Genomic DNA, 115,343 nt, shown 5'->3' with positions numbered 1-115,343 from the left:
ACATTGTATCTGTCCCGTGCGGTACATTGTACCGAAGAGCTCCCTCGTGTGTTGCATCGCATTGCGCAAGGCAGCACGTATCAAGTCCTTACTCTCGTTATCCCCGATGGCATACCCGATAGGATAGTCGCAAGAGGGGTCTAATACCACCTCCAGCGTCAAGCGGTTGGTATAGGTAGTAATAGGCTTGCCCTGCTTAGTACGTGTACGTGCTTGGTAGAGGAGCTCCGCTGTCCAGCCGTCAAGCGACCACATGGCAAGTGCCGTAGTGGGCTTATATCGCTTAACCTGCATAAGACGTTTATTGCGATAGTTGGTGGCTCCGAGACGGCCATAGTCCACAAGGTGCGCATACTCCTCTCTAAAACATCCTACAGCCCGACTCGTAATACCGCTCCAACCCTGCATCTTAGCTATCTTGTTGTACTCGTCTGCTACCATCTGATTGTTAGCATTGATATGCAGGCTAAGCATCGAGAGGAGTACTCGCTTTTGTTCGTCGCTCACGATCTTAGCAGCGTACTTGTTCTGATAGTTCTTGTTGATCATCGATTCGTACCCCTCCTTTTTGTAGCGGTTGTACTTGCGTTGGAGCGAGCGGGGGTTGTCAGGGAGATTGTGTATCCAGCCTGCATCCTTGATGCGCTCTAACGCATTAGCAGCATCAACCCAAAAGTTACCCCGATGGAGACGGGGGTGCGATTGTGAGAGGCGCACTCCATCCGCAACCTCGATCTTACGGCCAAAGGAGTCGAGTACGGAGCAGGCGTGTGTATACTCTCTAATCTTATCCTCCGAGAGATGGCGACCGCCATCAAACGTGTACTCCGTGTAGTACGCCAAGGCCTCTGCGTTAAGTTCGATTTCCTCCACAAACGGCTTGCTTTTTTCTCTTTCCTTCAAATCCGGGTAACGCTCGTAAACTTGTACCTTATACTCAATAGGTAGAGTATCTAAATCATACAAGGCGGGAGTACCTTTGCAAGCACGACGTACAGGACGGAGTTTATTTCTTCTTCGTAGATTGTCAATTGCGATCTTATCAATACCACAATTACACATCTCACGGTAAGTGATGCATCTAGTCTTGTCTTGATACTCCATAACACCTATTATTCGCCCGTTACATCAGTCGCTGGCGATAAATATGCATTGTCTTTAATCCTAACGCCATCCATTATAGTACACCACGCACCAATCTGCACGTTGTTACCAATTTTCACGTCACTACAGATCTCTACATCATCCCCGATTATGCAGCCGTCGCCGATCTTTACATTCTCTCTTATAAGCACATAGTTTCCGAGCTCCACGTCGCTTCCAATCTTAATACGCAGCGAGCGTGGCAAGAGTCGCTTGAGTTGCTCAACATCCTTGTAGCGATACTCGATGACAGCACCATCCTCTGTCTCTATCTTAAGTAGTTTCATTTTTTGACCTCCTTGATTAGTGCGATTAGATTCGTGATTGTAAGCACTATTTTCTTTTCCTCGTTGTCGCCATCCTTGATAATAATAGACTTGCGTGCAAGGTCGATGGTCGCCTTTCGGTTGCCATCATCCCATACGAGGCAATCACCCTCAATTGTAAGGATCTCCTCCGCCGGAGCCTCTACAATAACTTTAGCTCCAAGTGCCAAAGCATCTCTTCTGATTGCTCTTGCAAGTGGAGTGTCTCTATTGAGTAATAGAGCGCAACGCACGGCCTCGCCACTACATCCAAGCTCACCTACAATGTGGTTCTTTGTTCCTCTTGTTACCTTCAACTTCCTTGTTACCATATCATTTTCATATCTTTGCCAGCGTCGCTGCAATAACAACGACACTGCAAAAGTATAGAACATTTCCGACACTCGCAAGTGTTTCGGCAGAAATATTCGACACAATGAATAGTATAATCGGACGAATAAAAGCCTATTCAGACACCAAGGGATTGAGCCTTAGGCAAATAGAATCTAAGATTGGAGCTAGTAATGGGCTTATAAGTGGAGCTATTAAGAGAGACGCAGACATTGGAGGCAGATGGGTCTCTTTGTTTGTAGAAAATTTCCGAGACGTAAATCCTATTTGGGTATTGCTGGGCGAAGGAGATATGCTAAGGGACACTCAACCTCCAACAGCAAAACCCGAAATAATCCCATCACCTGATGGCATACCACTAATACCCATAGAGGCGTGGGCTGGTGCGCTTAATGGAGAGGAGTACAGCATAATGGCGGAGGATTGCGATCGATACATCGTACCCTTATTCAAGGATGCCGATTTTCTTATTACCGTGAGAGGAGATTCCATGATCCCTAAGTACTACTCGGGTGATATAATAGCGTGTCGCAAGGTGTACCTTAGGGATTTATGGTTTCAGTGGGGTAAGGTCTATATTATAGATACTGATCAAGGATCGGTACTTAAGCGAGTCAAACGAGGGTCTACCGATGAGACGATTACTCTAGTATCCGAAAATCCTGAGTACGACTCATTCGAGTTGCGACGAGATCAGATATATAATATAGCTATTGTACAAGGCGTCATAAGAGCTGAATAGTCCAAAAAATGGATTTCAAAAACCCAAAACTCGGAAATTTGAATATAACAAGCTGAAAATCAAATTACTATGCATGCATCTGGCAAAATACATGCGGGTAATATGGGGGTAGATTCTCGCGATTTTTGGGCGTTTTAGCTTCTAAAAAGGGAAATATGGGGTATAGATTATACCTCTAGAGGTGTATCAATTTGACTGCCCATTCCGATAAAAATAGAGTTATCAACAATTAAGCACGACTGCCCATTTGACTGCCCATTTGACTGCCCAATGCCGTTTTTAACACTATCTTAACACAACGAAAGGCGAGTAAAAGAGGTAAAAAGGGAGCCAAAAGGCGGTAAATATGCCCCTCGAGCTCCGATCATTTACCACCCATTTACCAGGCGTTTACCGCCCTCTAAACGACCGCTAAATCCGACGCCACAAGACACACGCAGGGAGCCCTAAATACCCCTCATTTTAGCCCGATGGCAGCGCGGAGGTATGGATCTATCCACCTGCCCCCTGTAACGCCCGCAAACGCCGCTATTACGCGCTCTAGGGGCTTCTGTCGATTATGCGCCACCGACGCTGCACAAAGCCCCACAGAGGGCAAAATACACCCTCTACACACCATGCGATCGATGCCACGACAAGGCACAAAAAAAGGGCGCAAAATGCAACCCAATTCAAGCGGATTCATTTACCGCATTTACCGTTCATTTATCGCTCGAGGCAAAACTTAAAGCCAAATTCAAGCGAATTAAAGCGTAATGTACTTTTCGTTTTACATGCTCACGAGCTAAAAATCGCCCTCATCCTGCTATAACATAACGACTTAGCCACCTCTCCACTCTCTACCAGTCTTGTACTTTTCGTTTTTCCCCCCTTACAATCACCAAAAAGAGCTCTTTGCTCACCCTCTTTTTGAGTGTTTTCTTCGCTTTTAGTTTAACATCTTGCGGTGAGAAAGATCCTGTTGTAGAAGATGTTAATCTTGTCGGAACAACATGGACAGGTTTTGTTGCCACAAGAGATATCGATGGAAAACTTGTGAAAGCACCGGTTAGTATTTCCTTCCTCCAGGAGAGAGGTCGCTGGTACTTTGATGCAGATCCTACGCCTTTTGTCAGCGCCTGGGAGAGAAAATACGAGAATTTGTTCGATAATCGCTTTACCTATTTCACCTACGAAAGAAAAGGGTCTTCTCTGATGGAGCTTTCTAAATTCGATATGAGTTATACCTTTTTGCGCGGCTCTTGGATTATAAACAGACTGACCAGTAAGGATCTTTCGCTGGCAATTCGTGCAGAAGAAGAGTCGCGAGCTATTTGGCTACAACTCACTCGAAAGCCGATTAATCCTACGAACTAAGGTCTGTACGCCGGGCAACCCGAGGATGTTTGTCGGGTTGTGAAAAGTAGGGTCTAAGGGAGAGATTGCTCTCACAATTAGACTAAATTCCCACCAAAGGCTGGGGGATGCGTTACTCTCTTTGTACGCGTTCCTCAGCCTTTTTTCGATATCTCTTGAAGACAAAACCTCCTGTTAAAACATGCCTTTTAGGTTGAGTTCTCCCTTGTACTGAGAGGAGAGACAAATTGTCTTCTTAGCCTATTCCTGCCTCTTGGCATAGTATTTGTATGAAATTCCGATGTCAAGGATGGACTCGGCACTAGCGAGTGTATAGAGAGCCAATCCCCAAGAAGAAATAAATAGAATAGTAACATAATAATCGTATTCGTATGAATATCAAACCGCTTGCAGATCGCGTTGTAGTGAAGCCTGCCGATGCAGAACAGAAGTCTCAAGGAGGTATCATCATTCCCGATACCGCTAAAGAAAAGCCTCTCCGTGGTACTGTCGTAGCCGCTGGTAAGGGTACTAAGGACAACCCTATGGAATTGAAGGAGGGGGATGTTGTGCTCTACGGTAAGTATGCCGGCACAGAAATCGAGCTTGAGGGTGATAAGTTTATCATCATGCGCGAGAGCGATGTCTTGGCTATCCTCTAAGAGAAGTTCGGAGAGAGACAAGCTAACAATATCAAAGTAAGACAATCCAAAATAGAATTATACAGCAACAATAAAAGCTATGGCTAAAGAGATATTATTTGATCAAGAAGCACGCGACCTTCTCAAAAAAGGAGTGGATCAGCTTGCTAATGCAGTGAAGGTAACCCTCGGTCCTAAGGGGCGTAATGTGATCCTTGGTAAGAGCTACGGCGCTCCCCATATCACCAAAGACGGGGTAAGCGTAGCAAAGGAAATCGAACTTGAGTGCCCCTTCGAAAATATGGGTGCTCAGCTCGTGCGTGAGGTCGCATCTAAGACCAACGACGATGCCGGTGATGGTACCACTACGGCTACCGTTCTCGCTCAGAGCATTATCAATGTAGGGCTCAAGAATGTAACAGCCGGTGCTAATCCTATGGAGCTAAAGCGTGGTATTGACAAGGCTGTGGCTACCGTGGTTAAGGACATTGCCGCACAGAGCGAAGCTGTAGGCGACGACCTCAAGAAGATTGAGCACGTGGCTAAGATCTCGGCTAATGGGGACGAAGAAATCGGTCGCCTTATTGCCGAAGCTATGGGCAAGGTGAAGAAAGAAGGCGTTATCACGGTAGAAGAAGCTAAGGGTACCGACACCGAAGTAAAGGTGGTAGAGGGTATGCAGTTCGACCGCGGTTATATCTCTCCCTACTTCGTAACCAATACGGAGAAGATGGAGTGCCAAATGGAGAACCCCTACATCCTCCTCTACGACAAGAAGATCTCAGTTATCAAAGATATTCTTCCTCTCCTCGAGAAGAGCCTACAAACAGGCCGTCCTCTTCTGATCATTGCAGAGGATATTGACAGCGAAGCTCTTGCCACTCTCGTTGTAAACCGCTTGCGTGGTGGCCTTAAGATCTGTGCCGTAAAGGCTCCCGGTTTTGGTGATCGCCGTAAGGCTATGTTGCAGGATATTGCCATCCTCACGGGGGCTACTGTGATTAGCGAAGAGACCGGTTTCTCTCTCGAAGCTGCTACTATCGAAATGCTTGGTCAAGCCGAAAAGGTGACGGTAGACAAGGATAATACCACGATTGTAAACGGTATGGGCGACAAGAGCGAACTAGAGGCTCGTGTAGCTCAGATCCGTGCTCAGATCGAAAATACCAAGAGCGATTACGATCGCGAAAAGCTCCAAGAGCGTTTGGCAAAACTTGCCGGTGGTGTAGCTGTTCTCTACGTGGGCGCTGCTAGCGAAGTAGAGATGAAGGAAAAGAAAGACCGTGTAGAAGATGCCCTCAGCGCCACTCGTGCTGCTATCGAAGAGGGTACAGTTCCCGGTGGTGGTACAGCTTATATTCGTGCTATCGATGCTCTCGAAAGCCTCAAGGGTGAGACAGACGATGAGACAACCGGTATTGAGATCGTAAAGCGCGCCATCGAAGAGCCTCTCCGCCAGATCGTGGCTAACGCCGGTAAGGAAGGTGCCGTAGTGGCACAGAAGGTACGTGATGGTAAGGCCGACTTCGGTTACAATGCGCGTCTTGATAAGTACGAAAATCTTGTCGCTGCCGGGGTAATCGACCCTGCTAAGGTGGCTCGCGTTGCTCTCGAAAACGCTGCTTCCATTGCCGGTATGTTCCTAACAACAGAATGTGTTGTGGCAGACAAAAAAGACGATAAAGCAGATATGAATGCTGCCGCTGCCGCTGCAATGGGCGGTGGTATGGGTGGTATGATGTAATCCTCCCAGAGGATCATCCATAATCTTAAATAGGGTGTTGTCTCGTGTGAGAGACAGCACCCTTTCTTCTAATAGATACGCTTTGGACGAAAAGAATTACCTTTGTGAGTGATGAATATAGGAGATAAAATACCCGAGATATTAGGGCCGGATCAAGATGGTACCCTACTTAAGAGTAGCGACTTTTTGGGGTCGCCATGGATACTCTATTTCTACCCAAAAGATAACACCTCCGGCTGCACAGCTGAGGCTTGTTCCCTGCGCGATCACATTGAGGCTTTGGCCGAGAAGGGCTATCGTGTTGTGGGGGTAAGCAAGGATTCGCAGGCCTCTCACCAACGCTTCCGTAGCAAGTACGACCTCCCTTTCTCGTTGATTGCCGATGAGGAGCATCGCCTGCAAGAGGAAATGGGCGTATGGGTGCCTAAGAAAATGTATGGCAAAGAGTACATGGGTACTCTGCGCTCTACTTTTGTGGTAGATGCCCAAGGGGTAATACGTTATATATTCAGTGGCAAAGAGGTGAATACCTCTAAGCACGCTGAACAGATACTCAAAGTAATAGACAACTTATGAACGAAGAAGAAAAGCTCTCCGAGAGCACGACTCCCGATACAAAGTCTAGTCCCATCAAAGAAAAGGTGGCTATAGACAAAAACAAACTAGCCGCCATACAGATGGCTATGGAGCGCATCGAGAAAACTTACGGGAAGGGCTCCATCATGAACATGGGGGAGAGAACTTCCGATAGTGTAGACGTGATCCCTACAGGGAGCCTCGCTCTGGACGTAGCCCTTGGCGTAGGCGGATACCCTCGGGGGCGTATTATCGAAATCTACGGTCCCGAATCTTCCGGTAAGACCACGCTTGCCATCCATGCCATTGCTGAGGCGCAGCGTATGGGCGGTTTGGCGGCTATCATTGATGCCGAGCACGCTTTCGACCCCACTTATGCCGAGCACTTGGGCGTGGATATTGAGCGTCTTTGGATCTCACAACCCGACAACGGTGAGCAGGCGCTAGAGATTGCCGAGCAGCTCATCCGCTCGTCTGCTGTGGATGTAGTGGTAGTAGACTCTGTGGCTGCTCTTACCCCCAAACAAGAGATTGAGGGCGAGATGGGAGATAAGAACATAGGGCTACAAGCTCGCCTCATGTCACAAGCTTTGCGTAAGATGACTAGCGCGGTAAGCAAATCGAATGCCGTCTGCATCTTCATCAATCAATTGCGTGAAAAGATAGGCGTTACCTACGGCAATCCGGAAACAACAACCGGGGGGAATGCCCTTAAGTTTTACGCCTCAGTGCGTCTTGATATTCGCCGTAAAACTCAGCTTAAAAATGGCGATGATGTCTACGGTAATGAGACGCGCGTAAAGGTGGTAAAGAACAAAGTTTCTCCTCCATTTAAGACTGCCGAGTTTGAAATTATCTTCGGTGAGGGTATCTCTTCGGAGAGTGAAATAATCAACCTGGGTACCGATTTTGGCATTCTCCAGAAGAGTGGTTCGTGGTACAGCTACGACGGCACCAAGCTGGGGCAAGGCAAGGATGCGGTACGTCGTATCTTGCAAGATAATCCGGAGCTTAGCAGCGAACTTCGTGAGAAGATTGGCGAGGCTCTGCGTCAGCAACGAGGGATTTAGTAACCAATCGCCCCGGGCAAAGCTTTGTGGAGAAGGTGACTATCGTTACCAGTCGGACTGAGTATGAGACGTTTGTTGCCGAGCAGGCAGAGACAGTTCCTCTATATTACCATCCTTGGTGGCTCGATGCCGTAACCGGTGGTACCAAGGATTGGCAGCCTTGGTGTGCCCTCTCCGATGATGGTCGAGTGCTTGCTATCTTCCCTTTGTATGCCCCTATTCGAGGGGTGGCCATCCCTCCTCCCTACACGCAAGTAGGGGGGATCTACTTCTCTCCTGAGGGGGAAGGAGAAGGCTGCTCCCCCCAGAGTAAGCATGGTCTCTTTATGCAGAGGCGCAAGATTACGATGGCGTTTGTGGAGGCTATGCCGCAATTCAAGTACTTCGAAGTGCCTTTCTCCTCCTCTTTTACGGACTGGCTGCCCTACTACTGGCAGGGGTATAGTTCATTCGTTCGCTACTCGTATGCAAGGCGGTTGCCCCGGGACGAAAAAGCCCTTCTTGCGAGCGAAAATAGGGATATACGGCACAAAATCACGTTGGCAAAGCAACAGGGGTATCAATACCAAGAGGCCTCTACTCCCGGAGATTTACTGCGCCTCTCTCGTACGCTTTACCGCAAAAAGGGGCTTGCCCATCACCTCCTCACAACCCTAGAGCATACGGTGGATGTTGCGATGAGTCGTGGGCAAGGGCTCCTGCCTACCATCTATTCTAAAGAGGGCGATCTCCTTGCCGCCGGTTTTACTCCCTACGAGGGGTCTACTGGTTATCTCATTGCCACTGCATCCGTTGGGGGCAAAGAGCACAAAGCGGCTCCTGCCTATTTGATTCACTCGACTATGCTTGCCTTGTCGCATTGTCACCTAACTCATTTTGATTTTGAGGGCTCTATGCTGCAAGGGGTTGAGGCGGTATTCCGTTCTTTTTATGGGGAGCAATATCCCTTTTATAGGATAAGCAAAGGCTCCCTATCCCTCAAGCAGAGGGTTCAATTAGCCTACCATTACAGACAACTCCATGCGCACAGATAAAATTGCTCGCTATATTATCTCCTTCCTTTTGAGAGAAGAGGGTTTGCCGGGGAAGCTCACCAATGCGGTGGGTTATACGGACAATCCTGCCGAAATGTTGCGCTATAAGGTGGTGATCAAGCCCTCCGGTTTTTTTGACGTGGGAGTATATGGTACAGAGGCGGCAGACCCCAAACTTCCGCTTTTGGAGTGGGAGGGGATTCCTTTGCTCTTTGGCTCTCCAAGCGTAACGAGGGCGTACGAGGGTGGCCCCATCCTGATTCATGCCGATATTGTGGCCTCCACGTATTATCTGGTCTCGCGCTACGAGGAGATGTATCGCCGTACAGAGCGGGACGTTTATGGGCGTTTCCCCGGCAAGAAAAGCCTACCCTACCGAGCCGGTTTCTTGCATCGCCCTATTGTGGAGGAGTATGGAGAGCAACTCCGCTCTCTGCTGCAAAGTGCTTTTCGAGAGAGTGGGCAAGAGGAGTTTTCTAAGTTCGAATTCCCCCCTGTCCCCCGTAAGTTCGCCCGAGTGCTCCTAACGCACGACATCGATTGCCCGTATGAATACCATGGGGTGCGTAGCCTTTTCCGTGCATATGTAAAGGAGCATAAGAGTCTGTGGAATGCCTATCAATTGGCTTTCCGCTCCCTCTTGAGCGATCGTTATTTCACCTTCGATCGATTCCTCGAGTGGAACAGAGAGGTGGAGCGTAGGCTCCCCAAGGGGAAGTGTAAGACGATATTTTTTTACAAGACGCCGAGCAAAGAGCCCGAGGATCGCCCTAACTATCGAGTTACGCGCGGGGCAGCTCATCGGGTGCATCACTATGCCCGTAAGTATGGTATAGAGGAGGCTTTCCATATCCCCATGGAGGGATCTCTGCATCCCGAGCGCATTGAGCAACAGTTGCATCTGCTGGAGCACGATCTCAAGAAGAGCATCACGCACGCTCGGTATCACTATCTGGCGGCTCGTGAGCCCGAGGATTTTTTATATCTCCTCAATGCCGGCATCCTAGACGACTACACGATGGGGTACCCCGATGTGGCGGGCTTCCGCTTGGGTACTTGCCGTCCGATTCACTATATCATGCCCTCTACCGGTACCATTACCAACCTTGTGTTGCATCCGCTTACCCTAATGGATTGTTCGCTAGACCGCACCAAATATATGGGGCTAGGCGCACGCGATGCTCTAAAGTACAGTTATCAGTTGCTCATTGCAACTGCAAAATATAACGGAGAGCTTAATTTGCTCTTCCATAACGACCTATTGGCCAAAGAGGTTCACCCCTATCACTCTCGGCTTTATCGCGAGTTGTTGCGGATTGTATTGCGTATCGAAGAGAGCAATGCAACGGAAGAAAAACCTCTAGAAGAGCTTATACCATGCCCCGACGTATTCTCGTGCTAGCCGATCTCTACCCGCCCCATTTTGCACCGCGCGTGCTTTCTCTGGTGCGCTATTGGGTCTCTTTGGGGTGGCAAGTGGTGGTAGCTACCGAGGAGATTAAGCAATGGAATAGCTCGGGTCATGGTAGGGTGTTTGAGGGCGTAGAGGATCTTTGCCCCACGTATCGCATCCCACTGAGGAAGTCGTATAGCGTGTGGGAGTCCCTCGGAGAAGCCTTCTTCTCTACGAAAGAACGCGCCTTTGGACAAGTGCTCGAGAGGCAGCTGAAGATGAACGAATTCGACCTGATTGTCTCTTTTTCGTACCGCACTTTCCCTCATGGAACGGCTGCACAGCTTGCCCAAAAGAACCATCTGCCCGTAGTGATGGATTCGCGAGATATTGTAGAGCAGTACCCTCGCTACGAGTTCCTTCCTTCCCATAAGGGGCAAAAATCGTTACCCAAAAAACTCTTTCTTTCCCTCCTGAAATATCAGTATATCCGCCAGCGGAATAGGGCCTTTCGGTCGGCACAAAAGATTGTCACCATCTCCCCTTGGCATCAGAGCGTTCTTCAAAAAGCGACAAAGGGAATACCGGTGGAGGTGCTCTATAATGGCTATGATCGCTCCCTCTTTTACCCTCGGGAGCCGGAGAGAACGCCCCGCTTTACCCTTCTTTTTACGGGGCGATTGCTGACCCTCGCTCGCTCTAATCCATCCCCGCTTTTTGAGGCATTGAGTAGTGACGCTTTGCGCCCTATCATAGAGGAGGGCTTGCTAGAGGTGGCTTGGTATGTAGATGAGCAGTCGCGAGAACTTATTGAGGAGTGTTTGAGTCGTTTTCCCGCCTTTGTGGCCTCTCTGCAGCAGATTCATAGTATGCAACCCTTTGTTCGAGTGCCGCATTTGTTGCAGCAGAGCAGTATGGTACTCATGTTGGGTACCCCCGAGATGCCGCACGGAGCGCATGGCATCGTCTCAACAAAGATCTTCGAAGCCCTTGCCATGGAAAAGCCAATCCTTATGGTTATGGGCGATAAGGCAATAGGCGAGGAGATACTAAAGAGGGCAAGAGGAGGCTGCCCCGCTGGGCAGATTTCCGAAATAATTGACTACATTTGTCACTGCTATGAGCAATGGAGATCGTTAGGTTATACCCAGATTGTGGAGCCTAATAGAGAGTATATTGCTACCTTTGCACGTGATGAGATTGCCAAGCATTACACCTCAATACTCGAGGAGGTGCTAGCATCTTATCGGAGATTATAGGAATAAAAATGAACGAACAACCCGCACCTTCTTCAACGCCTTCCCCCTTGCCGGAAGAGCCTGCAGAGCCACGATCATACCGCTTAATTGCGGGGCCGTGCAGTGCCGAGAGCCGTGAGCAACTACTCGCTACAGCCGAGGGTTTGCAGCCGCTCGGGATTGATCTCTTTAGAGCCGGCATCTGGAAGCCTCGCACTAAACCGGGTGGTTTTGAAGGAATTGGCATCGAAGGTCTTTCTTGGTTGGCAGAGGTAAAAGAAAAATTTGGTTACCGCACTACCACCGAAGTTTGTACCTATAAGCATGCCGAGGCTGCCCTAGAGGCCGGAGTGGATGTGCTCTGGATTGGAGCCCGCACCTCTACAAATCCTTACTCTGTACAGGAGATTGCCGAAGTGCTCCGAGGATCTAATATCCCTCTCATGATTAAAAACCCAATGTGCCCCGACCTGCAGTTGTGGTTCGGTACCATTGAGCGTTTTTGGCAAGTAGGCATTACGGATATTTCTGCCATCTTTAGAGGATTTCCGCCACCCCCTGCCTTCAAGATAGACTACCGCAACGCTCCCTATTGGGGCGTAGCCTTTGAATTCCAAAAAGAACTGCCCGACGTCCCTCTTATCTGTGACCCCAGCCATATCACGGGCCGCCGAGAAGCCATCAAGGCTGTGAGCCAAAAGGCGTTGGATCTTGGCTTTCAGGGGTTGATGATCGAGAGTCATATCCAGCCTGCCAGTGCCCTCACGGATGCCCGTCAGCAGGTTACCCCATCTGAGCTTAAAACCATAATAGATAGTCTCGTAATAAGGAGTAAGGAAACTCGTATAGACGATATCCGTCTCAAGTCTTACCGAGCCACTCTTGCCGAGATGGACAATCTTCTTATTTCCAATCTGGCGCATCGTATGATCGTTGCTGCCCGTATTGGAGAACTAAAGAGACGTGCCGATATCCCCGTCTTGCAGGAAGCGCAGTTTGAAGCCAACCTGGCGGAGTATATTTCGTGGGCCGAGAGTTTGGGGCTAGACCCCTCTTTCGTAAAGAATTTTATGACTCTTATACACGAAGAGTCGGTGCGTATCCAGCACAACAATCGTAAGTAATCCCTATCCATTTAGACTAGAGAGCGCATTATATAACAATGACAAACAAAGCCATTATTAGCATAGGTAGCAACAAGGATCGAACAAACAATATCAACAGTGTTACCCAGCTACTCCAATCTTCGTACCCGGGGAGCCGCTTCTCCACACCCGAGATTACCGAACCCATAGACCTGCCGGAGGGTACAAAGCCCTTTCTAAACCTGGTTGCCATGATCCCTACCGCAGAGTCTTGTGAGGACTTTTGCTCCCGCCTCAAGGCGATAGAAAAAGATTTCGGGCGTGATCCCGATGACGACGAAGAGGGAATTATCCCCCTCGATATAGACCTCATTGAGTGGAACGACGAGGTGATAAAGCCTCACGACTTGGTGCGTCCTTATGTAGTGGCAGGGATGGAAGAGATCGACGAGTTTTAGTCGCTTCTCCTTCTTCCCTAGAGAAGAAAGGAAAGTATATGCAGCCGATAGATGTAACTCCAGAGGGGAACCTTAATCCCACCCCTCCGCAAGAAGAGAATTATTTCTCCCGAGAAGAAAAGGCTCGTCTCTTGGAGTTGTATCGGGAGCTGAGGGGGCTGGCTCATATCCAAGTCCCCCCGTCGGTATATCGGGAGCGGCTCACTTTTTTAGTGAAACAGGGCTGTTTTGCCCGAGATGAGTTTGGCTACAACGGGCTTATTCGTCAGCTCGAAGTAGCCCTTATTGTATCCAAAGAATTTAACCTCAGCAGTGTATCCCTATCGGCAGTACTCTTCTATAGGGCTGTCTACAAGGGTTTTTACACACCGGAGGAGGTGGCGAAGTTTACTCCGGAGGGGACTGTATCCCTTATTGCTCGCATACGAGAGACAGCTCAGATCTATATGCGTCGCTCCCATGTGGAGGACTCTCTCTTTCGCGAACTGCTGCTCACGGTGGCTGAGGATGTGCGCGTACTGCTTCTGATCATTGCAGACCGCCTCTATCGGATGCGCACGGCCAAAAAATATCTGCCCGAGGAGAAGCGTCGCGAGCAAGCCGAGGAGGTGAATAGTTATTTTATCCCTCTAACGCACAAACTTGGGCTCTATGCCGCCAAGGGAGAGCTGGAAGATCTATACCTAAAATACACGCAACCCGAATCTTTCTATGCCATCAAATCGATGCTGGGAGAGACCAAACGTGCACGCGAAGAATACTTGCAAAAGTTTGTCTCCCTCCTTAGGCAGTGTATTGATAGTGGTACCAAACGGTGGTGTTATGAGATAAAATCTCGCACCAAGAGCATTAGCTCCATCCACAACAAGATGCAGAAGAAGGGGGTCTCTTTCGATAATATCTTCGACCTGACCGCCCTGCGCATTATTATCGAAGCACCTCTTCGGGAGGAGCACGAGGCCTGCTGGTACTGCTATAGCTTGATTACGGACAAATTCACGCCCGACACAGAGCGTTTGCGGGACTGGATTACCACACCCAAGGCCAATGGCTACGAATCGCTCCAAATCACCGTGGAGGGCCCCGAAGGGCGCTTCATAGAAATCCAAATCCGTACCCGACGTATGGATGAGGTGGCAGAGCGGGGGGTGGCTGCCCACTGGCGTTATAAGGGCCTTAAGAGTGAGGGAGAACTGGACAAAACGCTTACTTCGGTGCGTAAAATGCTGGAGACAAAAGCGGATGTCTCTGCGGACGAAAACGAAAAGTACAGCCTAGGCGCCCCCAAAGAGATATTTGTCTTTACCCCCCGAGGGGAGCTGAAAAAACTTCCCCCAAAGGCTACAGTGCTCGACTTTGCCTTCGCCATTCACTCCAACGTGGGAGCTACGGCGGTGGCGGCTCAGGTCAATGGCAAGAATGCCTCTCTGCGTACGGTCTTGCAAAATGGGGATACAGTAAGTGTGACAACCAACCGCAATCAATACCCGAGGGAAGACTGGTTACAGATCGTGGTTAGCCCGGCTGCCAAAAATAAAATCCGCCAGAAACTAAGAGAACGGAGTGAGCGAGGGCTTAGCGAAGCACGTGCTACTCTCGAACGCCGCTTCCGCAATAGGCACCTTACTTGGGATGAGAGTCTATTCAATCAGCTCACCCGCAAAATGGGCTATGCTGCGCTTAACGAGTTTTTCCGCGACGTAGCCGATGATAAGATAGATCTAAATCATGTTTTAGAGGAGTACCAACGCCGCTACGAGGCTCAGTACACGACTTTGGAAACAGCCGCCAAGGAGGGAACATTGACCATCCCCCTTACCTACGAAGCTGTGCAGACGGCAGACGCCTCTAAGCAGGAGAGTGCCGTGGCCGGGCGTGGTGCCGGTACCGTGGTGATTATGGACGAAAGTCTTAATGGGGTGGATTATGCGCTTGCTCAGTGCTGCAATCCGCAGTTTGGGGATGCTATCGTAGCTTATCCCTCTCGCTCGGGGATTCGTATCCACCGCAAGAGTTGCCCCAATGTGCCCTATCTGATGCAAAATAACCCCGACAAGTTGCTATCGGCCGAGTGGTGCGGATTAGGAACGGCACAACCCAAGGCCCACCTCTATGTAGAGGCTATCGATAGTGTAGAATTGGTCTCTAGGTTGATTTCTCTTGTCAAGAATAATACTTCCGTTGCGCTACTGAGCTACAATATCCAGACAAAGGGTGGTTTGATTGATGCGGAGTTTACCGTACAGGCTCCGCGCCCACGCATTCAGGCCCTACGCAACCAAGTGGCTGTGCTCCCGGGGGTGCACTCTGTTCGCCTGCGCTTCTAATACTTCTGTTTTTTCATGGGAATCCCCCTTCGTGTAGGCGAAGGGGGATGGGATGGTTTGTTAGCGGCGAGGAGCGCGCTCGGGGCGTTCTTCGGCTTGTTTGGCAACGAGTTTACGTCCCATAAACTCTTGTTCGTTAAGAGCTTCGATGGCAGCCAAAGCCTCTGCGTCGTCCATTTCTACAAAACCAAAGCCGCGAGAGCGACCGGTCTCTCTGTCTGTAATGATGCGAGCATTGGCTACGCTTCCATACTGTTGAGCGAGGGCGATAAGATCCTCGGCCTTTACCTTGTAATTGAGATTACCTAGATAGATGTTCATTCCTCTTGTGAGAATTAAAATTAGTACTATGTCATAAAAGGAACTACTTCTACTATCGGAAGTTATGAGCTAGAGGAGGATTCCCCTTTGTAGAGGGCTGCTCGCTAGCATCTCCACCTACAAAATATATCTCAAAGCCAATCCCAGAGGGATTAGGTGTTCGCTTGTGACGAGACAAAGGTAGGTAAAACTCTCTAACTATCTTTTGTTGGCGCAAAAAACTTACTCTTTGCATTTTAGATTTTCTCTTGTGGCGTTGCCTTCTCTCGCTGGAGCGGGGAGGCCGGGGCTCTCTGCAAGCCTATCGTGCGAGGGGCGCCGGTGACTAAAGGCTAGTTGTCCTGTTTCCATTCCGTTTTAGGCTGATTTTGAGGGGAGTTTCTGCCCTAAAAGTTTTTATTTTTTGCCTGAGATTGGAGAAAATCTTACCCGGAAATCCAAAAAATTTAGGCCTGTGATTTTTGAGCGATCCACCTATTGAGGCGTTTAGAACCGAACGAAAGGATAAAATAGCTAGCAAGCTTATCTCTCTCTCTTGGAGGCTAATTGCTTACGTTGATATTTAGTCTAAAACAGAAGCCGTTTCCGAAGTTTTTTGGTCGAATTGTCGTATATTTGCATCATTGGCGAGGGGCTGATGAGGGGAGTGTGTCCCTCTTCTTATGCTCCAAAATCGGTTGATTTAGGGATAAAGAAAGACTCTCCGGATCCCTCTCTTTTGAGGGAGCGAAGGAGGATGTAAAAGAGAAAATAAGTCTACGTTATGATGAGTTTAAATCCTATTAAGAAGCCTAGAAATAGGTTTTTATGCTTGACTTTTTTGTTGGCTCTATACCTTGGTATAGGTGGAGCCGGAGCTCAAAATGACCATTTGCTGCGAGGCATGGTATTGGATAGCCTTAGCCGTGAGCCGGTACCCTTTGCGGCTGTCTCTTTTACCCCTATTTCGGAGGGGAAGGAGGGGAGTGCTCTACGGCAACTTACCGATGATGGAGGGCGTTTTGCCATATCTGTACCTGTGGCCAATGAGTACAAGGTCGAAGCCTCTTTTGTAGGCAAGAAGATGAAACCTCAGATACTCCCTTACAGCAAAGTGAAAAGTATGGGTATGTTGCGCCTTTTTATGGCCGACGATGCCGAAAATCTTGCAGAAGTAACCGTTACGGCTGCTCGTCCTTTGGTACGTCTTGATGCCGATCGCATTGCCTATAATGTAAAGGATGACCCTTTGAGCAAGGCTGAGTCCCTCCGAGATATGCTCCGAAAGGTTCCCCTTGTAACGGTGGATGGAGAGGGAAATGTTAGCGTTAAGGGGTCGAAGAATTTCCGTATTTACCTCAATGGTAAGCCCTCTAAAATGATCTCCTCAAATCCTAAGGAGGTACTCCGTAGCATCCCAGCTTCTACTATTAAGTCGGTGGAGGTAATCACAGAGCCGGGGGTAAAATATGAGGCCGAAGGGGTCGGTGCCATCCTCAATATTATCACGGAACAAACCTCTTTTGAGGGGTATCAGGCACAGATAGGAGTAAATGGCTCTATCATACAACCCGGTGGGGATGGGAATGTATTTTTCACCAGCAAGGTCGGTAAGTTTGGGGTTACTGCCAACTATCACGGAGGGGTGTACAACTTCTCTATGATGCCGATGCTCAATACCTCAGTCCTTACCTATCGTGATACGGGTATCCGTCTTACTAGCGAGAATACAGTGGAGCGCAATAAAAGTCGCTATGGCTACCACATGGGAGGATTGAACCTAACCTACGACTTTAATGAGCGCAATCTTCTGTCGTTGAATGTAGATCTTTCTAGCCATAACACCCCGGGAGTGAATATTACTACCACACGCACCGAAGACCCCTCGGGCAAGTTGCTTGCCAAGTATGAGTTGTGGGACGATACTAAGAGTAGCTCCACAACGCTCGAAACTCGGCTTGACTACGAGCATACCACAGCTCTAAAGGGTGAGTCCCTAACCCTCTCCTACCAATGGGTTCATACTCCCAATCATAGCGAGGTTCTTACTGATCAGAAAATCTTTGACCCTAAGAATGCCGAGAGTATTCTGCAGACCAATCGACAATTCTCCCAAACCGATGCTGCTTTTAATGAGCATACCGGACAGATCGATTATGTTCGTCCTTTTGGCGATAAGTGGAAGGTAGAGGCAGGGCTTAAGAGTATATTCCGTTTGGGTGCGACCGAGTCTGTGTTTAAGGTCTTGGATAAAATTAGCAACGAATGGGTTGTTGGGAGTCTCTTTGGGCAGCATTTGGGTATTAGTGGCTCTCCTATGGCATATAAGCAAAATATCTATGGAGCCTATGGTAATGTCACCTACCGCAAAGGCAAAGTCAATCTCGTAGCCGGAGCTCGCGCCGAGTATGGCGTACAAAACGTAGAGTTTGCCAGAGAACCCAAAGCCAATTTGCATCATACCTTTTTGGATGTAGTACCACAGCTTATTGCTACATGGACTCTTGCCGATGCAGACCAATTGAAGCTAGGATACAACTACCGCATACAACGCCCCAGCATTACTCAGCTTAATCCTTACCGCGAGCAGGTATCTCCCCTCTTGGTGAAGTATGGAAATGAAAACCTCTCCAACGAGAGGGTACATGCCCTAGATGCTACCTATTCGCACTATACGCAGAAGTTCTCGCTCATGCTAAGTGCCAGCTACCAATTCAGCAATAATAAAGTGGAGGAGTACTTCTTTAGCCAACTTGACGATAAGGGAAATCGTATTTTACACCAAACTTATACGGATAAGGGAAAGATGCGTTCTTTGGGCTTTAACCTCTTTACGCAGTATGTACCGGCATCGTGGGTGCGCCTCTATTTGCAGGGCAATCTAGACTTTGTGACCCTAGATGCTAGTGGTATTAAGATTAATGGGAAAGACGATTATGGCAATACCGTAATGAAAGGGCTGGGAGGTAACAGCTTCGTGGGGGCGACGTTTACCCTTCCCAAGAATTGGAGTCTGGGAGTAAATGCAGGCATATTTATCCAACCTCCTACGATCAACCTAAAGAGCTTCTGGGGATCTTGGCACCACCTGAGTGTGAGCAAGTCGCTCCTCAAACAGCGACTAACTCTCTCGGGATGGATTAGTAATCCCTTCTCGCCCTGGTATAATTTCAATATTGAGATGTCGTCTCCTTCATTCAAGGGTGAGACCCGAGTGCGCAACTATGGCTTATCTACGGGTATCTCGATCAGCTATAGTTTCGGTAACCTTAAGAGTGCTATTCGCAAGGTAAGCCGCACCATTGAGAATAAGGACTTGATGAGCAGCGAAAAGAAGGAGCAGGGGGCTGGAGGTGCACCCGGAGGAGTTGGAGGTAATTAATCCCTTCCCCTACATAAAGGAGAAAAGAGAACTAATATAATTTATAATTATAGCATAGTCCATATGGTGATGTGAAGTATCTTCATTTGTGCGCAGAGAGGTCAGGAGTTAAAAGGTAGATTTTAGGCCTTCTTTGTGGCAAATAGTTGTTGTTTTGCCTTGTACTATGTTAATCCTCTTTTATGTTTGGATTTTATCGTTATATTCGTGGTCAAGAAAGGTGTGAGTATGCTTCTGGGGGGATATCCCTCTCTCGTTTGCATGCGAATGATTTACCCAAAAATACAATTGGATGAGAAAGTTTTTTTATTCTTTGATTAAGGTGGATCCTAGTACTCCGAAGGGTTGTGCTGTACGAGGTCGTCATGCTTGGAGAAAGTTTATGGCGGTAGTGTCCACGTTTTTTGTTATCACAGGTATATCCTCTTGTCAGGAATCTTTGCAGAAGGATTATACGACTGAGGAAATATGGTTGGTATCTCATAAGACAGAGAAGAAGTTGATCTATGAACTTGTAGAGAATGAGGTTGAATGTATGGTTGTCACTAGTCTTAGTTCTCCTCATTCAGAGCCTTTTTATGTTCCACTTAATGGAATAAGAGGATTTGACTACCAAATAGGGTACAGATACAAGATAAAGGTATTGATTACTCATTTGGCAAATCCTCCGCAGGACTCCTCTAATCAGATTTTTGCGCTAGAGTGCATTTTTTCTGAGGAGAAAATTGAATAAATGTGTAATCTTTAGTATGATTGTGTCATGAAGAAAAGTGTTTTGTTTTTTTACTGCTCCTTTTTGTAGACGGATTAAATGCCATATGTCCAGTAGTGCATATGCTGGAGGGATAGGGAAGGAAGCGAGAAGGGTAAGATCTCCTCGTTTCTTTCCCTTCTTGATTCTATCCATAGTTCTGTATATCTGCACCAAGATAGAGCTGGTGTGCATTTAGCTTCTTACTGTGTATAAATCTGATGGTTATGGAGGTCGTTCTTAGCTGTAATCCCTCAGAAATTCCATTCTAACTCCCTATTTTCCCCTAATATATTCATTGGCTAGTGTATTATTACTATATTTGCACCAAGATATAGGCCCTCTCGCCTCTCTTGCCACAGAGAGGGAAGGCGTATAAAAAGAAGCAAACTAATAAGTGTAGAATATGGATCTATCACATATCGAACACCTTGGAATCGCCGTTAAGAGCATCCAAGAAGCTCTTCCTTTCTTTGAAGAAACTTTAGGTCTTAAGTGCTACAACATAGAAGAAGTAGCCGACCAAAAGGTACGCACAGCATTCCTCAAAATTGGAGAAACCAAGCTCGAATTGCTTGAGCCGACAAGCGAAGACAGCCCCATTGCCAAGTTCCTAGAGAAGCGAGGCGAGGGTATTCATCATATCGCTTTTGCTACTCCCGATGCCGGTGTTGCCCTCTCCGAAGCCGGAGAAAAGGGTGTACAACTTATAGACAAACAGCCTCGTCGTGGGGCAGAGGGGCTTAATATCGGTTTCCTCCACCCCAAGAGTACACACGGACTATTGCTAGAGTTGTGTGACGCAAAAGACAAATAAAACAACGAATAAACACTTTAGAGATAATTATATGGGTCAACAATTAGAAAAAACGAGAGAACTGATCGCTAAGCGCGAAGAGGCTCGCCTCGGCGGTGGCGAAAAGCGCATCGAAGCACAGCATGCCAAGGGTAAATACACTGCTCGGGAGCGCATTGCTATGTTGCTAGACGAGGGTAGTTTTGAAGAAATTGATATGTTTGCCCTCCATCGCTCTACCAATTTTGGTCTGGACAAAAAGAAGTTTTTTGGCGATGGTGTAGTAGTGGGGAGTGGTACCATAGATGGGCGACTCGTATATATATTCGCACAAGACTTTACCGTATTGGGTGGAGCCTTGGGAGAAATGCTCGCACAGAAAATCTGTAAAGTGATGGATCTTGCCATGAAGGTGGGCGCACCTGTAATCGGACTTAACGACTCGGGTGGTGCACGCATTCAGGAGGGAGTGAATGCCCTCTGTGGCTTCGGCGAAATCTTCGAACGCAATATCCTTGCCTCGGGTGTGATCCCCCAAATATCGGGAATCTTCGGCCCCTGTGCCGGTGGTGCCGTGTATTCTCCTGCTCTTACAGACTTTAATATAATGGTGCGTGGTACGAGCTACATGTTCCTCACGGGACCAAAAGTGGTAAAGACCGTAACGGGCGAAGATGTAACCCAAGAGGAGCTTGGTGGAGCTGATATCCATGCCGGCAAGAGCGGTGTGGCTCAGTTTGCCGTAGATACCGAAGAGGATGGTATCCAGCTTATCCGTCGCCTCTTGAGCTATCTCCCCCAAAATAATATGGAAGAGGCACCTCTCGTAGAGTGTACCGACCCTGTAGATCGTAAAGAAGACCTCCTCAACGAGATTATCCCCGACGAGCCCAACCGTCCCTACGATATGTACGAAGTGATTGGGGCTGTGGTGGATAATGGAGAGTTCCTCGAAGTGCATGCCGATTACGCTCGCAACATTATTGTGGGTTTTGCACGCTTTAATGGTATGAGTACAGGTATTGTAGCCAACCAGCCTCAGGTGATGGCCGGTAGCTTGGATAGCAACTCGTCTCGCAAGGCAGCTCGCTTTGTTCGCTTCTGCGATGCTTTCAATATCCCTATTGTTACCCTAGTGGATGTACCGGGCTTCCTCCCGGGTACCGGTCAAGAGTACAACGCCGTAATTGCACATGGGGCTAAACTCCTTTACGCTTATGGCGAGGCTACCGTGCCCAAGGTAACGGTAACTCTCCGCAAGGCGTATGGTGGTGCCTATATCGTAATGGGCTCGAAGCACATGCGTAGCGACCTAAACTACGCTTGGCCCAGTGCAGAAATTGCCGTGATGGGGCCCTCGGGTGCTGTAGAAGTTGTCTTCTCTAAAGAAGTGGCTGCCGCAGAAGATCCTGCCAAGGCTGCCCTAGAGAAGGAGGAAGAATATCGTCGCGCCTTTGCTAATCCCTACACGGCGGCATCGTATGGCTACCTCGATGATGTGATCGAACCACGCAATACACGCTTCCGCATCATTCGGGCGTTGGAGCAACTCCGCACCAAGCGTCAGAGCCTCCCCGCCAAGAAGCACGATAATTTGCCTCTTTAATCGATTCCATTCCACAGAGATTATGCAAGTAGATCGTTTACTAAGACGTTGCTCCATACTAGCCTCGGCGATAGTGCTTTCGAGCTTGTCGCTAGGGGCCCAGAGCCAGTCTAAGGCTAATGCTCTCCTCGAAGAAGACCCCTCTGGCATTGTGATGACCATCACAGCCATGCTCGTGGTTTTCTTTGGCCTTGCCGTTCTTTATCTATGCTTCAAGGGGGTGGGGAGACTCTCGCAACAACTCTCGGAGCGTAATAAGAATCGTGATAATGCTCCCAAGAGAGGAGTGGCTCCCACTTCAAAAAATGGAATGTCTCCCGAGGTGGCCGTAGCTATTGGTATGGCTCTGTACGAGGCTGCCGGTGGTATGCACGATGAAGAGAGTGGTCTGATAACCATCGATCACACCTCCTCCCATGCCCCTTCGGGCTGGAGCAATAAAGCCTTTAATCAGCGCGTCTCGGGGGTACCTCGTCGTGCCTCAGTTGCCGGAAGATAATATTATTATGAAACGAACTCCTACCACTCCCTCTCCAGAAGTGCTTGCCGCGATTGGTTTGGCTCTTACGGAGTCTCTTGCAGATTATATGCACGATACTACGGATATGCGCCTTACCATACGGAGACCCTCCGTCGCATCAGCTTGGGCACTCAAAAGTCAGATCGTGCGTAGCGTTCCCTCTATCAAGGGGATTTGAAATCATTATTAGAGAGATAGACAACCTGAAAAATGAAAGAATTCAAATACAAAATCAACGGCAATGAGTATGCCGTTAAGCTCAATAAACTCGAAGAAAAGGAGGCAGAAGTGGAGGTAAATGGCACTACCTACCAAGTAGAACTGCTTACAGAGAAAAAAGAAACACCTCGTCCTGTAGTGAAGCGAGTAACTCCGGTAGTTTCGGCCCCTAAGGCTTCGGCTCCCTCTGCCGGAGGCGGTAGCAAGGGCGGTATCAAGGCTCCTCTGCCAGGGGTGATTCTTGATGTGGTAGTACAGGTGGGCGACGTTGTAAAACGGGGTCAGAAAGTAGCTGTGCTAGAGGCTATGAAGATGGAAAACAATATCAATAGCGATCGCGAAGGTAAGGTGCTCGAAGTCAAAGTACAAAAAGGAGAGTCAATACTCGAGGGTACAGACATTGTCGTGATTGGCTAAGCACAAGCATTAGTATAAATAAAACGTAACAACAATCATGGGTTTCGGTAGTTTCCTCGTCGATAATCTTGAGACCTTCTTTTCCTTTACAGGTTTTGCTAATGCTACCACCGGGCATTGGGTGATGTTGGCTGTAGGGCTTCTCTTCATTTTCTTAGCCGTTCGCTACGAATTTGAGCCCCTACTACTAATCCCCATTGGCTTTGGTATGCTCATCGGCAATATCCCATTTAAGGATGCAGGTTTACAGATCGGTATTTATGAAGAGGGCTCTGTGCTCAATATCCTCTACCAAGGGGTGCGGCAGGGCTGGTATCCTCCTCTTATTTTCTTGGGCATCGGAGCGATGACCGACTTCTCGGCTCTTATCTCCAATCCCAAGCTCATGCTCATTGGGGCGGCGGCTCAGTTTGGTATTTTTGGGGCCTACATGCTTGCTCTCCTTTGGGGCTTTGCTCCCAACGAAGCAGGGGCTATTGGTATCATTGGTGGGGCAGACGGGCCTACGGCTATCTTCCTTTCGTCTAAGCTCGCCCCTCATTTTATGGGAGCTATTGCGGTATCTGCCTACTCCTATATGGCATTGGTACCAATTATTCAGCCCCCCTTCATGCGCCTTCTTACTACAAAGAAGGAGCGTTTAATACGAATGAAGCCCCCGCGTGCAGTCTCCAAAACAGAGAAGATTGTCTTCCCCATTGTAGGTCTTTTGCTTACAACCTTCTTGGTACCTTCGGGGCTTCCTCTTTTGGGGATGCTCTTCTTTGGCAATTTGCTCAAGGAGAGTGGTGTGACCAAACGCCTTGCCGATACGGCCAAGGGGCCCCTTATCGACACCATTACCATCCTACTTGGGGTAACGGTTGGGGCCTCAACGCAAGCAACGGAGTTCCTAACGCTCAATTCGATTAAGATCTTCGGGCTGGGTGCTCTCTCCTTCGTAATTGCCACCTGTGCGGGAGTGCTCTTTGTAAAGGTGATGAATCTTTTCTTGAAGAAAGGGAGCAAAATCAATCCTCTTATTGGTAATGCAGGAGTCTCTGCAGTGCCCGACTCAGCTCGTATCTCTCAGATAGTAGGGCTTGAGTACGACCCCACCAACTACCTGCTCATGCATGCCATGGGTCCCAACGTAGCCGGGGTTATCGGATCTGCTCTTGCCGCCGGGGTGCTTTTGGGCTTCCTCGGTACAAACTAAGTTTTGAGCCTAACACAAGAAAAAGCCCTCTCTTACCACTTGCGGTAGGAGAGGGTTCTTTTTTTGTTTTCTGTGGGAGATGGAGAGGATCTGTTGTTCTATTCAATCCCAACGGAGATCCCTATTCCATTATTGGGGATTTGCTTATACACGATTTGTTCATCTCCCTGTTCCACGGCAATAAGTCTGCCGTTGCGAAACACGAGTCGCTGGTTGGCATAGATGTGGGCTGCAGTTTTATCCCATTCGTTCATCAGAGTCTTGAAATAAAAAATTTCTATTTCCGAGCCATCCTTGTCAAGGTGCTTGGCAACCTTTATGGGGCGCAAGCGTGTTTGCTTATAGACTTCTTCTCGAGTCATACCAAGCTTTACTTTAGTGAAGGTGTACGAATCCGACAGACTCAATAGTGTGCTACAGCTCGTTAGTAGCAGAGTGGAGGCGAAAATCCCTCCAAGGATAATAGTTCTAAATTTGCTCATGATGTTAGGTTGTCTTTCTAGTTTGTTCCTTTTACAAAAGTAGGGAATTCTTCCGCTTCTTTTCATCTGTAGGACAATTATTCTCCCTAGGATAATTAATTGCTCAGAATGTTGTACCTTTGCAGGGCTTTGCGCAATCTCTGGCGAGACGGTAGGCTCCTCTTATTAGTGGAAGCACTTCTTCTGCAGCTCGTTACATTGCGTTTGGTAAGAGTACTAATTAAAAAAGAAAGAGTGTATGGACTTCATTAAGTTGGTCAACGACGAGTTTAAGTCGGGTAAAGAGCATCCTAAGTTTACCATTGGGGATACTATTACTATTGAGTATCGCATCAAAGAAGGTAATAAAGAGCGTATCCAGAAGTATCGTGGAACGGTTATTTCGTTCCGTGGTCATGGTGATAAGCGTCGTTTCACCGTTCGCAAGATTTCTGGCGAAGTAGGTGTAGAACGTATCTTCCCTTACGATAGCCCCTTTATCGAAAACATCACAGTAGAAAAGCATGGTAAGGTGCGTCGTGCTAAGTTGTACTACCTCCGTGATCGTATGGGTCGCGCAGCACGTATCAAAGAACGCCGTAAGCTCTCTGCCAGCGTAAAGTAAGACTCTCTCCCCTCTATGGGTGAGATAGAAGACTTTTCGGAGCCGCCTAAGGAGAAATCCTTGGGCGGTTTCTTTTTATCCAAAGGGGCGGTCGGAGATAGAGAAAGCCCCCTGCACTCACAAGGTTGGAGCGCAGGGGGTTTATACGTTTAGCTCGAGGAGCCGTCTTAGGGTAGTAGGATGAGTTGGTTATTCTCTCCTACACTCAGGAGGTAAACCCCGCTGGGTAATTGTGCGGTCTCTATTGGGTTGCTACCTGTTTGTAGAGAGCCTTGCAGAAGCATTTCTCCCTGCATAGAGGAGAGCGAGAAGGCAGTGCGTTGTGCTGTGTAGAGCTGCAAGGTGCGTCCTTCGAGGCTAATTTGGAAGAATTCCGAAGTAGGAGATGTGAGAGCCGTAGCGGCTTTGATGTCGAAGTGCTTCCAAGGCTCAGTCGCTTTGTAGGCTTCTACTGAAGTCTCGGGAACGAAAAGTTCGCAGCGAGAGTAGTCCATGGTTTTACCAAAAACATCTTCTCCAAGTTTTATATCAGAGGGATTTACAACATCAAGGGTCAGCTGATAAAGCGATGTATTCTCAAATGCCATGAGCTTGATCTCACGGATGGAAGCCGGAAGATGTGCCTTAGATACGCCCTTGCAGTCGGCAAAAGCAGCTCCATTGATGGTCTCTATGCCGTTGGGAATTACCACTTCGCCTCTGAAAGTATTGGGTACGTAGTAGATCGTTTTCCCATCTTTGCTGAGGAGCATTTCGTCCTTTACTTCAAATAGAGACCCCTCGGAAAGGGTGAAGTTAATAGCTGTACTACGGAAGGCCCCATTGGCAATCTTTTTCACCTTTTGGGGTACTGTAAGAGTCTTTAGTGCCGTACATCCTTGGAACGAAAAAGCCCCGATCGTCTCCAGATTATTGGGTAGTGTCACGCTCTTGAGGGCATAGTCTCCGAGGAATGTCCCATAGTCTACTTCGGTGATTCCATTGCCGAGGGTTGCCGTCTGTAGTGCCGTGCAGCCTTGGAAAGCAAACATGCCAAGGGTCTCTACGGCATCGGGTATCTCGATTTGTGTCAGTGTAGAGCAGTTCTCAAAGGTGCTCATGCCGATAGAGGTGACGCTATTGGGGATGGTTATAGAGGCGAGCGATTTACAATCCTTGAATAGCGAGTCGCCAAGTTCTTCTATCTCTCTAGGAAGTGTAATGCCAGCGAGCGAGCTACAGCCTTCGAAGGTAGAAGCTCCAAGATCTGTGATGCCATCGTGCAGTGTGAGGGTCTGAAGGGATGTACAGTTCTTAAAGTTACTGCCATTAAACTCGGTAAGATCTGCTGGGAGTATTACCTCATTTAGGCGAGTACAGCCTTCGAAGCAATTTGCGCCTAGAGAGTTGATCTCTCCCGTTGCTTTGAAGGAGGAGAGGGTTGTATTCCCCTTGAAGCTCTCGGCAGGGAGCTCGTTTTCGGGATATTTTTTGACTCCGGCAATGGGACCGCCATCCCCACGATAGGCCTCGATCTTTACCTCCTCGAGAGTCAGATCATTGAGTTTGGAGAGCTGGCGTAGGGCGGCAAAGTCACGAGCATCGAGAGATCCTTTTAGTGTGAGTTGGCTCACCGATTGCTTATGTTCGTCAGAGAGTTGCGAGGCGAGTGTGCCTGCTGTTGTTACATTCAAGGTGAGAGCCGTGGGGGCAATTGGCTGTGCCTCTGCAAGTTGGATAGGAGTATTCAGGATGCAACGAACGGAGTAGCCCATGAATTTATCTTCGAAGAAGAAGTTTGCCACCTTCTGATCCCAGAATAGTCTGAAGAACTCGCCCTTGGTAGCTTCGTAGTCACTCTGTGTACAGCTCCAGAGATAGGCCTGTAGCCCCTTGCCCGAATAGCCGTTGAAATACTTACTCGTAGAGGTGCTCCCGAAGGGCTTAATGTCGAGTTGAGATAGGTTGTTCCCCACCACAATATCCTCCGGTTTGCCTGAGGGCGAGTGGGTCCAGCCCTCTTTGCTCTTGAGCATCACTCCGGCGGTTAGAGAGAGGATTGAGGGATTATCGTACTCATCGGGCATAAATCCGTTGGGGTCAAGGTATTTTACAATAGCCTTCCAGTCATTGGCCGAAGGGACCTGCCAGCCCTTAGGAGCGAGTGGTGTCGTAGTCTCAGTTACGGCATACCAGTTGTAGAGTGCGCCCATTGCGGTGCGATTAGAGGCGTCGCCATCGTAATAAGTTACGGCCGGAGCCTTTGTGGCTTCCCAGTCTTTTTTGTCAAGGCCGGTCTTGATGGGAGTACCATCTTGGAATAGGGCGGTGCGTAGGTTTTCGCGCATCCATATTTTATTCCCGAGCTTTACCACAGCATAGGTCTCCGTCTCTTCTCCACGTTTATCCTCTAGTATATAGGGACGTAGAGTTGCATCTTTTGCATCGGGTATGGGAGTATAACCGCATTGACCATCTTTGGAAATAAAGAACCCATCTCGCCCCGTTTGATCAAAAAGGACGTCGGTGACAGTTCCATCTTCCAAAAATTTAATTATCCCAACTTCGCCTAGTACAATATAGGCTTGAGAGAAGTCTATTGTACGATCTGCTTTGGGGAGGTAAACGAGTTGCATGATCTTTGCTTTCCCATAGAGTACAACGCACTCTTTGGAGAGTAGGGCAACCTCCTTGTTGCCGTCAAGCACGAGTTGAAGATTGCTCTGTGCGAAGGCGTTTTCGTCCAAGGGCGTGAGTTTGATCTGTGCCAAGGATTGTTGGCTACTACAGAGAACTGTAATAAAACTCACGAGGAGTAAAAGGATTTTTTTGTTACTCATAATAAGGGGGATATGGGTTGATTATTTCTTAGATGTTGGGTCGTCTAGATGGGGTTTTAGTGCGGGGATACTCCAGTGGAAGTGCGCTGCAAGGATTCGCAAGATCATTACGGTGAGGGCTGTTGCCGCTTGGGCAACAGGGGCAGACCAACCCAGGTATAGTATGCCAAGGTAGACAAAAGAGCCTATCACGCAAGCCATGGCGTAGAAGTCGTTACGGAAGATCAGGGGAACTTCGTTGATAAGGATATCTCGCAGAATCCCGCCAAAAGAGCCCGTTACGGTACCCATTACAGGGGCAATCCACCAAGGTAGCCCGGCATGTAAACTCTTGGCAACCCCTACGGCCGTAAAGAGCCCCAGGCCGATGGCGTCGAAGATGAATACGGTGTTGTTGATGCGTACGAGCCAGTGGCGGAATACTATGGTAACAATCAGCGCTAGGGTAGCAATGAGCATGTAAGAGGGTTCGGTCATCCAAAATATGGGGAGATCGAGCATAAGATCACGGATAGTACCTCCCCCAACGGCGGTTACAAGTCCGATAACGAATGCGCCAAACCAGTCGAATCTGTGGGCGGCAGCCAGACGTGTACCACTGATGGCAAAGGCAAAGGTGCCGAGGTAATCTGCCCAGCGGACAAACTCAGTAATACTATACTCGGAGAAGGAAATGCTCATAGCTAAAGGTCAATTTAGGGGGTGTTCGATAGTTCCTTTTGGGGCGTATGCACCTCTTTTCCAAGCAGCGTAGCACTGGTGGCATCGTGCACCTCTACGAGCACGAATTGCCCAATGCGAGCCTGCTCTTTGGGGAATACTACTACCTTATTCTGTGATGTGCGTCCAAAGAGTTCTTCTCGAGATCGCTTGCTTGTGCCCTCCACAAGTACCTCAAATTGCTTCCCGATGTCACGCTTGTTGGAGGCGAGGCTAAGTTCGTTTTGCAACGCAATCATCTCATTAAGGCGGCGTATTTTGGTCTCCTCGGGCACATTGTCTTGGAGGTGTTTGGCGGCGAATGTGCCGGGGCGTTCGCTATACTTAAACATGAAAGCACTGTCGAAAGCGACCTCTTGCATCAGTCGTAGCGTCTCTTGGAAGTCCTCTTCGCTCTCGCCACAGAAGCCGCAAAACATGTCAGTGCCGATGCTGCACTCGGGCATGGCCTCTCGGATAGCTCGCACGCGGTCGAGGTACCACTCCCGGGTGTAGTTGCGTTTCATCTGCTTGAGGATATGGTTGCTCCCGCTCTGTACAGGTAGATGTATTTGCTTGCAGATGTTGGGATAACGAGCCATCACAGCGATGGTTTTGTCGCTCATATCTTTGGGGTGAGGGCTTGTAAAGCGGATGCGCATCTTAGGAGCGCGCTCTGCTACGGCTTGCAATAAATCCGCAAAGTCGAATGGAGGAGCATCGGGCGTTGCCGCCTCTCTACGGTACGAATTGACATTCTGTCCGAGGAGGGTTACCTCTCGATAGCCCAGCTCTACCATGTGATCGATCTCTCGCAAAATGCTCTCTACCTCACGGCTTCGCTCGTGTCCGCGAGTGTAGGGAACGATGCAATAGGTGCAGTAATTGTCGCACCCACGCATGATGGAAACGAAGCCGGTGATGTGGAGTCCGGCGAGCTTGATCGGGATCACATCTCGGTAGGTCTCTGTGCGGGATAGATCTATATTAATAGCCTTTTCGCCGGTTTCTACGGCAGCGAAGAGGTTGGGGAGGTCGTTGTAGGCATCAGGGCCTGCTACAATGTCGGCGCCATGCTTCTCTATCAGTTCTTGCCGCACACGCTCTGCCATGCAGCCTAGTACACCTATTATAGAGGGTCTGCCATGTTTGCGGCGGAGTTGGTTGTAATGCTCAAGACGGTTCAGTACCTTCTTTTCGGCATTGTCTCTTACGCTACAGGTGTTGATGAGAATTGCGTCCGCATGGTCCGGTGTGTCACTCATTTCATATCCTGCAGTTTCCATGATTGCAGCAACGACTTCGGAGTCTGCTACGTTCATTTGGCAGCCGTAGGTCTCTATATGGATTTTCTTCGCAAGCGGAAGGAATTCATCTTTTTGCATTTTGAAAGACTCTTAATGGGGTGGTGTTATAATTAATTTATAGGAGAACTTTTTTCACACCAATACTATTGTTGGTTTGGAAAAAGTTGCTACCTTTGCAGTGGAAAAGTAAGATTTTTCATAGTTAAGGTTTTGGTTATGTCGAAAGGGTGAGCTGGGAAGTTCGCCCTTTTGATCTTTATAGGGAACCCTCTTAGAAAGTATTCCTGAGATAGGAAAGCCATGAAAAACAGAACAAAATGCCACGTTTTACCTCTCTGGCAGGGCTCAAAGAGAAAATAATTGGCCTTGGATAGAGAGCCTTTGCTGAATACTATGTATCTTTGAATGCTCATACTCGGTTACAAATGTACGAAAGAGAGCGCATAGAAATAGAATATAGTTACTAAGAGTGTAGCTAAAAAGTTTCCCCTCGAGGGGAGATATATAGGAAAGTTAGGCTATGGAGAAAAAAAAGATGACTGCCCAAGAAGCGGCGGCATTCGTTCAAGATGGTTTTAATGTGGGCTTTGGCGGATTTACTCCTGCCGGGTGCCCCAAAGTTGTGCCCGCAGCAATTGCCGTACGTGCAGAAGAAGAACATAAGGCGGGGCGCCCCTTTTCGATCGGCGTTTTTACGGGAGCTTCTACAGGCGATCGCCTGGATGGTATGCTTGCCCGCGCCAAGGCGGTGCGTTTTCGAGCCCCGTATCAATCAAATAAAGACCTTAGAACTCTAATCAATTCTGGAGAAACAGACTATACAGACTTGCACTTGTCTTCCCTTGCTCAAGACCTGCGTTATGGTTTTTATGGGGATATAGATGTGGCCATTGTAGAGGCTGCTGAGGTTACGCCTGAGGGGGAAATTGTTCCTACTTCCGGCGTGGGGATTTTGCCCACTATATGCCATTTGGCAAAGAAAATAATCGTAGAACTCAACGATCGTCACCCGGCTGCCATTCGGGGAATGCATGATATTGCAGAGCCCCTTGACCCTCCTTATCGCAAAGAGTTGCCTATCTACAAGCCGAGTGATCGGGTAGGTCAACCTTTTATTAAGGTGGATCCCGACAAGATTGTGGCCATTGTAGAGACAAGTGAACCCAACGACGAAGGGAGCTTTACCCCTCTTGATGATGTGACTAAGGCTATCGGCGAAAACGTGGCTCGCTTTTTACAAACCGAGTTGGAGGCCGGACGCATCCCCAAAGAGTTCCTGCCGGTACAGAGCGGTGTGGGCAATGTGGCAAATGCCGTGCTCGGTTCTCTTGGTGATAATGAGGGTATTCCCTCTTTCGAGGTTTACACAGAGGTGATACAAGACTCGGTAATTGAGCTGATGAAAAAGGGACGCGTGCGCTTTGCCAGCGGTTGCTCCCTATCGGTAAGTCGCTCTGTAATCCAAGAAATATACAGCAATCTCGACTTCTTCAAAGACAAGTTGTTGCTCCGCCCCGTGGAGTATTCTAATAACCCGGAGATCGTGCGCCGATTAGGGGTTATCACCATCAATACAGCCCTCGAAGCCGACATCTTCGGCAATATTAACTCTACCCACGTAAATGGGACCCGCATGATGAATGGGATCGGTGGCTCGGGCGACTTTACACGTAATGCCTATCTTTCTATCTTCACCACGCCCTCCACGGCAAAGGATGGCAAGATCAGTGCCTTTGTGCCCATGGTGTCGCATCTCGACCACAGTGAGCACTCTGTGAAGGTAATTATAACGGAATATGGGATTGCCGACCTGCGAGGCTTGTCGCCTCGCAAGCGTGCTCGTTGCATTATAGACAACTGTGTACACCCCGACTATCGTCCGCTGCTCAACGAATATCTAGAGCGTACGAAATACGGACAAACCCCGCATGACCTGAAAGCCTGCTTCGCCTTCCATCATGCCATTGCCGAGAAGGGCGATATGCGTTTGGCTGACTTCGACAAATAAAACAATTCTCAATTTATAAAAATCAGATTATGAGTAAAATAGATCTTAGCAAGTACAATATCCTCGATCCCGTAGAAGTATTGTATAATCCCTCCTATGACACGCTTTTTGCCGAGGAGATGAAACCCGAGCTTACGGGCTATGAAAAGGGGCAACTCACCGAGCTGGGTGCGGTTAATGTGATGACAGGTATCTACACAGGGCGCTCTCCTCAGGATAAATTCTTCGTCTTGGATGATACAACTCGCGATACCATTTGGTGGACGAGCGACGAGTACAAAAACGATAATAAACCCATCACTCCCGAGGCTTGGACTGAACTCAAAAAGATCGCTACCAAAGAGCTTTCCAACAAACGACTTTTTGTTGTAGACGCTTTCTGCGGTGCCAATGAGAATACTCGCCTCAAACTCCGTTTCATTATGGAGGTGGCTTGGCAAGCTCACTTTGTGACGAATATGTTCATTCGCCCCACAGCCGAAGAGCTCGCCAACTTTGGCGAACCCGACTTTGTAATCATGAATGCCTCCAAGGCTAAGGTGGAAAACTACAAAGAACTCGGCTTGAATAGCGAGACAGCTGTAGTATTTAACCTCACCGAAAAGATGCAGATTATCCTTAATACTTGGTATGGGGGTGAAATGAAGAAGGGTATGTTCTCTTACATGAATTACCTCAATCCGCTAAGTGGACGTGCTTCTATGCACTGCTCTGCCAATACAAGCCTGGATGGTAAGGAGACGGCCATCTTCTTCGGTCTCTCGGGTACGGGTAAGACAACGCTCTCTACAGACCCCAAGCGCAAGCTCATTGGAGACGACGAGCACGGCTGGGACGATGATGGCGTTTTCAACTACGAAGGTGGTTGCTATGCCAAGGTTATTAATCTGAGCAAGGAGAGCGAACCCGACATTTACAATGCAATCCGTCGTGATGCTCTTCTTGAGAACGTAACCGTAGATGCCAACGGCAAGATCGACTTTAGCGATAAGAGCGTAACGGAGAATACCCGTGTATCTTACCCAATCTACCATATTGAGAACATCGTTAAGCCTGTATCGAAGGCCGGTCACGCCTCTAAGGTTATTTTCCTCTCGGCCGATGCCTTTGGTGTATTGCCTCCGGTTTCTATCCTTACGCCTGAGCAAACGCAATACTACTTCCTCTCCGGATTTACGGCAAAACTCGCCGGTACAGAGCGTGGAGTTACGGAGCCTACTCCTACTTTCTCCGCCTGCTTTGGTGCAGCTTTCCTCTCTCTCCATCCTACAAAGTACGGACAGGAGCTTGTAAAGCGCATGAATGCCGTTGGAGCTAAAGCCTACCTTGTAAATACGGGTTGGAACGGAACGGGTAAGCGTATCTCTATTAAGGATACGCGTGGTATCATAGATGCGATCCTTGATGGCTCTATAGATAAGGCGCCCACCAAGGAGATCCCCTACTTCCGTTTTACGGTTCCCACGGAGCTTCCCGGGGTAGATTCTAAAATCCTCGACCCCCGTGATACATATGCTGATGCCTCCGAGTGGGATGCTAAGGCACGCGACTTGAGCGAACGTTTCATCAAGAACTTTACCAAGTTTACCGGTAATGAGGCCGGTAAGGCACTGGTAGAAGCCGGTCCAAAGCTAGACTAAAGTTCTCGCCCATATCCGTTTAGGATATTCCCCAATTGCCCTTTTGTCTAAGGGTGGTTGGGGATTTTATTTTACCCTCTCCGCTATTAAAGTCTTAAAAAAAGAGATTCCTCTTGTTTTATTGATCTAAAAAGAGGAGGTTCCCGTCTTATTTTTTTCTACCTTTGCGCTAATTTGTTAATAGGATTAAGAACAAAATGATGAAGAAATTATCTGTTTTAGGAGTAAGCGCAGTGGCTTTGTTGCTCTCTGCTTGTAATGCAATCTCTAGTATTGTAGGTGTCCCCACGGATACAAAAGAGACATGGGAAAAGGTGCAAGAGATAATCGAAAAGAAGGTCGATGCCGACAAGTTTAAGGTTATTGGCTTGAACCTAAGGAGAGAGACTCGTTCGGGACAAGAATTGGACAACGAACTCAACTATTGCAGTGTATTGATGGTAGACAAGGATGGTGCTGCGTGGCAACAGGTCTTCTTTGTAGATGGCACTATTGGCAACCTTTCTTCCTACTCACTCGGGGAGGGGCGCGATTTTTCGGATGTTCCTGCACTTGATGTAAAGAGCATCTCTCCGGAAGAGTATGTAAAACAGATCGATGCTGCCAAGAAGATAATTGAAGCAGAAGGTCTTAAGTTCTGCTGTGTTGACTCTTATAGTATCGACAATTCTCGTAATGATGGAGAGAGGGTATGTGAGTTCACTTTGAATGTTACTGAGAAGGAGGCTAAGAAGGTAAGCAACGCCGGCCGCACCTCTATCGAATACTACGAAGTTCCTTTTGTTGTTTCAAAGCAAGGTGTAGTTTCGCTTGAGGGTAGTGATGCTGACGAAGATATTGATGAGGACGCTGATCTAGACTAAGAGATAGATATTTCGCCCTCCCTCTTCGCTTTACTCGAGAGGGGATAAAGGGAGTCTTTCCGGGGACGTGCAAGGTGGCTCTTGTAGAGTTACGACTTTGCCGACGGAGAGATTCCTTTTTTTATCCTGAAGGGGAGGCAGAATAAATGGTTTGGGGCTAGGGGATGAGTGAGGTTATTCCCTTTCTGAGTATTCCCCTAAAGATGATTTTTTTCTTGCCCAAGAAGTCGTTCCCTTTTTGCCTGAGAATAAAAAAGATTTAGCCTGAGAAATCTGAGGATTTCAGCCTAAAATGCCCCATCGTTTAGGGTGGTAAATTTTTTATTTCTACCCAGAGAGAAAAAAGATCCTTCGGGGGTTGCTTTGCTCCTTTTGGGAGGTTTTCCCTCTTTTTCTCCCTCTTCTTTCGGAGAAAACAACTGAGAAACGAAGAGGATTGAACGGAATAAGCTAACTTTGTCCCATAAGAACGAGATTCGTATGGAAGATATAGAGCTTTACGGAAGGGTATTTGCACCTTACATTACTTATCGTGAGATTGATGCTGCCATCCGTCGTATGGCAGACGAGATACGAGCAGACATGGAAGGCAAAGATCCCCTCTACGTGGTGATCATGAACGGCGCCTTTATGTTTGCCTCTGAGTTGCTGAGTTATATCGGCACAGAGCATGAGGTCGCTTTTGCTCGCTACTCGTCGTATCAAGGGACGCAGTCTACCTTCAGCCTTAAGGAGGTAATGCCCGTTAGTGCTCCCCTCAAGGGGCGTCACGTTGTGATCTTGGAGGATCTTATCGACTCCGGCTATACGATGCAAAATGTAAAGGCCTTATACCTCGATGAGGGGGCTCTAGAGGTGCGTATCGCAGCCATGCTCACAAAACCCAAGGCTCTAAAGTGTGATGTAAAAGCAGACTATGTAGGGCTTGAGATCGACAACGATTTTATTGTAGGCCACGGCTTAGATTTCGATGATAGAGGGCGTATGCTCCGAGATATTTACAAACTCAAAGAGTGATGATAAACCTAATCTTATTTGGAGCCCCGGGGTCGGGCAAGGGTACTCAAAGTGCCAATTTGGTACAGCGTTATCAGCTAATGCATGTATCGACCGGAGATATTCTCCGTGCAGAGATTAAGGCGGAGACAGCGCTAGGCCTCAAGGCTAAGGCTTTGATAGAGGCCGGTCACTTGGTACCCGATGAGGTGATCATTGGCATGATGGAAGACCTCGTTGCCTCTCATCCCGATGTAAAAGGCTTTGTCTTCGATGGCTTCCCTCGTACCGTAGGTCAGGCCCAAGCCCTCGATCTTTTGCTCAAGCGTCACCAGACCAAGGTGAGTGCTATGCTCGAGCTTTCTGTGCCCGATGAAATGGTAATTGAGCGTTTGCTCCTCCGCAAAGAGAAGGAGGATCGTAGCGATGACAACATAGATACCATTAACAATAGACTTAAGGTCTATCGTACACAGACGGCTCCCGTCTCGGAGTATTATGCCCAGCAGGGTAATCTCCATTTGGTCGATGGTACCGGTAAAGTAGAGGAGATCTCCGAGCGTCTCTACCAAATTATTGATAAACTCGCTTAGGCGACTGCTGAGGGTAGATGGCAGAAAGCAATTTTGTAGACTATGTGAAGATCTACTGCCGCTCAGGTAAGGGCGGTAGAGGTTCGGCACACTTCCGTCGTGAAAAATATATCCCCAAAGGTGGACCCGATGGGGGAGATGGTGGTAATGGCGGGAGTATTTACATTCGCGCCAACCGTAATTATTGGACGCTTCTTCACTTGCGTTTCAATCGGCATATATATGCCCCGAGTGGCGAGAGTGGTGCAGGTGCTCTCAAGACCGGCTCTTCGGGTAATGATGTGATAATAGAGGTGCCCCTTGGTACCTCCGTGTATGACGCTACAACCGGGGAGTTTATCCTCGATGTTACGCGCCACGAAGAGCAAAAACTACTCCTCAAGGGGGGGCGTGGAGGGAAGGGAAATTCTTTCTTCAAAAATGCTACCAATCAGGCTCCTCGTTTTGCACAACCCGGCGAACCGGCACAGGAGCGTGAGATCATCTTGCAGCTCAAGACCCTTGCCGATGTAGGGTTGGTTGGCTTGCCCAATGCCGGTAAGTCTACGCTATTGAGTGCCATAACAGCGGCTAAACCCAAGATTGCCGACTATCCCTTTACTACCCTTGTTCCTAACCTCGGAATTGTTAGTTATAGAGATAATCGCTCCTTTGTAATGGCAGATATCCCCGGTATTATCGAGGGTGCTGCAGAGGGACGTGGATTAGGGCTTCGCTTCCTCCGCCATATCGAACGCAATTCCATCCTCCTCTTTATGATCCCTATTGATACGGAGCATATCTATCGGGAGTATGAAGTCTTGCTTGCCGAGTTGCTCAAGTACAATCCGGGGTTGGGTTCTAAGCGTCGTCTCCTGGCAATTACCAAATGCGACTTGGCCGACGACGAATTGATCGAGATGGTTCGTGAAGAAATTCCTCAAGAGCTACCTCATGTTTTCATCTCGGCAGTGGCGCAACGTGGCCTTACAGAACTAAAAGACCTGCTCTGGCAGGAGCTCAATCGTGAGATGCCCTACGACAATACAGAGCTGGTACGCGAGGCCATGCAGGTAGAGACTCTCCACGACGATGATGCTCTTTACAATAAAGAGGGAGCTATTGAGTGGCTAGAAGACGACGAGGACGACGAGGACGAATTGCTTGATATTGAGTGGGATGATGAGGTAAAAGATGAGCTAGGGCTCAACGATTAACCCTCTCTCCTCAAGTCTAAATCCTTACCAAAGTACTACATATCCATAGCTGCAAACCTATTGGGGCAGCTATGATTTTATCTAAACTTTTATGCGACACCATGTATCCATAGCCCCTGACTTTGCTCGGCTTTGTCCCCATTTTTCCATGGCAATAATTGAGGCAAAGGTCTCTAATATGCCTACAGACCACCTGCTCAAAATGGAGATGGATAGGCTCATGGCACAAGTGGTTCTCACCACGCAACTAGATAAGATAAAGGAGATGCCTGCCATCCATTATACGAGAGCAGCTTACAAACTCTGTGGCAAAGATCCCAATCGCTACCGACCGGCTGCCGAGCAGTTGCGCCGACGTATTGTCAAAGGCTTGGGGTTGTATTGGGTCAATCAGCTTGTCGATTTGGGCAATATCGTCTCCATAGCTACGGGGTATTCACTTGGCGTCTTCGATGCCGATACCCTACAAGGGGATATAACATTGCGTATTGGCTCTGCCGATGACCACTTCGAGGGGATTGGCCGTGGCGTGCTTAACGTGGAGGGGTTGCCCATTTACGAAGATGCTTTAGGTACTTTTGCGACCCCTACAAGCGACTCAGAGCGCAGCAAAGTAGAATTATCTACTCGCAACGCTCTGATCTTTATCAATAATTATGTACCCCAAGAGGAGGGAGGAGACGCCCTTCTGCAAGAGGCAAAAGAGCAGACTATCGAGCTACTCCGGCGGTTTGTACATGCAACAGATATCGACTCTACAACTGTTGCTAGCCGCTCGGTGTAGAGAACTAAATTGCTGGACTAGAGACGGTAGGCAATCCTTATAGATAGTTCCGGAATAGATGCAGGGCTTAGTAGAGAGTAGTAGGCTATCCCCCATTCTCCCCCTCCGACTGACCGATTATCGGGACCGAAAGGAAAGGCTAGTTTTAGGCCTGCCTCAGCGCCCAAGTACCAACGTCCGCTATTCCCTATAGGGCGTAAGAATCCGCATCCTACTCCCCCGCCGGCATAATAGGGCTTGCCTAATGCTGTGGTGGTGCCAAAGAAGGAACCCGCCACAGCCTTTACTTGAGCGTAAAACCCTGACCCAAAAGTTCCCGAGAAGTAGTATCTTGCCATGGGAGAGATGGCTATGTTAGGCATTTCCAAAAGCCAGAGGTGCGTTGTAAGATCGGCACCGAGAGAAAATTTGGGAGAGAGCGCACGTTCGACCCCTAGGTTAATTCCAAAAAGAAGGTGCTGAGGTGCGGTACTTATAAGGGTCTGGGGGACACCGCTTTTTGTGTCACTTTTTTGTTGTGCAAGGCTAGGTGCGATAGAGGCCAAAAGAGCGGCTCCGCAAAGGATTGCGTGGTAGAGCCAATGGTGTTTCCTATTCATCATTGCTTTGTTAATTAGAGTGTTGTTGGTGTTATTTTATTGTAGAGTCGAGACTAAGCAAGAGCGTAGTACAGCAACGAATATCGGCTACGTAATGGTTGCTAGCCGCTCGGTGTAGAGAACTAAATTGCCGGACTAGAGGCTGTAGGCAATCCTAACAGATAGTTCCGGAATAGCTGCCGGGCTTAGTAGAGTGTAGTAGGTTATTCCCCAGTCTCCTCCTAAGGCTGGACGATCTCCTCCGTCACCAAAGGGAATGGCTAGCTTGATCCCGCAATCGGCACCTAGGTGCCAACGTCCGGTTTTCCCTATAGGAAGTAAAAATCCGAATCCTACTCCCCCGCCTGCGTAATAGGGCGCATCGAATACTGTAGCACCGAAGAAGTAACCCGCCACAGCCTTTACTCGAGCGTAAATCCCCGCGCCTACAGTACCCGTGAAATAGTATTTAGCCATCGGGGAGATCGCTATGTTAGGCATTTCCAAAAGCCAGAGGTGCGTTGTGAGATCGGCACCGAGAGAAAAATTGGGAGTGAGGGAGCGTTCGAGCCCTAGGTCAATTCCAAAAAGAAGGTGCTGAGGTGCGGTACTTATAAGGGTCTTGGGGACACCGCTTTTTGTGTCACTTTTTTCTTGTGCAAGGCTAGGTGCGATAGAGACCAAAAGGGTAGCTCCGCAAAGGATTGTACGGTAGAACCAATGGCATTTTCTGTTCATCATTACTTTGATAATTAGTGTGTTGTTGGTGTTTTTTTTGATGTAGATCCGAGACCAGGTAGGCGTAGTACAGCAATGAATATCGGCTATACAATGGTTGCTTATTGCTTGGTATAGAGAACTAAATTGCCGGACTAGAGACGGCAGGCGATCCTAATAGATAGTTCCGGAATGGATGCCGGGCTTAGTAGAGTATAGTAGGGCAACCCCCATTGTGGTCTTACGGCTGGCCGGTTTTTATCGACCCCAAAGGGAATGGCTAGCTTGACCCCGCCATCGATGCCCAGGTGCCAACGCCCGGTTTTCCCTATGGGGCGTAAAAATCCGAAGCCTACTCCTAGGCCTGCATAATAGGGAGCGTCTAATGCTGTAGTGCCAAAGAAGAATCCCGCCACAGCCTTTGCCCGAGCGTAAATCCCTGAGCCTACAGTGCCCGTGAAATAGTACTTTACCATGGGGGAGATCGCCATATTGGGCATTTCTAAAAGCCAGAGGTGCGTTGTGAGATCGGCACCGAGAGAAAATTTGGGAGAGAGCGCACGTTCGACCCCTAGGTCAATTCCAAAAAGAAGGTGCTGAGGTGCCGTACTTACAAGGACTAGAGGTCCCTCTCCTTTTGTGTCACTTTTTTCTTGTGCAAGGCAGGGAGCGATAGCGGCCAAAAGAGCAGCTCCGCAAAAGATTGCGTGGTAGAGCCAATGGTGTTTTCTGTTCATCATTACTTTGATAATTAGTGTGTTGTAGCTGTTTTGGTCGTGGGGTTGAGACGGAGCAAGTGCCTAGTGGCGCTTGCGGAGGTCGGCTCTACAATGGTTACTAGTCACTCAGTGTAGAGACCGAATTTGCCGCATTAGAGACTGTAGGCTATCCTTATCGATAGTTCCGGAATAGATGCCGGACTCAGTATTGTATAGTAGGCAGCGCCCGAAGATCCTTTCTGGGGCGATTGACTTCCTTCGGGGCCAAAGGGGACAGCCAGCTTGATGCCACTATCGGCACCCATGTACCAACGCTTGGATTTCCCTAAGGGAAGTAAAAATCCGAAGCCTATCCCCAGACCCGCATAATAGGGCGCATCTAGAGCCGTTTTGCCAAAGAAATAGCCCACAACAGCCTTTGCTCGAGCGTAGATCCCCGTCCCTACATTTCCCCAGAAATAGTATTTCCCAATGGGAGAGAGAGCTACGTTTGGTGTCTCTAAGAGCCAGAGATGCGTTGTGACATCGGCACCGAGAGAAAATTTGGAAGTGATGGAGCGTTCGAGTCCCAGGTTCACTCCAAAAAGAAAGTGCTGAGGAGCGGTGCTGAGAAGGAGCTGAGGAACCTCTTCTTTTGCATCACTTTTGTGTTGAGCATGGCTAGGAGCGATGGAGGCCAAAAGGGCTGCTCCGCAAAGGATTGTGTGGTAGAACCAATGGCGTTTTTTATTCATCATTACTTTTATAACTAGCGTGCTGTTGGTATTTCCTTGTTGTAGAGGCCAGTCTAGACAAGGGCATAGTAAAGGACCCATCCCGCCGCTCCTGCAAGTGCGATGAGGAGGATTGGGTGTACCCAACGCTTGATTGCGGCCATAAAAGTAATAGAAAATAATAAAATACTGCGCAAGTCTGGGAAGTTCTCTTGTACTACAATGGTCTCAGCATTCCCATGGCTTATCCATTGCCAAACACCCTCTGCATGAATCGAGAGGAGTAGAGCTGCCGAGGCGATAAGTCCAACAGAGGCGGGGCGGATACCTACAAAAGCGGCTTCCACCCATCGGTTTTGTCGGAAACGTGAGAAGGCCATGGAGATGAGCATCACCAGAATAAAGGAGGGGAGCGAGACGGCTAATGTGGCCACAATAGCCCCGAGGATAGAGCCCGTAGCCGTGTAGCCAATATAGGTGGCGCTATTGATGCCGATGGGCCCCGGTGTGACTTGGCTCAGTGCCACTATGTCGGTGAATTGCTGCTCCGTGACCCAGCCTTGCTTTACCACTACTTCGTCTTGTACAAGAGAGAGCATGGCGTAGCCCCCTCCGAAGCCGAAGAGTCCGATTTTGGTGTACGTCCAAAAGAGCTGTAAGTAGAGAAATAGGGTAGTCATACTCTTTTGTTAGGCTCAACCTCGCTTCTGTTGCTTTAGTTTGCGCTTGATGCCTTCTTGGTAAAGTATCCCCAACCCTCCCGATATTAGGATGATTAAGATGGGAGAAACTCCGAAAAACCAAACCAAAAGAGCCGAAAGAATCGGCACGATAAGCCACCTATTGGATAGGCGCATGGTACGCCAAGTGGTGTAAATCGGTACTACAATAAGGGCGACTACCGCAGGGCGAATCCCTTGCATTATAGCCGCAATATGGGGATTACTTTTAGCACTCTCAAAGGTGAATGCAAGTAGAAGGATAATGACAAAAGAGGGGAGAATAGTCCCGAGGGCCGCAATGGTGCCTCCTCTCTTGCCCGCAAGGCGGTAACCCACAAAGATGGATATATTGACCGCAAATACTCCAGGGAGCGATTGGGCAACGGCAAATAGGTCGATGAACTCTTCGTGAGAGAGCCATTTGTGCCGCTCCACTACATCCCTCTCTATGAGGGGCAACATGGCATACCCTCCCCCAAAGGTGAAGCTACCTATACGCAAAAAGGTAGTGAAGAGGGAGAGGAGAAGAGGCGTCATAGGGGGCGAGGCTAGAACCGACCTCGGGCACTCCGCTTGCTACTACTCATTGTCTTAGCCGGTTTTGCTGCTTTGGCAGCCTTTGGAGCCTTGGGCGTTTTCTCCTTGCTTTGTTGGCGGCGAGCTCGTGCTGTATTGTCCTTTATGGTGGTGGCCTTCGTAGTCTCTTTTGCCTCTGTTGTCACCTCTTCGGTGGCATCAGTTTGGGTCGTTTGCATCCAAAGACCTTCCTCAAAGCTTTTTAGCTCCTGCTCAATGCGTTGCTGTTCGTTGCGGAGGGAGTCCGGCGTGGGGCAGTATTGAGCGAGAGCTCGCCCCAGTCTATTCTGAGTCTTATAGATACCTCCGTTGTATAACCTCATGCGGAAGTAATTGTCGAGAGTGGAGGTGGTGGCGTTATTGAGGTCGCTCAGCATTACGGGTTGCATAGCCAGGTAGGGGCGAATGCTTTCGTAGGTAACCCAGAAGAGAGGATACTTAAGCGGCTCTTCGGCCTCACCTGTATCGTGCATTACGGGGCAGAGGGCAATTACTTTGGTATCAATGGTGCTCCGGATGGGATCGAAGTAATATTCTTCCTTCAAGAAGTAGCTTTTTACGAGTTCGGAGGGTATATCGGCTTCGGCTACCACGTAATGCGCATTCCCTTCTCGGTTGGCATCTTCTTCGAATAGGATGCCAAAGCGGTCTAGAAAGTCGGAGAAGTTGAGTTTGTGTTTAGCATCAAAGGCTTCGTATCCATCCGTGTACTCGTAAACATCAATAGCCCCTTTGTTGACGAGTTTGAAGAGGGTAGAGAAGAGGTTCTGCTCCGTCTCGGTAGGACGAGGAGGGTAGTAGAGAGCAGCGTTCTCGGCACTATCGAGGTTGACTTCTCGGTAGATGACCCGCTTCCAAGGGGCGTTGCTGCTGTTCTTTTCTAGCCGTTGGTTTAGTTCAGAAGCACGTACACTCAGTCCATCTTGCCGGGTCTCTTGTTGCTCTTGTTGAGAGCGGCGAGAGGTGGCACTTTTGCGCACAGTGGCGGCTTTTGTAGTGTCGTTTTGAGCCCAACTATAGGTGAGGCTCAAGGAGAGGGCTAATAGGGCTGCGGAGAGGTGGCAGGCTATATGATTATAGAACTTCATGCTTATCTACTTAACTATTACTTCAATGGGCGGGATTTTGCGCTCTACACCATCGGGACCACGGGCTATTACTTCGCTGATGTAGAAGCGTTTGCCACGAGAGAGGGAGCGTATGCGTGAGAGTTGTCGCTCGGAGAATCGGTCCCCTTGTCCGACCTCGGGCATGGCATTTCCCATCTGGTCGAAGAAGGTGAGTTGGAAGCGAACTACCGAGTAGGATACCTCCAAAATATCGTCGTCGATGGCGGCTTTGATTCCTCCGGCTGCTAGGAGATCGCGCTTGGCGAGGCTCCCTCCACGGAATCGTTTGGTGGCTCCGTTGGCATCCTTGTACTCAATGTAGGGGAGAGGATCGGGTAGAGAACGAACTCTCAGCCGCTGTTCGGCTACTTTCTTTACACTACCATCCATCCCTCGTGCCGATACACTTATGACGGCTTCTGTACCTACTTTGGCAGGGCGAGCTACCCACTGATTCCCTCGTTTGGTGAGACTACCATTGCTCATTGTGGCCGATAGGGCTTCACCGGCAACACCGGGTACGGCAATGTTGATGGGGTTGTCTATCCCTGCGTATAGTACGTTCATCAAGGTAGGAGCAATGGAGGCCATGGGAGCTGTGACCGTATATTCGGAGTTAAACTCATGCTTCTCGAGTGTGCCATCTCCGCGTCGCATTTCGATGAATCCCTTGATGGGGAAAGTGCCCGAAGTGCCCGTTGGCACGCTATATACCCCACGACTAGATGCGGGAAGTTCCTTGCCATTGACTACGATACGGGGCTGCTGGGTAGAGTCTACACTGCTCAGTACAATTTGGGCGCGATAGGTTCCCCCACTCATTACGATCTGACTTTCCGGCACTACTTGTGCCTCTATTTTATTGACACGGAAGTCGCCAATATCGATGCTTCGGATAAGTTCGCTCAAAACTTCGCCCTCCACGTTGCGGATATCCGTCTGAATCTGTGTGAGAAGGGTCACTGCAGCAATGGTAGGCATTCCCTCAAAAAGAGAGTTCTCCCAGGGTTGAACCCCTTTCGGAGCTGTGGAAAGGATATTTTCCATAGCGTGACGCTTACCGCTGTCGAGCATCATACTCCCGGCCAATTGGCGGAAGTGCTCGATGCGAGAGCGCAACTGAGCTCCCTTGTGGTCTAGTGGATTGAGCATAATGGCCGCGGAGGCATTCATATCATCCTTGCGGTCAATATTATTTATATCTCCGTCCTTTCCATCCGTTTTTATGACGATAAGTTGTTTGAGTTCGTCTATAAATTGGTAGAGCGAGTCGGCTGCATTTTGTATCTGTTTGCCCCGAGCAAAAGCCGTGGCTGCCTTGCCCGGATTATGGTTGTAGGCTAACTGCAGCTCCATACCGGTGCGGTCGTTTCGTTCAGTCGTGGTAGCAAGCATTTGGGTGAGGCCTTCCCCCACCTTGTCAAAGCCTGCCAGTACATCCGAAGACACATTGAGAGCAACCATGGCAATGAAGACAAGATACATTAGATTGATCATCTTCTGCCGATTGCGGTTGCCCGAAGATCCTCCCGAAGCCATATTGAACTAAGGATTTATTGTTGGGTTTGATGAGGGTTGGGGTACTGCTCGTCTCGTGAGGGGGGATAGGCATCATACGATGACGTATAGCCCGGACGATAGGGGTCGGGATAGGCATTGCGAGACATCATGGAGGCGCCCATATTGATGGTCATAGCATCCAATAGACGTGCATAAATGCGGTTTAAGTCTTGCAATTGGCGAGCCATGTGGGCGTTCTCCATACGGAATGCGTTGCTGTCTCCGAGGCTTCCCTCGTACATCTCGCGCATGCGATCAAGACCCGCATTGATCCCTTCGATGGCTGCAATTTGCTGATTTACGTCATGCAACTGCGCCTCGTAGGCGGCGTTGAGCCCCGTAATGTTCTTGCCGAGGGCAGCTATCTGTTCGTTATACTGTGCCGTATGTTCGTTGAGCGTCTGTAGGTTGATGCTCTGCCATTGCTGGGTCATCCCGCTGGTGAGATCACCTAGGCGAGAGAGCTGGTCGATGGCTCCACTGAGTCTCTGTATGCTGCCACGGAGTTGATCAAGCTCCTCTTGGGAGAGTACTCCGGCGAGTGAAACCTCGGGGGCTGTGGCTCCGAGGTGTGAAGGAGAGGAGGGCTCGAAACTCTCTGCACGCTGCCGTGCTGCCTCTGCCCTTTGGGTGAGATAGTCGCGCTGCTGCATCATATCTTGGGGGCTTGTGCTCTCGAGATCTGTTTTTAGTTCGGGGAATACTTGCTCCCATTTGTAGGTCTCTTCGGGTTGTTCGAAGCCTGAAATGAAGAATACAAGGAACTCGGTCATCATCCCAACGAAGAGCATTTGATCGCCAAAAGACCAGTGTAAGAGCTTAAAAAGAGCCCCTACAATTACGACGGCTGCTCCCCAACTATAGGCTACGTTGAGGACCTTTTTTCCACGGCGGCTCGCCAAGAAAAGACTGAGTTTGCCGGCTTTTTTATCTGTTTTCATAGGTCTCTTTTGCTATTTTTTCTTGTTGCTTCTTTTTTGAGGAGTAAAGCTAACGGCTCTGCGTACGCAGCGGAACCCAATGTATGAGCGAGCTTTACCTTGTGATTCGTAGCTGCGGGTGGCGGATTGGATAAAGCGCACAACATCTTTCCACGATCCCCCACGCACCACTTTGCGGCGGAGTATCTCGGGGTCGCGTAGATCGGCATGATAGTCCAGCTCCGGGTTGATGTCGTCTACATCTTTGTAGCTAGAGGCTGAGTAGGCGGATTCGGTCCACTCGGCAACGTTGCCTGCCATGTCAAACAATCCAAAGTCGTTGGGAGAGAAGGATCCAACCTGACTGGTGATAAGGTGCCCGTCTGCGGTGTAATCGCCTTCCCCGGGTTTGAAGTTGCCTAGGTAGCAACCCTTGTCGCTTTGTAGGTCTTGAGCGCTCCATGGGTAGCGTCGGTTGCTATCGCCCACACGTGCAGCGTATTCCCACTCTGCCTCGGTGGGCAAGCGGAAGTCTTCGAGGATCATGCCCTCGGGTATGTTGAGCCCTTGACGGAAAGAGGCTGAGCGCCAAGCGCAGAAGGCTTGAGCTTGCTCCCAAGATACCCCTACGACGGGATAATTGTCGTAGCCCGGATGGTTGAAGTAGAGGTGTGCATACTCGGCGTTGGTGGAGTTGGGGTAGTCTCGTACCCAGCAAGCTTCGTCCGGATAGATGGCTACTATATAGGTATTGAGGAAGTCGTATTCACTGGCAAGACGGCGCGTAAGGGTTTGGCGTACAATGCGGCCGTTGTCGTCGATATAGGCGGTGTCTTTGGCAATGGTCGGTAGTTCGAGGGCCTCAAGCTCCGCAGGGGTGAGGGAGGGATTGCGCAAGGCGAGCATCTGAGAGCGATAGAGGGCTGCGGCATGATAGTCGTAGCGCTGGTAACGATAGACCATTTGAGAGGGATCCAACCCCCGCTCATGGGTTACGGGGTTGGTGTAATAGACACTGTTGATGGCATTGAGTTCCTCTTCAGTGGCACGCTTTTGGGTAGGGATGGGGCGAGACCAATCGAGGTGTGGCTCAATGGGATTGTCGTACTTGTCGGTCGTGATTTTGTAGTCGGGGTTCCCTCCATAGGCGGGGTCGGCTAGGCGTTCCCTTATGATAGAGTCGCGTACAAAATAGACAAACTGACGGTACTGCGCATTGGTAATTTCCGTCCTATCCATCCAAAAGGCATCTACCGATATTGCCTTCGATTCTGCGGGGAAGCCCCAAAGGCTATCCGCCTGAGTATGCCCAAGCACAATCGAACCGCGAGGGATAAGTACCATGCCGTAGGGCGAAGGCTCTTGCCACGAAGCAAGCGAAGCGCCTACCAATTCGCCACCTGATGTAGAGCGAGGGCGTGAGGCACAAGCTGCGAGGAGCACCAGAGTTACCAAACCAATCAATGCCGGTGCAAGGGGGTGATGTCTTTTTGTCATCTGCTATTCTTCTTATTCGCATTCTGTCTCAGCCCTTTTGGTGCGGGTAGCCTCCTTTGAGGGGAGAGACGTCCTGCTAGCTTAACGCACAAAGTGTATGCTTTAGTATAGACTTTCTAATTTTCTGCCTACGCAATGGAGTAACCCAGGGCATGGAATAGTTGCTTTTCTTCCGGGAGAACCCCCAGTAGTCGATAGGCAGGAGCCTCACGGGGGTAGTCGTAATGCACCCTGAGGGATTCGAATTGCTCGGGTGATTGGCGTAGAGCTTGCTCTATGTGGAAGAGGCCTTTCATGGTGTGAGCAAGGACCCACTCCGGTCGGAGGGCACTTACCGAATGGAGGTCTATCGTGGCACTCTCGGGCGTAGGAAGGCTTATCCGCTCGAAGGGTATGAGGCCGGCGTCGAGCCCAAAATGCTCCAGCGTAGTCTCTACTGCCATTCGCGTGCCTCGGGCTTTGCCATCGGCAGAAAATCCTGCGATATGGGGTGTGGCACGCTCTGCCTGAGTCAATACATCGAGTCGGATATTGGGCTCTCCCTCCCAGCAATCAAGATAAAATGCCTCTATTCTGTCGGAGTTTAGGGCTCGCAGAAGGGCATCGCTATCGGCAATAGCCCCTCGGGCTGCATTGAGTATAAGAGGCCTTTTGCGGCATTGTTGGAGAAACTCCTCTCCCAAAAGATGATAGGTGGGGTACTTCCCCTCTTTGGTAAGTGGGGTGTGAAAGGTTATGATGGTAGCTTCGTGGGCTACTTCTTCCAGCGTAGAGAAGCCTTCTACCCCCTCGTACTCTTCCCTAGGTGGATCCACTAGTAGCGTTTTGATGCCTAGGGCCTCAGCCATTTGCTGTACATTGCCGCCCACATGACCTACCCCTATAATCGCAAGGGTCTCTTGCGCTAGAGGCCTCTTGAGGCGTAGGGCCCGATCGGCAAGCACCCCCATCACCCAGTGAGCTACGGATCGGGCATTGCAGCCCGGGGAGTTGCGCCACAGGATACCATGGGAAGAGCAGTAATCTCTATCAATATGGTCAAATCCGGCCGTGGCGGTGGCTATGGAGCGAATCGAGGTACCCTCGAGGAGACTTTGGTTGCAACGTGTGACACTGCGGATCAGTAGTCCTTCGGCTTTTTCTTCGATAAGTCGCTTGCGGGTGATCTCTTGGGAGGGAAGGTAGGTAACATCGGCCACGACATCAAGTAATCCTGCGAGATAGGGGAGGGATTGGTCGGCTACAAAGCGAGGACGATAATCTGAGGGCATAGGGTATTATAATTAATCCTTTATGCCCTCAAAGGTACAAATTCTCGAACCGTTGCCCTCTCTTTCTTTTCCTCTAGGCTATTTGCGAAAAATTTCTTGCCCTAAAACAAAAGAAAAATCAGCCGGAAATACACCCATTTTCTGCCCTGGAAATTTTTCTTTTTAGGGCAGGAGCGGATTTTTTTCTGGGCAGGGATTTTTTTTGTCACACCGGAGCCCCCAATCTCTGCCAAAAGAAGTAGGGCCTTCTGCCTTTCGGTAAAAGACCCTGCTTCTCGTTTATGTCTCTGGAGCAACTCGCCTTATCAGAGTGTGATACCCTTGCCTACAGAGCCATTGCACTCAGCAATGAATACTCCGTGCAAGTTCTCTACCCCTTCGAAGAGGATTGCGTCGTTATTCGTAACACCGGAGATGATGAGATTGCCATTTTCATCGAAGATATTGACCTTCTTCCGATAGCCTTGGGGGAGGTTGTTTACCTCAATGTTATTCCCCTTGACTCTAATGTTTAGCGCACCTTTAGGCTGTTTTTCAATCTCCTTTAGTCCGTTGCCAATGCCGGTATAGTCGTAAAAGTCACCTTGAGCATTGCGTGCTACTACTTCCCATTTCTTCTTCAACGCTATTACTACCGCCTCGTCCGAAACTTTGTTTTCGTCTTTGGGGTCTCCGTCTAAGAATACACCCCATACGGCAATATCCTCTGTGTCGAGCAGATCGGAGAGGTTAGTTGCAATCTTTTTAGTTACATCAAACCCTAGTTTGTTGCCTGCAATGACAAGGATTCTCATCCTGGGATTCTTAGAGATGTCGAGATCTGTAAACGATCGGCAACCCTCGATAGAGAGCTGGCTGAGCATCGGAGTGTTGGAGAGATCCAAGCTCTTGAGTACGCTCTTAGAGGCTGTCAGTGTCTCAAGCGCAAGCGATTTCGAGAGGTCTATTTCGGCAATCTTTGTGCTGTCGATGCTTAGACTTATAAGATCGGTGCACTTGGTAACGTCCAAGCTTGTCATTTCTCTATTCCCGGCAACAGATAGGGATAGTAGTGCGGGCATCTCCGTTGTAGGGATCGTTTTGATGAAGTTGTCCGAGATGTCGAGCACCTGTATATTGTCGGGTTTCCCCAATTTGAGATTCTTTACCTTGCTGTTCTTGATGGCGATATTCTCCAAGAGGTCAGTATGGGAAAGATCAATATTTTCGAGATTACAATCCCATGCCTCGAAGACCACTAGCTCTTTGTTGGCCGCTAGATCCACACTTTTGATAAGGGGGTTGCTGGAGATATTGATGCGGTTGAGATAGGGGTTTTTGCTGAAGTCGACGGTCTGGATTTTAGGATTCTCGTCGAGGTAGATGGTCTCTAGTCGTGGAAGCCCCGAGAGATCTACACTGGTCAGCTCGTTGTTTGATAGGTAGAGATGCTTGAGCGTGGCCGGGAGCTTGCTAAAGTCGAGAGACTGCATGTCGCAACTCATAAAGCTGACATTCTCAAGAGCTTTGTTGTTGGAGACGTCCAAGCCTTGGGGGAACTCGTTGAGCATAAGAGAGAGTTGCTTGATGCAATCGTTCTCTGCAAACTCTATGTTTGTGAGTCGATCCATAGGCGCTACAAACCCTTGGCAGGTACCATAGATCTTAACAACGTTTCCCTTGAGAGGGATGTTCCCTTCGGCATCCACCGCACTGGCCGGTTTCTTGCCGTAGCCTGCGTCAATTAGGAGGCTCTTGAAATCTTCTTCGGATCCCGAAAGAGAGAAGGAGATAGACCCCTCATAACTGGGAGCATCGATAGTGGTCATGGTAATGAGAGGCGCTTGTGCATTCGCGCAGATAATACCCGTAAATAGTAATAGGGTGGTGTAGATAAGAGGTAAGAGATATCGTTTCATCTTCGATTGTTTAATAGGTCCTATTTTTTTTGTTTTGGTCGTGTCACATCTGCGAAGATAAGCAATGATTTGGATATTCTGCCCCCGAGTTTATTTTTCTTTCCCGTTGCGTATCAAACACTTTGCCTAAAATGATGCGTGGAGATAGGCTTGCTTCGTCTTTTATCGGGCCTCCGGTCTCCTCTCGATCCGATGAGAACTCTCTTTCTCCGGTTGGGATCCTCCGGTTTTATCCTCTTGTGTCGTGTCGTTTATTCGGTGGAAGGATTTTCCTTGTTTGTGTTATTCAGAAATTCTTTGTATCTTCACCCCCAGGGAAGTAGGCTCTTGTAAGAGTCAAGATGTCTCCTCCCTCGGTTTTTAGCACAAAACATAAGTATCACCTTATTAGTTGAAGTATTAAAGTATGAAGAGTGAAGTAAAGTTTGGACTAGGTATTGCTATCGGTGTAGCCTTGGGTGCTGCCATAGCTTATTTCTCTGACAAGGAAAAGCGCAATAGCTTTGTAGATGATGTAATGACAACAGCAGACAAAGCACGCGATAGTGTGGTAGAAGGTTACTACGAAGCAAAAGCAAAGTATAATCAGTACCGCAATAAGTTGAAAAAAGAGATCCAAGAAGTAGAAGAGGATATCAACCTCTCTGCCGGAGATCTCGACTAATATAGAGCTATGGATGAGGCTCTCTCCTCTTAGGTCGCAAGGCTTGGAGGAGAGCGCCTCTTATAGTTTTGTAGGGTTACTCGGGGGTATATTTTAGAAGAGACTTCTTCGGAGGATGTAGCCTCGTGTGCAGTGTTTTCTCTCCTACTCTTGACGGGGCGAAGTGCCTCGAAGGGGAGGCGAGAAGAAGATATGAATAGCATCTCTCTGCTTAATTTGATTGATGGAATCGACTTTTAGTTTGCGCTCATTTGTTCGCCACCTGATGGCGTATGCAATGATCCTTTTGCGTAAGTCCGTATTGGATAGTGCCGAAGGGGCTTCTATGCTTGTTGCTAAGTTGGTTGCCCTGCTTATTATCTTGCTTATAGTGCCTGTCTGTATGGTACTTGTGGCATTCCTCTTTGCCTATCTGATAAGCGACCTACTTGGGGGCAACATTACCCTGGGGGTATTACTTACCCTATTGCTACTGATTGGTATAATGGTAGTGGTAAAGGTGTGGTATAAGCCCCTTACTCGTCCTATACGCGACCGAGTAAAAGCCCTTTTTATTGAGGCTGCAAATCATTGTAAGTCCTCCAAATTCGAAGATGAGTTGGGGAAAGATTTGGATGAATTAGGCCCCTTAGAAGACCCTTTTGATGGCGATGAAGAAGCGTAGTGTAGACGAAGAACTCAAGATGCTGCAAGCTGAGGCAGCACGCGACCTCTCCGCCTCGCGCTCTCGTATACAGTGCGAGTGGCGTTGGATCAGTAGCCCGGAGGGTAAAGATGAAATTTGGGAGGATGTCCGTCGTGATGTGCTGCCCCAACGTTCGTTGGCTCAGTGGATCTTTAGAGTATTCTCCAAAGATAGAGGGAAGAAAGGGTTGCATCCCACAAGCTGTACCATAAGTCCCGGCGATATCATCTCTAGTAGCATTATTGGTAAGATGCTCCCCGCCTCGTGGGTGCGATTTGCTCCTCTGGCAGAAGAATTGTTTGGCCTCCTTCGTCCCTTCTTGGTGAGCTCGGCTTTCGCCTTAGGGCGTAATATGTTGGAGAGAGGCCTTGCTCGGTTGAATCCGTTCCGAAGGAAAAAGAGAACCAAATAGACCTCTCTCCTTATTAGATTGAAATAAAAACCCCCATCAAACTTGGTTTGACGGGGGTTATTTGTAACCTACGGGAGGTGGGTTCAGCGTGTCTGTTCTTCTCTCTCTCTTGGGTAGGAAAAGAGGGGTCATTGCAGCCTCTCTTGTTGCAGCACTAGATACTTCTCTAGTAGCTCGTCTGCGAGGCTTACGGTATCGTTACATGGGATGTGTAGCTCGGCCTTTAGGGCGTGGCATTGAGTAGCTCCGAGGCGAGACTTGAATTCTTCTACGAGAGCTTTCGCCTCCGGGGAGTCTACTCCGAGTATTTGTGTAGCGCTATAGAGGGCTCCGCATAGCCCGCCTTCGGCCTTCCCTCCGCCCTTCGAGCGGAGCTCGGCTTCTATATCTTCGTCCGTAGCACGGGTTATCCCTTGATAGGCTTTAGCAATGGTTTGGGCGCAATTCCAGTTGTTGGGCTTGGCATGGAAAAAGTCCAAAGCAGGTTTGTTCTCTTCGTTTTTCTTCATTTCCTTTAGATGCGTTTGGTTTATTATTCCCTCCAAACAAAGATAACGAAAATGTTTGATTATGAGTCGGATTTACCCAGAAGTCGTTGGGTGCATCCTTGTCATGAAGGATGATTTTGTAGTTATAGAAACTCTCATTTGTGTTCGTGATATTCCGCATCGTGATGATCGATTGAGCGAAGAGTAGGATGATGATGGCAATGCGGTCATATTGGTTCCCTTTTTCGTAGAGGTTGGATACGAGTATCGGCAGGAAGAAGAAGGGATAGTACATAAAGCGATCGGCAACCTGGAAAAACACAAAGGTATTGGTAATGACGGTCGCAATGAAAAAGCTATTGATGTAGGGGAGAAGAGAACGATCTCGGTTGAGTAGGTCTTTTTCTCTCCACAAAATGTAGAAGGCGATCAGGGTATTGAAGTAGTACATGATGCCCGAGCCACCTCCCTCTTGTGTATCGTACATTTGCTGAATGTACGTGGTGTTGAAGGGTAGATAGGGGATCAAAAATAATAATAAGCCCTTGGAAACGATAGGCAGTAGGGTGAGAGAGAGAGCAAACATAACCCCCATAAACACCCTATTGTAGCGGACAAAGAATAGGGGCACAAGCACGAACATTACTATGGCCGAGGAGTGGGTGAGAAAGGCGAGTAGAAGTACGATAAGGGTCTCTAGGTAGCGCCTATCTCTAAAAAACGGTACCGCAAAGAGGCAGATAGCCTGAGCCATACATTGGCGTACGATATTGAAGGATTCGAAATAGAGCTTCCAGACCAGTATAAATGTAAGTGCAGCTAGGGCAAAACGATAGCTCTGCTTCTTGTATCCCCAGAGGGATAAGGGAATGAATAGGGCAGCTACGACCAAGGTCCATACCGAGAAGTCGAGACGTAAGTAGCGAAGTGCCTCGTTGTAGGTCTTCCAAATCCCAGACATGTGCTGGGAGTGTGGAGAAAAAACACTCTCAAACGCATCTTTGTAGATGGGGTAGTCTCTCCCTACCTCAAAGCGCAGTCCTAAGAAAAGGATGAGTAGTACCCCGAAGGCAACTGTGGGTATTTGCGAGGCATATTTGTCCCTATCGATCGTCCAAATCAGGAAGAATGCGAGCAGGAAGAATAGGGTGAAGTATAGGATGGAATAGGGAGGCATGGACTAGAATTATGAGTTTGATTCGGCAAGGAGAGATTGGTAGATCAGATGATACTCTTCGCTCATGCGGGGAGCCGAGTAGTATCGGATAAATCGTTGCAGGTCACTCTGGGAATACTCCATTTGGGCTGCGAGGGCGATACTTTGTGCGCACTGCTCGATGCTGTTAGGGGGGAAGAGTGTTTTTTCGAGGTCGGGAAAGGTACGAGCGAACTCCCGGAAAGCGGCAATATCTGAGAGTGCCATCGGGCATTGAGCCAGTGCAGCCTCTACCACGGTGAGCCCGAATCCCTCCGATTGAGAGGCCGATACGTAAACGGTTGCAGCCTGCATATAGGGGACAACGTCTGGCACATTACCCCAAAAGATAGCGTTAATACCGAGCGATTGTGCCAATGTTTGGTACTCTTTTTCTTGTGCCCCTTCTCCCAAAAACAGGACAGAGGCTTTTTGCCAGTACTCTTCTTTTGAGGCAAGTTGGGCTAGTGCACGTAGTAGTAGCCCATGGTTTTTGAGGGGAGATTGCAGCCCAATGGCGAGGATTAAAGGGGCTTCCGGGTCTACCGGTAGAGCCAAATCTTTGCGGAGGGATGCCTTTTCTTCGCACTTTGCTAGCTCTCTGCCCTCTAGGTCAATGCCGTTGGCTATACTTGTTGCCAGCCTCGGGAGAGAAAGATTTTCGTTGTAATAGTCGGTGGTGGCGTTGCAGATCCCTATAAGATGATCGAAGTGAACGAGGGCGCGCTTTAGCCTCCGCCACATATAGCCTCCAACAAGAGCGCCCTTATTAGAAGAGAAGTCTTCGAGAGCACGATTGTGCAGAGTGCTTAGCTTGATGAACCTCTTGGGAAGCTGTGCTACCACCAAATCGGGGTGGTAAGTATGGCTGTGAACCAAGCGAATTTGCTCTTTGTCGAGAAGATCTTGTAGCTCCCTTGCCACTCGGCAGGTGCCTAATTCGAGACGCCAATGGCTCGCATGGAGGGAGACGACTTTACACCCCCACGATACAAGTCTTTGGCGCAACTCATCACCCTGTTTTGTGGGAGGCTGAAGCTCGACTATGAGGGGGCGGTACACATCTCTAGGCAGGTAATGCACTAGAGCTGCCACCACTTTGAGAGGACCTTTGTCTACAATAGAGCTAACAACAATGGCTAGAGGTGTAGGCATATTCTACTATCGGATAACTTTTTTCACTCCTTCGCGCACCTTTAGTAATAACCATCCTAGGCGTCCCCAGGGGCTAGTGCTTTGGAGTTTGTAGATACATTTATTCAGAGTGCTCTGCGAGATGCCCGAGAGATAGCGGTCATACTCGGGATGGATGCTACGTACTATGGGGTAGTCGCGCACCTGTATTCGGTTGAATAGCATCATCTTAATATTGATGTAGGCTCTACCTATGTAGGGGGCAAAATCCTCCTCCTTCTGCTCCACCAGTAGGTAGTGGGATAGGTATTCGAGCACAGCCTCCAAATCCCTCTTTTGCTTCATATTGATTTGATGGATGAGAGAATTTAGATTCTGTTGTACGTAATGCACGGTAGGGATATGTAGGTGGTCTATCCTTTCTACATGGTAGAGAAAGGGGATAACAGAGCGATAGTCTTCGAGAAGTGCCAACCCCTCTACAAAGCCTCCGTTCCACTCTTCCCATTCCTTGCGGCGGATGAGTTTATTCCAAAGGAAAGCGGGTTGGCTCCCCGATAGTATGGCTTGTATGTATTCTCGCCCGGTCTTTATTTCCAAAACCGGTTGTCGTATTTTTTTCTTGGGGTAGTCTACAACGTAGTCACTAATTACTATGGGGCAATCTGTTTGTAGGGCCGTGGCTATCCATTGGCTTACCACCGAGTCGTTATCCCAATAGTCGTCACTATCGAGAAAAAGTAGGTATTCTCCTGTTGCCAAACTGAGCGAAGTGGCACGCGCTGCCGCAAGGCCTCTATTATGCTCATGGTGCACGATCTGTACTTTATACTGCTGCGAGTTTTCTTTGGCAATAACCTCTTCTGCCAGGGCGATGCTGCGATCGGTAGAGCAGTCATTGACCAGTATAATCTCCATATTGGAGTAATCTTGCCGGAGTACCGATCGGAGACACTTTCCTATAAACGCCTCTACGTTGTAGACGGGGATGAGTACGGATACTAAGGGGGTCATGTGTGTTTGCGATGTATTTTAGAGATGAGCATGGCGATCCCTTGCCTAAAGTCGGGATGCAAAAGGTAGAGCAAAATGCTGGAGATGAGGGCAAATAGACACGTGCCCGAGACTGCCGTCTTGAGCCATCCGAGCCAAGAGGGGGTAGACGAAAAGGAGGTTATACTCGGCAAGAAATAGGAGAGAGCCCACCCTGCGCCCACTACGAGGAGAAGCTCCGCACCTTGGCGTAGGTGATACCCCCAGACCGACTTTTTGAAGGCTCGGGAGTAGAGGAAGTAGGGTTTCCAGCCGTAAATCACGAGAATAAGGCTTATGTTGATGCCGAGTAGAATACCCGTAATCCCCCACATAGAGCCGAGGAGGATAGACAGCCCAAGATTGAGAATGGCCTCAATCATAGGGGCGTAAATATCCTGATACATGCCATAGGCATATATGAATTGATCGGGAAGGCGAGAGAGCTGCAGTAGCATATAAAGCACAAAGAGAAGCAAATCAATCTGCTGAAAGCTGCGCCCCCCTCCAATCCATAGCTCCATGAATCCTTGAGAATACCACAGCATCCCTCCTGCAATTACGAGTGCCATCCAGAGACGGAGGGCATAAAGTTTGCGGAAAACGACCTCTACGCGATTGTTGTCGCCCTCTGTGATAAGGTTCCCGACACTGGCCGTAAGTCCATTGAATATCGCGTAAATTACCCCGCTAATCCCTGCGTAGATAACGAGATAGTTCTGATAAATCGTAACGACGGCAAGCCCTTGGGCACTCGCAAATACGGCAAATATTATGATAGGGGTGCTCTGCTGCAGTACAAAGGTGGCTATCTTGTGGTAGAAAAGTTGCTTCGTGCGGCGTATGATTTCGGGGTAATTACGCCGAACACGATTCCCCTCCTTGGCGTTGGCTTTGAGCCAGGGGTAATCCTTATGGATGAGCCATTCAATAAAAAGAGCCCCCACTACACCAAATAGGAACTCGATGCCGAGCCACCATATATAGGGGGCTGGGAGATAGAGAATCGCCAAGATTTGCAATACCTGTTTGAGTACTCTGGGAAGCTGTATGGCAAGCGTCATCTTGTACTCCTGCTGGTCGCTAGAGAAAATGATTTGCCGGAAATTGAAAAGATATCCCCACAGCGCGTTGAATAGCAGGACTACATACGTGGCGTAGGCATACCAAAGAGGGATGCCTTTATCCTCAAAAATAAGGGGGAAGAAGAGGAGTAAGATGCCCGACGCAACGAGCACAATACGAGCTACCCAGCGGTAAAACCACGCTTGTATGGATATAATCTCGCTGACTTGTTGCCGGTCGTTTTGAGCCAGGGGTTGATAGAGAGCAAAGGCTACTGCCGAAGATAATCCCAGTTCTGCGATATTGAGGAAGCCTAAAATACTCACTAAGGTGGAGTTTAACCCGAGAAGTTCATCCCCCAATACTTGAATAAAATAGCGACGGAAGAAGAAAGCGGCAACAAGTCCGACCATGTAAAACAAAGTGGCATAGCGGGCATTGCGCAGACTATTGGAGGCTCTATCGGTGGCAGACACGAGGTGATCGAAGATTCCTTTCTAGCTTAAACGTACCGCAAAGATACTCTATTGTGCGGTGTTGGCAAGGAAAGTACGGTATTCGCTCTCGGTGAGCACAACGCACTTTTCTATTGTAAAGCTTATGAGTAATTCGATGATTGCCAATTACGAATCCATCGAAAGCTAATTACCAATCTAACAGAAGTGTATTAAGAATTAGACGAAAGCTCATTACGAATACGCCGATTAGTAATGAGTGGTTTGATAATTACTCACTACCAATCTAGCGAAAGCCCATAAGCTTTCGCTGTAAAGAAAAATGATTTTGGGGTAGAAGGTCTCTTGTTTTCTCCCTAACTTCTCTCCATATTTAGCCCTCAGGAGAGAAGGCCCCGCCTCACGCCTAACCAGCATGATACCTCCCCCTTTGACTCAATGTGGTAAATATAGGGGGAGCATACCTGTGGTTCCGGATGTTTTTTGAGGTTACATGTCGGGAATTTTTCTAGGGATCGCAAGCTTGGGATTCTTACGGAATGTCCAAGAAATTAGAAGCCAAGGGCGTAAACTTGCGCTCTCGTAGAATGTCTGTTGGTGGCTGGTATAAGAGCCCTGTTTTATGTCGGTTATGTCACTTTTCGTGCCCCAAAAGTAGGGAAGCCCGAGGGATAGATAGAGCCGATTGGTCGCCTGCCAAGCAATTTGTATATGGGCTTCTAGCGGATTTTTATAGATGGTTTGGCTGATGGCTGTGTAGTTGCGATTGCGCCATGATAGAGAAGAATAGATGAAGAAGTCACCAAAATCCCAACGAAAATACCCTTTTACTCCAAACGAACCTTTGGGAGATTGTCCATTAAAGACCTCTGATGTGTAGTAGGTTGTAGCGGAAATTTGGAAGTCTTCACCCGAGTAGTTAGCTCCTATTCCTCCTTCTGTACTTGTATAGGTGCCGTTGTTGCGATACGATTTTATTTGATATTGTCCTTCTTGGCGTACATAGGGCTCTATCATTTTGTTATAGCGATTGTGGTCGCCAAAGAGCCAAATACGAAAATCCTCAAAAGTGCAATCATATCCTAAATTGAACTGATGAATTTGCATCGGTACAAGGAACGGGTTCCCCTCCTCCTTAAACCAGGGATTGGTCGATAGATTAAAGGAGATAAGATTGCGGCTTTGGGGAAGGACGTTGGTGAGGTAGTAGCTCCCTCGTAGTGATTGATAGTGTGGCAATTTAAGGGTTAGACTTACAGCAGCACGTGGTCTCCAATAGGAGTGATTCTTATCAGCTGCCTTCACAGCTAAGCCTTGTAGCCCGAGAGAGGCCATGTAGTATAATTTCCCCCACTGATTGCTATAGGTTGCGTGAGTGTAGTTGCTCCAAAGCCCTACGTGGGCTGTTAGAGCGGGCGATATGCCTTGGTTTGTTACCTTGTCTTGGGTGTACTCTAAGTTATTCCCAATAGCCAAGGAGCCAAACGATTGCTCTCCCGATTCGTAGTCGATAGAGAGAGCGTACTGATTGCGCAGCGTTGCAAGGTCTACAAGGTAGGAGGCTTGGTCTTTGTCGTAGCTCTCTTGATAGTTTTGATATTGGTCATAGAATCCATAGTTGTAATTGAAAAATGTGGAGAGTGTACTCTGGTTCTGAAATGTATGCTCGTGGAAAAGAGAAGCTAGCATCCCCCCATCCAATACACTATTGTTGTCTGTAGTTTTGAGAGAAGAAGCTTTTCCCAATGTTGTATATGTACCCTCTTGCTTCCCCTCTGTGCGCTTTCTTGATGTTTTAGCCTTGATGAGTGCTGAGAAATAATCAGAAGGAGAGGGGACCCATTTGAGCAATAAATGCCCATCTATTCCTCTTGATTTTGCACTTGAGAAGCCCGATAGGCTTTTCTCTTCTTGCCCCATCTGCTCTTTACTTACGTAGCGAATACAATCGTTGGTAAGGTAGTCTACAAAAGCCCCTCCTGTTACAGCAAAGGTCTTCTTTCCAAGTTCAAAGTTAGCTCCTGCGAAGCCCTCTCTCGGAGGGATGTCGTGCCTTGTGCGAAGATCTACATACGAGTAAAAAGGAATATCCTTGCGGAGACGAATGTTTACAATTTTGGTAACACCCATCTGTAGGTAACGAGCACTTACCACTTCGGAGATCTCTACGGATTCGACATTCTCGGGATGTATCGGTTGTATCCCAGAGTTTACAAGATGACCGTCTACCAATATCAGAGGGGACTCGCCGGTGCGCATCTTGACACTCTGAGAGCTGATGTCAACTTGTAGTAAGGGTATTTCTGAGAGAGCTCTAAAGGGATCTCCCGATGCTTTTGCCTTTTTCGATAGTTTGAATATCTCTCCTGTGGCAGTTACTTTGGGACTTACTTTCCCCGTAACTACCACCTCTCCCAATGCGACCGCAGGTTTGTCCAAAAAGATGTTGAGGGTGCTGTCTGTAGAGAAGAACCGCTCCACTTCGAATGTTTCGTAGCTAGAGCTTGCTAGTTGAACGCTATAAAGTCCGGCTTTGGGGAGTATGAGGTCGGTCGTTTGTGCCTTGATTATCGAAAAGTGTACTACAGAATCGCCTTCTTGTACAAGTAACTCGCCGCTCTCTAGTGGGTGATGATCCCAGGTTTTTATGTCAAGATGCAATTTGATTTGCCCGAAAAGAGCAGAGCTCCCGAACAGAGAAAGGAGAGTTAGGAGAATGATTCGCTTAAAATTCCCCGCAGTTGTCATAGGTCGAATATAGTTAGAAGGTATGTCCTAATTCGGTTTGTTTGCTTTGTAGATGAGGATGATCCCCTTTATGGTGAGGAGGATTGGCACGAGGATTGTCACTAAAAGGAACCAGATTGGTATCCTCTCCATCGAAAATAGAGAAAACCCAATAATCAATAAGAAGAGGAGTAAAATAAATATCCTTAGCTCGTTGAGAAGGCGGACGGTTGCTCGGAGGACAAGCTCGCGATTCTCTTCTCGGATCTCGAATGGGTAATTGTAAAATCGAGGATTTATTTTACCCACAAAGTAGAGTATAAGCTGGAGTGAGACGAGAATGCCATAAATCTCCCACAGAAATACTTTGGGAGAGAAGGCATCCACTTTCCCATTCAAGCCGTAGTGGCTAGGCACCTCCGTGGGAATAGAGGGATAGTACCAGCCGAGGGCAACGGCAGCTAAAAGGAGGATTACTAGGATGGAGGAATCGGTTTTATTCCAAGCTCTCATGCCAAAATAACGTTCTATTCAGTTTGCTGATTTTGCAGTCCTTCTGCTCATCTCTTAATTGAGTTGCAGCACAAATATACTGTAAATATCAAAAACATTTAGGGCGATCTGAAAAAGGAAAGTCGCAGCAAGCGAGGGATGCTTACTGCGACTTGTCGTGTGTGAGATGCCGAGAGCGGACTTACTTCTCTTCTTTACAGCAAATCTATCGGAGCGTAATCTTATAGACCTTCTGCTGAGTTTGTATGATTAGTAGATCTTGAGAATATTCTCTGAGCGAGAGCGACTCTCCTGTGTGTAGATATTGCTTGAGTATAAGTTTCCCTTCTATATCGTAGATGCTTACCAGCTGATCTTTTGAGGAAATGAGAAGTCCATCAGAAAATATAATATCCTCTTGAGAGTCTCTATTGGTTATCAAGGATGTTTCTTTTTCCTTGAGAGTTACATTGGTGTCACTAGAGAATTCTGAGAATATTACATTCTTCCCGATAATTCGGAAGGCTCTAACATGATAGAAGTAGGTGCGATTCTTCTCGTTAATTAGCCCCTGTATGGGATATGTTGTCTGTTTGTTTTTGATGTTTATGCGGTTGTTGATAAAGGATATGGAGTCATTGGTTTCTAATGCCACACTTACTTTTACGGCATCTAAGAGGAAGGGCTCTCCGGACCACGACAAGAAGCTAAGATGCAAATCTGCTTTGTCGGAATAATTAAAAGTGACTTCTCTTTCTAAGAATCCTGTTTCATCGAAGTGAATAGGAGCCAGCTCTTCGGGTCTTTTCCCGTTCACTTGAATTGCTAGATCGGTTCCTTTCTCTGCCCAAACCGTGAGGTTTACTTTTACCTTTCGACTATTCCCCCTAGGTTGTAGTATAATATTTGGGGTAGTAATGGTTGCCGAAAATCCTTTTGTCCCCATCATTCCATCTGCCATGATGAGGTTTGCACCCATCCAGCCCGGGTATTGGGTGTATTCGTCGAGATATGAATTTTCCTGTTTGCCGGCTTTTGCCTTTTCGGGATTTGTCTCTCCCACCTTTACTTTGTCGAACTTCTCGTCGTAAATCACATACTCCGTAGCTTCTGTCGCTTTTATGAGATTGTAGTTCTCGAGTACATACCCTTGTGCCTTAGGTGTAGCCCCCCATTGAGCTGTAAATCGATCTGTATCTATATCTGTTGCTTCTAGAGAAGCAGGGGGTATTAAGCCGTACACAAAAACTTCTTCGGAGGGGAGTGAAACTTCTTGCTCTTTTTTCGATTTGACAGAGAAGAAGTAATCTGTCTCGGGATCAAGCCCTTCGACCTCTATTTGAGTGCTGTTTTTTACTTCTCTGTCTTGATGATTTTCGGCATATTGATGGTCTGGTTCGTAGTAAACTTTGAGGTCGTCAAAGTACATTTCTCCCTCGCCTTTGTAGGAGATTCGTATCGCAGTAGCATTGAAATTGAGGTGTTTGCTTAGGTCTACAAACTTAAACTCGGGCATCCCCTTACTGTCAATTTCGAGTACTTCCATCCATTCTGTACCCAGGTATTGCTCTACTATAATATTTCCTTTGAGACTGTTACTAGGAGATTTTGCCCAAAAACTAGCATGTACTAGAGGCTTATTTGAGGCTTTTAGTTCGAGCCAATCTCCATTTATAAAGTGCAATGCCTGATTGCCTGACTTCGAGTTTTCGGAGCCTATATAAACGGGATGCTCACTAGATAGAGAAGCAGAAACCCTGCCAAAATCGTTAGAAACGGGTTTGTTGTCACTATCTAAATTCAGATGGTCAAAAGTCTCTGCAATGGAGTCTTTTTCTTGGTATTCTGCCTTCGAATATACGCTTACAAGGTAAGTATCTATGCCTTCTAAGGGAAGCCACTTGGCTGTAAATCCATTTGCCTTTAGACCTTCATACCCATCCACTTTGGGGTAGGGGATGAGCGCTTTTTGCCTTGAGATCTCAATATCATCGATAAAAAACTTGACCTCTTCTGTTGCCGAGAATTGAATAATGGCTTGTTGCGATTTGTCGTTGGCCTCAATATTGAGGGTGGTGGTATAGGTCTTCCACTCGTCTGATAACTCAAAATTGTTCCCCCCGAGGGTCTCAGAGCGAAATGCTACATTAACATAGATATGTGCCGGTGAGTCGTATTTCTTTTGATTTCTAGCACGAAATTTTATTGTGATCTTGCCACTATAATCTCCTACCGGTGTATTGAGATAGCCATCTTCAATATCCCATTCTGAGGTGTAGTTGGAGACAAAACAGCAACCTCCGGCTTGATGGATTGCTGCTCCCGTCCATCCCTCTTTTTGCATTAGCTCTGCCGGGATATAGGTCGTGTACTCATCTGCAACATCTTTTGAGGAGGGGTTTTCGATAGAGCCTTCTGTGAATTTGGCAAAGTCTTCGCTTACAATTATATTTTGGGCATTGGCCTTCAGGGAAGTAATAAGCACTAATACGCCCCAAAAGATGGGCAAAAATGATTTCTTCATAACACTGTTTATAAAAGGACATTTGCGCAGTATTGTATCAAAATCCTTGCAGTAGATTTTGTCAATACAGCTTGTTTGCACCTCCAAAGGTAGTGAAAGGCAGCATTTATTGGCCTGCCTATTGGGCATTGTTCAGTATCACTACATGAGAAATACACGGAGAAGTCGTACAATAAAAAAAGAAAATCGCAGCAAGCGAGAGGGTGCTTACTGCGATTTGTCGTGTGTGAGATGTCGAGGGAGAGGTTACTTCACTTCTTCAAAGTCGGCATCGGTCACATCTTGAGCGTTGCTGCCATTGTCTTGCGAGGGGTTGCCTCCGTCGGCACCGGCTTGTGGCCCTTCGGGGTTACCACCGGTTGCGCGGTACATTTCTTCGCTCGCTGCATGGAACGCTGTGTTGAGGGCTTCCATAGCCTTGTCGATAGCAGGGAGATCTTCGGCCTTGTGTGCCTTCTTGAGGTCTTCGAGGGCGGCTTCGATCGGAGCTTTCTTGTCGGCGGGGAGTTTATCTCCTAGCTCTTTTAGTTGCTTCTCGGTCGTGAAGATCATCGTATCGGCTTGATTTATCTTTTCGATACGCTCCTTATTCTGACGGTCGGCATCGGCATTGGCCTGAGCATCTGCCTTCATGCGGTTGATTTCTTCTTCACTAAGACCGCTAGAGGCTTCGATACGAATCTTCTGTTCCTTACCCGTAGCCTTGTCTACTGCTGATACGTTGAGGATACCGTTTGCGTCGATGTCGAATGTAACTTCGATCTGAGGTACCCCACGAGGAGCAGGCGTAATGCCATCGAGATTGAAGCGGCCAATGCTCTTATTGTCCTTAGCCATGGAGCGTTCGCCCTGCAATACGTGGATCTCTACAGAGGGCTGATTGTCTTCGGCTGTGGAGAAAATTTGGCTCTTGCGGGTTGGAATGGTTGTATTGGCTTCGATAAGATGTGTCATTACACCGCCTAGGGTTTCGAGACCCAAAGAGAGGGGAGTAACGTCGAGGAGCAATACATCCTTTACTTCTCCGGTGAGCACACCACCTTGGATGGCAGCACCTATGGCTACTACTTCGTCCGGATTCACTCCCTTAGAAGGAGCCTTACCAAAGATCTTTTGTACCTTTTCTTGGATAGCCGGGATACGAGTAGAACCTCCTACAAGGATTACTTCGTCAATCTGCGAGGGGCTGAGGTTGGCATCTTTGAGCGCTTGCAAGCAGGGAGCTTCACATGCTTGGATCAGCTTGTCGCTGAGCTGCTCGAACTTAGCACGAGAGAGGGTACGAACAAGGTGCTTGGGGATACCATTTACGGGCATTATGTAAGGAAGGTTGATGTCCGTAGAGCTGCTTGACGAAAGTTCTATCTTGGCTTTTTCAGCGGCTTCTTTGAGGCGTTGGAGAGCCATAGGGTCTTGACGTAGGTCGATACCTTCGTCGGCCTTAAACTCTTCTGCGAGCCAGTCGATGATAACGTGGTCGAAGTCGTCTCCACCAAGGTGTGTATCCCCATTGGTAGACTTAACCTCAAATACTCCATCGCCTAGTTCGAGGATAGAAATATCGAACGTACCCCCACCCAAGTCGAAGACGGCAATCTTCATATCCTTGTTGGCTTTGTCAAGCCCGTAAGCAAGTGATGCTGCTGTAGGTTCGTTTACGATACGACGTACTTTGAGCCCGGCAATTTCTCCAGCTTCTTTGGTAGCTTGGCGTTGCGCATCGTTGAAGTAGGCAGGTACGGTGATCACCGCTTCGGTCACTTCTTGTCCGAGATAGTCCTCAGCTGTCTTCTTCATCTTCTGCAAGATCATAGCCGAGATTTCTTGAGGCGTATAGAGGCGGCCGTCGATGTCTACACAAGGTATATCATTGTCTCCCTTCACAACTTTGAAGGGGACGCGGTCAATTTCTTTTTGGGCTTGCTCAAAAGTCTCGCCCATAAAGCGCTTGATCGAATAGATTGTTTTGGTAGGGTTGGTGATAGCTTGACGCTTGGCAGGATCGCCCACTTTGCGCTCTCCACCATCTACAAAAGCAACGATAGAGGGAGTGGTGCGCTTGCCTTCGCTGTTGGCAATAACGACGGGTTCGTTCCCTTCGAGTACAGAGACGCACGAATTAGTGGTCCCAAGGTCAATTCCGATAATCTTAGACATAGTATATATCCTTTTCTTTTGTTTTTTTCTTTCTTTGGTCGGCTCTCACATTGTGTGAAAGCGCACACCCCCATTCATACAACTACCGTGCCACTCCTTTTTTGCTCCCCTCTATTTCGGTTTATTTTTGGCCTGTTGCGTGTTTAGTTTGCCCTAAGATGGGACAAAATGTCTTCTGATTATGGAAAGAGGGTGGCGAGTGTTCTACCACGGCTCCTTTCCAGCGGATTTTTCCCTCTGAGGCGAGAGACGAAAAATTGCTGCCCAAAAAGGAAAAGTTTTTAGGGTAGAATATTTTTATTTTTCAGCCTATTATGGGGCGCATTTTTGGCTGATTTCGGAAATTTTTTCAGCCGGAGTGTTGGAAGGATTCTACCCTATTTCTTTTTTCTTTAGCTTTGTAGGGGTAAGTTGATCTCGTTCGTAGGGAATTTTTTGGAGAGCGACATTGTCGGACATCTACCGGGGAGCTCCACCCCCAAAAAAAGATGTGGAGCAACGGAATATTCACATAAAAAAAGAAGAAAATGAGACGACATTTACTCATTGTTTTCTCGCTGTTGTTGGCCTTGTCTTGGCAGGCCTCGGCGCAGAAAGAAGAACTCAAGTTTAATGTAAACGGAGGCTCTACCCAACTAAAGATGCTCTATCGTCTAGCGAATGTGGGCGATAAAGCAGAGGTTACTCTAGGCAATGGGCAGACGCTGACGCTGGAGCAAAAGAAAGAGGGAAAAGAGCTAGAGACTTGCGAGCTTGACCTCACGGCTCAGACCGAAGACTATGAGCTGACCATAGAAGCCGACAAACTGGTGACCCTCCGCATCGCTGCGAGTAAATGTGTGAATGGGGTAAAAAGTTTGCACTCGAAGTCGCTCGTTCGCCTCAATCTGGACGAAACGAAACTAACAGAAACTCCCGAATTGGACTTCTCCAACTGCCCCAATATCGAGGAAATTACCCTCGGAGGAGCCGATGTTACGGACGTGGTTCTTCCCGACAATCCCAAACTAAAAACCTTTATTGCCAGCCCGGCTCTTTTCTCCCAAAAGGCGATAAAGACGCTGGATTTGAGTAAGTGTAGCCAGTTAGAAACCCTTGGTTTGCAGGGCGTGGCTGTGCGCACTATCGATGTGCGTGCATGCCGAGAAACCCTCAAGCAACTGACCATTAGGGGCGTAAGCAATAAGGAATATCCCACAGTGCTTCTCGGGGGAAAAGATCTCAAAAAACTCACCTTGGTCAATATATCCCAATGCGCCATAGGGATGGACGACTTGCCCGATCTCAATGAAACTCAGCTCGATAACTTCAAGATCGGAAAGATGTATTGGCACTATGTAAAGGCGGAGCGCGTAAATGCTCTTACGGTAGACTTCAAAAATCTCAAATTCCAAAAAGGGATTTCAGAGACGCCCATAGAAACCAAATTTACATGGTTCCAAAAAGTAGATGGCACTTGGGTCAAAGAGCCTCTAGACAATACCAAGGTAACGGAGAAGGATGGCCTCTTTACGTTCGACCCCTCTATCCTCGATGCAAGTGGTAAGGCCACGGTGCGTTGTAAGGTGGAGAATGCGGGCTATCCCGGTCTTGCCAATAATACCAATACAGGGCTTCTCTCCTATAATATTACGCTCACAGATCCCCGCCTCCTGGCTGAGCTCACGATTACTAAAGAGTCTATTGGTAAGGATGAAGATGATGAAGATCTGACTGATTTCAATATGACAATGCAGATCGGAGGAGCCCCCAACACAAATATACAGATTGATTGGGGCGATGGCGAGCGCAAAGATTATACCATTACCTCCACCGAGGCTCAGCAGGTAAGTGCTACGGTAGATTTGGGTAGCGTGGTACGTATCTATGGGGATGTTACCCTCTTGGATGCCTCTCAAACGCACCTCGTAGGGGTTAAATTGCAATCGAATGCAAGCAAACTCAAAACCCTACGTCTTGCCCAAAACAAGATTGAATCCATTAATCTAAAGAGAGCTCCCAATCTCGAGGAGTTGAGCGTGACCGACAATAAACTTACATCGCTGGACCTTGCGTTTACACCCGCGCTCTCGGAGTTGTATTGTGGTTATAACACGATTTCCTCGCTAGACCTTGATAAGGTGCCCCTACTCTCCGTTCTCAATATCAATAACAATGGGTTCGCTTCTCTAGACACAAAGGTGTTGCCACAGCTAGAGATTCTCGTGGCTAGCGACAATACGCTTGCCACTCTCGACCTAAGCGCCAACAAAAAGCTCCGCTCAATTGACTTGATGAACAATAAACTCACCGAGCTAAAACTTGGGACGAAGGAGCTGCAGCGAGTGCTACTCAACAACAACCTCCTCGCCTCAATTGCTTTTGAGGGTAGCGAGGCTCCCAAGTTGTATGCCCTAGATCTAGGTAAGAATCAACTCGATGCTTGTGCTATCAACGACTATCTGATGCTCTTACCCTCTGCTCTAACCGCCGAAAATGCCGGCCCTAATAATGTTGTAAAGTTAGCAGGTAATCCCGGCTCTACTACATACGATAAGGCTCTTCTCCCTGTGGCAAATGGGGATGGGGGGCTCACTTGGAAGTCGGATGTAGAGGGCGATGGCACCGGCTGTGCTACCGCCAAAGTATTCGACCTCTCCAATAGAGAGAATGGTTCTGCCAAACTCCTTGTCTCGGGCACCGAAGTGGCATTTGAGACCCCTATTGCCAAGAATAGTCCTCTAGTAGCTGTGCTCACTCCCAAGCAGGGATACAAGGTGGCGAGTCTCCGTTTTAATGGAAAGGAAGAGAGCGCAAGTAGCAGCAATGCGAATGAGTTCTCCCTCAAGCTTGAGCATAATAGTCGCCTCTTCTATACGTTTGCAGAGGATACGGCTCTCGACGATGTTTTCGCAAGTGCCATCTCCGTGGCTCGTGTAGCAGAGGGGTATCAATTGGGCAATCTCCCCACGGGTGCTACCTACTCGCTCTACTCGGTAGAGGGGGCCTTGTTGGCACAGGGCACTATTGCCCATGGTACGCTCACGCTCTCCCTTGAGCGAGGCAACTACCTTCTCTCCATCAATGGGTCTACGCTAAAGCTCGCCTTCTAACTCGGTAATATGTTTCCATAAATAGGGCTGTATTGGGTTATACAGTCCACGCTATCCACCTCACTTCTCCCCGAGGAGTGGGGTGGTTTTATTTGAGTAAATAGGGGGCGATCTCCCCTATAATCTATACCTTTGCAGAGGCACGATAGCAACAGCAATATAAGTAACTAAATAGAGAGCATTTATGTCCCCCATTGTATCCCCTTCGCTACTGAGTGCAGACTTCTTGCACCTTGAGGAATCTGTGAAGATGATTAACCAAAGTAATGCCGATTGGCTGCATATAGACGTGATGGATGGGGTCTTTGTTCCTAATCTTTCGTTTGGGTTCCCTATCCTTGAGGCTATTAGCCCGATATGCCGGAAGCCGCTGGATGTCCACCTTATGATTGTGGATCCTTTGAAATTCATCGAGCCGCTTGCCAAAGTGGGGACGCATATCATGAATATTCACTACGAGGTGAGTCCGCACCTTCATCGCTCACTCACGGCCATTCGTGCCGCAGGGATGAAGTCGGGGGTTACCCTTAACCCCCATACTCCTGTGGAGGTGCTGGAAGACGTGCTTGAGGAGTGCGACCTTGTGCTACTGATGAGTGTCAATCCCGGTTTCGGCGGACAAAAATTCATCCATCGCACGTTGGAGAAGACTCGCCGCCTACGTCGCATGATCGATGAGAGGGGCCTCGAGACCATCCTGGAGGTGGATGGGGGCGTAAACGCAACCACGGCACCGCTCCTTGTGGAGGCGGGGGCTGATGCACTCGTTGCCGGTAGCTATGTCTTTGGTCATGCCAATCCCTTCGAAGCGATAGATGGACTAAAAGCCCTATGCCGCTGAGGGACGAAATCCCCCAACGGATTATTTTTAGGCGCCATCCTGCCCTATTACAAGCGGTTCTCCTTGTAATAGGGCTTTTGTGTGGCTACTGTTATCCTACGTTCTATTCTCCTGTCTTCATTCTCTTAGGGGCTATCTCTCTTTTCCTTCTAACCTATCTCTCTACACTCTCCCTTCGTCGAGTTGCCCCTCTACTAAGGCATATTGCGCTGGGTAGCACTACATTCGCGCTTGGCTTTATCCTTGCACAGGTTAATTATAGTCGCTTGGATGGAACCTCTACACCTGGAGAAAATGTTTGTGCCATTGCCCACAGCACACCCCGACGAACCGATCGGGGCTACTGGCGTGTGGAGGTCTCTCCGCTCCAAGAGGGGGCAACGGGCCATCTGCTTGTTTACCTCCCGCCCTCGGAGGCTGCACCTATCATCTCTTACGGGGATACCCTCTATCTCTATCCTACAGAGGGGCACATTTTGTCGTCTACTCCCCTCGGTGCCATCGAAAACCCATCGTACCAACATTATCTTGTAGCACGTGGCGCCTCTGCTGCTCTCTATCCTCGTAGCTATCGGGTGGTGCCACGCTCTCGGGGTACCAGCCTCAGAGAGTGGGCAGAAGACCTACGTATAACCCTTGTGCGAACCTTTGAGCAGCTCGATCTCTCGCCCGAGGAGGCGGATTTGATACGCACTATTAGCCTGGGGATGCGAGATGGGTCGAGTGGGGTAGATGCCTCTTTTCGCCATGCCGGGGCCGCGCATTTGCTTTCGGTAAGTGGCTTTCATTTGGTGGTGGTCGTAGGGTTGTTTGCGTTCCTTATTCCGCCCACTCGCCATCGGAGAGGGCGCATTGCTCGAGGTCTCTTCCTCATTATGATGGCATGGCTTTTTGCCCTTCTTACGGGGCTCTCAGCTCCCACGGTGCGAGCAGCCACTATGTACACGCTCTATGGTGTGGGTGTTTTGCTTCTGCTCCCCCAAGACAAACTCAATACATTAGCCCTTAGTGCCATCGTTTTATTGCTCTACCATCCGGGGTATGTTTTCGATGTTGGCTTTCAGCTCAGTTACGCAGCACTCCTCTCCATCCTTCTCTATGAGCCTCTCTTTGCGCTCTATGCGCAGCGTCTTTCACATCCACTGGCACGCTATATTTACCTCTCTTTGTCGGTTTGCCTTTCGGCACAGATACTCACACTCCCCCTTGTCCTCTATCATTTTGGGAGCTCGTCTACACTTTTCCTCTGGAGCAATCTTCCTCTCATGTTGCTGGCCACCTTGCTTATCCCGCTGGCTCTGTTGTACGCTATTCTGGCGAGTTTGGGCGTTGTCTTTCCACCTCTTTCTCAGGGGGTTGAGGCGCTTACGCATGGGCTCTATCAAGCAGCCTCGCTTTTCGACTCCGTGGAGGGAGGGGTATTTTCTCTGCGGCTGAGTGGGGCTGAAGCCTTGGGGCTTGCCACCATTTTGTTGGGGATGTACGGCATCCTTACCTACCTTGTGGCACGCTATAAGAGTGTGCGTCTGGCGCAAGGATACACCGGTACAGATCCTTTTGAGGAGGCAAAAGGGAAGACAAAAAACAGTATGAATGGATAAAAAACAGATCGCTTAGAGTTGGTCTGTAAGTGTTTTGTTATCAGCGGTGTAGTCTTGTTACTGCTTGCTTTTGAATTACCTTAAATGAATATTCAGCCTACTTATTCATAAAACAATTGGCCGGTGTAAATAATTTACATGGTCAATTTGCTAGTATTATTGCTATAAATCTATACTTTTGACAGTAGAATGGTAGAGAGATAGTCTAAGTGATTTTGTTTCTCTTCTCAGTTGGTAAGTAATAACATTATAATAGAGTAGTACTATGCAGATCAGTAAAAACGCACAACATTACATCGATCTAGAGCACCAGTTCGGGGCGCATAATTACCATCCGCTAGAGGTGGTATTGTCACGTGGTGAAGGCCCATTTGTTTGGGACGTAGATGGTAAAAAGTACTTTGACTTTCTCTCTTCGTACAGTGCCGTCAATCAGGGGCATTGTCATCCTAAGATAGTGAAGGCGCTTACTGATCAAGCGGGAAAGATTTGCCTCACTTCGCGCGCTTTCTACAACGATTGCCTTGGGGAGTATGAGGAGTTTATGCACCATTATTTTGGTTATGACAAGGTGCTCCCCATGAATACAGGGGCAGAGGCGGTGGAGACAGCCCTCAAGTTAGCGCGCCGCTGGGGCTATCGAGTAAAGGGAGTGCCCGAAGACGAATCCATTATCGTGGTGTGTAACGGCAACTTCCACGGTCGTACCATTAGTATTATATCGATGAGTAGCGACCCCTCTAGCTATACCGACTACGGTCCATTTACGCCCGGGTTCGCCAAGATCGAGTACAATGATCTGGAGCAACTGAGGACGGTTTTGGAGCGTGAAGGGCATCGTGTAGCCGCTTTCTTGCTCGAGCCGATACAGGGTGAGGCCGGTGTAATGGTGCCGGATGAGGGTTATCTGAAGGCTTGTTACGACCTCTGTCACGAGCATCGTGTACTCTTTGTGGCCGATGAGGTGCAGACGGGTATTGCCCGCACGGGTCGCCTCTTGGCTTGCGATCATGAGGGCGTTCGCCCCGATATTCTCGTCCTAGGGAAAGCCATCTCAGGCGGTGTATTGCCCGTGAGTGCTGTGCTTGCCGATGATGAGATCATGCTTACGATTGGCCCGGGAGAGCACGGCTCTACCTTTGGCGGTTTCCCCCTAGCTTGTAAGGTCGCTATAGCGGCTCTTGAGGTGGTAAGAGACGAGCATCTTGCAGAGCATGCCGAGGAGTTAGGTCAGCTCTTCCGCTCAGAGCTTGCCAAGATCGATAGCCCGTTTATCGAACTGATCAGAGGGAAAGGGCTGCTCAATGCCATCGTAATTAAGCCTCAAAATGGGGTAGAAGCCTGGAATGTATGTGAGCAATTTGCCCAAAACGGCCTCCTTGCCAAGCCTACCCATCGCCATATCATTCGTTTGGCTCCGCCGCTCCCCATTACTCGAGAGCAGCTCATGGAGGCCGTTGCCATTATCCGTCGATCTCTCGAAGAACTCGTCTAAAGGTAGCCGAAGAAATAGAATAATCCTCCAACGAAATTAGCACTATGGAGAGACGGCAAGCAACGAACAAAGTACTGATGGTGCGCCCTGCCTCCTTTGGCTTTAATAGCGAGACTGCGGCTAACAACCACTTCCAAAAAGCCGAGGCCCAGAGCAACGATACCGCCGTGCGTGCCCGACGCGAATTTGATGATTATGTGGATCTTTTGCGTCGCAATGGGGTGGATGTGTGGGTAATACAGGATACTCCGCAGCCCTACACCCCCGATTCGATCTTCCCCAATAATTGGTTTAGTACCCATATCACGGGCGAGCTTATTCTCTATCCCATGTTTGCTCCCAACAGGCAGAAGGAGAGAAAATTATCCGCTCTTGCCACGGTGGGGATGCTGGAGGGGGTGACTAAGATTGTCAATTTGTCCGGTTTCGAAAAGGAACATCTCTACCTCGAGGGTACCGGGAGCATGTGTCTCGATCGCATTCACAAGAAGGTTTACTACTGCGCTAGCGAGCGATCTAGTGAAAAGGTGGTGGAGGAGTATTGCAGCGAACTGGACTATACAAGTCTCTTCTTTCACTCCTACGACAGCCAAGGGCAGCCCATCTATCATACCAATGTGATGATGACGATTGCCACGGAGTACGCTGTGGTTTGTCTTGAAAGCATCCGAGACGAAGAGGAGCGGCAGCGTGTAGTGGAGAGCCTAGAGGCCAGCGGGCACGAGATTGTGCCCATCACGCTGGAGCAAGTGTACCACTTCGCCGGCAATATGCTGGAGGTGCTCGACGACAAAGGGCAGTCCCTACTGCTGATGTCCGCCGCTGCCAAAGCCTCCCTCACCCCCGATCAACTACGCACATTACAACGCTACAGCCGCATCTTAGCGCCCGACCTCTCCACTATAGAAACAATAGGAGGGGGGAGTGCTCGCTGCATGGTAGCCGAAATATTCATCTAGTAAAATCCCAAGAATACATATGAACAACTCTGTATATCTTTTCGAGAAACCCAAAAACGAACCCGTATATAGTTATGCCCCCGGCACCCTCGAGCGGGAAGCCCTCAAAGCCGCATTGGATCGCCAAGCAGCCCAAGAGGTGGAAATCCCGATAATCATAGGAGGGAAAGAGTATCGCACAGGAGATATTGGCAACGTGGTGATGCCCCACGATCACAAGCACCGCCTTGGTACCTATCATAAGGCAACGGAGAAAGAGGTGCAGCTCGCCATCGATACTGCCCTCAAGGCACGGCACGACTGGAGTCGCCTACCCTGGACGGAGAGAGCCTCCATTATGATGCGTATTGCGCGCCTTATTGCCACAAAGTATCGCTACGAACTCAATGCCTCCCTCATGCTGGGGCAGAGTAAAAACCCCATGCAGGCAGAGATCGATGCCCCTTGTGAGCTTATCGACTTTCTTACCTTTAGTGCCTACTATGCAGGGCAAATCTATAGCGAACAGCCTCTGAGCGATGCTACCATGCTTAACCGTATGGAGTACAGAGGGTTGGAAGGATTTATCTTTGCCGTAACGCCATTCAACTTCACAAGTATTGCCTCTAATCTCAACCTCGCCCCTGCTATGATGGGGAATACAACGGTATGGAAGCCCTCTTCTACCTCGCTCTACAGCAATTATCTCCTTATGAAGATATTTAAGGAAGCCGGGTTACCCGATGGGGTTGTGAACTTTGTTCCCGGCCAAGGGAGTACCATCGGCAAGGTGGTAACGGCGAGTGAGTCGCTTGCCGGATTCCACTTCACGGGCTCTACGGCTACATTCAATTCTATTTGGAAGAGTATTGCCTCGGGCATAGATCGTTACCGCACTTATCCACGTATTGTGGGTGAGACCGGAGGAAAAAACTTTGTTATGGTACACCCTTCTGCCGACGCTCAAGAGGTGTCTGTAGCGCTATTGCGCGGGGCCTTTGAGTATCAAGGGCAGAAGTGCTCGGCAGCAAGTAGAGCCTATATCCCCCGGAGCATGTGGGCGGATGTGAAGAGTCGCCTCGGGGATATGCTGGCGACGGTAAAGATGGGCGATGTGCGAGAGTTTGACAACTTTGTCAATGCGGTAATCGATGAGGCCTCCTTCGACAACTTGGCTGCCTACATCCAGAGGGCAAAGCAGAGCAACGATGCCGAGGTTATCTTCGGTGGTGCTTGTGATAAGAGCGTGGGTTACTATGTACAACCCACTGTAATACTTGCCAAAACGCCTAATTACGAAACCATGTGCGACGAGCTTTTCGGTCCCGTTCTCACGGTCTATGTATATCCCGATGGGGAGTATGCCGAGACGTTGCAGCTCGTTGATCGCACGGCTAAGTACGGCCTTACGGGGTCTATCTTCTCCTACGACCGCTACGCCACAGAGCTTGCGCTACAAACTCTAGAGCATGCCGCCGGTAACTTCTATATTAACGACAAACCTACCGGTGCCGTTGTTGGGCAACAGCCCTTCGGTGGCTCGAGAGCATCGGGTACCAACGATAAGGCCGGAGGTCCGATCAATCTACTAAAGTGGTGTAGCCCTCGTTGCATCAAAGAGACCTATACACCGCCTACGGACTATACCTATCCGTTTCTTAAATAGAAGGATAGTGACCCACTGAGAGAGCTTGCTATTCTCTATAGCTTAGCTCTCAAGGTCTTGGTGAAAGGGTAGGAAGCGACCTTCAAGTCTTTCCTCTTCGGAGGGGAGGCTTGGGTCGCTTTTTTATATCAATATGTGTATAAAAAGAAATGCTCCCAACCTAGAGGTTGAGAGCATTCTGTATCGGGTAGAGAACTAGAGAGTAGGTGCTTCTCTATTAGTTTTTCTCTTAGAATGTATAGCCAATAGTGGTGAAAGCACTTCTGTGGTAGAGCTTGACAGTCTCGTCGTTGCTCTGGTTGAGAATGCTATGATCGAAGGTGAAAGAGAGGTTGTAGTGATTGCCCAATTCGAAGTCCCAAGTGACGCGTGTGCCAAGATCGAAACGCTTAAGTGCGGGGAGAGGCTTGACTCTGTCGAATCCTGGGAGAGGGAGCACCTCTAGATTATTTCCTTTGAATACATCCGTCTCATGTACCTCTACATTACCATCTCCTTTACTTACTTTCATGATGGTTGATCCGGCGATAGCATAGCCGCCATACAGCCCACAGCTGAAGCGGAGTCTGAACTCTCCATCACCCAGACTTGTGCCGATAAGAAGGTTGCCGGAGAGCGTATGTATAGGGGTACGTATCGTTGTTACTCCTACACCGGGAGTCTGAGATACAAAGCGTATCCCACGCTGGTTGTAACTAAGTCCGGGACTGAGGAATAGCGTGTGCCTGCTGATGGGGATGAGGACATTAACCCCCGCTGTGGGGCTTAGAAGGCCTTTTTCGGACTCGAATTTAAATCCTTGGCTCAGTAGGGTTGCGTTAGAAGAGCCAAGACCTGCATACAACTGTACACGTACGGGGCGCTCTCTTTCTCTATCGATGGAAATGCGTCTCTCTTTTTTTGTAGCACCGTTGTTCTTGTCATTTTGAACATGTTTTTGGCCAAAGGCCGGAGCGATACCCATCGCAAGGATGGCTGCTGTGAGGAGAATTTGTTTCATCATACAACTATTTTATCATTTAGTTCCTGATTGGAAGGAGGCCCCATCATCCTTCTGGAGTAAGGAGCTCCATTCTATTCTTTGAGTGCAAAGATATTATATTATCAGTGTTTAAGCAACCGTAATGCCCCTACAGCCCTTGCTCGGAGAGGGGGTGGGGCGGAGTTTTTCTCCGACTCTTACTCCCCTCTAATAGGCGAGGCGGCTTCGCAAAGCTCTCTGTCTCCGCTCCTTAAATGCGGAGACAGAGACCGTTGCTTTTGCACCCGACCTCTGTCCTTAGTAATGAGCTATGATCCTCCGATTTAGGGAAGAATTACCTTGTAGCTCTTGTTGTTTATGCTAACGAAGTAAGTACCTGCAGGGTAGCTCTCGGTCTGGATATTGACCTCGCTAGATCTGAGAGAGTTGTATTTTTGGAGCAACTCTCCACTCGTATTGAAGAGGTACACATGGGTGTTTGCATTAAGCCCCTGTATCTGTACTCTCGTAGCTGTTTGGGCGATTTTTACCTCGTCTTCATGGATGGGTGTGCAGATGCCGGTAGGGGTAGATCCCGCATATTCTACGGCATTAGTCATAAAGGCTTGGGGATCTGCTGTTCCATTGATATCATACGGTGTCCAGCCTTTTTCTCTTAGCTCTGCAACCTGTAGTGTATTGCAGACGTTGCTCGTAGGGGAGGGCGTATTTACGACATAGCAGTGCCCCCAGAGGTCTGCCTTCTCCTCTTCTTCATCTTCGTTAAACTCCTTGCATTGAGGGATCTTGGAGACGATCTTCCCCATCAGCTCTTCCGATATATTGTTGTCGGAGAGCGTGATTAGGTGTAGATTGCTGAGCATGGATAGGTCGAGATCGGAGAGCTCATTGACGTGTATGGTCAGCTCTTTCAGTCGCTTATTCTTACTAACATCAACCGTCTTGAGCATATTTTGCTCTAGCTCTAGGATCTCTAGTTTGGGGAGCATGCTGACATCTACCGTTGTAAGTTCGTTGTCGAAGAGGCTCAGATTGGTGAGTTTAGGGGTCTTGCTGAGATCTATTTTCTTGAAGTAATTGCCACCAAGAGAGAGGAGCTCTAGGTTGGGCGTAAGGGAAAGATCAATCTCAGAATACTGAGCCATACATAGATATAGGCCAGTGAGGGCCGGGACCTTGCTGAGATCTACCTGAGAGACCTTGGTAAAGGAGCAGTCCAGCTCAAGCATCTCGGGGCATTCGGCTAGCTTCACGCTCTCAAGTTGCTTGTTGAAAGAGGCTACTAGCACGATTAGTTTTTTAAAGCTGGAGAGGTCTAAGCTCTTGAGGGGAGTGTATTGTATGGAAAGCATCTCGCAACAATCATTCTCTTCGAGAGGTGGGATTATCTTCTCGAGATCCATGCACTCATATAACTTAAAGTATTGTAAAGCGGTGCATTGAGATAGGTCTACGGTTTTAGGAGATGTATGGGTCTCCGAGTCGGTAAACCGTAAGGCCTCTATCTTACCGTAGATGCGTAGCGTCTGCACTCCTTCTACAAGGTCGAAGATCTCTGTCTGGGGCCCATCGTAGAAGACATCTGTATAGTCATCCGGGCGTTCGGTATTTCTCCCGATGCGTTCCTTGGGTTGGCACTGACCATCTCCGTTGAGATCAATCCAGGCATCATTGTCGGGAGCAAAAACCCCTGCGTAGAGTACCTTGTCTTTGGTTTGTGAAAGTTCTATTGTAACGCATTCGCTTGTTGTGGGAGCGTCCAATATTTGCGCCTTCAGGGTGGTGCTTGTCATTGAGAGAAGAAGCGCTGTAGCGAGTGTAACGGGAGTCGAGATTCGTTTCATAATGACTTCGTTATAGATTGATTGTTGGTTGTAGGACCGGTTAGATGTATCGCCTTAGCAAAGATGCGATACGTCTAGCCGGATCCCATTATAAGGTTGAGTTCGTAGGGGTCTTAAGTTAGCCTTTGGGGAATAAATACATCTGATAGACATACTTATCTTGACCGAGGCGAACTATGGAAATCCGACAGAGAGTTCCTTCCTTATTAGAGACTGTTAGGATGGCATCATCCGAGACCTTGTAGTTCTGATCGAAGCCATTTGCCTTGAGGTAGCTCTGTAGCTCCTTAGAGCGTAGGTCTCGTTCGCTTGATACGCAGAGCAACTCGGTAATAATAAGGCCGGTGCCCTCTTTTTCTGTGGGAGCGACGTAGAAGACATACTCCAGATTAGTCTCTTGCACCTTCTCTTCCACGGTGCGGTAGAGGAGGTGGGTAGTGCGTGGAGACTCGCCCGGACGGAAGGTGCGAAGCCCAAGTGCCTCTTCGAAAGCATTGATCTGGAAGGGATCTTTTGTTGCGAACTTCTCTAACGAAGGGAAATCTTTGACATTGGGAAGGATCTTGTGCTTGGTCTTTACGATGGTATTCTCTAATTGTCTCTTGGCAAACTCGATAAACATGGTAGTCCCTAGCTTCTCATTGGGTTGGTCCATTAGGGTGACCGTAACTCTGGGATCAGTGTCGTGGATGGCGCGTAGACCATCGAATTCGTCGCCTAGATAGTTGGTAACTTTCGCCTTTTCCAAACGAGAGAAGCCCAATTGTTTTAGCATGGCTTGGGTGCGCTCACAGTCTGCTACCGACTCCTTACCATAGGCTAGGATGAGGTCGGCATCGCCATCAACGGGGATACCATAGACAACGGCGGGGATGGTCGTTAGATCCGTACCCAAGAAGCCAGATGGGCGGTAGTCTACCTCTTGCTGAGTGCGTCCCAGTTTTGCCTCATAGGCAATTACCTCTTGATCTTCGATCTGCTCATAATCGTTGCGTGGGATGGCAAACTTGAGCATTGGCATCTCTTGAGGTACTTGGATGGGCGCCTTTTTTATCTCTATGGCAACAGTTGCCTTCGCTGCTCCTACCTGCACTACTATCGTAGTTTCGCCTTCGGCGATCCCGGTCACAAGCCCTTGCTCACTTACCGAGGCAATGGCGGGCGCCTGGCTCTGAAAGGTAGCTTTTAGCTCGTTCTTCTGTGGAGTAATCTGTACGGATAGCTGCTGAGTCTCTCCAACATTCAGAGATACTTTGTCGGGAGATACCGTAATCGTAGTCTCTTGCTGAGGCTGAGGTGTGGACCTGTCGCAGGCAGTCCATAGAGTCATCGTAAGTACGATGAATAGAAGGGAAGATAGTTTCGCTTTCATATGGCTTGTGTTTATGAAAAATAATTTACCCGCCCCTAAGGTACTGCTTTTATTTTGATTCGAAGGTGTTTTTGTAAATATTTTCACGAGGGGATTTGCCGATATGGTAAAAAGTGTAGACAAAAGGGGCCCCCTAGCTTGATTGGAACGTACTTAGAGAGTCCCTAGAGAAGGCTAAGAGTCGCCACTCATTCGTGAGAGATTGTCTATCCCGAGAGGCGCTTTTTCGGGATAAAAAAAGTAGCACACCCGGGAGGGGGTGTGCTACCATTACTGAGGAGGATACCAAAGCTATTGCTTACACTTTATTCTATCACAAGGCCTTTGCCTCCCTGATAATAAGTGCTCCGGTATACCTCACTATTCGTGAAGAAAACCTCACAAATAGCTACTTATTCTACAATTACAGGACGCAATACGCTATTGCCTTCTCTGTCTGTAATGCGAACCATATAGGTGCCTGCTGCCAATTGATCTACAGCGATTGTTGTGGTTGCGCTGAGAGCTTCGGCTACAGCTACGCGTGCCCCATCAAGAGTGAAGAGCTCGATTGTGCTACCAATGCGAGTCTGTACTGTCATGAATTCCTTTGCAGGGTTAGGGTAGATTACAGTCTCTACATTGAGCGAAGGAGTCTCAATGGCAGTTGTTCCTCCCATTTCAACCTTTAGTTGATCCACTTGGATAGCGCTAACGCCATTAACTTCGGGTACGAGGGAGATAAGGATGGTCTTGCCCTTGTACGCAGAGAGATCGGCTGTAATCTTGGTCCAATTACCACCTTGTACAGACTGAGGAGCTAAGAGCTCTACAGGATTGCCACCGAGCTCAGAAACCATAACCTTGAGTCTATCTGGTGTATCGGCTGTGAAGAATGTGGCGATGTAGCAAGAGAAAGTCGGATTATTTGCATTGAACGGTATGACAATGGGGGCAGAAAGAAGTTCGTTGTTTGCGTTAATTTCTTCGCCTGAGAATCCATTATTATAACCTGTAGGATAGAATTTTCCGAACGAGATCAGACAGTCATTGCTGTTCTCTGCTCCTGCTTTCGCATTAGGATTTTGGAAAGAAAGTCCAAGGCGCTCCATAAGTCCCTTACCCATAAGAGATTGGAAGCCGATGCCATCACCATCATGGTCAATTGATCTCCAACCCTTGTCGAGTTTGTCTTTGGTATCCATAGGACAGAAGAAGGGGAAGGTAGAGATAGGAGCAGAGACGGTAACCGTGATAGATTCCTTTGCGCTACCATTCTTGTTGGTTACAGTAGCAGAGATAGTGTGTGTACCTATCTTTTCAGCCTTTACCTGATATTCTGTATCGCTTACTTTCGTTAGCTTGATCCCCAAAGGAGCATCCCATTTTACCGAAGTGGCAGGAGATTTTGTGCTATAAGAGAGCTTCATGGTATGAGTCTCTCCTTGATAAAGATCGGTAACACCCGAGAAGACAAGAGCTGAGGGCTTGTCAGTATCCGTCTTAAAGAGGGAAAGGAGTTGCTCGAAACTCTTGAAGTTCGTATCGGACGTTTGCACCGCATTGCGGCATTCAACCCATCTTTTGTCTGGGCCTACGAGTACGAGAGTGGGGAAGCCTGATACGGGGATACCCAATGTTGGAGCCATCTGGGGGTCTGCAAATAGAGGATAAGGAACAGGGTTCCCGTGGCTATCTTTGGTCCAGTCCCCTTGGGTGTAACTACCTTGGCCGTGGATTCTGCTAACGGTAGAGCGAGAGTCTCCTCCGACCCAGAATATTTCTATCTGGTTGGTTCCATTAGGACCAAACTTAGAGTAGAGTCTCTCTAGGTATCCACCGGTGTGTAGTCCCCAGCAAGGGCCGCACCAGGTGGCAGAGATGTCGATCATGATGGCTTTGCCTGACTCGAGAATTGCATTAATGTCGTACTCTTTTCCATTAATGTCTCTAGCAACATACTCTGAGGTTCTTAGAGGAGAAGTCCCAGCGCGAAGCTCTGTTGTCTGATGAAATTGCACATTAGACTTCAAGAGGGGTTGCTGGGCTACGGCACTTGTCGTAGCAACTTGCATGCCGGTAAGCAGTAGGGAGCCTACAGCCAACTTGGTAATAACTTTTTTCATATGAAACTGATTAAGTGTTTACTGTTTAGTCCTTATCTTGTACGCTTCTTGTATTGTTTCAGAGAGCTTTCTTGAGTACTTCACAGACTTCTCCCGTCTTGTGATCGTAGAGGATGGCCACTACATCACAATTCTTGGGTTCGATGACGTCTCGGTCTATGGTGGCGGTATGGTTGTACGCCTTCCCTAAGTCATAGGGCTCTCCATCGATCCCATTAAGGGCTTGACGGAAGATGTGGTTGTGCTCGTACTCCTTATCCAACCCTTTTTTGAGGTGCTGTGGGGCTACAATATGGTTTTCTACGAGCCATAGTTGGATATAAAGTCGGTGCTCCTTGAGCGATGCGGAGAGTTCCTCCGATAGCTCTAGAGCCGATGCACTGAACTGCACGGATACCTTGCGGTCTTGCTCAGAGGCTTGGAGCTGAAGCTTATAAAGCTGAGGTAACTCACGTATTGCTTGCATCTCTGCAGCCCATTTGGTTGCCATAGGACTAAAGGGTTTCTCCCCATTGCTCGCTAGAGGTCTTCTATTGAATGTGGCTATGGGGAGCGAGCCTCCGGCTTGTAGCCGCTCTAGATAAGTCGCAGCGTCGGCATGATACAGGCCTTTGGGGTCTTCTTTTGCACGTGTCCCTATCTGGGTATTGCTCCCATGTAGAGCTACTACTACCACCTTATCGCCATGGGCTATGGCTGCTTCTGTTATAGCTTTTGCCGCTATGGGGCAATTGACGCAACCGACACCACTATAATCCTCAATAAGGACGGAGCGTCCTTTTGAGAGTTCAACTTCGTTGGGGATCAGTCGATTCTCTTCGGGCATAGGCCTGCAGGCTACAAATTGTAGTGCAATGAGGGCGCCTAGTATGAGGGGAGATGTATGACGTTTCATCTTGTAATCTTGGCAAATGTTGAATGATTCAAAAGCACTTTGAGGCTAGAACGAACCGCTGTAGCTCAGATAGATCCCTTTTGTCTCGGGCATGTAGCGACACACTCCACCCGAGCAGTTGATGCCGGCTCTCGTACGGCCATAACCTAGTTGTACTCTGTGGTTGCCGGAGGAGTAAGCTACAGTACCCATATAGTAGTGCTGCTTAGTCACGGTCATGTTGTATTGATCTGAGAGCGAGAGCATCCATTTGGGAGCTATGGAGAGCTCGGCAAGACCGAAGAGCCAGCTACCCTCTGCTTGGCGGCTGTGTAGATACTGGAGTTCGGTACGTAGGGTATATTGGGGTGCTAGCTTGAACTTCCCATCAAGGACAAATATATTGCTGTAGACAAGCGGGTTGTTGATCGCATGTCCCTCAACCACTTGTTGGTTATATATCTGGTTGTAATAGTTAAATACAATAGATACATCCTTAGAGAACTTCTTGCTTAGCTCGACATTCAGATCGGAGTAGTAGAGTTGCCCCATGCCGAAGAAGGGATGTGTATAACCATCTGTCCCATAAAGGTCTTTCTCCGGAGCCTCTAGAGGAAGTCGGTTTGTTGCCACATTCTTTAAGCCTCGTACATGAGAGTAATTAACGCGAATGCCGGTGCCATATTTGCCGCCTAGTAGAGATCCTCTAGGGATGGTGTAGCGGAAGTCCCCCTGGAAAGCCCATTCTCCATCGGGTTGGGTAGCGTAGGGATAGAGAGCGGCAAGCGTATAGGTGTGGTTGGCAGTAAAGGCCGGGAGGTGGTTGACGTGAAGAGGTGTCCCCACGGAGGAGCGTGCAGAGAGGAAGTTGAAGTTCTCGCTTCGTTTGGTCTGAAGAAGAAGGCTCATGCCTCTCTTTGAGTACGATGTTGAGAACATGGCAACAGATCCCGGCGAGTAGATATAGTGGTTACTTGCCGTGGGGTCACTGCTCTTGTAGGCATACTCTCCATTGAAAACCCAGTTCCCTACCGATAGCTTGGCTCTACCTCCGAAGGCGTGTACTTGGCTTGGGAGGTTGAGACGCCATGTGCCTGTCATGCCGAGAGGGGTGGGGACGGGGATAATCTCGTCTCCCTCTACTTTATTAAGATAGGAGCCTCCCACGCTTAGGGTCATCCGTTTACTTCTCATTGCCGGAATCCACTGCTGGATCGCAAGCTCTCCATCTGCCCCACGGATGTATCCGCGTTCGTTGGTAAATAGACGAGCCGTGCGATCGAAGTAGTTGCGTTGCTGACCTACAAAACCCTTGATGCGTATCCCATCATAGGGTGTAAGCAGCACGTGTGCTCCTCTGACAGCGTTGTCAATACCGAGCGTGCGCTCCTCATAGCTACGGAAAAGAATCCCGGAACCAAACTGGTCGTAGAAGTCTCCGAGAGTTACCTCGGCATACTTACCAACATAGCCTTTGAGGTGAATGTGCGGTATGCCACGACCCTGCTCAGGCTCATGCCCGGGCATGGGACGGAGTAGATCTTCGAAGCGTAGGCCTACCTCGAGGTAATTGTTGCGGATTGTACCGGTTACGTAGCTATTGCTCATCCAAGACTTATTCCCGGCTGCTTTATCGTCGAGAGAAAAGAGCATGTCGCTCTGCACACTAAATGAGGGCTTAAACTTTTCCCAGGGCGCCCATTCTTTTTTACTTTGAGCAGAGAGTGTGGAGATGAATCCCACGCTCATCGAAAAGATGGAGACGAAGTGCCAAGTACGGTATAATATCTTTCGCATGCGGTATTGTGCGGAATAAGAAGATAAATAGTCTGTTGCTAGTTGTAGAGAGATTCGAGATCGACTCTTAGGAAGACCTAGATTATTCTTCCGTCTTTAGGAGCTCTCGTACCTTGGCGATGAGCTCTTGCTCCCCGCCTTCGGTGTAACCGGTGTGAGCGTATGCAACATTTCCTTTCCCGTCAATCACAAAGACATGGGGAATCATGTTGACATTCATAGCTCGCTTGAAGTCTCCATTGGGGTCTAGTAATACCTCATATTCGAAGCCCTGTGCATCTACAAGAGGCTTTACACGATCGGCATTCTGCCCTTCGTCAATAGAGATAGCGATAAGCTTGACTCCGGTCTCTTCTTTCCAGTCGGGGTACACTTCGTGGATGGCTTTGAGCTCGCGAAGACAAGGCTTGCACCATGTGGCAAAGAAGGAAACGATAAAGGGTTTGCCATCATTATTGAGTTCGCTCGTATTGACCGAATTGCCTTGGAGGTCTTTGAGTTCAACCTGTGGAAGTTGTGCATAAGCTGCGGGTACAACTAGGAAGAAAAGCAGGAGCGATAGTAGATGCTTCATAGTTTTATAGCGCTTTATGAGTTTGATTAGATGACTTTTACTGTTAGATTGATAGTCCAAGTAAGAGGAGCTCCGCCAGCCTTAGGCGTGAGGGTAACCTTAATTGTATTTGTATAGGTTTGACCTGCCTTGGCATTAGGGATTTCTATATGGGTAGACATGGGGGTCATGGCACCCTTGTCTTTTTCATCGGGGATTCCTTCTTCGTCGGCAGTCAGCTTGATATCTTTTGTATATGAGGTCTGATTCTCAAACAACTCGCAAGAGCCTATACATACAGTACCGGAGGTTCTTTTAGAAAACGAGAGGGCGAAGTTGTAATTCGCAGTCTTTAGCACGCTAAAGCTCAATCGAAGTTCGTAAGACTCAGCCTCATCCTTAGAGGCAGAGACTGTGTAGTCGATTGTTTTACCGGCAGGATACTTCTTTTGGTCTAGTAGGTTTACTAGCATTACATCAGACGCTTTGGCAATCTTGATCATACAAGTGGCCTTTTTCGTGCCAGCCTGAGCGGTAACGGTTACGATACCGGGAGCGATTGCCTTAACGAGGCCGGTCTCCGATACGGTGGCCATTGAGGGGTAGTCAACAGAATAGGTAACCTGGGCATTGGCTGGAGTTGTGGTTGCAGTAAGTTGTAGCGTCTCCCCGGGTAGTAGGCTTGCATTCTCGGGAGTGAGCGTAAGATTGGTAACCTCTGTAGGGGTAACAGGGTTAGGGTTAGGGTTTGGATTGGGGGTTGGGTTGGGGTTGGGGGTTGGAGTTATTGTATCGGGGCCACAAGATGTTAGGAGCGATAGAGCAATAAGTGATAGAGCAACGGCGAAATTCTTTAGTTTCATAGGAGTAATTAATGCTTGTATGGGTTAAACATTGTTCTAAACAATTCGTAATGTCTTTTAATTATTATGCAAGACGTTCTGAAAAAAAGATCTCTCCACGGTTTACAAGACATCCTATCTTGCTTAACAGTGGCCAGCCAAAGGTAATAAATATCTTGTAACTAGCAACACTTTGCACGTGTGAGGGATGGGGGGCTGATGATGGGAGGGGGTCTAAGAGTCTGTCTAATACCCACTTCGCTCCAGAGGAGTGAAGTGGTAGAGTTCTGCTTGGTGGGGCCATGATGGAAGGGGGCGGGGGTGTCCCTTCTCATGGGGTTATTAAACCATGTCGCAATGGGGAGAAGAAATACTTGCCCAGAGCAATACTTGAATGGACTAGGGGGGCTATCGAGTACACCTTTATATATAGTATATAGGGTTATGGGAGCCGATCGCCTTAACCAACCTCTGCGACCTCTGTATTAGGCCTCATGGGAGAAGGATTCTAGAGATATGCGGGTTTTGATGGTTTATGGCGAATTTCTATCTTTGGGTCTCTATTGAAGTAAATGAGGGATTTAGAAGATAGATTCCAGGCATGATTATTAGATTAAGAAGGTGTTATGTATAGTGATTATTGGGCGGATTTAGACGAGTTAGTTGCACTAGTGATGCAGAATAAAGCAGAGCAAGTAATTGAACTGATAGAGTCTGGAAATTTTGATAAGAGTCTTCTAGAGGATGTTGGCTGTTGCGAACATCCTTTACCCTTGTATAAGCTCTCTTTGTGTAATATGATCTTGCTTGACACTGATGGCTGGAGAAGTGAGATCCTTCCTATAGTAGAGCAAAATAGGCAGAATTGTGGGCTCTTATTGGATTACTGGAGGACGAGATGGCACTATCCCGTTGATGTGCCGATGGATTTTGAATCCTATCAATACGAATGTGCTCATTTCAAAGATTGGGATATGGAAGATTTGCTCGATGGGGATCTGGACACGTTAAAAGCAATGGGATATGACGAGGATGAAGTGGAGTTCTGCTATGCGGTGCTGACGTACAAGGCTGATCTGATCCAAAAGCACCTCGGCTTGAGAACCAACCCGGATGTGTATATCTCTGCCTCGCTCGCGCCAGGAGAGGGAAAGTCTTGGGATGGGGAAAGTTATAATGCCTTAAACGATTGTTGTTCTTTTTGTTGGACTGAATTTCATTGCTATGACCTACGGCGCTATTGGAGTTCTTCCCACGTGGAGAAAGTACGAGTTGGAGACGCTCAAGCGCTATTACAAGTGGCAGCCTATTGTGATTTGGAGGAGAAGTTGGAAAAGCTGAAAATAGAGTGCAGTAGATAATTGTTGGATTCTAGCAATCTCTTCTCTAGAATTAATCCTCGAAATGCGATAGCTACGTACGGCTCTCACACTCTTTGCCTGATTGGATATCCGGGGAATAGTAAAAGAAAAGAGTCTTAACTCACGTGAGTTAAGACTCTTTTCTTGTTGTGCCCAGTTGGCTTTTCATCGCCAGAGGCCTCTAGAGCGGAAGCGGGGGGATTCGAACCCCCGGTACGGTTGCCCGTACGTCAGTTTAGCAAACTGGTGGTTTCAGCCACTCACCCACACTTCCTTCCATCAACCAAGGGGCACGCCCTTTTTTGACGTTGCAAAGGTACTATTTCTTTTTGAATACGCAAGTCTCCCGCTATAATAGTTCGTTTTTGAGGAGATAGAGGGGTATTAGGGTTTGGAAAGCTGCTTTTAGGAGACTAGAAAAGTGGGTATAAAAAGAAAGTGAGCTTGTCTCCCGACAAACTCACTCGTATTAACCTTAAAATCTAATACCATGAAAAACACGATGCAAAGGTAGGAAAAAAAATGAGATATCGGTACGCTTCCTCCTCTAGCAATCGGCATGAATAGGATATTGTTTTTCTAATCTCTTGAATTATAGGGCTTAGTCAAAATCATCTTTTTGCGAGGAATATTATCCGAAATGATGTTTTCTGCCTTCTTAGGCCCCAAAGGGGCGATTGTTGCCTCTCTTTGGTTGCCGGAAATCTCACTCAATCTTATCTCTTGTGGAGTCTCTCGCTGATTTCTAAAAAGATTTAGGCCGGAAATGACCTCCGAAACTAGGTGGAAATGAAAAATTTTTTGGGCAGAAGTCCACTCCCTTTTTGGCTGATTGGGGAGAAGGGAACTAGGGCGAAATATTTCGCCTTTTCGCTGAGGGCCAAATTGAGGGCCGCTTTCGGTGTCGTTCCTCCTAGTTACTGGGGTGGGGCGTTTTTGTTGCTTGGCAAGAGGAGTAGGGCAGGGGCTTTGGGGCGAATTCGTGTAAAATAGAGGCCATTATTGCCCAATTAGCACTACCTTTGTGGGAGAGCCTTCCTCTTTATAGATAGGGGGAGGGATCTACAATAATAATTGATATAGATAAATAACACTATGGCATCACGTCGCAAACTTAAGAAGGGAATCAAAGAAATTACAGACTTCCTAATTGACGATATTCTTTTCATTTCTCTCGATGCAAAGGACGAAGAGCTTGCAGCTCTAGAGCTATTGCTCAATCGTGTGGTAGACTTGCACGACGATACAATCGCTAAGATAGGCGCTCCCGATGGCGCAAAGAACCCTCAGCTGGTAAAGAAGTTTTACGCGGACCTCAAGGCTAAGTATAACGAAGAAATAGAGGCTGTAGAGTCTGAGTTGGAGAAGTATATCAACCTCAACAAGTAAGATAGAGGGCGCGATACATTGAGAAATTTTTCTTCGTGGCTCTTGGGAGTGTTCGGCTGGAGGGTAATCTTCCCTCCGGATAATCCCCCTAAGAGCGTCATTTGTGTGGCCCCTCATACCAGTAATTGGGACTTTATATTGGGCAAACTCTACTACTCTGCCATTGGCAGGCATGCGGGGTTCCTAATGAAAAAGGACTGGTTCTTTTTTCCATTTGGGGGAGTTTTGAGATCGATGGGAGGGATTCCCGTGGATCGCTCGCACTCGGGTTCTATGGTAGATCAGTTGGCTGAGCGCATCAAGGAGAGTTCTAAACTCTCTATTGCCATCACTCCGGAGGGTACTCGCCGTGCTACCGACCGTTGGAAAACAGGCTTTTATCGAATTGCTTGTGCTGCAAATATCCCCATCCAGTTGGCGGTGATCGATTATAAGAAGCGCGAGCTGGGCATCCTCGAAACCTTCTATCCTACAGGCAACGAAGAGGCGGATATCCGTTATATACGGAGTCGTTATCACTCAGAACAGGCTCGTTTCCCCAAGAAATTTGTAGAGCAATAATACCCCTCTTTTATTCCTTGATATGGCCCAAGAGACCCTAACTCTCGCCCTTGCGCAGTGTGATATAGCCTGGGAAAATCCCGCAGAAAATCTCCAAGTGATGCGAGAGACAATGGCCCAAGCCGCCCAAGGCGGTGCTGAGATTGTTGTCTTTCCGGAGGTGATGACCTCGGGCTTTTCGATGCACTTGGAGGCAGTGGCCGAGTCTTTCGAGACATCGCCCTCCCTGCAGAGCATCCGTGCCATGGTGCAGCAATACGGCGTGGCCGTAGTCTCTTCTCTCTTGGTAAAGGAGGGGGATAAGTACTTTAATAGGATCTATTTTATCACCCCCGAGGGAGAGGAGTTTTTCCAAGACAAACGACATCTCTTCCGTATGGGAGGGGAGGCTAAGCAGGTCTCTCCGGCTGGGGAGCGGCATATTTTTTCGTATCGGGGGTGGAACATTCTTCTGATCGCTTGCTACGATATGCGCTTCCCCGTCTGGTGCCGCAATAGAGCCAACGAGTACGATCTCATGATCGATGTGGCCAATTGGCCCGAACCCCGTAGACTAGTGTGGAGCACCTTGCTGCGTGCCCGGGCGATGGAAAATTTGGCCTACGTCTGTGGCGTTAATCGTGTGGGACAGGATGCCGAAGGGCTCGTTTATACGGGAGACTCCGCCCTTATCGACCCGAGGGGCAGGGAGGTGGCAACGGCCGAAGAGTGTCGTATCGAACTGAAAATAGCCACCCTGGAGCGAGCTCCCTTGGATAAACTTCGGAAGAAATTCCCTGTTTATCTCGATGCGGATGAGTTCTCCATCGTAGGGGCTACCCTCTGAGTCTTTTCTTTACTTATCCATTGCCAAAGGGGAGTGTTGAGCTCCTCTTTTTTTGTTGTAGGGATTTTTTGCCTCTTCCATGGCGCTGTTTTTCCGTTGGAGGAGGGCTTTTTGTTGGGAATAATTACGTACCTTTAGGGGGGAATAAGGCGAAGAAGCTGCAACCTTCCCACCTTGCCAAAAATAGAATTAGCATGCTAAAGTAAACGAAGACTATGGCTGTAAAACAGAAAAAATCGACCAAGAAGAATTTCGTGCTCGATACGAATGTAATCCTCCACGACTACGAATGCCTCGACAAGTTTGAGGAAAACGATATTTACATCCCCATCACGGTGCTCGAAGAGCTTGATAGATTTAAGAAGGGGTCGGAGCAGATCAATCATAATGCTCGAGCCTTTGCCCGCTTTTTAGATTCGCTAGAGAGCGAGAGCTTTTTCAAAGAAGGAGCACCTCTGGGCGAGGGGAGAGGTCGTCTCTATATCAAGATAGATGGCTTGGAGAATCCGGTCGTTGAGAAGGCATTTTCCGATCGTATTGCGGATCATCGGATCCTCTCTTGTGCCCTCACGCTGAATACAGAGCAGAAGGACGAACCTACCATCCTCGTAACAAAAGATGTCAATCTCAGGATAAAGGCGCGCGCCCTAGGGATGCAGGCAGAAGACTATATTAACGACAAAGTACCCACTCGCACGCTCTTTGATGCGGCCCACGAGGAGTACACCGATATCCCTGCCGAGCTCATCGATACCATCTACGCTCGCAGTGAGGGGATCGCTGTAGAAGAGTTGGATTTCTACTCCAAACTGCAACCCAATCAGTGCTTTATCCTCAAGAGCGACCGCAATAGTGTGATGGTGCGTTACAATCCTTTTTCGGGGCACGTCACTAAAGTAGACAAGGTTACTCGCTCCGGCATTACCCCACGTAATGCGGAGCAGGCTTTTGCTTTTGAGGTGATTACCGATCCCAATATTAAGTTGGTGGGCCTTACGGGGAAGGCCGGTACCGGTAAGACGCTTCTAGCTCTTGCCGCTGCCCTTAGTATGCGAGAAACCTACCAGCAGATACTGCTCGCTCGCCCCATCGTGGCTCTTGCCAATAAGGATTTGGGCTTCCTCCCCGGGGACGAAAAGCAGAAGATCACGCCCTACATGCAACCCCTCTTCGATAACCTCAACTTCATAAAAAATCAACTCCATGCGGGGAGCCCCGAGGTGCGTGCGATTGAAGACATGCAGCGCGAGAACCGCCTTATCATTGAGGCTTTGGCCTACATCCGTGGGCGTAGCTTGTCGGATTCGTTGTTAATTGTGGACGAAGCGCAAAACCTTACCCCTCACGAAGTCAAGACCATTATCACCCGAGCCGGAGAGAATACCAAGGTGGTGCTTACGGGGGACGTGGAGCAGATCGACTCGCCTTACCTCGATGCCGAGAGCAACGGCCTTGCCTATATGATTGATAAGATGGCAGGGCAGCAGCTTTTTGCTCACGTTAATCTTGTACGCGGGGAGCGTAGTGAATTGAGCGAAATAGCCTCAAACCTCCTTTAGTTATATAGTGTAGTTATGTCTCAACCTATGCATATTGTTGTCTCGGGTCTAGGGGCCATCGGGGGGTATTATGGAGGGATGCTTGCAGCTTATACAGCACAGATGCAAGCCCTACATACCTCTTTTTTTATGCGACCCGGGGAGCACCTTGAGCAGGTGAAGAGCCAAGGCCTCCATATCTCCACGCCTACGATAGACTCCACGGTTCACCCATATAGGGTCTCCTCTATTGCGTCGGAATTGCCCACGGCAGACGTGCTTTTCCTAGCAACAAAGAGCTACGATGCCCTAGAGAATATAGAGCAACTTCGTCCGATTATCACCCCCTCCACCGCAATCGTTCCTCTCCATAATGGGTTGGATGTGCCTCCTGCCATACATCAAGCCTTGCCCGATAATCTGATCCTCCCCGGGGTGTGCCATATCACGGGGCGGCGCACGGCTCCGGGCGAGATTGTGGTGCGTTCGGATAGCAACGTGCTGAAGTTCGGAGTCAGCGAGGCGCTCAATAGTCGTATCTCAATAGCCGAATGGGCTACGGCCGAGTGGCTCTATACCCTGATGCAGGCGGCCGGGATCAAGTGTCGCCTCCATCGTGAGATGGCGCCTTATTTACGAGAGAAGTTTTTGATGCTTAGCCCTTCTGCGGTGGCAACGGCCTACTTCGATATGCCTATTGGTAGGGTGCAAGATGAACATGATGAGGAGTTCCGTGCCCTGATGAGTGAGCTGGCTTCGCTTTACCGTGTGGCGGGCTGGGAGCAAGATCTCTTCCTCGAAGAAAAAGGTTATCGGGCTGTGGAGAAAATGCCACGAGAGGCAACTACCTCAATGCACTCCGATATTTTGGCCGGGCATCGCTCGGAATTGGAAAGCCTTGTGGGCTATGTGGTACGAGAGGGGCAACGCCTAGGGGTCCCCACACCGCTCTATCGGAAAATGTATCACACCCTACTAGAGCGTATCACCTCCGCCTCCAACTAAATATTCAGAGGGAAGATTTTTCCCTCTGGAGTGGGGCGAATCTTCCCTTTTTTTGACCTATTTTGACGATGCAACTCAACGAACGATACTTCCCCGTGGTGGGGATGCACTGCGCTGCTTGTGCCGAGAAGGTAGAGCATGCAGTAGCCCATGCTGTAGGTGTAGAGAGCGCAGCCGTTCTTTATACCGAGAAGATACTACACGTACGCTACCGCCCTACGGAGACCTCTCCCGAAGCTCTTGCCAAAGTGGTGGAGGGGGTAGGTTTCGAGCTTATCTTAGCTGATACGGAGTATGAACTGGCCGAGCAGCACCGCAAGGCTCTCCTTGAGGATGCAAAGCGTATGCGGCGCAATCTCATAGGGGCTTGGGTGGCTACCCTCTTTATGATGCTCTTGATGTTGTTGCCTTTTCCCCACCTTGTGCATCAGTTGGGCATGGCTCTTGCTGCGGCTTCTGTCTATTTCTTTTTTGCTGCGGACTATCATAGAGCCGCCCTTCGGCAGATTGTGCATGGGGTTTTCTCTATGGATACCTTGGTCTCGCTCAGTACTACGGTTTCGTTTGTCTCCGGAGTGCTTGCCCTTTTTGGGGGATGGGGGATTTTTACCGATGCACATATCTATTTTGATGCTACTGTAATGATTCCCGCTTTCGTCTTGTTGGGGAAATGGCTAGAGCAACGGGCTACGCAACGGACGGGTGACGCCGTGGCTGCCCTTGTGGAGAGCCGACCGCGATGGGCGTTGCAAATGCGCGATGGAGTAGCTACCGAAGTGCCGGTGGAGACCCTAAAGGTAGGAGATCGTATTCGTGTGCGAGCCGGAGAAGCCATCCCGGTGGATGGGGTCCTTCTCAAGGGCACTACCTCCGTGGATGAGCAACTGATCAGTGGAGAACCCCTCCCCGTAGAGAAGGTGGTGGGTAGCCAGGTGTTTGCAGGTACGCTTAACCGAGAAGGGGCTTTTACCATGGAGGCTACCTCGGTGGGACACGATACCATCTTAGGAACGATTATAGAGACGGTGCGTCATACGCAGCTCGATAAACCCCCTATTCGCCGTATTGCCGATCGTATAGCCGCTATTTTTGTACCCATTGTTATGGGACTATCCCTCTTGACGTTGCTCCTTTGGCTTCTCTTGGGAGACCCGAGCGATGCGTGGCGTTGGGGGTTGCGTTGTGCTATTTCTGTGCTGGTGATTGCCTGCCCTTGCGCATTGGGTTTGGCTACTCCTACTGCCCTTATGGTGATGGTAGGCGAGACAGCACGGAGGCATATCCTAATCCGGAAGGCGGCTTCGATGGAGGTATTGCCCCGAGTAACACACGTTTTTTTGGATAAGACAGGCACCATTACATCGGGGCATCCCCAAGTGGTGGAGGAGACGTGGGCAGACGGCGTTTCTCCCGAGGGGTTAATGCCTTTGTTCGTTGCCATGGAGCAACAGAGTACCCACCCTCTAGCGGCCGCTATTGTGGCGCATGCCGCTCTTCCCAAAGACCTCGTTTTGCCCTCTCTGGATAGCGTTGAGACTTTTGTCGGTAAGGGGGTAGAGGCTTATTCCGAAGGGGTCTGTTATCGGATTGGCAATGCCGGTTTTGTGGGGACTACTCCCCATCCCGAGGCGGAGGGGAGCGAGGTCTTTTTCTCCCGAGAGGGGCAGGTAGTGGCTCGCCTTTTGGTGGCAGATAGGGTAACGGAGGAGAGTAGAGAAGCTGTTGCTGACCTACGAAAGCGCGGCATTGAGGTTGTGTTGCTTACAGGTGATAACCACGGAGCCGCTCAGACGGCAGCCCAAGCGGCGGGGATAGAGGAGTGGCACGCAGCCCTTCTTCCCCACGAAAAACTAGAGATTGTAGCCAAGGCTCGTGCAAAGGGAGCCGTAGTGGCTATGGTCGGGGATGGTATAAACGATAGCGAAGCTCTGGGCGAAGCGGATGTGAGTCTTGCCTTTGCTTCGGGGAGCGACATTGCCGTATCTGTGGCAGATATCACCCTCGCTCAAAACGATCTGCGTCTATTGCCCCAGGCGATAGAGATTGCCAAGCGCAGTCTTCGTACCATTCATGCCAATTTCTTTTGGGCACTGCTCTACAATTTTATTGCCATCCCCCTTGCCGCCGGTGCGCTTTACTCCACGTGGGGTATCCTGCTTTCGCCTGCTATCTCGGGTGCGGCTATGGCATTTAGTTCCCTTTCGGTGGTGACCAATAGCCTATTGCTCAAGAGAAGACTGCGGAGAGAACGCTAAATTCTCCATCGGGAGATCTCCTCGTTTGCATCAAAAGGCAGAGGTCATGTCGTCTGTAAAAAACATTTTTTGCCCCAGAGTGGAAATCTCTGGGGCTGCTTTTTTTGACCATTTTATAGGAAGAGGATATCGGTTGCTTAGCCTGTGGTTTGAGATTTATTTGCTAAATTCGCCCTTGAATCTGGGGGAGAGCCTTTCGCAGAGATAGGTTCCTCCGGTATTTACCATAATGTATAAACTATCATAGATCAATCGTATTGTTATGATGAACCCTGAAGAACTCCGGAAGTCCGGATTCGCAACACGCGCCGTGCACGTAGGTGCCGAAAAAAACCAACATGGTACATTGGCATCTCCTATCTACCAAACATCTACCTTCGTTTTTGAGAATGCAGAGCAGGGCGGTCGCCGTTTTGCCCTCGAAGAAGGAGGTTATATTTATACTCGCTTGGGGAACCCCACCCTTACTACCGTAGAGGAGAAAGTAGCATCCCTAGAGGGTGCAGAGGCTTGTATGAGTGCCTCTTCGGGTATGGGTGCCATCACCTCAGCCGTTTGGGTATGTGTAGAGCAGGGCGATCATATCGTAGCCGGTAAGACGCTCTATGGTTGTACCTACGCTTTCTTTGAGCATGGGCTCAAGCGTTATGGCGTAGACGTTACATTTGTGGATATGCGTGACCCCGAAAATGTACGCAAGGCGATGCGTCCTAATACCAAATTGGTGTATGTAGAGACGCCTGCCAACCCCAATATGTACATTGCAGACATCGAAGCCATTGCCAAGATAGCTCATGCACAAGAGGGCGTGCGTGTGATGGTCGATAATACCTTCTGCACACCTTACCTCTGTCGTCCTCTTGAGTTTGGTGCTGATATTATAGTACACTCGGCTACCAAATTCCTCAATGGTCATGGCGATGTTATTGCCGGATTCATTTGCGGTTCACAAGAATATATCAATCAAGTGCGCCTTGTAGGGGTTAAGGACTTGACGGGTTCTGTACTCGGTCCGTTCGAGGCTTTCCTTATCAATCGTGGTATTAAGACGCTCCATGTACGTATGGATCGCCACTGCGAAAATGCTCAGAAGGTGGCAGAATTCCTCGAAAAGCATCCCAACGTAGAGAGCATTGCTTATCCCGGTTTGGCTAGTTTCCCCCAAAAAGCGCTTGCCGATAAGTATATGAAGCAGCCCGGTTCTATGATTGCCTTCGAAGTAAAGGGTGGCCTAGAAGCCGGTCGTAAGCTGATGAACTCTGTACACTTGGCTACCCTCGCTGTAAGCCTTGGTGATACCGAGACGCTCATTGAGCACCCTGCATCTATGACGCACTCTCCCTACACTCCCGAGGAGCGTGCCGCATCCGATATCTCCGAAGGTCTGGTACGTCTCTCCGTGGGTCTCGAAGATGCAGAAGACATTATTGCTGACCTCAAGCAAGCTCTTGATCAACTTTGATTTAGAGCCGGTTAGATAGAAGATCCCCTCTCTTTGGGGGCGATCTATACCCACGAGGGGTTGTAGTTCCTACTTGCGACTACAGCCCCTCTTTTCTATTTTATTACATCTCTTTGTCTTTTGCTCTAGGTGAGTTTGTGGGGTAGAAGTGGTGGAATACACGTCCTTTTTGTACATTTGCGGACGAAAGTCTCTTGCGGAGCAGGTGCTGCAAGGGGCTGTGGATAGGAGAGAACGAGATGAGTACAGCCGCTGCACAAGGCAAACTGACCATAGTACCTACCCCTGTAGGTAACCTCGGAGACATTACACTCCGGGCCTTGGAAGTGTTGCGGACTGCCGATCTGATCCTTGCGGAGGATACGCGTACATCTTCCGTTCTGCTCAAGCATTACGATGTTAAAAAGCCCCTGGAGAGTCATCATAAATTCAACGAGTTTAAGACCTCTTCGTCTCTGGTTGCACGGATCCGAGAGGGCCTCAATGTAGCATTGATCAGCGATGCCGGCACCCCCGGTGTTAGCGATCCGGGTATTATCTTGGCGCAGGCTTGCATAGAAGCCGGTCTGCCGGTGGAGTGCCTCCCGGGAGCAACGGCGTTTGTTCCCGCCTTGGTTGTCTCCGGATTAGATGCGAGTCGTTTTGTTTTTGAGGGCTTCTTGCCTCAGAAAAAGGGGCGTCACTCACGCATCCAGGCATTGGCAGAGGAGGAGAGAACGGTTATTTTGTACGAGTCTCCCTTCCGAGTGCTCAAAACTTTACAGGCATTTGCCGAGGTGTGTGGAGGGGAGCGTAAGGCTGTAGCGGTACGAGAGCTAACCAAGGTGTACGAAGAGGTGTGCCGAGGGTCTCTCCAAGAACTCATCGAGCACTTCACGGAGGTGAGCCCGCGGGGTGAGTTCGTTCTCCTGATCGCAGGGGCGCCTCAAGAAAAGAAAATACATAAAAGCTATCGCGATAAGCATCGCGAAGAGAATGACAAACTGAATAGTAACTAATTTGTAAAGACAATGAAGAGAACAATCTTAGTAACGGCTTTCGCTTTCCTTATGGCTGCTTGCTTCTCTATGACTTCATGCAAGGGAAACAAGGGCGGAAACAGCGAGCTCGACTCTATTGCAGAGGTAAATAAAAGCCTCGAGACGCAAGTAGAGGAAATGGACGAACTCATCAGTAGTGTACTTGCCAACTTCCAGGAAATTAGCGCCATGGAGGGGGTAATCAACGTTCCTGCCAATGGCGAGATGAATACAAGTCAGAAGGAGCGTGTTGAGAGTAGCATGCAGATGATTACTGAGAAGCTTAAAGCAAATAAAGAAGACATCGATCGTTTGAATGCTAAACTCCAAGCTCTCGGTTCTAAGAACGCCGTAATGACAAAGACAATTAAGGCTTTGCAAAGCGAATTGGAGTCTAAAACAAAAGAGATCCGCCGCCTTACCGAAGAGTTGCAACGCAAGAATATTGCTATAAAGGACCTTGATGATATGGTCAATGACCTCAATCAGAATGTAGAAGCTCTAGCTACTACTACCGAAAAGCAGTCCGAAACAATTGCAGCGCAAGACGCATCTCTCAATACGGTACGCTACTGCGTTGGTACCAAAAATGACCTTAAGGAAATGGGTATCCTCGTAAATGGCAAGGTTGCTACAGAGAACTATACTTCCGATTACTTCCGTCAGGTGGACCTCCGCAAGCTCGCTCGTATTCCCCTCTACTGCAAGAAAGCAGAGCTCCTTACCAACCATCCCTCGAGCAGCTATAGACTATCAGCAGGGGATGACAAGCAGCTCACTCTCGAAATTATTGATCCTCAAAACTTCTGGAGTCTCTCTAAGGTACTTGTTGTACGTACCTATTAATACGGACTCTCTTACAGGAGTAACATACGGCTCTTAGAGCCAAAACACAGCCCTCACCGTATTGCGTGGGTGGCTGTGTTTCGTTAGAAATAAGGGACCCTGCAGCCTCTGGAGAAGGGGTGCAGAGTTCTCTTTGCTTCGAACCTTGCCGCCCGTTCGCTTGTTATTTCCTATGTCACAAACTCTCAATTCGCATGATTAAAAACCTATTTATCGATCTTGATGATACGCTCTGGGATACCTATCACAACAACAAAGAGAGCCTGCGAGAGCTATACCTAGAGGAGGGTTGGCAGCAATTTGCCCCCGACTACGATGCTTTTTGGGAGGAGTATTGGGCGTGCAACGAGGGCTTGTGGGAGTTGTATCGGCACGATAAAATAGATAAGTACACCCTTACTCTGCGCCGAATGAGGGAGCCGATGCCTTGGCTTGCTCCGCTGTCGGATGAAGAGATTCTCGTGCTTAATCGTCGTTTTTTGGCGGCTACAGCTACAAAAACGCGTCTTGTGGAGGGCGCTCTGGAGGTGATGGAATATTTGCATCGCTACTATCGCGTCTACATCTTGTCGAACGGGTTTCGGGAGGTGCAGCATGCCAAAGTAGCGCGCAGTGGCCTTCTCCCTTACATCCATCACATGATACTGAGTGAGGACGCAGGTGTAAACAAGCCCAACGCTGCCATATTCCGTTATGCTTGCTCGGCTACCAATAGTCGCTGTGCAGAGTCTTTGATGATTGGGGATAGCTGGCCGGCGGATATTGTAGGGGCTAAAAATGTGGGAATGGCATCCATTTGGTTTAATCCCCACGGCTTGGAGTGCCCGAGAGACGAGTACACTCCTCGTTATATTATCAGACATCTTAGAGAGTTGCTTCAGCTCTTGTAATTCTCTACTTCTCCTATATAATTATGAAGAAAAAAGGCTCCATAGAGAAACAATTCCACCGTTGGGGAGGATTAGTCCTCTGCTTCTTTCTTATCGCATTTAGCCTTTCGGGTATTCTTCTTAACCATAGGGAGCCGATCTCATCGCTTGATCTCTCGCGCTCTCTCTTACCCTCGTCTTACCATGTGGATGGCTGGACGCAAGGGGCGGCTGTAGGCTCTACGGCTCTCTCCGGCGACTCCGTTTTGCTCTATGGAGGGGAGGGCGTTTGGCTTACGAAAGATGGCGGACGCAGCTTCTCTCGTCTGATGGAGGGCTTGCCTCGTGGGGCAGACCGCTACCAGATGCGCCGCATTCTGCATTCGCACCGCAATGGCACTTTTGCCCTTTCGCAGGATGCTCTCTATCGATGGCAGGGCGCAGCATGGCAGGAGGTCTCCCTCCCGCTCAGAGAGCGTCTCACCGATCTCGCCTTGCAGGGAGACTCTCTTGTGGTGATGGGGCGCTCCCATCTCTTTGTTTTGCAGCTCCCCTATCAGCAATTTAGTACCCTAACCCTTCCCGAGTCCCCGAGTGTCACTCCTCATCGAGCTACGCTGTTTCGCACGCTTTGGGCACTTCATTCGGGCGAACTATTCCACCTCGTTGGGCGTCTCTTTGTGGATGCCTTGGGGCTTGTACTCTTACTACTTTCGATCTCGGGGCTGATTGTCTTTTTCTATCCTCGATGGATGAAAAGGATGCAGAAGCGAGTGCAAGCGGCACACCGAGCTCGAGTGAAAGCACGAACACGTCGTCTGCAGCAGGGTCTCTCGCGCCAGTACAAACTTCATTTGTTGGTAGGCTATTGGTTATTCATCCCGCTCCTTATTCTTGTGGTATCGGGCATGTTTCTTCGTCCGCCTCTTTTGGTGGCAGTGGCGAAAGCGAAGGTACCAACCCTCCCCACCACCTCCCTCCATAGTGCCAACAATCCCTGGCACGATGCTTTGCGCCGCTTGGTCTACGTGCCGGCAAGGCAAGAGTGGGTTCTCTCCACAAGTGAGGGTATATTCCGTTGCAAACGCCTAGGGCTTCCACTGGAAAAGATCGAGAATACTCCTCCTGTAAGTGTGATGGGAGCTAATGTTTTTGAAGTTGATCCCGATAACCCACATGCTCTATTGGTAGGCTCTTTTATGGGGCTCTTTCGTTGGGATTTAGAGAGCGGATCAGTTTTGGATCTCTACACAGGGCAGCCACCCAAGCCTCAGGGAATGATGCCGCTTGGAGACCACAAAGTCTCGGGCTACTCCGCACACTTGGGCGGAAAGAAGGGGCTTGCGTTTGAGTATGATGTGCCGTGCCGTGAGATCTCTCAGCCTAAGGAGATGGGGCGAGGGCGTATTTCTCTCTTTCATACGATGCTTGAGTTGCATACGGGGCGGCTCTATGTCTTTTTCGGACCGTTGGGGATTCTCTGGATCTTTGTCTCGGGGTGTATGATTCTTTGGCTCTTGATCTCGGGTTTCCGTCGGGCTCAAAAGCAAATGCACAAGCGTCGTTCGAGGGCAAAAAGCTAGTCTCAATCCTTTCTCCATGTCCCTTATTTCCTAGGCAATGGGAGCCTCAGTAGAGCCCTTCTTTACCTAGGTATTATCACATTGTTTGTACCTTTGGAGTGGGAAATAGAGAGAAAACGAGCATAACAATCCATGTTTCATTTTTTGCAAGCACTGCTTGTTGCTTTGGCTGTAGCCATAGATGCGGCTACCGTTGCAGCCTGTGAGGGTATTAGCCGCGGGTGTAAACGTTCTTGGGCTACACTTGCTACCATTGCATTACTTTTTGGGGTACTGCAAGGCGGAGTTACTGCAATTGGCTATTGCCTAGGGGCCGAGACGATCGATTTTATAGACGAATACGATCATTGGGTAGTGCTTGTATTACTAGTGGCCGTAGGAGGGCATATGATTTACGATGCCTTTGCTCGGGCTCGCCATGGGCAGCAGATCAAAGGGTACAAAGGAGCGGGCTCTACACTTACTCCGCGCTACTTTTCCTATTTGTTGATGATGGGTTTTGCTACGAGTATTGATGCCTTAGCACTAGGCTTTAGCTTCTCATTCATGACAATTCCCATCCATTTATACGCCTTTATTATAGGTGTTGTAACGGCTTTGGCCTCGGGGTTTGCCTTTTATGTAGGGTGTAAAATTCCCTTCAAATGGATCTCTTGGGCCGAATTGTTTGGGGGATGGGTTCTTATCGCTATCGGGGTGAAAGTCCTTATTGAGCACCTTCATTTGGTGAGCTAAATCGCCCGTGCTAGAGACCGGATCCGACTAAATTAACGGAACTACACCCTGAGAAGGACTTACTTATTCCCCTTTGTATGTAAGGGGGGTATCTCCTTGTTTTTCTAATAGGTAGGGCTAAATCAAATCCTTTTTGCACCATGTCGCCCTGAGTTTTTAGGTGGAATTCTCTATTTGTAGAATATTATGTTTACCTTTGCGGCAAGTATAAGTAAGAACACTGGAGCGGCTTCCTTTGATGCTTTAGAAGAGTACCGAAGAAAAACAAATAGTGGCGTACCTTTAGAGACTCAGAAGAATACGTTCCGCAAAAAGAATGAAGAAAGAATGAAGAAATTTGTAACCTTGTGCGCTGTTGCGCTCGCATCGCTCGTTCTATTCTCTGCTTGTAGCAAGAGCGAAACACCCGAAGAAGTAGCTGTTAAGTTCATGATGGAACTCAACAACGAGAACTATGATGTTGCTAAAACTCTCGCTAATGAGCATGGAGCTCAGGTGGTAGACCTCATGAAAAGCATGAATGACATGTCTGCTATGGGAGGCGAAACCGAAACATCCGAAGCCGTTGAAGGTGCTGAAGGCGAAGCTACTCCTGAAGAAGCTGCTCCCGCTCCAAAAGAAGAAAAGGTGAAGTTTACAGAAGCTGATTTCGAAGTTAAGAAGTCTGAAGTACGTGGCGACTCTGCTTTCGTATGGGTACTTAACAAGAAGGAAGAAGTCCAAGGCGAATTTCCCCTCGTACTCGTAAAGGATGGTGGCAAGTGGAAAGTTGACAAAATCGACAAGGAAAATAAGTAATTCCACGAGATCTCTAGAGGGGGTGGTTGTGCCCTATGAGGTTAGACCTCAGCACCTTCTCCTTCTCTGAATTATAACCCCTACCACTCTAAGGTTTGACTGCTGCTCTTATGTTTGAGAGTTTGTTTAGGAAGGTCTTAGAGTGATAGGGGGTCTTATATTCGGTACTATATGAACACGAATCATAGCACAAAGAGAGGCTGGATGTGGATTTTCTCTCTTCTACTTCTACCCCTAGTGGGTTGCTCTCCTAGTGTGTCTACCACCCAAGAGGCGGAGCCCGAAGAGAAAGCCAAGGAACTGCCTCCTTTGGATTTGTTGCGTTCGGGAGACTTGATCCTGCGCTTAGGGCATGGTGCTAGCTCCGAGTATTTTCGTCAGCATGCCTCCCGTAATCAAGAGTTTAGCCATTGTGGTATTCTCTATCTCCATAGAGGGGAGTGGTTTGTGCTACATGCCGAGTTAGCCTCTTTTAGAGGTATGGATGGCCCCGTAATAGAGTCGCTAGAGAGTTTTGTAGATCACTCGATTCGCTGGGCTGTTTACCGCAATTCGCTCGACGAGGAGGATCGGCGTTCGTTTTGTAAAAGGGCTCTGCAGTGCGTCAAAGAGAAGATAACGTTCGATACCGCCTTCGATAGCACGGATCCTTCTCGGCTTTATTGCTCGGAGTATGTGGCGCATTGCTTCAATAGTGTACTGCCCACGGAAGAGGGTATCAAGCCCTCCTTTGAGATAGCCGGCACAGGCAAGAGGCTTTTTTTGTTGGACGACCTCGTTGCCGGCCTTCCTGAGATTGCTCGAGGGAAGGGAACACCTCAGTAAAAATAGCAACCTAGAATCACTCCGATTGTAGGCTGGTTTTCAAAAAAATCTTGCCCTATACTTTTCAAAATCTTGCCCTATTTCCCAAAAAGTTTTAGGCAGTAGGGGTGCGCGATTCAGTCCTATTCTCAGAAATGAGTAGGCCGGTAGCCCAAAAGAAGAGAGGGCGGAGTAGAAATAGAGGAGAGGGAGTGCCGATTTCCGGCTCGTCTCTCTCCTTTTGTATTGGGAGGCAAAAATCTCCATCCGAGAGCTGACTTTGTCCGACTTTTTGCCCTAAAGTCTCACCAAAAGGCTGTATATTTGCACCCTAGAGTTTGGTATGAGATACTCATACGAAGAGAATGAAACGAGAGCTTAGTTTGGACGAACTACGTGTTGTTATGCGTAAATACCTCGAGGCGCACGACCTCAAGGAGACCTATACGCGTAATATCGTTCTGGAGTATGTGTACCAACTAGAGAAACCTTTTGACGCCGATAGTGTCTACAAGAAACTGCGCGAAGCGGAGGGGAAGCAGATCAGCCGAAGCACCGTATACAGCGCTATCGACCTCTTGTGCCGCTGCGGCATTCTCATTCATTTAACGCGCAATTTAGGAGCTAATTACATCTTGGCATGGCGTTGCCGGGGCTATGCACTTGTGCTTTGTAGCGAGTGCGGCAAGCTCAATCTGTTCCGTCAGGAGAATCTCTCGAAGCAGATGCAGTACGTCAAGCCTCCACGGTTTTCGCCAACGCAGGCCGTAATGGTTGTTTTTGGCGAGTGCAAAGAGTGTACTAATCGCAACCAAGCCGAGAGCTCAGATGGGGCTCAACGCAAGGATAAGAATACAGTAAAAAAAACAAGCCTGCGAGAAAAACGAAGGCAAACGAAATTAAAAAATAAAATACCTATAGGGTAAATACGAATACAGTATGGGAAGAGTAGACGTCTTGTTAGGGCTCCAATGGGGAGACGAAGGTAAGGGTAAAATAGTGGATGTACTTACTCCACGCTATGATATGGTGGCACGCTTCCAGGGTGGTCCTAATGCCGGTCACACCCTGGAGTTTGCAGGGGAGAAGTATGTGCTTCGCTCGGTACCTTCCGGTATCTTCCAGGGGGATAAAATCAATATCATTGGCAATGGGGTTGTACTAGATCCTGTGCTCTTCCGTGAAGAGGTTGAGAGCCTTCTCAGTAGTGGTCATCCCCTCAAAGATCGTTTGGTAATCAGCCGCAAGGCTCATCTCATACTCCCTACTCATCGTCTCTTGGATGCTGCTGGCGAAAAAGCGCTAGGCGCCCAGAAGGTGGGAACTACGGGCAAGGGTATCGGTCCCACGTACACCGATAAGGTAAGCCGTCATGGGGTACGCGTTGGGGATATAGAGGGCGACTTTGCGACTAGCTACAAGCGAGCCAAAGAACGTCACTTGGGCATGTTGCAGGGAATGGGAGTAGAAGTTCCGGACCTGACACAAGCCGAAGCCGATTTCTTTGCTGCGGTAGAATATCTCCGCCAATTCCGTTTCGTGGATAGCGAGTTTGTGATAAACAATACGTTAAAGTCCGGTAAGAATATTTTGGCAGAGGGGGCACAAGGCTCCATGCTTGATATCGACTTCGGTTCCTATCCTTTCGTTACGTCCAGCAACACAATTTGCGCAGGAAGCTGTGTTGGGATGGGAGTTTCCCCCCGAGCTATTGGCGATGTTTATGGTATCTTTAAGGCCTATTGCACTCGAGTGGGTGCGGGTCCTTTCCCTACAGAATTGTTTGACGAAGATGGCCGCCAGATGGCAGAGCGTGGGCGAGAGTTTGGCGCTGTTACGGGGCGTCCTCGTCGCTGTGGTTGGATTGACCTTGTAGCACTTCGCTACACGATTATGCTCAATGGCGTGACCAAGCTCATCATGATGAAGAGCGACGTTTTAGACACCTTTGCCACCATCAAAGCCTGCCGTGCCTATCGTATCAATGGCGTAGAAACGCGCGACTTCCCCTACTCAATTGAGCAGGACATAGAGCCTATCTACGACGAAGTGCCGGGGTGGCAGTGCGATCTTACCGCCTTCGATCGTGAGGAGCAATTGCCCAAGGCTTTCCTCGATTACGTTGCTTACTTAGAGCGTGAATTGGAGGTGCCCATTGCTATTCTATCCGTAGGACCCGACCGAAAACAAACTATCGTGCGAGGCTAATAATCGCTAGCATCGTACATGACTTATCAGCAAACTATCGACTACCTTTTTGCTGCTACGCCCCAATTTGAGCAGCAGGGAGGGAGTGCCTACAAGCCCGGTCTGGAGCGGGTCTTGGCCATGGCGGAGGCTATTGGTAGCCCCCATCTTGGTTCGGGTATTCGCTATATCCATGTGGCCGGCACCAATGGAAAGGGGTCGACTTCGAGCACTTTGGCGGCCATCCTATCGGCAGCCGGCTATCGAACGGGGCTTTTCACATCTCCCCATCTTGTGGACTTTAGAGAGCGCATTCGTATTGATGGTATGCCTATTGAGGAGTGTGCCGTGGTGGATTTTGTAGAACGAACACGCCCCCTCATTGAGCGATTCTCTCCCTCCTTTTTCGAGCTAACAACCTTGATGGCACTGCATCACTTTGCAGAGAAAAAAGTGGATGTTGCCATCATAGAGGTGGGTATGGGAGGCCGGCTCGATAGTACCAATATCATCACTCCGGAGCTCTCCATCGTTACCAATATCAGCCTTGATCATACTCAATTCTTAGGCTCTACGCTAGAGGCGATTGCGGGAGAGAAGGCGGGGATTTTCAAGCCCAACGTTCCTGCACTTGTAGGGGAGGCGAGTGCCTCTCTTCGGTCCGTATTTAGGGAAAAGGCAGAGCTGCTTGATGCGCCTCTTTGCTTTGCAGAGGATAGCGATGTGTTGCAAGATGCCGAGCCCGATAGGGGCGGATGGACGCTTCATACACGTGATTATGGCACTCTGTGGGGCGAGTTGGGAGGAGCGGCTCAGCGGCTCAATGCTCGTACTATCTTGGCGGCTCTTGCTATCCTTACTCGTCGTTCGTTTCAAATCCCTAGGGCTGCTGTGGAGGAGGGCTTTGCGCATGTCGTGGAGCGTTCACACCTCCTAGGACGATGGCAAAAGGTGGCATCTCAGCCCGATACCTATTGCGACACAGGGCACAACGAGGCCGGTATTCGTCTCGTCGTGGAGCAGTTAAAACAAGAGCAGTACCAAACGTTACATATCGTCTTTGGTATGGTGGCGGATAAGGATTGGCATTCGGTACTTCGTCTGCTCCCCACGTCTGCTCATTACTACTTCGTACAACCAACGAGCGATCGGGCTTTGTCTTCCGAAGAATTGGCTCAGGAGGCTCGTTCCATAGGTCTGGAAGGCTTCGTTTTCCCCTCCATAGAAGAGGGGTGCCTGGCTGCCCAGAAAGCGGCTCTACCCCAAGACCTTATATACATAGGGGGTAGTAACTATATCGTTGCTGAGGCGCTCAAAAAGTGCTATCCCCACACACTCGAATCTGTATTCAATACTAATCATTAAATACTCAAACTTATGACTCAAGCAATTCAACAGTCGCTTCGTGACAAGGCGTGGGCAAGGTGGACGGTGCTTATCCTTATCGCCCTGACCATGTTCTTCGCTTACATGTTTGTAGATGTACTATCTCCTCTCAAGTCCATGCTGGAGAAAACAGCAGAAGAAGGGGGCCTCGGGTGGTCGTCTACCGTATTTGGGACTTACGGCTCTAGTGAGTTCTTCCTCAATGTCTTCTTCTTTTTCCTCATTTTTGCCGGGATTATTTTGGACAAAATGGGGGTACGATTTACGGCTGTATTGTCGGGATCTTTGATGGTTCTTGGTGCTCTTATCAAGGTTTATGCACTCGGTTCCACTTTCAATAATGGTGGCTTTGGCTTTGAGTTGTTCAACTCATTTATGCCTTCGATGCCCCCCTCGGCTAAGCTTGCTTGCGTTGGCTTTATGATCTTTGGCTGCGGCTGCGAGATGGGTGGTGTAACGGTATCTCGTGCCATCGTTAAGTGGTTCGAAGGCAAAGAAATGGCTCTCGCCATGGGCTTGGAAATGGCTGTTGCCCGCCTCGGTGTCTTCGCTGTATTCCGCATGTCTGCACCTATTGCTGAGAAGTTTGGTAGCGTACAGGCTCCTGTAATCCTCTGCCTTATCCTCCTCTCTATTGGGTTGCTTTTCTATCTTATCTATGGTATTTTCGATGCTCGTTTGGATAAGACTTCGGGTAATGTTGCTAGTGCAGAAGAGGAAGAACCATTCCGTTTCAAAGACTTGGCAAAGGTCTTCGGTAGTGGTATCTTCTGGGTTGTTGCCCTTCTTTGCGTGCTCTACTATTCTGCCATCTTCCCCTTCCAAAAGTTTGCTACCAACATGCTAGAGACTAACCTCGGGCTCTCTGCAGAGACGGCGTCCGGTATCTTTAGTTACTTCCCCATTGGGGCTATGATCATTACTCCGTTCCTTGGTGCTTTCCTCGACTTCAAGGGCAAAGGAGCCACGATGCTTATGCTCGGCTCTGTCTTGATGATTGTATGTCATACGATTTTTGCTCTTTATCCATTTGTGGCAGGGGATACTACCTCTACCATTGTTGCCTATGCAGCTATTGTGTTGTTGGGTATCTCTTTCTCTCTCGTGCCTGCAGCTCTCTGGCCCTCTATGCCTAAGCTTATCGATGGCAAGGTGCTAGGTTCGGCTTATTCGGCTACCTTCTGGATCCAAAACGTAGGGCTCATGGTTGTACCCATTGTGATTGGTCAGGTACTAGACAAGACGGGCTCTTACCGCTTGCCCATGCTTATTTTTGCTTCGTTTGGTGTAGCAGCTCTTCTCTTGAGCTTGTACCTCAAGGCAATCGATAAGAAGAAGGGTTATGGACTCGAATTGCCCAACAAAAAGAAGTAATAAACGTTTGAATCAGAACTTGTAATACCCTTGTGGCTATGAACTCTATAGACGTCATGAATAAGGCAGCAGACAACATCCGTTGCCTTGCTCTCTCCATGGTGGAGAAAGCAAAGAGTGGTCACCCCGGGGGAGCTTTGGGGGGCGCCGACTTTATTAATGTGCTATTCTCGGAGTATCTCCGCTTCGACCCTGATTGCCCCGGGCGCTGGGCGCGCGACCGATTCTTCCTCGACCCCGGTCACATGTCGCCTATGCTCTATGCACAACTGGCTCTTACGGGTCGCTTTTCTCTCGAAGAGCTCGAAGCCTTCCGCCAGTGGGGAAGTGCAACTCCGGGCCACCCCGAGCGCGATGTAGAGCGTGGGGTAGAGAATACAAGCGGACCTCTAGGGCAAGGGCATACGCTTGCTGTGGGTGCTGCCATTGCAGCAAAGTTTTTGGGTCATCGCTTTGGCTCAGAAGTTATGCCCCAGCAGATCTATGCTTTTATCTCAGATGGTGGTATTCAGGAGGAGATCTCGCAGGGTGCCGGGCGCATAGCCGGTCACTTGGGTCTGGATAATCTCACGATGTTTTATGATGCCAATGATGTACAGCTCTCCACGATGGTGGATGAGGTAGACACCGAAGACGTGGCACGTAAATACGAAGCGTGGGGTTGGAAAGTGCTCACCATCAAAGGAAATGATGTGGCAGAAATCCGCAAGGCGTTGGACGAAGCGTTGGCGACAAAGGGCTGTCCTACCCTCATTATTGGTAAGACCTGCATGGCCTATAAGGCGCTAGATGCAGAGGGCCGTGAGATTGTCAATCGCATCCCTACGCACGGGCAACCCCTTAGCAAGGCCGGTGTTTCTATCGAAAAAACACTTGGAGCGATGGGCTTTGATGCAGCTAATCCTTTTGTTATCGCTCCCGAGGTAGAGGCTTTGTACCGCCAGCGTGACGAAGAGTTGCGCCAGGTTTGGAAGCAATATGACGCTACATTCTCTCAGTGGCAGAAGGCGAATGCCGAAGATGCTGCTCTGATGAAGGATTGGTTCGATGGCAAACTCCCCGTAATCGATTGGGCTGCCATTGAGCAAAAGAGCGGGGACGCAACTCGTTCGGCTTCGGCTACGGTACTCAAGGAACTTGCCGCTCGAGTGCCCAATATGATCGTCTCTTCGGCAGACCTTTCCAACTCGGATAAGACCGATGGCTTCCTCAAGGGAACGGAAGCGATGAGCCGCAACAATTATGGCGGCCGCTTCTTGCAGGCCGGGGTTGCTGAGCTTACGATGGCCGCTCTCTGCGTGGGTATGATGCTCCACGGTGGGGTAATTGCTGCTTGTGGTACATTCTTTGTTTTCTCCGATTACCAGAAGCCGGTGATTCGTTTGGCTGCTTTGATGCAGGTGCCTGTCAAGTTCGTTTGGACGCATGATGCATTCCGTGTAGGCGAAGATGGACCAACGCACGAACCCGTAGAGCAGGAGGCACAAATCCGTTTGATGGAAAAACTACACAACCACTCCGGGCAACGCTCGATGTTGGTGCTCCGTCCTGCCGATGTGCATGAGACTACGGTCGCTTGGCAGATGGCCATGGAAAACGACCAAACTCCTACGGGCTTGATCCTTTCTCGCCAGAATATCGACGACCTCCCCAACGATGGACTTACTCCCTATGCACGTGCCGTGCGCATGATGTGTGGTGGATATATCGTAAGCGATGACGAAGGGGCAGAGATGGCACTCGTTGCAACGGGTAGCGAAGTAGCTACACTCGAAGCCGCTGCTGCCATCCTCCGAGCCGAAGGGCGCAAGCTACGTGTCGTTTCTATTCCATCCGAAGGGCTCTTTATGGATCAGCCTGAGAGCTATCGCCGTGAGGTGCTCCCCGAGGGGATGCCTCGTTTTGGACTTACGGCAGGCCTGCCCATTAACCTTGAGGGCTTGGTGGGTGCAAATGGCGTAATCCACGGATTGGAAAGCTTCGGTTATTCAGCTCCTTATAAGGTTTTGGACGAAAAGCTAGGCTTTACTCCGGAGGCTGTTGCCGAGAAGATCCGCACGTTGTTGCAGAGACGATAGGGATTCTCTCCCAACGAAAATAAGTAGGGGCTCTTCCGCCATGGGGTGGGAGAGCCCTTTTTTTAGGCTGATTTCCTTCTCCCTTTCTAGGTGAAAATTTTTCCGTTCCCGGGCAGAAAATTTTTATTTTTCAGTCAGTTTCCCACTCCCTTTTTGGGTGGAATTTTTTCTTTTTCCAGCTGGGCTTTTAGGGAGAATGTGGGAGCTGAAAAAATCACGGAGCGGAACTATTAGAGGAAAGGGTATTAGGGTGAGGATTGAGGGTAAGTGAATGGAAATGAGAGGGATTTGCGCCATATCTCGGTGGTTTGCACAGAGGGGTAAAGTGCAGAAGATGTGGATTTGTGCAGAAGTTCCGTTACCAAATCGTTAGTTCATTCCTCGAATGGTAACGAGGAGGCAGGAGAAGGTAACCGACAGAAGAGTGTTCGGTAACTCATCTTTCTCGCGTTACGGTGCTTATGCTTTGTACCACAATGTTTTGCGTAGCTGAGAACGCTTCGGTAACGGGTAACTTTGCCCATAAAAACAGAAGCGTATGCAAACAGACAAAATGAAGGTTTTACTCTACCTGAAAAAGAGCGGATTGGACAAGTCGGGGCAAGCTCCGATAATGGGGCGTATAACCTACGAGCGAACCATCGCCCAATTCAGTTGTAAACTCTCGTGCGACCCCAAGTTATGGAACGCTCGTGAGAGCAGGCTAAATGGTAAGAGCCGTGAGGCGGTGGCAACGAATGGCAAGTTGGAACGCTTGCTACTCTCGGTACAATCTTCTTATCAAAACCTTTGCGACCGTGGTGTTACGTTTACAGCATCGGACATCAAGGAGCTGTTTCAAGGAAGTATGCAAACTCAAACCACATTTTTGGAACGATACGACCGAATGGTCAAGGAAATGGAGCAAAAGGTGGGTGTTGAAATAAAGGCAACTACTTTGAACGGTTACTACACTACTCGAAAGCACCTGCAAGCCTTTATTTGTGAGAAGTACCACACGACAGATATTCCATTCGGTCAGATTGAAGAAGATTTCTTAGAATGCTTGCAACATTACTCTGTCGGAAAGTTGGGACATTCGCAAGGTCATTATCGTAAGATGGCTTTGGCGGTGAAGAAAGTCTGCCAATTGGCATATCGTGAGGGCTTGACAGAGCGACAACTATTCGCTCACATAGAAATAGAACGAGGAGAGAACAAACAACCTCGTGCGTTGGACAGAGCTTCATTGGATAAGTTGCAAGCCTTGACTTTTGAACCGTATGAAATAGAGTTGGAAACAGCTCGTAATCTCTTTCTCTTTTCCTGCTTTACGGGCGTAGCCTATTGTGATATGGTTGCCCTTAATCGAGAACACCTTTTTATGGACGATGAGGGGGCGTTGTGGCTGAAGTTCCGCAGACAAAAGACCGAGAACCTTTGTCGAGTAAAACTCTTGCCTGAAGCGGTGCACTTGATAGAGCGTTATCAATCTGACGAACGTGCCACACTCTTTGCTCCCATTGCTTATTCAGCTTACCTCATTCAGCTCAAAGCCCTGCAACTTCGAGCTGGAATCTCTATTCCCCTTTCGGCACACGTCGGAAGGCATACATTTGCTACTTTGATTACTTTGGAACGAGGTGTTCCCATCGAAACGGTTAGCCGAATGTTGGGACACAGCAACATCCAAACGACCGAACGGTACGCCCACGTTACTCCCAAGAAACTCTTTGATGAGTTCGAGCGATTTCTTTCTTTCACCGAAAACCTAACCTTAATCTTGTAAGACTTATGCGTAGCACATTCAAAATTCTATTCTACATCAATAAAAATAAGACCAAAGCGGACGGTACAACGGCAATCCTTTGTCGCATCACCATTGATGGAGCAAACGCGGTGATAACCACAGGCGAAAGCATTGTTCCTCATAGTTGGAGCGTGAAGCGAGGGGAGACTGCGGACAAGAAAATCAATCAACGCCTGCAAACCTTTCGGGAAGAAATCGAACAAGGTTACAATACTTTGCTCTACAAATATGGTGCGGTGAGTGCCGAGTTGCTGAAGAACTACTTACAAGGCATCGGACGAAATCCAATGACACTTCTTGCCCTTAGTACAGAGGAACTCAAAGCCCAAAGAGAAAGCAAGAGTGAGGGAACGTGTTGCAACAATAGAAATTCTGATAAGCAGCTCAATTCCTTTGTGAGAAGTCGTGGTGAGGAGGATATTCCTCTAACGGCTATTTCCATAGAGTTTTTTGATGATTACCGCTTCTATTTGAAGAAGGAGTGCTATGCTCCTGCAACGATAAACAGGCATTTGTGCTGGTTAAGTCGGTTGATGTGTCGAGCCGTCAGTCAAGGGACAATACGCTTTAATCCTTTCGAGCAGATGAAGTATGAAGTGGTGGAGAACAAACCTCGTTTCCTAAGCAAGGGAGAAGTGGCTAAGCTCTTGACATTTCCATTACAAGATGAGGGAGCGGAACTAAGTCGAAGGATGTTTCTTTTCTCCGTCTTTACTGGATTGGCATTTGCGGACTTGAAGAGTTTGAGAGCTTCGCAAATCGAAACGAATAGCGAAGGGAAGCGGTATATCCGCAAAGCAAGACAGAAAACAGAAGTAGAGAGCCTGATACCATTGCATCCGATAGCGGAGCAGATTCTTTCACGCTACACCAAGGAGAAACACAAAGGAGACTACAAGATATTCCCTGATACAATGAGCAAAGGTAAACTATCCACACACCTCAAAACCGTGGGCTTAGCGTGTGGCATTCGCACTCCGCTAACTTGGCATGTAGCAAGGCATAGTTTCGGTACGCTGACTTTGGAGGCAGGTATTCCAATGGAGAGCATCGCCAAGATGTTGGGACATTCGTCTATTGCCAGCACTCAGATTTATGCGCAGGTAACAGACAAGAAAATTTCGGAAGATATGGACAGACTGTTTGCAAAGCAATCGGCAAAGAAAAAAGAAAATGAAGAAAGAGAGGGGGAAAATTCCAGAGATTATAACAACTAATAAAATGGAAGAACGGCATGAGGTCTAAAAAATAAACCAAAGGCTTTGAATGAGATCGGTTGCAATATTTTAGTCGTTCTCAATAGAAAAGGAAACATCTTTATAACGGAGAGAGCTTACGAAGTTCTTCGGTAAAACGAGGAATAAAATAACCTCAACCACAGACTGCAAACGACATAAAATCATCCTATTTGCATCCTGATGAATACTTACAGGGGGAGGAGGATGTCATCATAAACGGGCGATTCAAAGGTTATGGTCTGCTCTATCCACTTCCAATCATGATTGCCCTATTCTTTCATAGCAAATTGCAATTTTCCTTAAAATCACGACATTGCAAAGGGGATCACCCACGTTATTTAAACGTATTGGCTACTTCTTTTTTCTCTTGATAAATTTTGTCATATACTTAATTATAAGGACTCCAAAAATGAATCCACAAGCTATTTCAGCTGCATCTATAATATCCACAATTGAAGATGATTTCTAAAATGTATCTAATTGAGAATAAAGAAGTTACCTTGTTGGTATAACAAAACAGGTAACGATTTGGAAACGAGCGAAGTGCCATTAACCGCAGGTTTCTGCATCAACAAAGAACGCTTGTTATTCTATTTGCAAAGATAATCATTTGCTTTGAATAACAAGCGTTTTTGATAAGATTTTCACTCTTTTGCGTCATCTGTTGTTTGGAAAGATTGAAAAATGAGGAGAATGGTTATATTCCTCTTCCTCGTTTCTTCTTTTTCTTGGCTTGGTTTCTGAGTTTTCGTTGCCATACCGTCTCAGCATAATCATCGCCATGTGGCTGTGGATTGATAAGTCCACCTGCTCCCGAAATCATTTCTTCGGCTGCATTCAAGGCAGTGCTTGCTACATTTCCTACGGCTTGTGCAATAGATGAACTTTCGTTTGTTTTTGTAGGCGGTATGTATGAACGACTGGGAGGAACAAGTTGATAGCCTATATCCGGTTGAGTTTTATTCTTTACTGGCCCATGTTCTATTGTGGGAGCTTTTGTCATTGCCTGTTTCGTCTCGGTTTTATTAGGTGTCTCAAAATTCTTTTGCAAGGAGCGGTATCCGAACTCCCTGCCGATTTCGGAAGCTTTGAATGTCTGCCCACAGTAGGAAAACCTCAAACCATAGACTTTGCCCTGTTTATTCTTCATGCGCTCTATGGTAATGTTGTTCTTATTCAATTCGTAGAGAAACATGGAGTGCCCTGATATGCCACCGCCTTTATGTTTATCCAGCAAGGCATAACAGATTTGTTGTACTTCTTTCTTGGTTTGCTCTCTCGTCGGATTGGATTTTGCTTTCTGATACATCCTTTCAGCCTTTACTTCCTTTGCAATGGTCAAGCCTTTCGAGCGGCTGATTTCCTCCGCCACTCTTGCTGCCCTATTGCTCACAAAGGTGGTATCATAGACCTCTCCGTAAAGGCTGATGCGGTTGGCAATGATATGGATATGCCTGTTATCGGTGTCCTTGTGCGTTACTGCTACCCATTGGTGGTTGTCAAGTCCCATTTGTTTGGCAAACAGATGGGCTATCCGCATGAGTTCAGATACGGGTAGTTTCTTCTCATCCTGAGGTGCTATACCGATTTCAATGCGGAAGACAAAAAATTACCTGTCGAGCAAAAACGACCCTCTCCCATGGGACGCAAAGTCGGATCCTAGGGGAGAGGGGTTAGAAGTTCTAGGGATTCTGGAGGAGACGCTTGTAAGCCGCCTTAGGGGGCTACTCGGGTAGCGTCTTTATGTAGTCTTGGGTAAGGCGGATATAGTCTTCTACGTCGAGCCGCTCAGCCCGTAGCGTGAAAATGGGGTCGGAGAAGTCGTACCCCTCGGGGAAAAGCGTCCGCAGCGAGTTACGGAGCGTCTTCCTACGTTGAGAGAAAGCTGCCTTTACCACCTTCTTAAATAGCTCTTCGTCCACGGGTAGTTCCTTCCTATCGTTACGTATCAATCGGAGCACCCCGCCCTTGACCTTTGGAGGGGGATCGAAGTCGAGTTCGCTTACTGTGAAGAGGTATTCGCAGTGGTACCAGCAACGAAGAAGCACCGACAAGATACCATAATCGCGCCCTCCGGGAGGGGCTGTAAGCCGCTCTGCCACCTCTTTTTGGAGCATCCCTGCACAGCATGGTACGCGGTCTCTCAGCTCCAATAGACGGAAGAAAATTTGGGATGATATGTTGTAGGGATAGTTGCCAATCAGTACAAATGGAGTTTGAGGTTGCCCCGGTATCAATTCGTCGGCAGGGAGTTTGAGTACATCCCCTTCGGTTAGGTGCTCTCCTTGGGCGAACCACGAAAAATT

General features: G+C 48.7%; 99 protein-coding genes and 1 tRNA gene (2 of these 100 cut by a window edge). 59 read left to right on the top strand and 41 right to left on the bottom strand.

The genetic code is table 11. The features are described from left to right. The 3 genes in view from Q0090_RS05400 to Q0090_RS05390 are tightly spaced (at most 8 nt apart) and all read right to left on the bottom strand, a layout consistent with a single transcriptional unit that may run on beyond the window. Positions 1-1,104 carry the 5' portion of a hypothetical protein gene (locus Q0090_RS05400; RefSeq protein ID WP_297948352.1) on the bottom strand. 927 nt of this gene lie to the left of the window's left edge, so 1,104 of the gene's 2,031 nt are visible here — the first part of the coding sequence; its start codon is at positions 1,102-1,104; its stop codon lies off the left edge, out of view. Between the two features lie 8 nt (positions 1,105-1,112). Next, on the bottom strand, positions 1,113-1,430 hold the full coding sequence (locus tag Q0090_RS05395) for a DapH/DapD/GlmU-related protein (protein ID WP_297948349.1): 318 nt from the start codon (positions 1,428-1,430) through the stop codon (positions 1,113-1,115). Then, complete coding sequence (locus Q0090_RS05390) at positions 1,427-1,780, bottom strand: hypothetical protein (RefSeq protein ID WP_297948346.1); 354 nt, start codon at positions 1,778-1,780, stop codon at positions 1,427-1,429. The genes Q0090_RS05395 and Q0090_RS05390 overlap by 4 nt, the downstream gene beginning before the upstream one ends. 104 nt (positions 1,781-1,884) lie before the next feature. On the opposite strand from Q0090_RS05390, the gene Q0090_RS05385 reads away from it, so the two are divergent. After that, the gene (locus Q0090_RS05385; RefSeq protein WP_297948343.1) at positions 1,885-2,541 is read left to right on the top strand and encodes a LexA family transcriptional regulator; all 657 of its coding nucleotides are present in this window, start codon (positions 1,885-1,887) and stop codon (positions 2,539-2,541) included. A 457-nt stretch (positions 2,542-2,998) separates the two neighbouring features. On the opposite strand, the gene Q0090_RS05380 is transcribed toward Q0090_RS05385, so the two are convergent. Next, the gene (locus Q0090_RS05380; RefSeq protein WP_297948340.1) at positions 2,999-3,226 is read right to left on the bottom strand and encodes a hypothetical protein; all 228 of its coding nucleotides are present in this window, start codon (positions 3,224-3,226) and stop codon (positions 2,999-3,001) included. A 209-nt stretch (positions 3,227-3,435) separates the two neighbouring features. Between Q0090_RS05380 and Q0090_RS05375 the strand changes: the two genes are divergently transcribed. The 11 genes from Q0090_RS05375 (at position 3,436) to Q0090_RS05325 (ending at position 15,442) form a co-directional block, all read left to right on the top strand. Then, positions 3,436-3,897 carry a hypothetical protein gene (locus Q0090_RS05375; protein WP_297948338.1) on the top strand — a complete coding sequence of 154 codons (462 nt, stop codon included), beginning with the start codon at positions 3,436-3,438 and terminating at the stop codon, positions 3,895-3,897. Between the two features lie 371 nt (positions 3,898-4,268). Further along, entirely contained in the window at positions 4,269-4,538 is a 270-nt protein-coding gene (locus Q0090_RS05370) for a co-chaperone GroES (protein WP_004332194.1), read from the top strand. Between the two features lie 79 nt (positions 4,539-4,617). After that, positions 4,618-6,261 carry a chaperonin GroEL gene (groL, locus tag Q0090_RS05365; protein WP_297948335.1) on the top strand — a complete coding sequence of 548 codons (1,644 nt, stop codon included), beginning with the start codon at positions 4,618-4,620 and terminating at the stop codon, positions 6,259-6,261. 111 nt (positions 6,262-6,372) lie between these two features. After that, positions 6,373-6,837 carry a peroxiredoxin gene (locus Q0090_RS05360; RefSeq protein WP_297948784.1) on the top strand — a complete coding sequence of 155 codons (465 nt, stop codon included), beginning with the start codon at positions 6,373-6,375 and terminating at the stop codon, positions 6,835-6,837. Continuing rightward, positions 6,834-7,907, top strand: coding sequence for a recombinase RecA (gene recA, locus Q0090_RS05355; protein WP_297948332.1), 1,074 nt, complete (start codon positions 6,834-6,836; stop codon positions 7,905-7,907). The genes Q0090_RS05360 and recA overlap by 4 nt, the downstream gene beginning before the upstream one ends. Before the next feature lie 35 nt (positions 7,908-7,942). Then, positions 7,943-8,941 carry a hypothetical protein gene (locus tag Q0090_RS05350; RefSeq protein WP_297948330.1) on the top strand — a complete coding sequence of 333 codons (999 nt, stop codon included), beginning with the start codon at positions 7,943-7,945 and terminating at the stop codon, positions 8,939-8,941. Next, positions 8,928-10,343: a polysaccharide deacetylase family protein gene (locus Q0090_RS05345; RefSeq protein WP_297948327.1), complete on the top strand. Its 1,416-nt coding sequence runs from the start codon at positions 8,928-8,930 to the stop codon at positions 10,341-10,343. Before Q0090_RS05350 ends, Q0090_RS05345 begins: the two co-directional genes overlap by 14 nt. Continuing rightward, the gene (locus Q0090_RS05340) at positions 10,319-11,593 is read left to right on the top strand and encodes a glycosyltransferase (RefSeq protein ID WP_297948323.1); all 1,275 of its coding nucleotides are present in this window, start codon (positions 10,319-10,321) and stop codon (positions 11,591-11,593) included. The genes Q0090_RS05345 and Q0090_RS05340 overlap by 25 nt, the downstream gene beginning before the upstream one ends. A gap of 8 nt (positions 11,594-11,601) precedes the next feature. Continuing rightward, positions 11,602-12,696 (top strand): bifunctional 3-deoxy-7-phosphoheptulonate synthase/chorismate mutase type II, encoded by a 1,095-nt coding sequence (locus Q0090_RS05335; protein WP_297948321.1) that lies wholly within the window; start codon positions 11,602-11,604, stop codon positions 12,694-12,696. 38 nt (positions 12,697-12,734) lie between these two features. Beyond that, positions 12,735-13,115 carry a 2-amino-4-hydroxy-6-hydroxymethyldihydropteridine diphosphokinase gene (locus tag Q0090_RS05330; RefSeq protein WP_297948318.1) on the top strand — a complete coding sequence of 127 codons (381 nt, stop codon included), beginning with the start codon at positions 12,735-12,737 and terminating at the stop codon, positions 13,113-13,115. Between the two features lie 38 nt (positions 13,116-13,153). After that, positions 13,154-15,442: a TGS domain-containing protein gene (locus Q0090_RS05325; RefSeq protein WP_297948314.1), complete on the top strand. Its 2,289-nt coding sequence runs from the start codon at positions 13,154-13,156 to the stop codon at positions 15,440-15,442. A 60-nt stretch (positions 15,443-15,502) separates the two neighbouring features. On the opposite strand, the gene Q0090_RS05320 is transcribed toward Q0090_RS05325, so the two are convergent. Further along, on the bottom strand, positions 15,503-15,763 hold the full coding sequence (locus Q0090_RS05320; protein ID WP_297948311.1) for an RNA-binding protein: 261 nt from the start codon (positions 15,761-15,763) through the stop codon (positions 15,503-15,505). An 811-nt stretch (positions 15,764-16,574) separates the two neighbouring features. Between Q0090_RS05320 and Q0090_RS05315 the strand changes: the two genes are divergently transcribed. The 8 genes from Q0090_RS05315 (at position 16,575) to Q0090_RS05285 (ending at position 24,631) form a co-directional block, all read left to right on the top strand. Next, on the top strand, positions 16,575-19,124 hold the full coding sequence (locus Q0090_RS05315; RefSeq protein ID WP_297948308.1) for an outer membrane beta-barrel family protein: 2,550 nt from the start codon (positions 16,575-16,577) through the stop codon (positions 19,122-19,124). Between the two features lie 292 nt (positions 19,125-19,416). Then, positions 19,417-19,857, top strand: coding sequence for a DUF4377 domain-containing protein (locus Q0090_RS08000; RefSeq protein ID WP_366136407.1), 441 nt, complete (start codon positions 19,417-19,419; stop codon positions 19,855-19,857). A gap of 424 nt (positions 19,858-20,281) precedes the next feature. Further along, on the top strand, positions 20,282-20,692 hold the full coding sequence (gene mce, locus Q0090_RS05310; protein ID WP_004332086.1) for a methylmalonyl-CoA epimerase: 411 nt from the start codon (positions 20,282-20,284) through the stop codon (positions 20,690-20,692). 31 nt (positions 20,693-20,723) lie between these two features. Further along, positions 20,724-22,277 carry an acyl-CoA carboxylase subunit beta gene (locus Q0090_RS05305; RefSeq protein ID WP_004332160.1) on the top strand — a complete coding sequence of 518 codons (1,554 nt, stop codon included), beginning with the start codon at positions 20,724-20,726 and terminating at the stop codon, positions 22,275-22,277. 22 nt (positions 22,278-22,299) lie between these two features. Continuing rightward, the gene (locus Q0090_RS05300) at positions 22,300-22,776 is read left to right on the top strand and encodes an OadG family protein (RefSeq protein WP_297948302.1); all 477 of its coding nucleotides are present in this window, start codon (positions 22,300-22,302) and stop codon (positions 22,774-22,776) included. Positions 22,777-22,783: 7 nt separating this feature from the next. Next, positions 22,784-22,975, top strand: a complete 192-nt coding sequence (locus Q0090_RS05295; RefSeq protein WP_297948300.1) for a hypothetical protein — start codon at positions 22,784-22,786, stop codon at positions 22,973-22,975. Between the two features lie 32 nt (positions 22,976-23,007). Then, complete coding sequence (locus Q0090_RS05290) at positions 23,008-23,433, top strand: biotin/lipoyl-containing protein (RefSeq protein ID WP_004331992.1); 426 nt, start codon at positions 23,008-23,010, stop codon at positions 23,431-23,433. Positions 23,434-23,470: 37 nt separating this feature from the next. Further along, entirely contained in the window at positions 23,471-24,631 is a 1,161-nt protein-coding gene (locus tag Q0090_RS05285) for a sodium ion-translocating decarboxylase subunit beta (RefSeq protein ID WP_297948294.1), read from the top strand. Positions 24,632-24,729: 98 nt separating this feature from the next. Here the strand turns inward: Q0090_RS05285 and Q0090_RS05280 are convergent, their stop codons facing one another. Then, positions 24,730-25,113 (bottom strand): hypothetical protein, encoded by a 384-nt coding sequence (locus tag Q0090_RS05280; protein WP_297948292.1) that lies wholly within the window; start codon positions 25,111-25,113, stop codon positions 24,730-24,732. 238 nt (positions 25,114-25,351) lie between these two features. Between Q0090_RS05280 and rplS the strand changes: the two genes are divergently transcribed. Then, entirely contained in the window at positions 25,352-25,717 is a 366-nt protein-coding gene (rplS, locus tag Q0090_RS05275) for a 50S ribosomal protein L19 (RefSeq protein ID WP_297948289.1), read from the top strand. Between the two features lie 167 nt (positions 25,718-25,884). On the opposite strand, the gene Q0090_RS05270 is transcribed toward rplS, so the two are convergent. The 3 genes from Q0090_RS05270 to miaB are packed head-to-tail and all read right to left on the bottom strand — an operon-like array spanning position 25,885 to position 30,620. Beyond that, positions 25,885-28,536, bottom strand: coding sequence for a leucine-rich repeat protein (locus Q0090_RS05270; RefSeq protein WP_297948286.1), 2,652 nt, complete (start codon positions 28,534-28,536; stop codon positions 25,885-25,887). A gap of 21 nt (positions 28,537-28,557) precedes the next feature. Further along, on the bottom strand, positions 28,558-29,217 hold the full coding sequence (locus tag Q0090_RS05265; protein ID WP_297948282.1) for a trimeric intracellular cation channel family protein: 660 nt from the start codon (positions 29,215-29,217) through the stop codon (positions 28,558-28,560). Positions 29,218-29,231: 14 nt separating this feature from the next. Then, the gene (gene miaB / locus Q0090_RS05260; RefSeq protein WP_297948279.1) at positions 29,232-30,620 is read right to left on the bottom strand and encodes a tRNA (N6-isopentenyl adenosine(37)-C2)-methylthiotransferase MiaB; all 1,389 of its coding nucleotides are present in this window, start codon (positions 30,618-30,620) and stop codon (positions 29,232-29,234) included. A 442-nt stretch (positions 30,621-31,062) separates the two neighbouring features. Here miaB and Q0090_RS05255 point away from each other — a divergent pair, with 442 nt between their 5' ends. From Q0090_RS05255 to Q0090_RS05225, 7 genes are all read left to right on the top strand, one after another. Beyond that, complete coding sequence (locus Q0090_RS05255; RefSeq protein WP_297948276.1) at positions 31,063-32,550, top strand: acetyl-CoA hydrolase/transferase family protein; 1,488 nt, start codon at positions 31,063-31,065, stop codon at positions 32,548-32,550. A 29-nt stretch (positions 32,551-32,579) separates the two neighbouring features. Further along, positions 32,580-34,190 carry a phosphoenolpyruvate carboxykinase (ATP) gene (gene pckA / locus Q0090_RS05250; RefSeq protein WP_297948273.1) on the top strand — a complete coding sequence of 537 codons (1,611 nt, stop codon included), beginning with the start codon at positions 32,580-32,582 and terminating at the stop codon, positions 34,188-34,190. A gap of 197 nt (positions 34,191-34,387) precedes the next feature. Then, positions 34,388-35,053, top strand: coding sequence for a hypothetical protein (locus Q0090_RS05245; protein ID WP_297948269.1), 666 nt, complete (start codon positions 34,388-34,390; stop codon positions 35,051-35,053). 480 nt (positions 35,054-35,533) lie between these two features. Further along, entirely contained in the window at positions 35,534-36,070 is a 537-nt protein-coding gene (locus Q0090_RS05240) for a phosphoribosyltransferase family protein (protein ID WP_297948266.1), read from the top strand. Then, positions 36,070-36,642 carry an adenylate kinase gene (locus Q0090_RS05235; RefSeq protein ID WP_297948263.1) on the top strand — a complete coding sequence of 191 codons (573 nt, stop codon included), beginning with the start codon at positions 36,070-36,072 and terminating at the stop codon, positions 36,640-36,642. The genes Q0090_RS05240 and Q0090_RS05235 overlap by 1 nt, the downstream gene beginning before the upstream one ends. Before the next feature lie 17 nt (positions 36,643-36,659). Then, on the top strand, positions 36,660-37,838 hold the full coding sequence (gene obgE, locus Q0090_RS05230; protein ID WP_297948261.1) for a GTPase ObgE: 1,179 nt from the start codon (positions 36,660-36,662) through the stop codon (positions 37,836-37,838). Between the two features lie 91 nt (positions 37,839-37,929). Then, positions 37,930-38,622, top strand: coding sequence for a phenylalanine--tRNA ligase beta subunit-related protein (locus Q0090_RS05225; protein ID WP_297948258.1), 693 nt, complete (start codon positions 37,930-37,932; stop codon positions 38,620-38,622). 17 nt (positions 38,623-38,639) lie between these two features. Here Q0090_RS05225 and Q0090_RS05220 read toward each other — a convergent pair whose 3' ends face one another. The 12 genes from Q0090_RS05220 to Q0090_RS05165 all read right to left on the bottom strand — a co-directional run bounded on the left by Q0090_RS05220 (position 38,640) and on the right by Q0090_RS05165 (position 50,902). After that, complete coding sequence (locus tag Q0090_RS05220; protein WP_297948255.1) at positions 38,640-39,224, bottom strand: DUF3575 domain-containing protein; 585 nt, start codon at positions 39,222-39,224, stop codon at positions 38,640-38,642. A gap of 132 nt (positions 39,225-39,356) precedes the next feature. Then, a complete protein-coding gene (locus tag Q0090_RS05215) occupies positions 39,357-39,941 on the bottom strand; it encodes a hypothetical protein (RefSeq protein ID WP_297948252.1) in 585 nt (194 codons plus the stop codon). Positions 39,942-40,072: 131 nt separating this feature from the next. Beyond that, positions 40,073-40,657 carry a hypothetical protein gene (locus Q0090_RS05210; protein ID WP_297948249.1) on the bottom strand — a complete coding sequence of 195 codons (585 nt, stop codon included), beginning with the start codon at positions 40,655-40,657 and terminating at the stop codon, positions 40,073-40,075. A gap of 131 nt (positions 40,658-40,788) precedes the next feature. Next, positions 40,789-41,373: a hypothetical protein gene (locus Q0090_RS05205; protein ID WP_297948246.1), complete on the bottom strand. Its 585-nt coding sequence runs from the start codon at positions 41,371-41,373 to the stop codon at positions 40,789-40,791. A gap of 50 nt (positions 41,374-41,423) precedes the next feature. Beyond that, positions 41,424-42,029 carry a chromate transporter gene (locus Q0090_RS05200; RefSeq protein WP_297948243.1) on the bottom strand — a complete coding sequence of 202 codons (606 nt, stop codon included), beginning with the start codon at positions 42,027-42,029 and terminating at the stop codon, positions 41,424-41,426. A 15-nt stretch (positions 42,030-42,044) separates the two neighbouring features. Next, the gene (locus Q0090_RS05195) at positions 42,045-42,608 is read right to left on the bottom strand and encodes a chromate transporter (protein ID WP_297948240.1); all 564 of its coding nucleotides are present in this window, start codon (positions 42,606-42,608) and stop codon (positions 42,045-42,047) included. Positions 42,609-42,619: 11 nt separating this feature from the next. Beyond that, positions 42,620-43,735, bottom strand: a complete 1,116-nt coding sequence (gene gldN / locus Q0090_RS05190) for a gliding motility protein GldN (RefSeq protein ID WP_297948237.1) — start codon at positions 43,733-43,735, stop codon at positions 42,620-42,622. 6 nt (positions 43,736-43,741) lie between these two features. After that, positions 43,742-45,295, bottom strand: coding sequence for a gliding motility protein GldM (gldM, locus tag Q0090_RS05185; protein WP_297948234.1), 1,554 nt, complete (start codon positions 45,293-45,295; stop codon positions 43,742-43,744). A 14-nt stretch (positions 45,296-45,309) separates the two neighbouring features. After that, a complete protein-coding gene (gene gldL / locus Q0090_RS05180; RefSeq protein ID WP_297948231.1) occupies positions 45,310-46,257 on the bottom strand; it encodes a gliding motility protein GldL in 948 nt (315 codons plus the stop codon). A gap of 12 nt (positions 46,258-46,269) precedes the next feature. Beyond that, positions 46,270-47,733, bottom strand: coding sequence for an SUMF1/EgtB/PvdO family nonheme iron enzyme (locus Q0090_RS05175; protein ID WP_297948228.1), 1,464 nt, complete (start codon positions 47,731-47,733; stop codon positions 46,270-46,272). Between the two features lie 128 nt (positions 47,734-47,861). Further along, positions 47,862-49,004, bottom strand: a complete 1,143-nt coding sequence (locus Q0090_RS05170; protein WP_297948225.1) for a 4-phosphoerythronate dehydrogenase — start codon at positions 49,002-49,004, stop codon at positions 47,862-47,864. 305 nt (positions 49,005-49,309) lie between these two features. Beyond that, positions 49,310-50,902 (bottom strand): leucine-rich repeat domain-containing protein, encoded by a 1,593-nt coding sequence (locus tag Q0090_RS05165; protein WP_297948222.1) that lies wholly within the window; start codon positions 50,900-50,902, stop codon positions 49,310-49,312. 406 nt (positions 50,903-51,308) lie between these two features. On the opposite strand from Q0090_RS05165, the gene Q0090_RS05160 reads away from it, so the two are divergent. The 3 genes from Q0090_RS05160 to Q0090_RS05150 all read left to right on the top strand — a co-directional run bounded on the left by Q0090_RS05160 (position 51,309) and on the right by Q0090_RS05150 (position 52,663). Next, positions 51,309-51,566 (top strand): YtxH domain-containing protein, encoded by a 258-nt coding sequence (locus tag Q0090_RS05160; RefSeq protein ID WP_297948220.1) that lies wholly within the window; start codon positions 51,309-51,311, stop codon positions 51,564-51,566. Positions 51,567-51,789: 223 nt separating this feature from the next. Further along, positions 51,790-52,230 carry a hypothetical protein gene (locus Q0090_RS05155; RefSeq protein WP_297948217.1) on the top strand — a complete coding sequence of 147 codons (441 nt, stop codon included), beginning with the start codon at positions 51,790-51,792 and terminating at the stop codon, positions 52,228-52,230. Beyond that, positions 52,217-52,663, top strand: a complete 447-nt coding sequence (locus Q0090_RS05150) for a hypothetical protein (protein ID WP_297948214.1) — start codon at positions 52,217-52,219, stop codon at positions 52,661-52,663. Before Q0090_RS05155 ends, Q0090_RS05150 begins: the two co-directional genes overlap by 14 nt. A 128-nt stretch (positions 52,664-52,791) precedes the next feature. Here Q0090_RS05150 and Q0090_RS05145 read toward each other — a convergent pair whose 3' ends face one another. From Q0090_RS05145 to dnaK, 9 genes are all read right to left on the bottom strand, one after another. Then, positions 52,792-53,172 (bottom strand): C-GCAxxG-C-C family (seleno)protein, encoded by a 381-nt coding sequence (locus Q0090_RS05145; RefSeq protein WP_297948212.1) that lies wholly within the window; start codon positions 53,170-53,172, stop codon positions 52,792-52,794. Beyond that, positions 53,087-54,328 (bottom strand): EpsG family protein, encoded by a 1,242-nt coding sequence (locus Q0090_RS05140; protein WP_297948209.1) that lies wholly within the window; start codon positions 54,326-54,328, stop codon positions 53,087-53,089. The genes Q0090_RS05145 and Q0090_RS05140 overlap by 86 nt, the downstream gene beginning before the upstream one ends. A 9-nt stretch (positions 54,329-54,337) precedes the next feature. Then, on the bottom strand, positions 54,338-55,501 hold the full coding sequence (locus Q0090_RS05135; RefSeq protein ID WP_297948206.1) for a glycosyltransferase: 1,164 nt from the start codon (positions 55,499-55,501) through the stop codon (positions 54,338-54,340). A gap of 6 nt (positions 55,502-55,507) precedes the next feature. Next, the gene (locus Q0090_RS05130; protein ID WP_297948203.1) at positions 55,508-56,494 is read right to left on the bottom strand and encodes a glycosyltransferase family 2 protein; all 987 of its coding nucleotides are present in this window, start codon (positions 56,492-56,494) and stop codon (positions 55,508-55,510) included. After that, positions 56,491-58,053 (bottom strand): sugar transporter, encoded by a 1,563-nt coding sequence (locus Q0090_RS05125; RefSeq protein ID WP_297948201.1) that lies wholly within the window; start codon positions 58,051-58,053, stop codon positions 56,491-56,493. Before Q0090_RS05125 ends, Q0090_RS05130 begins: the two co-directional genes overlap by 4 nt. Before the next feature lie 468 nt (positions 58,054-58,521). Beyond that, positions 58,522-60,780 (bottom strand): hypothetical protein, encoded by a 2,259-nt coding sequence (locus Q0090_RS05120; protein WP_297948198.1) that lies wholly within the window; start codon positions 60,778-60,780, stop codon positions 58,522-58,524. Between the two features lie 27 nt (positions 60,781-60,807). After that, positions 60,808-61,272: a DUF1648 domain-containing protein gene (locus tag Q0090_RS05115; protein ID WP_297948195.1), complete on the bottom strand. Its 465-nt coding sequence runs from the start codon at positions 61,270-61,272 to the stop codon at positions 60,808-60,810. 205 nt (positions 61,273-61,477) lie between these two features. Beyond that, positions 61,478-63,775: a fibronectin type III domain-containing protein gene (locus Q0090_RS05110; RefSeq protein ID WP_297948192.1), complete on the bottom strand. Its 2,298-nt coding sequence runs from the start codon at positions 63,773-63,775 to the stop codon at positions 61,478-61,480. Positions 63,776-64,021: 246 nt separating this feature from the next. Next, positions 64,022-65,932: a molecular chaperone DnaK gene (dnaK, locus tag Q0090_RS05105; RefSeq protein WP_297948189.1), complete on the bottom strand. Its 1,911-nt coding sequence runs from the start codon at positions 65,930-65,932 to the stop codon at positions 64,022-64,024. 527 nt (positions 65,933-66,459) lie between these two features. On the opposite strand from dnaK, the gene Q0090_RS05100 reads away from it, so the two are divergent. From Q0090_RS05100 to pruA, 6 genes are all read left to right on the top strand, one after another. After that, entirely contained in the window at positions 66,460-69,024 is a 2,565-nt protein-coding gene (locus tag Q0090_RS05100) for a hypothetical protein (RefSeq protein ID WP_297948186.1), read from the top strand. 184 nt (positions 69,025-69,208) lie between these two features. Continuing rightward, a complete protein-coding gene (gene rpe, locus Q0090_RS05095; RefSeq protein WP_276774107.1) occupies positions 69,209-69,865 on the top strand; it encodes a ribulose-phosphate 3-epimerase in 657 nt (218 codons plus the stop codon). Then, positions 69,856-71,466 (top strand): ComEC/Rec2 family competence protein, encoded by a 1,611-nt coding sequence (locus Q0090_RS05090; protein WP_297948181.1) that lies wholly within the window; start codon positions 69,856-69,858, stop codon positions 71,464-71,466. Before rpe ends, Q0090_RS05090 begins: the two co-directional genes overlap by 10 nt. A gap of 265 nt (positions 71,467-71,731) precedes the next feature. Continuing rightward, positions 71,732-72,961, top strand: a complete 1,230-nt coding sequence (rocD, locus tag Q0090_RS05085; protein WP_297948178.1) for an ornithine--oxo-acid transaminase — start codon at positions 71,732-71,734, stop codon at positions 72,959-72,961. A gap of 44 nt (positions 72,962-73,005) precedes the next feature. After that, positions 73,006-73,920: a citrulline utilization hydrolase CtlX gene (gene ctlX / locus Q0090_RS05080; protein ID WP_297948175.1), complete on the top strand. Its 915-nt coding sequence runs from the start codon at positions 73,006-73,008 to the stop codon at positions 73,918-73,920. Positions 73,921-73,939: 19 nt separating this feature from the next. Then, positions 73,940-75,565, top strand: coding sequence for an L-glutamate gamma-semialdehyde dehydrogenase (pruA, locus tag Q0090_RS05075; RefSeq protein WP_297948172.1), 1,626 nt, complete (start codon positions 73,940-73,942; stop codon positions 75,563-75,565). Positions 75,566-75,794: 229 nt separating this feature from the next. Here the strand turns inward: pruA and Q0090_RS05070 are convergent, their stop codons facing one another. The 8 genes from Q0090_RS05070 to Q0090_RS05035 all read right to left on the bottom strand — a co-directional run bounded on the left by Q0090_RS05070 (position 75,795) and on the right by Q0090_RS05035 (position 85,955). Further along, positions 75,795-76,568 (bottom strand): outer membrane beta-barrel protein, encoded by a 774-nt coding sequence (locus Q0090_RS05070; RefSeq protein WP_297948170.1) that lies wholly within the window; start codon positions 76,566-76,568, stop codon positions 75,795-75,797. A gap of 302 nt (positions 76,569-76,870) precedes the next feature. Beyond that, positions 76,871-78,391 (bottom strand): T9SS type A sorting domain-containing protein, encoded by a 1,521-nt coding sequence (locus Q0090_RS05065; protein WP_297948167.1) that lies wholly within the window; start codon positions 78,389-78,391, stop codon positions 76,871-76,873. Positions 78,392-78,509: 118 nt separating this feature from the next. Then, positions 78,510-79,763 (bottom strand): Ig-like domain-containing protein, encoded by a 1,254-nt coding sequence (locus tag Q0090_RS05060; protein WP_297948164.1) that lies wholly within the window; start codon positions 79,761-79,763, stop codon positions 78,510-78,512. A 392-nt stretch (positions 79,764-80,155) separates the two neighbouring features. Then, positions 80,156-81,868, bottom strand: a complete 1,713-nt coding sequence (locus Q0090_RS05055) for a T9SS type A sorting domain-containing protein (RefSeq protein WP_297948161.1) — start codon at positions 81,866-81,868, stop codon at positions 80,156-80,158. Positions 81,869-81,926: 58 nt separating this feature from the next. Next, entirely contained in the window at positions 81,927-82,763 is an 837-nt protein-coding gene (locus Q0090_RS05050) for an Omp28 family outer membrane lipoprotein (protein WP_297948159.1), read from the bottom strand. Positions 82,764-82,808: 45 nt separating this feature from the next. After that, entirely contained in the window at positions 82,809-84,539 is a 1,731-nt protein-coding gene (locus Q0090_RS05045) for a DUF6029 family protein (RefSeq protein ID WP_297948156.1), read from the bottom strand. Positions 84,540-84,621: 82 nt separating this feature from the next. Further along, positions 84,622-85,113: a TlpA disulfide reductase family protein gene (locus tag Q0090_RS05040; protein ID WP_297948153.1), complete on the bottom strand. Its 492-nt coding sequence runs from the start codon at positions 85,111-85,113 to the stop codon at positions 84,622-84,624. Positions 85,114-85,139: 26 nt separating this feature from the next. Next, positions 85,140-85,955, bottom strand: a complete 816-nt coding sequence (locus tag Q0090_RS05035; RefSeq protein ID WP_297948149.1) for an Ig-like domain-containing protein — start codon at positions 85,953-85,955, stop codon at positions 85,140-85,142. A 605-nt stretch (positions 85,956-86,560) separates the two neighbouring features. Between Q0090_RS05035 and Q0090_RS05030 the strand changes: the two genes are divergently transcribed. Further along, positions 86,561-87,295 (top strand): hypothetical protein, encoded by a 735-nt coding sequence (locus tag Q0090_RS05030; RefSeq protein ID WP_297948146.1) that lies wholly within the window; start codon positions 86,561-86,563, stop codon positions 87,293-87,295. A gap of 187 nt (positions 87,296-87,482) precedes the next feature. On the opposite strand, the gene Q0090_RS05025 is transcribed toward Q0090_RS05030, so the two are convergent. Further along, positions 87,483-87,569: transfer RNA gene (locus tag Q0090_RS05025), tRNA-Ser, on the bottom strand. An 821-nt stretch (positions 87,570-88,390) separates the two neighbouring features. Between Q0090_RS05025 and Q0090_RS05020 the strand changes: the two genes are divergently transcribed. The 21 genes from Q0090_RS05020 to Q0090_RS04920 all read left to right on the top strand — a co-directional run bounded on the left by Q0090_RS05020 (position 88,391) and on the right by Q0090_RS04920 (position 113,016). Beyond that, positions 88,391-88,684 carry a hypothetical protein gene (locus Q0090_RS05020; protein ID WP_297948143.1) on the top strand — a complete coding sequence of 98 codons (294 nt, stop codon included), beginning with the start codon at positions 88,391-88,393 and terminating at the stop codon, positions 88,682-88,684. An 18-nt stretch (positions 88,685-88,702) separates the two neighbouring features. Then, on the top strand, positions 88,703-89,245 hold the full coding sequence (locus Q0090_RS05015; RefSeq protein ID WP_297948140.1) for a lysophospholipid acyltransferase family protein: 543 nt from the start codon (positions 88,703-88,705) through the stop codon (positions 89,243-89,245). A gap of 22 nt (positions 89,246-89,267) precedes the next feature. Beyond that, positions 89,268-90,071: a nitrilase family protein gene (locus Q0090_RS05010; RefSeq protein ID WP_297948137.1), complete on the top strand. Its 804-nt coding sequence runs from the start codon at positions 89,268-89,270 to the stop codon at positions 90,069-90,071. A gap of 215 nt (positions 90,072-90,286) precedes the next feature. Continuing rightward, positions 90,287-91,630, top strand: a complete 1,344-nt coding sequence (locus Q0090_RS05005; RefSeq protein WP_297948134.1) for a PhoH family protein — start codon at positions 90,287-90,289, stop codon at positions 91,628-91,630. 15 nt (positions 91,631-91,645) lie between these two features. After that, complete coding sequence (locus tag Q0090_RS05000) at positions 91,646-92,614, top strand: 2-dehydropantoate 2-reductase (protein WP_297948131.1); 969 nt, start codon at positions 91,646-91,648, stop codon at positions 92,612-92,614. A 68-nt stretch (positions 92,615-92,682) separates the two neighbouring features. Then, a complete protein-coding gene (locus Q0090_RS04995; RefSeq protein WP_297948128.1) occupies positions 92,683-94,869 on the top strand; it encodes a heavy metal translocating P-type ATPase in 2,187 nt (728 codons plus the stop codon). Between the two features lie 265 nt (positions 94,870-95,134). Beyond that, complete coding sequence (gene megL, locus Q0090_RS04990) at positions 95,135-96,331, top strand: methionine gamma-lyase (RefSeq protein ID WP_297948782.1); 1,197 nt, start codon at positions 95,135-95,137, stop codon at positions 96,329-96,331. Positions 96,332-96,570: 239 nt separating this feature from the next. Continuing rightward, a complete protein-coding gene (rsmI, locus tag Q0090_RS04985) occupies positions 96,571-97,329 on the top strand; it encodes a 16S rRNA (cytidine(1402)-2'-O)-methyltransferase (RefSeq protein WP_297948125.1) in 759 nt (252 codons plus the stop codon). Positions 97,330-97,341: 12 nt separating this feature from the next. Further along, the gene (locus Q0090_RS04980; RefSeq protein WP_297948122.1) at positions 97,342-98,196 is read left to right on the top strand and encodes a hypothetical protein; all 855 of its coding nucleotides are present in this window, start codon (positions 97,342-97,344) and stop codon (positions 98,194-98,196) included. A gap of 194 nt (positions 98,197-98,390) precedes the next feature. After that, positions 98,391-99,086, top strand: a complete 696-nt coding sequence (locus Q0090_RS04975) for a YjjG family noncanonical pyrimidine nucleotidase (RefSeq protein ID WP_297948119.1) — start codon at positions 98,391-98,393, stop codon at positions 99,084-99,086. A 23-nt stretch (positions 99,087-99,109) separates the two neighbouring features. Then, complete coding sequence (locus Q0090_RS04970; protein WP_297948116.1) at positions 99,110-100,648, top strand: PepSY domain-containing protein; 1,539 nt, start codon at positions 99,110-99,112, stop codon at positions 100,646-100,648. Positions 100,649-100,780: 132 nt separating this feature from the next. Further along, a complete protein-coding gene (locus Q0090_RS04965; RefSeq protein ID WP_297948113.1) occupies positions 100,781-101,383 on the top strand; it encodes a manganese efflux pump in 603 nt (200 codons plus the stop codon). Between the two features lie 327 nt (positions 101,384-101,710). Next, a complete protein-coding gene (locus tag Q0090_RS04960) occupies positions 101,711-102,181 on the top strand; it encodes a hypothetical protein (RefSeq protein WP_297948111.1) in 471 nt (156 codons plus the stop codon). 171 nt (positions 102,182-102,352) lie between these two features. Beyond that, on the top strand, positions 102,353-103,006 hold the full coding sequence (locus tag Q0090_RS04955; protein ID WP_297948108.1) for a YiiX/YebB-like N1pC/P60 family cysteine hydrolase: 654 nt from the start codon (positions 102,353-102,355) through the stop codon (positions 103,004-103,006). Positions 103,007-103,350: 344 nt separating this feature from the next. Further along, positions 103,351-103,911 carry a transcriptional repressor gene (locus Q0090_RS04950; protein WP_297948105.1) on the top strand — a complete coding sequence of 187 codons (561 nt, stop codon included), beginning with the start codon at positions 103,351-103,353 and terminating at the stop codon, positions 103,909-103,911. 13 nt (positions 103,912-103,924) lie between these two features. After that, positions 103,925-105,193 carry an adenylosuccinate synthase gene (locus tag Q0090_RS04945; protein WP_297948102.1) on the top strand — a complete coding sequence of 423 codons (1,269 nt, stop codon included), beginning with the start codon at positions 103,925-103,927 and terminating at the stop codon, positions 105,191-105,193. Between the two features lie 18 nt (positions 105,194-105,211). Beyond that, positions 105,212-106,537 (top strand): folylpolyglutamate synthase/dihydrofolate synthase family protein, encoded by a 1,326-nt coding sequence (locus Q0090_RS04940; protein WP_297948099.1) that lies wholly within the window; start codon positions 105,212-105,214, stop codon positions 106,535-106,537. A 12-nt stretch (positions 106,538-106,549) separates the two neighbouring features. Continuing rightward, the gene (locus Q0090_RS04935; protein WP_297948096.1) at positions 106,550-107,932 is read left to right on the top strand and encodes an MFS transporter; all 1,383 of its coding nucleotides are present in this window, start codon (positions 106,550-106,552) and stop codon (positions 107,930-107,932) included. A 38-nt stretch (positions 107,933-107,970) separates the two neighbouring features. Next, on the top strand, positions 107,971-110,010 hold the full coding sequence (locus tag Q0090_RS04930) for a transketolase (RefSeq protein ID WP_297948092.1): 2,040 nt from the start codon (positions 107,971-107,973) through the stop codon (positions 110,008-110,010). 538 nt (positions 110,011-110,548) lie between these two features. Then, positions 110,549-111,778: a site-specific integrase gene (locus tag Q0090_RS04925; RefSeq protein WP_297948089.1), complete on the top strand. Its 1,230-nt coding sequence runs from the start codon at positions 110,549-110,551 to the stop codon at positions 111,776-111,778. A 5-nt stretch (positions 111,779-111,783) separates the two neighbouring features. Continuing rightward, a complete protein-coding gene (locus tag Q0090_RS04920) occupies positions 111,784-113,016 on the top strand; it encodes a site-specific integrase (protein ID WP_130829605.1) in 1,233 nt (410 codons plus the stop codon). A 718-nt stretch (positions 113,017-113,734) separates the two neighbouring features. Here the strand turns inward: Q0090_RS04920 and Q0090_RS04915 are convergent. Then, positions 113,735-114,631, bottom strand: a complete 897-nt coding sequence (locus tag Q0090_RS04915) for a relaxase/mobilization nuclease domain-containing protein (protein ID WP_297948780.1) — start codon at positions 114,629-114,631, stop codon at positions 113,735-113,737. Positions 114,632-114,761: 130 nt separating this feature from the next. After that, positions 114,762-115,343: the 3' portion of a 16S rRNA (adenine(1518)-N(6)/adenine(1519)-N(6))-dimethyltransferase RsmA gene (gene rsmA, locus Q0090_RS04910; RefSeq protein WP_297948084.1), read on the bottom strand. It continues 216 nt past the right edge of the window; 582 of the gene's 798 nt are visible here — the last part of the coding sequence; its start codon lies beyond the right edge, outside the window — the gene reads right to left on this strand; its stop codon occupies positions 114,762-114,764.

It is taken from the genome of uncultured Porphyromonas sp. (genome assembly GCF_938023125.1).
In the GTDB taxonomy this organism is placed as follows: Bacteria; Bacteroidota; Bacteroidia; order Bacteroidales; family Porphyromonadaceae; genus Porphyromonas.
This window is presented reverse-complemented; position numbering and strand designations above follow the sequence as displayed.

Excerpts from the sequence above, each read along its gene's own strand:
- Q0090_RS05395 (WP_297948349.1), bottom strand. The coding sequence starts at position 1,430 with ATGAAACTACTTAAGATAGAGACAGAGGATGGTGCTGTCATCGAGTAT.
- Q0090_RS05390 (WP_297948346.1), bottom strand. The coding sequence starts at position 1,780 with ATGGTAACAAGGAAGTTGAAGGTAACAAGAGGAACAAAGAACCACATT.
- Q0090_RS05385 (WP_297948343.1), top strand. The coding sequence starts at position 1,885 with ATGAATAGTATAATCGGACGAATAAAAGCCTATTCAGACACCAAGGGA.
- Q0090_RS05380 (WP_297948340.1), bottom strand. The coding sequence starts at position 3,226 with ATGAATCCGCTTGAATTGGGTTGCATTTTGCGCCCTTTTTTTGTGCCT.
- Q0090_RS05370 (WP_004332194.1), top strand. The coding sequence starts at position 4,269 with ATGAATATCAAACCGCTTGCAGATCGCGTTGTAGTGAAGCCTGCCGAT.
- groL (WP_297948335.1), top strand. The coding sequence starts at position 4,618 with ATGGCTAAAGAGATATTATTTGATCAAGAAGCACGCGACCTTCTCAAA.
- Q0090_RS05360 (WP_297948784.1), top strand. The coding sequence starts at position 6,373 with ATGAATATAGGAGATAAAATACCCGAGATATTAGGGCCGGATCAAGAT.
- recA (WP_297948332.1), top strand. The coding sequence starts at position 6,834 with ATGAACGAAGAAGAAAAGCTCTCCGAGAGCACGACTCCCGATACAAAG.
- Q0090_RS05345 (WP_297948327.1), top strand. The coding sequence starts at position 8,928 with ATGCGCACAGATAAAATTGCTCGCTATATTATCTCCTTCCTTTTGAGA.
- Q0090_RS05340 (WP_297948323.1), top strand. The coding sequence starts at position 10,319 with ATGCCCCGACGTATTCTCGTGCTAGCCGATCTCTACCCGCCCCATTTT.
- Q0090_RS05335 (WP_297948321.1), top strand. The coding sequence starts at position 11,602 with ATGAACGAACAACCCGCACCTTCTTCAACGCCTTCCCCCTTGCCGGAA.
- Q0090_RS05330 (WP_297948318.1), top strand. The coding sequence starts at position 12,735 with ATGACAAACAAAGCCATTATTAGCATAGGTAGCAACAAGGATCGAACA.
- Q0090_RS05325 (WP_297948314.1), top strand. The coding sequence starts at position 13,154 with ATGCAGCCGATAGATGTAACTCCAGAGGGGAACCTTAATCCCACCCCT.
- Q0090_RS05320 (WP_297948311.1), bottom strand. The coding sequence starts at position 15,763 with ATGAACATCTATCTAGGTAATCTCAATTACAAGGTAAAGGCCGAGGAT.
- Q0090_RS08000 (WP_366136407.1), top strand. The coding sequence starts at position 19,417 with ATGAGAAAGTTTTTTTATTCTTTGATTAAGGTGGATCCTAGTACTCCG.
- mce (WP_004332086.1), top strand. The coding sequence starts at position 20,282 with ATGGATCTATCACATATCGAACACCTTGGAATCGCCGTTAAGAGCATC.
- Q0090_RS05305 (WP_004332160.1), top strand. The coding sequence starts at position 20,724 with ATGGGTCAACAATTAGAAAAAACGAGAGAACTGATCGCTAAGCGCGAA.
- Q0090_RS05300 (WP_297948302.1), top strand. The coding sequence starts at position 22,300 with ATGCAAGTAGATCGTTTACTAAGACGTTGCTCCATACTAGCCTCGGCG.
- Q0090_RS05295 (WP_297948300.1), top strand. The coding sequence starts at position 22,784 with ATGAAACGAACTCCTACCACTCCCTCTCCAGAAGTGCTTGCCGCGATT.
- Q0090_RS05290 (WP_004331992.1), top strand. The coding sequence starts at position 23,008 with ATGAAAGAATTCAAATACAAAATCAACGGCAATGAGTATGCCGTTAAG.
- Q0090_RS05285 (WP_297948294.1), top strand. The coding sequence starts at position 23,471 with ATGGGTTTCGGTAGTTTCCTCGTCGATAATCTTGAGACCTTCTTTTCC.
- Q0090_RS05280 (WP_297948292.1), bottom strand. The coding sequence starts at position 25,113 with ATGAGCAAATTTAGAACTATTATCCTTGGAGGGATTTTCGCCTCCACT.
- rplS (WP_297948289.1), top strand. The coding sequence starts at position 25,352 with ATGGACTTCATTAAGTTGGTCAACGACGAGTTTAAGTCGGGTAAAGAG.
- Q0090_RS05270 (WP_297948286.1), bottom strand. The coding sequence starts at position 28,536 with ATGAGTAACAAAAAAATCCTTTTACTCCTCGTGAGTTTTATTACAGTT.
- Q0090_RS05265 (WP_297948282.1), bottom strand. The coding sequence starts at position 29,217 with ATGAGCATTTCCTTCTCCGAGTATAGTATTACTGAGTTTGTCCGCTGG.
- miaB (WP_297948279.1), bottom strand. The coding sequence starts at position 30,620 with ATGCAAAAAGATGAATTCCTTCCGCTTGCGAAGAAAATCCATATAGAG.
- Q0090_RS05255 (WP_297948276.1), top strand. The coding sequence starts at position 31,063 with ATGGAGAAAAAAAAGATGACTGCCCAAGAAGCGGCGGCATTCGTTCAA.
- pckA (WP_297948273.1), top strand. The coding sequence starts at position 32,580 with ATGAGTAAAATAGATCTTAGCAAGTACAATATCCTCGATCCCGTAGAA.
- Q0090_RS05245 (WP_297948269.1), top strand. The coding sequence starts at position 34,388 with ATGATGAAGAAATTATCTGTTTTAGGAGTAAGCGCAGTGGCTTTGTTG.
- Q0090_RS05240 (WP_297948266.1), top strand. The coding sequence starts at position 35,534 with ATGGAAGATATAGAGCTTTACGGAAGGGTATTTGCACCTTACATTACT.
- Q0090_RS05235 (WP_297948263.1), top strand. The coding sequence starts at position 36,070 with ATGATAAACCTAATCTTATTTGGAGCCCCGGGGTCGGGCAAGGGTACT.
- obgE (WP_297948261.1), top strand. The coding sequence starts at position 36,660 with ATGGCAGAAAGCAATTTTGTAGACTATGTGAAGATCTACTGCCGCTCA.
- Q0090_RS05225 (WP_297948258.1), top strand. The coding sequence starts at position 37,930 with ATGCGACACCATGTATCCATAGCCCCTGACTTTGCTCGGCTTTGTCCC.
- Q0090_RS05220 (WP_297948255.1), bottom strand. The coding sequence starts at position 39,224 with ATGATGAATAGGAAACACCATTGGCTCTACCACGCAATCCTTTGCGGA.
- Q0090_RS05215 (WP_297948252.1), bottom strand. The coding sequence starts at position 39,941 with ATGATGAACAGAAAATGCCATTGGTTCTACCGTACAATCCTTTGCGGA.
- Q0090_RS05210 (WP_297948249.1), bottom strand. The coding sequence starts at position 40,657 with ATGATGAACAGAAAACACCATTGGCTCTACCACGCAATCTTTTGCGGA.
- Q0090_RS05205 (WP_297948246.1), bottom strand. The coding sequence starts at position 41,373 with ATGATGAATAAAAAACGCCATTGGTTCTACCACACAATCCTTTGCGGA.
- Q0090_RS05200 (WP_297948243.1), bottom strand. The coding sequence starts at position 42,029 with ATGACTACCCTATTTCTCTACTTACAGCTCTTTTGGACGTACACCAAA.
- Q0090_RS05195 (WP_297948240.1), bottom strand. The coding sequence starts at position 42,608 with ATGACGCCTCTTCTCCTCTCCCTCTTCACTACCTTTTTGCGTATAGGT.
- gldN (WP_297948237.1), bottom strand. The coding sequence starts at position 43,735 with ATGAAGTTCTATAATCATATAGCCTGCCACCTCTCCGCAGCCCTATTA.
- gldM (WP_297948234.1), bottom strand. The coding sequence starts at position 45,295 with ATGGCTTCGGGAGGATCTTCGGGCAACCGCAATCGGCAGAAGATGATC.
- gldL (WP_297948231.1), bottom strand. The coding sequence starts at position 46,257 with ATGAAAACAGATAAAAAAGCCGGCAAACTCAGTCTTTTCTTGGCGAGC.
- Q0090_RS05175 (WP_297948228.1), bottom strand. The coding sequence starts at position 47,733 with ATGACAAAAAGACATCACCCCCTTGCACCGGCATTGATTGGTTTGGTA.
- Q0090_RS05170 (WP_297948225.1), bottom strand. The coding sequence starts at position 49,004 with ATGCCCTCAGATTATCGTCCTCGCTTTGTAGCCGACCAATCCCTCCCC.
- Q0090_RS05165 (WP_297948222.1), bottom strand. The coding sequence starts at position 50,902 with ATGAAACGATATCTCTTACCTCTTATCTACACCACCCTATTACTATTT.
- Q0090_RS05160 (WP_297948220.1), top strand. The coding sequence starts at position 51,309 with ATGAAGAGTGAAGTAAAGTTTGGACTAGGTATTGCTATCGGTGTAGCC.
- Q0090_RS05155 (WP_297948217.1), top strand. The coding sequence starts at position 51,790 with ATGGAATCGACTTTTAGTTTGCGCTCATTTGTTCGCCACCTGATGGCG.
- Q0090_RS05150 (WP_297948214.1), top strand. The coding sequence starts at position 52,217 with ATGAAGAAGCGTAGTGTAGACGAAGAACTCAAGATGCTGCAAGCTGAG.
- Q0090_RS05145 (WP_297948212.1), bottom strand. The coding sequence starts at position 53,172 with ATGAAGAAAAACGAAGAGAACAAACCTGCTTTGGACTTTTTCCATGCC.
- Q0090_RS05140 (WP_297948209.1), bottom strand. The coding sequence starts at position 54,328 with ATGCCTCCCTATTCCATCCTATACTTCACCCTATTCTTCCTGCTCGCA.
- Q0090_RS05135 (WP_297948206.1), bottom strand. The coding sequence starts at position 55,501 with ATGCCTACACCTCTAGCCATTGTTGTTAGCTCTATTGTAGACAAAGGT.
- Q0090_RS05130 (WP_297948203.1), bottom strand. The coding sequence starts at position 56,494 with ATGACCCCCTTAGTATCCGTACTCATCCCCGTCTACAACGTAGAGGCG.
- Q0090_RS05120 (WP_297948198.1), bottom strand. The coding sequence starts at position 60,780 with ATGACAACTGCGGGGAATTTTAAGCGAATCATTCTCCTAACTCTCCTT.
- Q0090_RS05115 (WP_297948195.1), bottom strand. The coding sequence starts at position 61,272 with ATGAGAGCTTGGAATAAAACCGATTCCTCCATCCTAGTAATCCTCCTT.
- Q0090_RS05110 (WP_297948192.1), bottom strand. The coding sequence starts at position 63,775 with ATGAAGAAATCATTTTTGCCCATCTTTTGGGGCGTATTAGTGCTTATT.
- dnaK (WP_297948189.1), bottom strand. The coding sequence starts at position 65,932 with ATGTCTAAGATTATCGGAATTGACCTTGGGACCACTAATTCGTGCGTC.
- Q0090_RS05100 (WP_297948186.1), top strand. The coding sequence starts at position 66,460 with ATGAGACGACATTTACTCATTGTTTTCTCGCTGTTGTTGGCCTTGTCT.
- rpe (WP_276774107.1), top strand. The coding sequence starts at position 69,209 with ATGTCCCCCATTGTATCCCCTTCGCTACTGAGTGCAGACTTCTTGCAC.
- Q0090_RS05090 (WP_297948181.1), top strand. The coding sequence starts at position 69,856 with ATGCCGCTGAGGGACGAAATCCCCCAACGGATTATTTTTAGGCGCCAT.
- rocD (WP_297948178.1), top strand. The coding sequence starts at position 71,732 with ATGCAGATCAGTAAAAACGCACAACATTACATCGATCTAGAGCACCAG.
- ctlX (WP_297948175.1), top strand. The coding sequence starts at position 73,006 with ATGGAGAGACGGCAAGCAACGAACAAAGTACTGATGGTGCGCCCTGCC.
- pruA (WP_297948172.1), top strand. The coding sequence starts at position 73,940 with ATGAACAACTCTGTATATCTTTTCGAGAAACCCAAAAACGAACCCGTA.
- Q0090_RS05070 (WP_297948170.1), bottom strand. The coding sequence starts at position 76,568 with ATGATGAAACAAATTCTCCTCACAGCAGCCATCCTTGCGATGGGTATC.
- Q0090_RS05065 (WP_297948167.1), bottom strand. The coding sequence starts at position 78,391 with ATGAAACGAATCTCGACTCCCGTTACACTCGCTACAGCGCTTCTTCTC.
- Q0090_RS05060 (WP_297948164.1), bottom strand. The coding sequence starts at position 79,763 with ATGAAAGCGAAACTATCTTCCCTTCTATTCATCGTACTTACGATGACT.
- Q0090_RS05055 (WP_297948161.1), bottom strand. The coding sequence starts at position 81,868 with ATGAAAAAAGTTATTACCAAGTTGGCTGTAGGCTCCCTACTGCTTACC.
- Q0090_RS05050 (WP_297948159.1), bottom strand. The coding sequence starts at position 82,763 with ATGAAACGTCATACATCTCCCCTCATACTAGGCGCCCTCATTGCACTA.
- Q0090_RS05045 (WP_297948156.1), bottom strand. The coding sequence starts at position 84,539 with ATGCGAAAGATATTATACCGTACTTGGCACTTCGTCTCCATCTTTTCG.
- Q0090_RS05040 (WP_297948153.1), bottom strand. The coding sequence starts at position 85,113 with ATGAAGCATCTACTATCGCTCCTGCTTTTCTTCCTAGTTGTACCCGCA.
- Q0090_RS05035 (WP_297948149.1), bottom strand. The coding sequence starts at position 85,955 with ATGAAACTAAAGAATTTCGCCGTTGCTCTATCACTTATTGCTCTATCG.
- Q0090_RS05030 (WP_297948146.1), top strand. The coding sequence starts at position 86,561 with ATGTATAGTGATTATTGGGCGGATTTAGACGAGTTAGTTGCACTAGTG.
- Q0090_RS05020 (WP_297948143.1), top strand. The coding sequence starts at position 88,391 with ATGGCATCACGTCGCAAACTTAAGAAGGGAATCAAAGAAATTACAGAC.
- Q0090_RS05010 (WP_297948137.1), top strand. The coding sequence starts at position 89,268 with ATGGCCCAAGAGACCCTAACTCTCGCCCTTGCGCAGTGTGATATAGCC.
- Q0090_RS05005 (WP_297948134.1), top strand. The coding sequence starts at position 90,287 with ATGGCTGTAAAACAGAAAAAATCGACCAAGAAGAATTTCGTGCTCGAT.
- Q0090_RS05000 (WP_297948131.1), top strand. The coding sequence starts at position 91,646 with ATGTCTCAACCTATGCATATTGTTGTCTCGGGTCTAGGGGCCATCGGG.
- Q0090_RS04995 (WP_297948128.1), top strand. The coding sequence starts at position 92,683 with ATGCAACTCAACGAACGATACTTCCCCGTGGTGGGGATGCACTGCGCT.
- megL (WP_297948782.1), top strand. The coding sequence starts at position 95,135 with ATGAACCCTGAAGAACTCCGGAAGTCCGGATTCGCAACACGCGCCGTG.
- rsmI (WP_297948125.1), top strand. The coding sequence starts at position 96,571 with ATGAGTACAGCCGCTGCACAAGGCAAACTGACCATAGTACCTACCCCT.
- Q0090_RS04980 (WP_297948122.1), top strand. The coding sequence starts at position 97,342 with ATGAAGAGAACAATCTTAGTAACGGCTTTCGCTTTCCTTATGGCTGCT.
- Q0090_RS04975 (WP_297948119.1), top strand. The coding sequence starts at position 98,391 with ATGATTAAAAACCTATTTATCGATCTTGATGATACGCTCTGGGATACC.
- Q0090_RS04970 (WP_297948116.1), top strand. The coding sequence starts at position 99,110 with ATGAAGAAAAAAGGCTCCATAGAGAAACAATTCCACCGTTGGGGAGGA.
- Q0090_RS04965 (WP_297948113.1), top strand. The coding sequence starts at position 100,781 with ATGTTTCATTTTTTGCAAGCACTGCTTGTTGCTTTGGCTGTAGCCATA.
- Q0090_RS04960 (WP_297948111.1), top strand. The coding sequence starts at position 101,711 with ATGAAGAAATTTGTAACCTTGTGCGCTGTTGCGCTCGCATCGCTCGTT.
- Q0090_RS04955 (WP_297948108.1), top strand. The coding sequence starts at position 102,353 with ATGAACACGAATCATAGCACAAAGAGAGGCTGGATGTGGATTTTCTCT.
- Q0090_RS04950 (WP_297948105.1), top strand. The coding sequence starts at position 103,351 with ATGAAACGAGAGCTTAGTTTGGACGAACTACGTGTTGTTATGCGTAAA.
- Q0090_RS04945 (WP_297948102.1), top strand. The coding sequence starts at position 103,925 with ATGGGAAGAGTAGACGTCTTGTTAGGGCTCCAATGGGGAGACGAAGGT.
- Q0090_RS04940 (WP_297948099.1), top strand. The coding sequence starts at position 105,212 with ATGACTTATCAGCAAACTATCGACTACCTTTTTGCTGCTACGCCCCAA.
- Q0090_RS04935 (WP_297948096.1), top strand. The coding sequence starts at position 106,550 with ATGACTCAAGCAATTCAACAGTCGCTTCGTGACAAGGCGTGGGCAAGG.
- Q0090_RS04930 (WP_297948092.1), top strand. The coding sequence starts at position 107,971 with ATGAACTCTATAGACGTCATGAATAAGGCAGCAGACAACATCCGTTGC.
- Q0090_RS04925 (WP_297948089.1), top strand. The coding sequence starts at position 110,549 with ATGCAAACAGACAAAATGAAGGTTTTACTCTACCTGAAAAAGAGCGGA.
- Q0090_RS04920 (WP_130829605.1), top strand. The coding sequence starts at position 111,784 with ATGCGTAGCACATTCAAAATTCTATTCTACATCAATAAAAATAAGACC.